The sequence below is a fragment of the Streptomyces sp. NPDC006435 genome (assembly GCF_040612315.1).
Classification (GTDB): Bacteria; Actinomycetota; Actinomycetes; order Streptomycetales; family Streptomycetaceae; genus Streptomyces.
The window spans coordinates 1-112069 of record NZ_JBEXPY010000031.1 but is presented as its reverse complement, the minus strand read 5'-3'; the positions used below and the strand labels follow the sequence as shown (position 1 = coordinate 112069).

Below are 112069 nucleotides of genomic sequence, written 5' to 3'. Positions count from 1 at the left end.
CTCAACACCGCCCTGGAGTCCCTGGCCGGGTGGGGACGGGAACGGATCCGGCGGATCGGCGCGGAGAAGGTCCACACGGACGCCGCGTGAGAACGCTGTCCGCAGTCCCGGACGGCGGAGGCCGAGGAGGCCGAGGAGGCCGAGGAGGCCGAGGAACAAGCTCCGGCCGGGAACCATACGCGGTGAGGGGTCCGGGCCCGGGACGGGTCCGGCCCCCTCGTCCGTGACGTGCGGGACACGTGACGGACGCGGCCTCAGCTCGCAGTGGGCCCGGCCGTGCGGTCGATGAGGGTCTGGACGCCGTCGAGGATGCGGGAGAGCCCGAATTCGAGCGGGTCGGCGGCGGCGTCGGCATCGTCACCGGAACCGGCACCGGCACCGGCACTCTCGGGGCCGAAGGCACCGGAGGCGATGGCACGCGTGAGCGCCGGGAAGCGGTCGGCCCGACGGGCGAGCAACTCGCCCGTCAGCAGGTTCCATTGGCGGTCGTGCTCCTCGTCGAAGTCGAGGAGCTGCTGGGCGGTGCCGCGCACGTGCCCCACGACCAGCAGAAAGACCTGGTGCCGCTGGAACGCGGTCAGACCGGTCGGCTCCAGCGCCCCGAGAGCGGCGTCGAGCCAGGCGAGCTGGTGGGGGCCCATGATCTGGCGGCGCATCGCCGTGGCGACCAGCAGCCAGGGGTGGGCCCGGTACACCTCCCAGGAACGCCGGGCCCATGCGGCCAGGCGGGTCCGCCAGTCCGGCCCCTCGGCCGTGAGGTCGGGGACCTCCGCGAGGACCGCCTCGACCATCAGCTCGACGAGTTCGGTCTTGCCGGGGACGTAGCGGTACAGGGCCATCGCCGAGACGCCGAAGGTGGCGGCGACCTTGTTCATCGAGACGGCGTCCAGGCCCTCGGCGTCCGCCAGGTTGACGGCGGCCCCGGCGATCCGGTGCGGGGTGAGACTGGGCTTGGGGCCGCGCGTGGGCTGCTCCTGTTCGCCCCACAGCAGCGCGACACCGACCTGCAGATCGCGCGGCTTCTTCTCCGCCGACCTCTTCCCCGCCGCCGCCTTCTTCTCTGCGGCTCCGGTGCTGGTCCTGGCCCTGGCGGCATCGCTCACTGCGCCCGACCCCCTCTGTTGTCCGGTACTCGGTCTCCGGCCGGGCGTTGACGCCCCACCACAACTGTATATACCTTAAAGCCCATCGCTTACGGCATAAACAGTTTAGGGGATCTACTCATGATCGGCAGCATCATCGCCACGTCCGCCGCCGCCGTCCTCGCCGGACCGGCGATCGGCCTGCTGGGATACCGGCAGCTCAAGCGCCTCTCCAACGCCAAGTCGCTCCGCATCACGGACCCCCGGGGCATCGACGAATCGGGGTTCGTCCGGATCGGCGGCATCGACCAGTGGATCTCGGTGCGCGGCGACGACCGCGACAACCCGGTGGTCCTGGAGATCCACGGCGGCCCCGGCGCCTCCAACCACGTCTTCCTCCCCCGGACCCGCGTCTGGGAACGCCACTTCACCGTCGTGCGCTGGGACATGCGGGGCTCGGGTCGGACCTTCGCGCAGCACGGGCCCGACGGACAGGGCGAGTTCACCCTGGACCGGCTCCACCGCGACGCCCTGGAGGTCACCGAGCACGTCCGCGCCCGGCTCGGCGTCCCCAAGGTGCTGCTGGTCGCCAACTCCTTCGGCACGCTCCTGGGGCTGCGCCTGGCCCGCAGCCACCCCGAGCTGTACTCCGCCTACGTCGGCACCGACCAGAACATCGTCGCGGGCGGCCTCGAAACCTCCGCCCACGAGGCGCTGCTGGAGCGCCTGCGCAGGGCCGGCAAGCGCAAGGAACTGGCCGAGGTCACGGCGATGGGGTCCGACGGGACCGCGTGGACCACGCAGCAGTGGTCGGCGTACAACAAGCTGGTCATCACCAGCGACCCGCTGTCCTACGACACCATGAAGACCGTGGTGGTCCGCTCGCTGTGGTTCTCACCGCTGCACACGCTCAGGGGGCTCGGCGCCTACCTGAAGGGGATGACCTTCTCCGAGCGGCTCGCGCGGGAGGCGGTGACCGTCGACGAGTGGCGCGAGGGCACCTCCTTCGCCATCCCCTTCTTCGTCTTCCAGGGCGCGCAGGACGTCCTCACCCCGCCCGAGCCCGCCCGGCGGTTCTTCGAGGACGTCGACGCGCCCGTGAAGGACTTCGCTCTGATCGACGACGCCAGTCACTTCGCCTCGTTCCGGCACCCCGAGGCGTTCCTCGACCTGATGCTCACCAGGGTCCGCCCGGTGATCTCCCACGAAACGGCCCAGCCCTGAAGCCCGGCCCCGACCTCGCCCCCTCCCGCCCGTCAGAGGAATTCCGCGTACGCGTCCAGTGCGCGCAGCACCTCCCGTTCCCCCGCCGGGGGAAGCTGCAGGACGACCTCCTCGATGCCCAGGTCCGCGTAGTGCGCCAGCTTGCCCGCGCTCGGCAGCACCGCGTACGGGACGATCCGGAGGTCCTTCGGGTCGCGGCCCTCGGCCTCCCAGACCTCGCGGAGGCGGGGGACGGACTCGGTCAGGCCGCGGCCGCCGATGGGGAGCCAGCCGTCGGTGCACCGGGCGATGTCGGTGAACAGCTTCGGCCCGGCCGCGCCGCCGAGCAGGGTGCGGGGGCCGTTCACCGGGCCGCGCGGTTCCTGGACCGGCTTCGGGTGTGCGTGGCTGGCCCGGACCGAGCCGAACCCGCCCTCGTACGCCGTGGGTTCGTCCGCCCACAGGGCGCGCATCAGGGCCAGCCGGTCGCGGACCAGGTCGCGGCGGGTCGGCCAGTCCACCCCGTGGTCCGCGGCCTCCTCGACGTTCCAGCCGTAGCCGACGCCCAGGGTGAACCGGCCGCCGGAGAGGTGGTCGAGGGTGGCGATCTGCTTGGCCAGGTCGATCGGGTCGTGCTGGGCGACGAGCGTGATGCCGGTGCCCAGCGCGAGGCGTTCGGTGACGGCGGCGGCCTGGGCGAGGGCCACGAAGGGGTCGAGAGTGCGGCCGTACTCCGGCGGGAGGTCGCCACCGGCCGGGTAGGGGGTGTCCCGGCTCACCGGGATGTGGGTGTGTTCGGGCAGGTAGAGGCCGCTGAAGCCGCGCTGTTCGAGCTCGCGGGCGAGCCGCAGCGGCGTGATCGTCTGGTCGGTGAGGAAGATCGTCGTGGCGATCCGCATGCGAGGGCACCTCCGTCGTGATCCGGTGGCCCCAACGTATGCCGTGCGGTGCGGAAATCCGAGTACGCCGAGTGCGCGGAAGCCGGTGGGAACCGGGGGCGGAGGGCTCGGCCCGTCCAGGTGGTCCGGCGTTCTTCCGGAGTTCATCGTGAGCCGTCAGGGTTTCCGGTGCGCGTCCTTGTACTGCCGTTCGCCACGACACCCGAGGAGCCCATCGCATGTCCACCGCATCGCACTCCGCCCACGGTCGTCCGGTCCACGGTCACCCGGTGGGCAGACGCGGTCTTCTCGTCACGACCGCCGCCACCGCTCTTACCCTGGGCACCGTGAGCTTCGCCGACGCCGCGCCCTCCGGGGGCGACGGCCACGGGCCCGACCGGACCAGGACCGTGCGCGGCACCCTGCCCACCGGGGCGCCCGACTTCGTCCACCTCCCGGTCGAGGTGCCGCACGGGGTACGGGAGATAGCCGTCTCGTACACGTACGAGAAGACGCCCGTACCGGCCGGGACCCAGGGCAACGCCCTCGACATCGGCATCTTCGACGAGCGCGGCACCGAACTGGGCGGGCGCGGCTTCCGGGGGTGGTCCGGCGGGGCGCGCAGCAGCTTCTTCATCCGGGCGGACGCGGCGACCCCCGGTTACATCGCGGGCCCGGTGCGGGCGGGCACGTGGCACATCGCGCTCGGCCCGTACACCGTCGCCCCCGAGGGACTGCCGTACGAGGTGACGATCACCCTGCGCTTCGGGCCCGCCGGGACGACACCGGAGCCCGTGTACCCGCCGGAGCGCGCGAAGGGGCGCGGGCGGGCCTGGTACCGGGGGGACTGCCACCTGCACTCCGTGCACTCGGACGGCGGGCGCACCCCCGCCGGGATCGCCGCCGCCGCCCGCGCGGCCGGGCTCGACTTCATCAACAGCAGCGAGCACAACACGTACTCCGCGCACGGGGCATGGGCCGGGCTGTGGGGCGACGACCTCCTCGTCCTGACCGGCGAGGAGGTCACCACCCGCAACGGGCACCTGGTCGCGCTGGCCATGGACCCGGGCACGTTCGTCGACTGGCGCTACCGGGCCCGCGACAACCGGTTCGGGCACTACGCGAAGGCCGTGCGCCGGGCCGGCGGCCTGGTGGTGCCCGCCCACCCGCACGCCACCTGCGTCGGCTGCCACTGGAAGTTCGGCTTCGGCGACGCGGACGCGGTGGAGGTGTGGAACGGCGTGTACAGCCCCGAGGACGAGGTGGCGCTCGCCGAGTGGGACAACTCCCTCGTCGCGGCCGCCCGTTGGTCGAAGCCGTGGATTCCGGCGATGGGCAACAGCGACGCGCACCGGGAGCCGGACCGGGTGGGGTGGCCGCAGACCGTGGTGCTCGCCGACGAGCTGTCGCGCGAGGCGATCGTGGCCGGGATCAGGGCCGGGCACTCGTACATCGCCGAGTCGTCCGCCCTCTCGCTCTCCTTCGGCGTCTTCGGCGGGCGCGGCCGGCACGCCGGGATCGGCGAGCGGCTGCGGGTGGACGGGGACGACACCCCGGTCACCGTGCGCCTGGAGGTGACCGGGGCGCCCGGCTGCACCGCGCACTTCGTCACCGACCAGGGCACCCTGTTCACCGCCGGGCTGCCGGAGTCGGGCACCGGGACGGTGGAGTGGCGCACGACCCCGTCCCACGCCGCCTACGTGCGGGCCGAGGTCCGGCACCCGGCGACGGTGCCGGGGCTGCCCGGGGCGATGGCGGCGCTCACCAATCCGGTGTTCCTGGAGGGGTAGGCGGCGCGCAGGGTCGGGTTTCGGGGACCGGGCGGCGCGCAGGGTCGGGCCTCGCACGGGGCGGGTTCAGGGGGCGGGCGGCAGGGCACGCAGGCGTATGCCGTGGCGGGCCCGCAGCCGCCCGATCTCCCAGACCGCGACGGCGGTGGTGGCCAGCGCGCCGCCCAGCGACAGCCACAACGGGCTGTCGTAGCCGTCGTGCACGATGCGGACCGGGAACAGCTCCCTCATGAGCAGCAGCTCCCACGAGAGCACCACGGTGAGCAGTGCGGGCAGCGCCTGATGGATCTCCATGGTGCGGAACATGTAACGGGCGATGCACGGCACCGACATGCTCACGAAGCCGATGGCGCGCAGCAGCAGCGGGATTCCGGCCAGGAAGGTCACCCCGCCCACCAGTGCATTCGTGTAGTGGCCGAGCAGGAACGGCCCGATCGCGGTGGCCACGAGCAGCAGCCAGTGGGCCACGAACATCCCGACGGCGACGGCCGGCCCGCGCAACCGCCCCACCACCCGCCGCCGGTCCGCCCCGGGCACGAGGAGGAGGACGAACGCCGCCACGACCGGGGGCAGCGTCACCAGCAGCAGGAAGGGGGCCGCCAGCAGTCCGACCACCCCCGACGCGAGCCAGTTGCCGAGCCAGTTGAGCAGCGCGACGTCGTGGGCCACCGACTGGGGGATCTCCACGAGCATCGCGATCGAGACGCCGAACCAGAAACGGATCAGCTGAACCCCCTGGACGAGGCGGTCGTCCAGGATCCGGTCCTCCGGCGGCTTCAGATAACACTCGACGATCTCCCGGTCCTGCGCCATCGACGCCACGGCCGCCCCCGTCCCCCTCCGGTCCACGGGGACCCCCTCCCCGCGCCCCCGTCCCCCTGCGCCGGAGGGATCCCGGCACCGGCAAGAGCGAACATCTTGCCAGGAAGTCCCTTGGTGCGACAGGGAGTTGACAGGAGGAGCCGGGGCGGGCATCGAGGCGGGACGCGCGTCAGCCGACCGGGAGGGCCGAGCCGGTACGGGGCTCGTCGACGCCCAACCGGCGGGCACAGGAACGCTGTTGTACGACCGAGAGGCCCGCGACCGCCGTCCCCAGCACCAGCCATCCCACCGGGCCGGCGGCCATCACCGCACCGGTCAGCAGCGGCGGGCCCGCCGACTTCTGGACGGACTGCGACATCCCGGCCGCCCCCAGGTACGCGGCGCGGGCGTCCTCGGGCGCGAGCAGGACCGCCAGCTCCCACGAACTCACCGACCGCATCAGCTCCGCCAGGGTGACCAGCAGCGCCGCGGCGAGCAGCAGGGCCGCGGCCGCCCAGGTGCCGACCAGGGCCGCCGCGGCCAGGCAGCCGCAGCACACGAACGTCAGGACCCCGTACAGCAGCACCGCCCGCGTCGCCCGGCGCGGACCCTCGGCGCGCTTCGACACGCTCAGCTGGAGCACCACGACCAGCACGGTGTTGATGACGAGGAAGGCCGGGACGAGGGCGTGCGGCGCGGAGGTGCGTTCCACCAGCCACAGCGGCAGGCCGACGGCGAGGATCGAGTCGTCGAGGTTCATCGGGACGTCCAGGAGGACGAACCCGAGGTAGCCGCGGTCCCGCCACGGGCCGGTCCTGCGGGCGGGGGCTTCGCGCCCGCCGTCGGCGGGAACGGCGTGCCCGCCGACGGCCGGGGCTGCGTGTCCGTCGTCGGCGGCCGGGGCCGGGGCGCCGGACCGGGTCACCTCGACCGTCCGCTCCCGCGACTCGTCCGTGCGCCACACCAGCACCGCGGCCACGACGAACGACAGCGCGTTGCCCAGGATCAGGGCCCGGTAGGCGTCCGTGGTGCCCACCGCCAGGCCGATCGCCGCGATCCCGGCGCCGACGCCGTAGCCCGCGTTGGCCGCGCTGCGCGACAGCGCCTGGTAGGCCGCGCGCCGCTCGCCCGCGGTCCGGGTCGCGAACAGCATCTCCAGGGTCTTCGCGGCCCGGTCGCCCACGTAGGTCACGGCGATGACGGGGAGCAGCGCGCCGAAGTCCGCGCACACCAGCACCAGGCCGAGGGTCACCAGCCTGAGCAGGTGGCAACCGATCAGCAGCGGGCGCACCGCGAACCGTCCGGCCAGGCGCCCGGCCAGGGGCGAGCCCGCGATGCCCGCCACCCCGGCCGTGCCCAGCAGCACGCCGATCTGCTGGGCGCTCAGCTGGGTCACGAAGGTGAGGTAGAGGACCGAGGAGGCGGCCCACAGCCCCGAGCCGGTGCGGTCCACGGCCAGGGCGAGCAGCATGATCCGCGCGTTGCGGCCGCCCGGCGGATTGCGCAACTGGGCCAGCAGGCCCGGCCCGCCGCCCCCACCCTTCTTCCCGCCCCGACCGCCGTCCCCACCGCGCCGCATCGCGCGCCCCCTCGCCCTGCTCGACACCGCCCGGCACCGGAAACCTCGGACACCGGGGAACAAGAGGGAAGCCTGCCCGCCAAACATTCTCGATGTCAAGATACTTGATCACGAGATACTGTCCGCACCACACCTCACCACTCCGCACCGCACCGCACCGCACCGGTCCGCGCTGCCCGCATCCGCTCCGCACCGCCCGCATCCGCACCGGCCGCCCGTCCCGGTGCGCTTCACGAGCGGGGGCGTCACAGTGGAAGAAGACCTCGGGCGGGATCGCCGACGAGGAGGTGTCCGGATGGACATGACCCGTGACAACGACGGCCGCCCCCGGGTCCGGCCCGACGGATGGCCCGGCGGGGCGGGGCGGGCGGGCCCGGCACCCTGCTTCGTCGTGCAGATCCACCAGGCCCGGCGCATGCACTTCGACTTCCGGCTGGAGGTCGACGGCGTGCTGAAGTCGTGGGCGGTGCCGCGCGGCCCCTCGGAGGACCCGCGCGAGCGGCGACTGGCCGTCCCGACGGAGGACCACCCGCTGGAGTACCGCACCTTCGAGGGCGTCATCGCGAAGGGCGAGCACGGCGGCGGCACGGTGATCGTCTGGGACCAGGGCACCTACCGGCCGCTCAGCCACGACCGCCGGGGCGCGCCGGTGCCGTTCGCACAATCCCTGGAGGACGGGCACGCGACGTTCTGGCTCGACGGGACCAGGCTGCACGGCGAGTTCGCCCTCACCCGCTTCAAGGGGGGCGCCGCGGAGAACGTCCCCGGCGGGGAGGTGTGGCTGCTGATCAAGGCCAGGGACAACCGGGCCACCCACGACGGGCCCGACGCCCCGGACCCGTACCGGGCGCGCTCGGCCCGCACCGGGCGCACGCTGGCGCAGGTCGCGGCAGAGGAGGGCTCCGGAGGCTGAGCCCCTGGCAGCCGGCCGGAGCACCCGGGCCGCCGACAGCCGACCGGGACTCCCCGATCCCGAGAAATTAGGTTAGCCTCACCTGAATTGATTCTCGGGTGCGGGGAGGGACTGCGGTGGGTCACGGCTGGGAGGGCGTCGTCCTCAAGCTCATGCGGGGACGGGACTTCACATTCACCGTGACCGGCGCGGAACAGGTCACCGAGGACTTCCGCCGGGTCCACCTCACCGACGGCGGGCTGCTCGCCGCGACCGGTGGCGCCCATCCGACGATGTGGGTCAGGGTCTGGTTCGAGCAGGGCGGCAAGCCGCACCAGCGCGCCTACACCCTGGTCGACCCGGACCCGGACGCCGGTACGTTCAGCCTGGAGTTCGCCCTGCACGAGGGGACCGCGAGCGACTGGGCCCGCGCGGCGAAGCCGGGCGACACGATCGACGCCACGCTCCAGGGCACCGGCTTCGCCCCGCCCGAGCCCCGGCCGGCCCGGCTCTTCGTGGTCGGCGACCCGGCCTCGCTGCCCGCGGTCAACTCCCTGCTGGACGCGTTCCCGGGGACCCCGGCCACCCTGTGGTTCGAGACGACGCACGACTCGGACGAACGGCTGCCGCTCCGGCTGGACCCGGACCACCACACCCTGCACCGGATACCGCGCCGCGACCGGGGCGCCGGGCTGGTCGCCGAGGTGAAGTCGGCCCTGCCCCGGCTGCTGGGGGCCGACGCCTCCGACGCGTACGTCTGGATCGCCTGCGACACGGCGACCACCCGGGCCCTGTCCTCGTACGCGCGCAAGGAACTGTCCGTGCCCAAGGAGCGGGTGAACGCCCTGGGCTACTGGCGCGCCACCGGCTGAACGCCCACCGGGGCCCGCCCGGGGGCGCCCCGGGCGGCCCTCAGTCCTCGACGACCAGCGCCGGGGTCTCCTTGGTCAGGATCTCGCCGCGGAAGAACGCCGGGCTGCGGCGCTGCATCACCAGCATCAGCACCACGCCGAGCAGCAGCAGCCCGACGCCGATCACGAACACCGAGCCGACCCCGAGGACCGACGAGCCGGAGCCGTAGGCCGGGTCCCACATGTCGTAGAGGGTCTTGCCGAAGACCGCGGTGAGCAGGAGGCCGCCGACGACCGGGAAGAGGCCCTTGAAGGCCAGGTCGCGGAAGGAGCGGGTCAGGTCGGCGCGGAAGTACCAGGCGCAGGCGAAGGCCGTCAGCGCGTAGTAGAAGCAGATCATGAGGCCGAGCGCGTAGATCGTGTCGACCAGGACATGCTCGCTGACCAGGGTCATCACCGTGTAGAAGACACCGGTGGCGACGCCCGCCATCACGGTGGCCCGGCCCGGGGTCCTGAAGCGCGGGTGGACCCGGGCGTACGAGGCGGGCAGGGCCTCGTACGAGGACATCGCGAGCACCGTGCGGGCCACCGGGATGAAGGTGGTCTGCAGGCTGGCGGCGGCCGAGGCGAGGACCGCCACGAAGAGCAGGATGCCGAGGCCGGGGCCCATGACCGGGCCGGCGAGCGCGGCGAAGACGTTGTCGGAGGTCTCGGGGTTGGCCAGGCCGAGCCCCGAGTCGCCGGAGCCGACGGCCATCTGGGCGGCCACGCCGGTCGCCAGGTAGGAGCCGACGAGCACGACCATCGCGATGAGGGCGGCCCGGCCGGGGGTCTTCTCGCTGCCGACGGTCTCCTCGTTGGCGGTCAGACAGGCGTCCCAGCCCCAGAACATGAAGATCGACAGCGACAGGCCGGCGGTGAACGCCGCGAACGACTGCACCGCGAACGGGTTCAGCCAGGACCAGGAGAAGTCCAGGGACGAGGCGAACTCCCCGCTGCCCGCCTTCTGCACGGCCATCGCCACGAAGACCGCGAGGACCACGAGCTGGAGGCCCACCAGCGCGTACTGGACGCCCTTGGTGGCCGTCATCCCCCGGTAGCTGATCGCCGTGGCGATCGCGATCAGGGCCAGACAGGTCAGGATGTGGACGGGTTTGCTGTCGTCCAGGGCGGCGATCGACTCGCTGCCGGTGATCTCGCCCGCCAGCAGCCAGAAGTACGAGGTGGCCACGCCCGCCAGGTTCGACAGGACGATGATCGTCGCGATGACCAGGCCCCAGCCGCACATCCAGCCGACGTGCGGGCCGAACGCCTTCACCGTCCAGGTGAAGGAGGTGCCGCAGTCCGGCACGGCCTTGTTGAGCTCGCGGTACGCGAAGGCGACGAGCAGCATCGGCAGGAATCCGGCCAGGAAGACGGCGGGCATCTGCACGCCGACCTCCCCCGCCGTGGAGCCGAGGGTGGAGGTGAGGCAGTAGACGGGGGCGACGGTGGAGACGCCGATGACGGCGCTGCCCATCAGGCCGACGGAGTTCCCGCCGAGTCCCTTGCCGCGCACCCCGCCGTCGGCCGGAGCGGCGCCCGGTGCTGTGTCCCCGGCCCGCGGCCGCACGTCCAGCTGAGTCATGAAAAGGACGATAAACGCTGCGATTTCCACATCCGGAGGGTGAGACTCCACCGTCTCACCCTTGAATTCCAGGCAACAATACGGAAGAACCTTGATTAATTGAAGGCTATCCGCGAAAGCCACCTTCCGATACGAGGTCGAGGCTCGATCGCAGCACCGTACGGGAACCGCAGCAGTGCCCGTTTTGGGAGGTTTCAAAATTTCCCGTGGGTGTCCGCTCAGCGGACACCCACGGGTCGTCGGCCCCCTGCGGGCCGGTGGCTTCCCACGGGTCGTTCCGGTTCAGCCGGGCCAGACGATCGACTGGAGTTCGCCGTACGCGTGCAGGGCGTACGAGCCGACGTCGCGGCCCACTCCGCTCTTCTTGAACCCGCCGAACGGCGCCTCCATGTTCCGGCCGACGGTGTTCACCCCGACCCCGCCCGCGCACAGCCGCCGGGCGATCCCGAAGGCGCGCGCCACGTCCCCGGACCAGACGTAGTCGATCAGTCCGTAGTCGCTGTCGTTGGCGAGCGCGATGCCCTCCTCCTCGTCGTCGAAGGGGACGACCACGACGACCGGGCCGAAGATCTCCTCGCGGGCGACGCGCATGTCGTTGGTGCAGTCGGCGAGGAGGGTCGGGGCGACGTAGAAGCCCCGGTCGAACCCGGCCGGGCGGGCGCCGCCCGCGACGACCCGCGCGCCCTCCTTCCGGCCGAGTTCGACGTACGCCTCGACGCGGTCGCGGTGGGCGGCGGAGATGACCGGCCCGACGACCGTGCCCCGGGCCGCCGGGTCGCCCACCTTCAGGTGGTTCGCGTACGCGGCGAGCTTCCCGACCAGTTCGTCGTGGACGCCGCGCTGGACCAGGACCCGGGTCGGGGCGGTGCAGATCTGGCCGCTGTAGAAGGAGAACGTGGTGCCGATGCCCGCCACCGCCGAGTCGAGGTCGGCGTCGTCGAGGACGACCGCGGCGCCCTTGCCGCCCAGCTCCATCAGCTGCCGCTTCATCCCGCGCCCGCACACCTCGCCGATGCGCTGCCCGACGGCGGTGGACCCGGTGAAGCTGACCATGTCGACGTCCTCGCAGTCGACGGCCGCCTCGCCCGCCTCGGGGCCCGAGCCGGTGACGACGTTGACGACCCCGGCCGGGACGCCCGCCTCCTGGAGCGCCTCGGCCATCCGGTAGACGGAGAGCGGGTCCTGCGGCGCGGGCTTCACGACGACGGTGTTGCCCATGGCGAGCGCGGGCGCGATCTTGCCCGCCGGGTTGGCCCACGGGTTGTTGTACGAGGTGATGCAGGTGACGACGCCGACGGGGCGGCGCACGGCGAGGGCCCCGAAGACGCCCGCCCGGCCCATCGGCCCCGCCGCGTTGATCTGCGGTGCGATCGGTTCCTCGACGGGTTCCAGGGCGCCCCTGGCGTACCGGCGGAAGCGGGCGGCGCCCACGGCCACCTGCATGCCCCTGGCCGTCGCCGTGGTGGCGCCGCTCTCCGCGCGGGCGAGGTCGGCACTGGCGACCAGGTCGCGCTGCATCAGGTCGGCGGCCCGGTCGAGGATCGCGGCCCGCTCCTCGGGGCGGGTGCGGGACCAGGTGGTGAACGCCTCGCGGGCGGCGGCCGCCGCCGCGTGCACCTGTTCCCGGCTCGCCTCCGGGGCGAGGCCGACGACCTCCTCGGTCGCCGGGTCGATCACCTCGTAGTGGCCGTGGTCCGGCTCGGTCCACCGGCCGCCGATGAGCAGTTTCCGATCTCCGTTCATACGGTGCTCACCGTCCGGGTGTCGCGGCCGGAGCGGAGCACCGTGCCGGGGACCGCGCCGGTCACCTTGTCGTCGCGCAGGGTCTCCACCCCGTTGACCCGGACCGAGACGATGCCGATGGCCCGGGAGTCCAGGCGCGGGCTGTCGCCGGGCAGGTCGTGCACCAGGGTGGCGGGCCCGGCGTCCACCCGCTCGGGGTCGAAGAGGACGAGGTCGGCGTGGAAGCCCTCCTCGATCCGGCCCCGCTCGCGGAGCCCGAAGAGCCGGGCGGGGTCGTCGGTGAGCATCTTCACCGCCTTCTCCAGGGGGACGAGCCTGCGCCCGCGCAGGCAGTCGCCCAGGAACCGGGTGGTGTACGGGGCGCCGCACATCCGGTCCAGGTGCGCGCCCGCGTCGGAGCCGCCGAGCATGACGTCCTCGTGCTCCCAGGTCTCGCGGCGCAGCGCCCAGGAGGCGGGGTCGTTGTCGGTGGGCATCGGCCACAGCACCGTGCGCAGATCGTCGGCGGCGCAGATCTCGACGAGGCAGTGGAAGGGGTCCTGGCCTCGCTCGGCGGCGACGTCGCGCACCACGCGGCCGGTCAGCCCCTCGTTGGCCGCGCTGTAGGTGTCGCCGATGACGTAGCGGGCGAAGTCGGCGAGGCGGCGGAAGACCCCGGCCTCCTTGCTGTCGGCGCGGCGGAGCATCTCGGCGCGGGTGTCGGCGTCGCGGAGCCGTTCGATGCGCTCGGGGACGGGCAGCGCGAGGATGTCGCCCCAGCCGGGGATGAGGTTGAGGGCGCAGAAGGTGCCGAGCGACATGTTCATGGGGGTGAGGATCGGCATGGTCAGCGCGACGATCCGGCCCCCGGCGCGGCGGGCCCGTTCGCTGGGCACGAGCTGGCGCGGCACGCGTTCGGGGACGGCGGCGTCGATGGTGAGGACGTTCCAGTTCAGCGGGCGCCCGGCGGTGGCGGTCATGTCGACGAGGAGGTCGATCTCCTCGTCGGAGAACTGGTCCAGGCAGCCGGCGACGATCGCTTCGAGCTGGGTTCCCTCGTGCTCGCCGACGGCCCGGGAGAGGGCGAGGAGCTCCTCGGGCAGCGCGTCCCGGGAGGCGACGGGCCGGCCGTCCCCGTCGGAGTGGGTGGCGGACTGGGTGGTGGACAGCCCCCAGGCCCCGGCGTCCATCGCGTCGTGCAGCAGCGCGAGCATCACGTCGAGCTGGGCCGGGGTGGGCTGCCCGCCGGTCGCGTCGGCGCCCATGACGTACCTGCGCAGCGCGCAGTGCCCGACCATGAACCCGGCGTTGACGGCGATGCGCCCTTCGAGGGCGTCCAGGTACTCGCGGAAGCCCGACCAGGTCCAGTCGACCCCCTCCTCCAGGGCCTTGAGCGCCATCCCCTCCACCCGCGCCATCATGCGGCGGGTGTAGTCGGCGTCCTCGGGGCGGTCCGGGTGGAGCGGGGCGAGGGTGAATCCGCAGTTCCCCCCGGCGACGGTGGTGACGCCGTGGTTCATGGAGGGCGTGGCGTACGGGTCCCAGAAGAGCTGGGCGTCGTAGTGGGTGTGCGGGTCGACGAAGCCGGGCGCGAGGACGAGCCCGGTGGCGTCCTCGGTGGTGACGGCCTGCTCGGTGAGCGTGCCCGGTTCGGCGACGACGGCGATGCGGCCGTCGCGGATGCCGACGTCGGCGGTGTACGAGGGTCCGCCGGTGCCGTCCACGACGGTGGCTCCGCGGATGAGGTGGTCGAGCATGACGGGGTTCCCTTCTGTGGTGTGTGCGGGGTCCGGCCCCTCCGGCGACCGGGGAGCGGGGTCCGGGGCGGAGCCCCGGTCACGGGAAGGGGAGGGCGGGGGAACAGGCCCGCCGCAGGTGCACCGCCCCGCCCGCACCACCCGCGCCCCCGCCTCCTACGCGGCGTTCCGGAAGCGGGACGTCCGGTGCACCGGATCCGTGTCGATCGCCGGAATCACGTGCTCGCCGATCAGCCGGATCGAGTTCAGCGTGTCCTCGCGGCCGATCCCGATCGGCAGTCCGAAGCTCAGCTGGTCCGCCCCCGCCCGCTCCCACCGCCTGCACTGGCGCAGGACCTCGTCCGGGTCCCCGCAGATCATCAGCTCCTCCGCGATCAGCAGCTCGATGATCTCCTCGGTGTACTCCGGCAGCAGCTCGGGCCACTCCGGTATGCCCTCGGGCCGGGGGAACGTGTCGTGGTAGCGGAACAGCAGCGACTGGAGGTAGTTCAGCCCGCCGCCCACCGCGATCTCGACGGCCTTGGCGTGGGTCTCGGCGCAGATGGCCGTGGAGGTGACCATGACGTTGTCGTTGACGAAGTCGCCGACGGGCTCGGCCTCCTTGACCGCGGACTTGTACGAGTCGACGACCCACTCCATGTCGGAGACCTTCTGCACGCTGAAGCCCAGCACGCCGAGCCCCTTCCGCCCCGCCATGGCGTACGAGGACGGCGACCCGGCGGCGTACCACATCGCCGGGTGCGACTTCCCGTACGGCTTGGGCAGGACCTTGCGCGGCGGTAGCGACCAGTGCTTGCCCTGGAAGCCCACGTACTCGTCCTGGAGCCACATCTTGGGGAACTCCGCGATGGTCTCCTCCCAGAGCTCCTTGGTGTGGTTCATGTCGGTGATGCCCGGCATGAACCCGAGGATCTCGTGGCTGCCGGCCCCGCGCCCGGAGCCGAACTCGAAGCGCCCCTCGGAGAGGTGGTCGAGCATGGCGACCTTCTCGGCCACCTTCACCGGGTGGTTGACGGGGGCCAGCGGGTTGAAGATGCCCGAGCCGAGGTGGATGCGGTCGGTGGCGTGGGCGAGGTAGCCCAGGTACACGTCGTTGGCCGAGATGTGCGAGTACTCCTCCAGGAAGTGGTGCTCGGAGGCCCAGGCGTACTTGAAGCCGGACTTGTCCGCCTGGATGACGTACTCGGTCTCCTCGATCAGCGCCTTGTGCTCCGCCTCCGGGTCGACCCTGGCCCGTGCGGCAGGCACGTACCCCTGTACAAAGAGTCCGAATTCCAAGGGAGTTCACCGTCCTCAATCGTTTCTGACACATCGTCAGATCGTGATGCGTCCGACTGTTCCACCGGCACCCGGACCCGTCAATAGCTGACGCATCGTCAGAAGAATCGGGGGGAGCCCGGCGCGGCCCGCTCAGAACAGGCTGACGCCCGCCAGCCATCCGCCGTCGATGACGAACGGCTGCCCGGTGATGTACGAGGAGTCCTCCGAGGTCAGGAACAGCGCCAGCGCGGCCACCTCCTCCGGCTGCCCGATCCGCCCCAGCGGCACGAGCTTGCGGTACAGCTCCGCCACCGCCTCCCCGGCCTCCTCCGGGTCGGCGGACGGGTCCAGCGCCGCCGGGTTGGTCATCGCGGTGTCCACCGCCCCGGGGCAGAGCGCGTTGACCCGTATGCCCTTCGCGGCCAGCTCCACCGCCGCCACCCGGGTCAGCCCGATCACCGCGTGCTTGGTCGCGGCGTACGCGCCCACGAACGCCATGCCCGTGAGTCCCGTGTACGAGGCGGTGTTCACGATCGTCCCGCCGCCCGCGGCCTCGATCTCCGGCGCGACGTTCCTGATCCCGAGGAACGCCCCCACCTGGTTGACCCGCACCACCTGCTGGAACTCCTCCAGCGGGGTGGCCACCAGCTCGTTGAACCGGAGTATGCCCGCGTTGTTGACCAGCCCGTCGACCTTCCCGTACGCGTCCTTCGCGGCGGCCACCGCGGCCCGCCAGTCCTCCTCCTCACCCACATCCAGGTGGACGAATCGGGCGGCGTCCTTCCCCAGCCCGCCCCGCAACTCCTCGGCCAGCGCCTCGCCCTGCTCGTCGAGCACGTCGGCGATCACCACCCGCGCACCCTCCGCGGCGAACAGCCGCGCCTCCTGCTCGCCCTGCCCGCGCGCCGCGCCGCTGATCAGTACGACCCGTCCGTCCAGCTTGCCCATGACCTGACTCCTACCTGTCGAGATGAGGGGCGACCCCGGCGGCGAACGCCGCCATCTGGTCGGTCAGTTCGGTACGGCTCCGGCTGCGGAACCGCACCTGGATCTGGTGGACGCCCATGTCCGCGTACGCGCGCAGCGACTCGGCGACGGCCTCCGGCTCCCCGATGAGGGTGCGCCGCCCGACGGGCCAGTCCGGCTCACCGATGTACAGCGGCTCGGTGATCGCACCGACGACGATCGGCTCCTCGATCCCGGCCTCCTCCCGCAGCCGCCGCAGCCGGGCGATCTGCGCGGGCAGCTTCTCCCGCGGGTCGCCCTGGGGCAGCCAGCCGTCCCCCCGCACCGCCGCCCGGCGCACCGCGGCCGGCGAGGAGCCGCCCACCCAGACCGGCACCCGCTCCCGGGCCGGACGCGGCAGCTGCCCGAGCCCGGAGAAGGAGAACCGCTTCCCCTCGAACTCCGGGTACTCCTCGGGGCCGAGCGCCGCCCGCAGCGCGTCGATGGTCTCGTCGAGCACGCCGCCGCGCCCGTCGAAGTCGGCCCCGAGCGCCTCGAACTCCTCCGGCACGTGCCCGGCCCCGACCCCGAGGACCAGCCGCCCGCCGCTGAGGTGGTCGAGGGTGGCGTACTGCTTCGCGGTGGCCAGCGGGTGACGCAGCCCGACGACCGCGACATGGCTCATCAGCAGGACCCGCTCCGTGATCCCGGCGAGAAAGGCGAGCGTGGCCACCGGGTCGTACCAGACGGTGCCCATGACCCCGGCGAGCCGCCGCGGGATCGCGACGTGGTCGCAGCTCGCCAGATAGGCGAAGCCGGTGCGGTCGGCGGTGCGGGCGACGGCGGCGAGGTCCTCGGGCCCGGCCCCGGCCTCCCACCCCTCGGCGTAGATGGTGCTCTGCGACTGGACCGGCAGCTGCATCCCGTACGACAGCGGCCCGGTGAGCGGTATCGGCACCGGACGGCCTCCTCCCCGATCGGATCTGACGCATCGTCACTTCAAGGCGCGGGGCCATCGTCGTACCTGACGCTGCATCAGACAAGGGGTGGGGCGAGGGACCTCGGACCGGGGCGGGTGCGGGGACTCGGGGCGGGACAGGCATGACACCCCGACGCGGCGCGGCACGATCCGACACCCCGGCGCCCGGCGCCCCGGCGTCTTGGCAGACCCGCGGCCCGCACGGTCAAGGGCGCCCCTTCGGTCGACCACCCCGGCGGAACAGGACATACCGCATGATGACCGTCAACGCACGCGATACCGACTGATAGGCATACGCCAGCCGTACTGATCCCGCCGGTGCGCGCGGCCCGTCGGGAGCGCACGCACCGGCCCACCGGAACGAGGTATGCCCGTGAGATCGCTCCGCCGCGTCATCGGATGGTCCGCCACCGCCCTGGCCACCGCGCTCGCCCTCACCACGCTCGGCGGCACGGCCGCCGCGGCACCGGCCGCGACGGCCGTCGGCCCCGTCAAGCTCTACGTCAAGGGGTTCGGCAGCGGTCCGTTGAACGTCGCCGAGCAGTCCGCCCGGGAGACCGGCCTCGACGCCGCGGTGGCCCGGGGCTTCGCCCGCTCCGACTGCCGGGTGAGCGCCGGCCCCACCGTCGTCAACTCCCTCCCGAACGGCTGGGTGCAGGTCCACATCGAGTACCTGTGCACCGGCGAGCCGGTCGTGGGCTCCCCGACCTTCGTGCTCAACCGCTACCACAAGAGCTCCGACACCCTGAGCACCCCGTGGGACGCCCCCGTCGGCTACGACCTGCAGGGCCCCCTGGGCACCCTGTACACCGCACCGAACCCGGACACCCAGCCCCTCTACCTCTGCCAGGTGCGCGGCGACCACTTCGCCACCACCGACGTCGGCTGCGAGGGCCAGACGTACGTGACACGCCTCGGCTGGCTGTACGGCGCACCGCCCGCCGGGACGCCGAGCCTGCCGCTGCTGCGCTGCCTGCGCAAGGAGAACCGGCAGATCTTCGAGTCCCACCAGACCGACTGCGAGGGCCAGATCCACGGCGGCACGCTCGGCTACGTCCTGCCCTGACCACCCTGACCACCCCCGGCACCCCGGCGTCGGCCGGGGTGCCAGGGGTGCTGTTTCACCCGGCGCGGCTCCGGCCGGGGTCGTGGTCGGCGTCGCCCTCGTAGTCGTCCCCTCCGGTCGCCGCGCTCCCGGACCCTGCGGGGCCTCCGTGGGCCGGGGCGGGGGCCGGTGCGGAGGCCGGTGCGGAGGCGGGGGCCGGTGCGGAGGCGGGGGCCGGGGTCGGGGCGGCTCCGCTGCCGGCTCCGGCCCCGTCGCCGCCCCAGGGCTCCTCGTCCTCCTCCTCGTCCTCGTCGGACTGTTCGTCGGGGGCGGCCTGGACGCCCACGCCCTGCGAGGACGACACGTTCTGGTCGATCGCGCCTCCGCCGCCGTCGTGGTCGCTGCCCGCCGTCCCCTTGCTGAGGGGGCCCAGCACGTTCAGCGTCCGGTCCACCTCCAGCCAGGAGTCGGCGTTGGAGTTGTCGATGGTGATCAGCGACGGTCCGTGATGCGTCTCCATGCCGCCGTCGGGGGCGTCGGCCCAGGCGGTGCCTGCGGCCAACTGGCCCTGGCAGAGCGCCCCGAGCGCGATCGCCAGGGCGGCACGCGCCCCGGACGAGGTGAATCCCATGCGGTGTTCCTCTTCCCGGCCGCGCGGTCCCGGACCGGGCGCGGCCCGCTTCGCGTGATTCGTACGGTCGTGATGGTTCGAGCGGTCGTGATGGTTCGAGCGGTCCGCACCAGCCGCGCGACCCGTGCGGTGTGCACGGGCCGCGCGGGCCGGGGCCGCGGTGGAGCGTGGGGGTCCACCACCGAGGCCCCGGTGTGCGGGCGGAACGGTCAGGAGCCCATGGCCGGAACGCCGCGCGAGTGCGCGGCCGCCCGCTCCCGGTCCGGCGCCGGCGTCTTCCCCGTCGTCGGCGTCGTCCGTGCCATGCGTGTCATGCGGACACGGACTCGCGGACCGGGTGGTGCCTGCTGATGTTCTTCTCCAGCAGCTCCGTCGAACGCTGCACCCCGATCCCCTCGGCGGGCACGAACTCGGGAAGCCGTCCGTCGGCCTCCTTGAGGTCCGTCAGCGCGGAGTCGATCGCGGCGTGCGCGGCGAAGAGGCACGGGGTGCTATAGATGGCCACCTGGCACTCCAGGTCCGTCAGCTCGGAGAGCGAGAGCCGGGGGGACTTTCCGCCCGCGATCTGGTTGAAGAGCAGCGGCTTGTCACCGACCACCTTCCGGATGCGCTTGATCCACTCGACGCTGCGCACACCGTCGACCAGGACGACGTCGGCGTCCGTCCCGGCCAACGCCTCCGCCCGGCGCAGGATGTCGTCCTCCTCCGTGGCGTCCGTGCGGGCGACGACCACCAGGTCGTTCCTGCTCTCCAGGACGAGGTTGAGCTTCTCCAGGTACTCCTCCAGGGGGAGCACCTGCTTGCCGTCCGCGTGTCCGCACCGGCGGGGGCGCTTCTGGTCCTCCAGGATGACGCCGGAGGCGCCGATCCGCTCCAGCCGCTGCACCACGTGGCAGGCGACCTCGGGGTCGACGTAGCCGTCGTCGATGTCCACCAGCAGGTGGTGGGAGGGGAAGGCCAGCCGCAGCCGCTCCACGAAGGCCACCATGTCCGGCCAGGCGATGAAGCCGATGTCGGGGAGCCCGTAGTGGGAGGCGGCGAAGCCGAAGCCGGACACGAAGAATCCGTCGTAGTGCCGGGCCACGACGGAGGCCGAGTACATGTCGTAGATACCGATGAGGGGCGTCGTTCCCGGCGAGCGGACTTCTTCCCTCAACGCACTTCCATAACGCACAGCGTCTCCTGTTCATCGGGTCGGGTCGTCGATTCGCGAACCGGCGCCCGGCACATCGGTGACATGCCGGACCGACGGTTCGGATCTCCGGTGATTTCGTTGGGTGGAACGGGTGTTGCGCAACGGCGTCCCGCACGGTGCGGACCCCGACGGCATCGGGTCATGGAGCCGCCGCGGCACGGAAGCGTGCGTCGGAGGCCCACGGATGTCGATGGTTCGGCGGTTCAGCGGTTCACTGATGCGGCGGGCACGGGAACACCGCACCCGCCCCTGCCACGCGGAGGGGCTGGCAGTGCCCACCCCGCACGGGACGCAAAAGGTCTGCCCTCTTTGCGAAGACGCGTATACCTATACAGACATGACCGTCTCTTTACTCCAGGACACGCCGCGCCTGACCTTGTGTACGACACGTCACGGGTACCCGTCGGCAACGGGGTTGACGACACCGCGGAAGCGGGAACGTTTCGCTCCCGCGACGCCGGGAAACCATCTGCGCGAAATTCGTTGAATCCCTTGCCCAGTAACGGAGTTGGGCACCATCCGGTCCGGTTCGGTCGCAGATCATCCGAACTGGTCGAGAAGGCACTCCACGTAGTTCTCCAGACGTTCCGTGAGCAGTCCGGGCGTCAGATCGGCCCGCCCCAGCTCCCGCCACGGGGTCGCCACCTTCTCGGCTTCGGGTGCATGGGCGAGCGCGTCCAGCAGCCGCCAGTACAGATGGTCCGCCCCGCTCGCGACCGGCCGGCCGCCCGCCGCGGCGTACCGTCCGGCGAAGTCCGTCCCGGCCGGGACCCCGTGCAGCAGCGCCAGCGCGGTCGAACAGTGTGCGACGTCCAGATCGGCCGGGCCCCAGGAGGTCTCGACCCAGTCGACCACCCCGCTGATCCGCGTCCCGGGCCCCTGTCCGGTGAAGAGGACATTGCCCGGGTGGAAGTCCCGGTGCAGGAAACACGGCTCGTACGCGGGAGGTTCACGCCGGATCGCCTCGATCGCACGCCGCCACAGCAACGGCCGGCCGGTGTCCTCGGGGACCCGCACCCGGTCCGGCGCAGTCCACGCCTCGTAGTCGCGCGGGCGGGTCCGGTCCGTGACCTCGACCCGGTGCACGGCGGCCAGCTGCCCCGCCAGCAGCCCGGCGCGCTCCGCCGCCCCGGCGCCGTCGACCCGCACCTCGCCGGGCAGCAGGGTCATCAGCAGCGAGGGGTGGTCGCAGTGTTCGCCCATCGCGTCGACGGCCACCGGCCGCGCCGCCGGTACGCCGGTGCCCTCCAGCAGCCGCAGGACGTCCGCCTCCCGGGTGAGCAACCCCGGCGCATGGCGCACGTAGAAGGGCTTGACGAAGGAGCGCAGCACCAGCGAACGGTCGCCCCGCGGACCGGAGACGTCCAGTCGGCGCATCCAGGAGGTCCAGCCGCCGCGCAGCCGCCGCACGCCCTCGATCCGCTCCCCCGGCGCGAGCTGCTTCCCGACCCACGCGCGTGTCGCCCGGTCGGGCCAGTCGTCCGCCGTTTCACCCATACGGGGAGCGTACCGAGAGGGGCGGTGCGGAGCGGGGCGTACGCCCGTTCCCGCACCGCCCCCTCGGCCCTTCGGAACATCAGCAGTCGGGAATGACCGTCCCGTTGTTGTCACGGGCCTCGTCGTTGCCCCAGCGGGACAGGTAGTACGCCGAGACGTACGCGCCGCGCCCGTTCTTGCCCGCGTGGACGACGTCCAGGTCGGTCTTCAGCCACCAGTGGTTGTAGCTGGAGCCGGAGCCGACCTGGGCGCCCCACACCTTGCAGTAGACGTAGTTCGTACCGGCGTTCAGCACGCCCTGCGCGTCGCCCGTGTTCGGTCCCGCGTAGCCGGTGGCGTTGGCGAAGGTGTCGACCCAGTACTTGCCGGTGCCACCGCCTCCGCAACCGTTGTCGCTGGTCAGGTACTTGCTGTAGTACGAGCCGGGGTACGGGGCGAGCGACTGGCCGTTGATCGCGATGGTCTGGCCCACGCCGTTGTACAGCTGCTCGTAGTGGATGTGGGCGCCGCTGCTGTTGCCGGTGGATCCGGTGGTGCCGATCTGCTGCCCCTGCGCCACGGAGGCGCCGTCGCCGACCGAGTACGAGGAGAGGTGGAAGTAGTAGGTCTGCCAGCCGCCGCCGTGGTCGATGACGATGTAGTTGCCCGCGCCGCTGGGCTGGGAGTAGCGGTGCGCGGTCCCGCCGGACGAGGCGAGGACGGGGGTGCCGGCGGTGGAGCCGCCGTCGGTGCGGACGAAGTCCAGGGCCGATCGGACCTCCGCCGAGTGGTGGCTGTAGGTCCAGGTCTGGCCGCAGGGGAACGGTGCCTTGAAGTTGGGGGCCGCGGCCGCGGGAGTGGCGGTCAGCAGGCCCGCGACCAGGGCCATCAGGCCCAGCAGGGCGATACGTATCGGGCGCATGCGCATGCGCGGTCATCCTCCTGGTCGGGGTCGGGTCGTGGGGGGTGGGCAGCACTGCGGGTGGAACGGACGCAAGCGTGCCGGACCCACCGCCCCGGCAGTAGACCCACCGGGCCCAATCGGTGGGCCCAAAGCGGGCCCGCGGCAATGGAGTTGCCTGTTCAACGACCTCCGCCGGGCCCACCGGCGGCGGCCGGGCCGCTCCCGGTGGGGCGCCGTCGCTCCCGGCGCAACGCCGTCACTTCCGGTACAGCGCCGTCACTTCCGGTACAGCGCCTCGATCTCCGCTGCGAAGTCCCGCGCGATCGCGTCGCGCTTCAGCTTCAGCGAGGGCGTCAGATGGCCGCCCTCCTCGGTGAAGTCCACGGGCAGGACGGTGAACTCGCGGATCGACTCCGCCCGGGAGACCAGCCGGTTGGCCTCGTCGACCGCGCGCCGCAGGGCCGTGCGCAGCTCCTCGTCCTCGACCAGTTCCCGGATCGGCACGTCCTGCTTCTTCTTCATCTGCCGCCAGTGGGCGAGCCCGTCCGGCTCCAGGGTGATCAGCGCGGTGACGAACGGACGGTTGTCGCCGACCACCATGCACTGGCCGACCAGCGGGTGGGCGCGCAGCCAGTCCTCCAGCGGGGCCGGGGCGACGTTCTTGCCGCCGGAGGTGATGATGATGTCCTTCTTGCGGCCGGTGATCGTGAGGTAGCCGTCGTCGTCGAGCGCGCCCAGGTCACCGGTGGCGAACCAGCCCCCGTCCGGCACGGGGACGGCCCGGCCGCTGTCGGCGTCCCAGTAGCCCTGGAAAACCTGGCCGCCGCCGATCAGCACCTCGCCGTCGTCCGCGATCCGTACGGCGGTGCCGGGCAGCGGCCAGCCGACGGTGCCCAGCCGCGGCCTGAGCGGCGGGGTGACGGTGGCGGCGGCGGTGGTCTCCGTCAGGCCGTAGCCCTCGAAGATCTCGATGCCCGCGCCCGCGTAGAACGCGGCGAGCCGGCGGCCCAGCGGGGAGCCGCCGCAGATCGCGTACCGGACGTGCCCGCCGAGCGCCGCCCGGATGCGGCGGTAGACCAGCGGGTCGTACAGCGCGCGGGCCGCTCTGAGGGCCGGTCCTGGGCCGGGGCCGGTGCCGTGCTCGGCGGCCTCCAGCGCCTGGCCGTAGCGCTGGGCGATCCGCGCGGCGCGGTCGAACGACGCGGCGCGGCCCATCTTCTCCGCGGTGGCCCGGCCCGTGTTGTACACCTTCTCCAGCACGTACGGGATGGCCAGCAGGAACGACGGCTTGAACCCCGCCAGGTCGGCGAGCAGGTCCTCGGTCCGGATCGACGGGGCGTGGCCCAGGCGGACCCGGGCCCGCAGGCAGCCGATCGCGACCATGCGCCCGAAGACGTGCGAGAGGGGCAGGAAGAGCAGGGTGGAGGCGGGGTACTTGCTGACCGACTTGAAGACCGGGTGGAGCAGCTCGATCGCGTTGTCGACCTCGGCGAAGAAGTTGCCGTGGCTCAGCACGCAGCCCTTCGGGCGTCCGGTGGTGCCGGAGGTGTAGATGAGGGTGGCGGGGGTCTCCGGTTCGAGCGTGCCGCGCCGGGCGGCCACCACCTCGTCGGGGACGTCCCGGCCCAGCCGCCGCAGCCGCCCGATCACCCCCGTGTCCAGCTGCCACAGATGGGCCAGGCCGCCGAGCTGCCTGCGCTCCTGGCTGACCAGCCGGCTCTGGTCCGCGGTCTCGACGGCGCACGCGACGGCGCCCGAGTCCTGGAGTATCCAGCGGACCTGGTGGGCGGAGGAGGTCGGATAGACGGGGACGGTGACGAGCCCGGCGGCCCAGGCGGCGAAGTCGAGCAGCGTCCACTCGTAGGTGGTACGGGCCATGATCGCGATCCGGTCGCCGGCTTCGAGGCCCTCCGCGACCAGGCCCTTCGCCAGGGACAGCACCTCCTCGGCGAACTCGGCGGCCGTCACGTCCTGCCAGCCGCCGTCCGGGAGCCTGCGGCTGAGGACGGCGTCGGCGGGGGCCTCGCGGGCGTTGTCGAACGGGATCTCGGCGAGCGAGCCGCGCCGGACGGGAGGGGCGGCGGGAGGGACGGAGACCTGCCGCACCGAACCGTCCGTGGCCCTGACCACGGTCGGCGCCACGAGGACGGGGGGCGCGGGGGCGTTGGGCGACGTGGGCATGTGCGGCTCCTCGACGTGGATTCGGCGGTGCCACCGGGTCCTCCCGGCGGACCGGCTGGAACTCTGGTGCCGGCCTGTGCGGTGCTCCGGCGGTCCGGCCGGAGCACCGGTGCCGGCCGGTACGACGTGCCGGCGGACCGGCTGAAGTCCCGGTGCCGCGCGGTACGACGTGCCGGGCCCGTCCTCACGGGCGTTCGAGGATGGCCGTGACCCCCTGTCCGCCCGCGGCGCAGATCGAGATCAGGCCCCGGGACGGGCCGTCGCGCTCCGCCAGGAGCTGCGCGAGGGTCGCCACGATCCGCGCGCCCGTCGCGGCGAACGGGTGGCCGGTGGCGAGCGACGACCCGGCGACGTTGAGCCGGTCCCGGTCCACGGGGGCCAGCCCCTGCTTCTCCCAGGCCGCGAGGGTGGCCAGCACCTGGGAGGCGAACGCCTCGTGGATCTCGAACAGGTCGAAGTCCTCGACGGTGAGCCCGGCCCGCTCCAGCATCCGCGGCACGGCGTGCGCGGGAGCCATCAGCAGCCCGTCCTCGCCGCCCGCGTGGTCACCGCCCACGTGGTCGACGGCGGCCGTCTCGTACCGGGAGAGGTAGGCGAGCGGTTCCAGGCCGTGCGCGCGGGCCCACTCCTCGCTCGCCAGCAGCACGGTCGCGGCGCCGTCCGTGAGCGGGGTCGAGTTGCCCGCCGTCATCGTCGCGTCGGGGTGGTCGGTGCCGAACACCGGCTTCAGCGCGGCGAGTTTCCCGACCGTGGAGCCGGGGCGCAGGTTCTGGTCACGGGTCAGGCCGCGGAACGGGACGACGAGGTCGTCCAGGAAGCCGCGCTCGTACGCCGCCGCCAGCCGTTGGTGGCTGGTGGCCGCCAGGAGGTCCTGGTCCTCGCGGGTGATGCCCCAGCGGCGGGCGGTGACCGCCGCGTGCTCGCCCATCGAGAGGCCGGTACGGGGTTCCGCGTTGCGCGGGACGTCCGGCACGAGGTGGCGGGGGCGCACCCCGGCGAGCGCCTTGAGCCGGGCACCCGTCGACTTCGCCCGCCGGGCGGCGAGCAGCAGCCCGCGCAGCTCGTCGTTGACGCCGAGGGGCGCGTCGCTCGCGGTGTCCGTGCCGCCCGCGATCGCCGAGTCGACGGCCCCCAGCATGATCTTGTTCGCGGCGGCGACGACGGCCTGGAGACCGGTGCCGCACGCCTGCTGGACGTCGTAGGCCGGAGTACGCGGGTCGAGCGCCGAGCCGAGCACGGTCTCCCGGGCCAGGTTGAAGTCGCGGCTGTGCTTGAGCACCGCCCCCGCGACGAACTCCCCGATCAACTCCCCCCGGAGCCCGAACCGTTCGACCAGTCCGTCCAGTGCGGCGGTGAGCAGCTGCTGGTTGGAGACCTCGGCGTACGGGCCGTCCGAGCGCGCGAACGGGATACGGCTGCCGCCGATGACCGCGACCCTGCGGGGCCGCGGGAGTTCGAGGGGGATCATCTCGACCAACTCCTGACTCCTGAGTAACCTTACTCTTTGGTAAATCTACGACCGAGCAGGGAGTCCGGACAATGGCTGACCGCTATCTGCACTTCACCGGCACAGCACCCGGCCGTTTCCTCACCCGTCGGCTCGGCCTCCCCCGGCCCGCCCCGCTGCGCCGCTGGTCGCCCGGAACACCGTCGCTGGACGGCCCGTTGCTGCACCTCACCGCCGGGGACTCCACGATCACGCGGGAACTCGGCACGCTCCTCGCGGCCACCGGCCTCGACGTCACCGACCGCGCCGAGCGCGCCGAACGGCCTGCGGGGATCGTGCTGGACGCCACGGCCGTGACCACCCCCGGCGGGCTCACCGCCGTCCACGCCGCGCTGCACCCGGTGATCCGCTCCCTCGCGCCGGGCGGGCGCGTCGTGGTGGTGGGGGTGCGGCCGTCGGCCGACGACCACCACCAGGCCGCCGCCCAGCAGGCGCTGGAGGGGTTCACGCGCTCACTGGGCAAGGAGGTCGGCCGGGGCTCCACCGTGCAGCTGCTCCGGATCGCCCCCGGCTCCGTCGCCCCGGCCGAGTCCACCCTGCGCTTCCTGCTCTCGCCCCGGTCCGCGTACCTCAGCGGCCAGGTGATCGAGCTGACCCCTGCCGCCCCCGGCCCCGTGGCCGACTGGGCGGCCCCGCTCGCCGGACGCACCGCACTGGTCACCGGCGCGGCCCGGGGCATCGGCGCCTCGGTCGCCGGGGTGCTGGCCCGGGACGGCGCCCGGGTGATCTGCCTGGACGTCCCGCAGGTACGGGACGAGCTGGCCCGTACCGCCGAGGAACTCGGCGCCACCGCGCTGCCGCTGGACATCACCGCGGACGACGCGGCGGACCGGATCGCCGCGGCGGTCCCCGACGGCCTGGACGTCCTCGTCCACAACGCGGGCATCACCCGCGACCGCCGGCTCGCCAACATGCCGGCCGAGCGCTGGACCTCGGTCGTCGACGTCAACCTCGACAGCGTGCTGCGCACCACGGACGCCCTGCTGAAGGCGGGCACCGTCAACCGCGGCGGCCGGATCGTCGCCACCGCCTCCATCGCGGGCATCGCGGGCAACAACGGCCAGACGAACTACGCCGCGAGCAAGGCCGGCATCATCGGCCTGGTCCGCGCGCTGGCCCCGCACGCCGCCGCCGACCACGGCGTCACGGTCAACGCGGTGGCCCCCGGCTTCATCGAGACGAAGATGACCGCGGCCGTCCCCCTCCTCATCCGGGAGGCCGGCCGCCGCATGAACTCCCTGGCGCAGGGCGGCCTCCCGGTCGACGTCGCCGAGACGACCGCCTGGTTCGCCCAGCCCGCCTCGACGGCCGTGAACGGCCAGGTCGTGCGCGTCTGCGGCCAGAGCCTGCTGGGGGCGTGACCCGTGCCGAACCCGAACACGGCCCTCGTACGGGGAGCCGTCACGTCCCCGTTCAAGAGGGCGGGCCGTCCCGGCGCGACCCTGCCCGCCGACCGGATCGTCCTCCCGGCCACGCCCGCCGACCCCGGACCGCTCGCCGCGTACCGCCGGATCTGCGGCTTCACCGACCCGGGCCCGCTGCCGCTCACCTACCCGCACGTCCTGGGCTTCCCGGCCGCCATGCGGCTGATGACCACCCGGAGGTTCCCGCTGCCGGTCGTCGGACTCGTCCACACCTGGATCGAGATCACCCACCACCGGCCGCCGCACCCCGCCGACCCGCTCGAACTCACGGTGTACGCCGATGAGTTGAACGCCCACCGGCGCGGCACCGAGGTCACGATGGTGACCGAGGCACGGCTGGCGGGCGAACTGGTCTGGGAGTCCCGCAGCGGCTACCTCTCCCGCCACCCGCCCCGCACCCCGACCACCGCCACCCCGCCCGGACCCGTCCCGACCACCGCGGCACCCGCCCCGGACGACACGCCCCCGCTCGTGCCACCGCCCCCGGAGCTCCCCGCCCTGGCCGAGTGGCGGCTCCCCGGCGACCTGGGACGGCGCTACGGCGCCGCGTCGGGCGACCGGAACCCCATCCACCTGTACCCGCTCACCGCCCGGCTCCTCGGCTTCCCCCGGCCCATAGCCCACGGCATGTGGACCGTCGCCCGCTGCCTGGCCGAGGCACCCCGGCCCGCCGGGATCCGCCGGGTACGGGCCGACTTCAGGGCCCCCGTCCTGCTGCCCTCCACCGTCACCCACGCGGCGGACGCCACCGGCTTCCGGCTGCGCGGCGCCGACGGCCGCGTCCACCTCGTGGGAACGGTGCTCCGGAGCGACTGAGCACACCCCGCGGGAGCCGCTCCGGGGACGCCGTCTAGGACGGCGTCGAAACCGAGGCCGGGGACTGCCAGGGACGGCCGTTCATCAGGTTCTCCAGCCCCGCCCAGGAGAAGTTCATCAAGGTGGCCGCGGCCTCCTTCGCCGAGACGCCCGGGGTCTCGTTCGCCCAGCCGGCGAGCGACTCCGCGGCCCCCACGAGCGCCTGCGCGAGCCCCGACACGTCCCGGTCGGGCAGCGCCGGATCGTGGTGCGCCTCGCGCGCCGCGGCCCCGATCAGCTCCGTCACGAAAGCAACGATCTCGTCCCGCATCACCGTCACCTCGTTGGCGAAGGGCTCCCCGTGCGTGCGCGCCTGCCGGTGCAGCACCGCCCAGCCGTCCGGGTGCTCCGCCGTGTGCGTGAAGAACGCCCGCAGCCCGGACCACAGCTGCCGATCGGCCGGAAGCCCCGGCTCCGCCCCGGCCCGCACCGCCTCGACCAGCGCTTTCGCCTCACGCCTGATGCAGGCCGTGAAGAGTTCTTCCTTGGAGTTGAGATACAGGTAGACGAGCGGCTTGGACACCCCGGCCAGCTCGGCGATCTCGTCCATCGACGCCGCCCGGTACCCGCGCTGTCCGAAGGTCCGCACCGCGGCGTCCATCATCTGCTGTTCGCGCACGGCCCGAGGCATCCGTTTGCTCTTCACAGCACCCACGTCGACTTCCTCCCGCCCCCGCGTACCACTCCCGGTCAAGGGTACGGCGCGGCGCCCCTCCCACCGCACGACGACCGGCCACCGGCACTCCCCCACGACGCACCGTGGGCCCCTCCCCCGAGACCGGGGAAGGGGCCCACGAGAGGACCGTGGTCCGTGCGGGTATTACGCCGCGACCGGCACCCGCTGCGGCTCGGCGTCGAGCGCCTCGCCGTCGACCGGGGAGGACGAGGCCGAGTCGTACGCCTCGCGGTCGAGGATGTTCTCGCGGGCCGCGACGATCACCGGTACCAGCGCCTGGCCCGCGACGTTCGTCGCCGTCCTCATCATGTCCAGGATCGGGTCGATGGCCATGAGCAGGCCGACGCCCTCCAGCGGGAGGCCCAGCGTCGAGAGGGTGAGGGTCAGCATGACCGTCGCGCCGGTGAGACCGGCGGTGGCCGCCGAGCCGATGACCGAGACGAACGCGATCAGGAGGTAGTCGCCGACGCCCAGCTGCACGTCGAAGATCTGCGCGATGAAGATCGCCGCCAGCGCCGGGTAGATCGCGGCGCAGCCGTCCATCTTGGTGGTGGCGCCGAACGGGACGGAGAAGGAGGCGTACTCCTTCGGGACGCCGAGGCGCTCGGTGACCTTCTGGGTGACCGGCATGGTGCCGACCGAGGAGCGGGAGACGAAGGCCAGCTGGATCGCCGGCCAGGCGCCCTTGAAGAACTGCAGCGGGCTGAGCTTGGCGACGGTGGCGAGCAGCAGCGGGTACACGCCGAACAGCACCAGGGCGCAGCCGATGTAGACGTCGGCGGTGAACGTCGCGTACTTGCCGATCAGGTCCCAGCCGTAGTCGGCGATCGCGTAGCCGATGAGGCCGACGGTGCCGATGGGGGCGAGCCGGATGACCCACCACAGGGCCTTCTGGAGGAGCTCCAGGACGGACTCGCTGAGGCTGAGGATGGGCTGCGCCTTCTCGCCGAGCTGGAGCGCGGCGATGCCGGCGACGGCGGCCATGAAGACGATCTGGAGCACGTTCAGCTCGGTGAACGGCGTGATCACGTTGTCCGGGACGATGCCGGTGAGGAAGTCGAGCCAGGAGCCCGCGTGCTCCGGCAGCTTGCCGTCCTTCGGCGTGAGGCCGGTTCCGGAGCCCGGGTTGGTGACCAGGCCGATCGTGAGGCCGATGGCGACCGCGATCAGCGAGGTGATCATGAACCAGAGCAGGGTGCGGCCGGCCAGCCGAGCGGCGTTGTTGACCTTGCGCAGGTTGGTGATCGACACCAGGATCGCGAAGAAGACGAGGGGCGCGACGGCCAGCTTCAGCAGCTGGACGAAGATGTGGCCGACCTTGTCGAGCGTGGTGTAGAGCCAGCCGATGTCGTACGTGCGGGTGAGCCAGCCGAGTACGACGCCGAGCACGAGACCGGCGACGATCTGGGCCCAGAACGGGACCTTGGGTATGCGGAAGCCGGAGCCGGGCTTGCTGCCGGCTGCGGTGGACGCGGGATTCGCGGACACGGACACACTCCAGATGTGACGCATCGGGGCGCACGGGGACGGTGGTGCGGAGGGGGACGGGGTTGCGGCGCCCGCGTCGGGGGCGGCGCCGCTGCATGGTGCCGGTTCAGACGTTGCGGCAACAGACCGCGGACATACAGCGGCAGAGATCGACGTGCAGGCGCACCACGAGCGGGAGGCTCATGGCGGATCGATGGCGCACTGCGGTCTTCATGACGAATACGTTAACACTTGAACTTTGAGGTTCTCAAAGTAATTCTTTGACATCGGCTCGCCCGCAACCCCGGCGCCGACCGCCCGGAACCCTGCGGGCACGACAAAACCCCAGTACAGGAGCGGGCGCTCCGGCGCTGGGGTTTCGGGTGAAAAGTGTGCGGCTGTGAGGAAGCTTACAGAGCCCTTACGGGGCTTCCGCGGGCCTCGTCCCGTGTCGCCGCCGTCCGGCGGTCACGAGGTGACGTGGTCCTCGCGGGTCCGGTTCGCCTCCAGGCGCCCCTTGGCACGGTCGACCGTGGACACGATCTGCTCGGACATCTCGTCGCGCTGCTTGCGCAGCAGTACGTAGCTGAGCGGCGCGGAGAGGACCAGCGCGAGCAGGATCACCCAGACGAGATTGGAGCCGTTCGTCCCGGAGGGCAGCAGGCCGAAGTGGACGGCCACGGCCGCGACGGCGAAGCATCCGACGAAGATGCCGAGCCGCATCACGGTGTACCGGATTGTCGCGCTCGGCTTGGCAGCGGACACAGTTGGCCCCTCTCTCGACGTGTGACAGTCCTTCGATCCCGCCCGACCAGTGAAGCATGCCCCGGAATCGATCACTTCGGAGGGCTCCGCCAAAGGTGCCGCCGCGCCGCCGCACCTCCACGCCGCCGCACCGCCGCCCGGAACCGGCCCGCCCGGGGCCTCCCGGTCACCGGCCGAGCGGCAGCAGCATGATGATGTCGTCGCGGTCGTCCCCCTCGGCGACCCGGATCGCGTCGGGCACCCGTCCGACCTCCTTGTATCCGCACGAGGCGTAGAACCGGTCGACGCCGGTGCCGCCGCGGCAGGTGAGCCGGACGGCCTCGATCCCGTCGATCCCGCGGGCGGCCCCGGCCACGGCGTCCATCAGGTCGCGGCCGTAGCCCTTGCCCTGGTGCCGGGGGTGGACCATCACCGTGTAGAGCCAGAGCCAGTGGGTCATCAGCCGGTGCGTGTTCAGGGCGAGGAAGGCGGTGGCGGCCACGGCGCCCTCCTCGTCGAGGCCGACCAGCAGCCGGGTGCGGCCCTCGGCCATGGAGACCAGGTGTTTGACCAGTTCGGGCCGGACGTCGTCGGGCGTGACGGGCGGTACGAAGCCGACCGCGCCGCCCGCGTTGGAGACATCGGTCCACAGCTCGGCGATGCCGTCCCGCAGGGTGCGGTCGAACTTGGGGTCCAGCTCGAATGTAAGTGCCATAGGTACAGATTAACTATTACCGTGCGACGCCTCAAACGGTGTCCGGAACGTGAGAGAGCCCCGGCCGGACGGCCGGGGCTCTCCTCGTGGGTCTCCGTCGCGCGCGGGGCGTCCCGTCGCGCGGTACGGCGTCAGACGCGCATCGGCTGCGGCGACTCGCGCCGCTCGGCGTCCGGGCCCGGGTACTCGCGGATGATCTCGTACCGGGTGTTGCGCTCGACGGGCCGGAAGCCCGCGTCGCGGATCAGTTCCAGCAGGTCCTCGCGGCCGAGCTTGTTCGGCGTGCCGTAGTTGTCCGCGTCGTGCGTGATCTTGTACTCGACGACCGAGCCGTCCATGTCGTCCGCGCCGTGCTGGAGGGCGAGCTGGGCGGTCTGCACGCCGTGCATCACCCAGAAGACCTTGACGTGCGGGACGTTGTCGAACAGCAGCCGCGAGACGGCGAAGGTCTTCAGCGCCTCGGCGCCGGTCGCCATCGTCGTCCGCGCCTGGAGCCTGTTGCGGACCTTGCCGTCCTTCATGTCCACGAAGTCGTGCTGGTAGCGCAGCGGGATGAAGACCTGGAAGCCGCCGGTCTCGTCCTGGAGCTCGCGCAGCCGCAGCACGTGGTCGACGCGGTGCCGGGGCTCCTCGATGTGCCCGTACAGCATCGTCGCCGGGGTCCTGAGCCCCTTCTCGTGCGCCAGGCGGTGGATGCGCGACCAGTCCTCCCAGTGGGTGTCGTGGTCAACGATGTGCTGCCGGACCTCCCAGTCGAAGATCTCCGCGCCGCCACCGGTCAGCGACTCCAGACCGGCCTCGATCAGCTCGTCGAGGATCTCGGAGGCCGACAGGCCGGAGATGGTCTCGAAGTGGTGGATCTCGGTGGCGGTGAACGCCTTGAGGGAGACCTGCGGCAGGGCCTCCTTCAGCGCACTGAGCGAGCGCGGGTAGTAGCGCCACGGCAGGGTGGGGTGCAGCCCGTTGACGATGTGCAGCTCGGTGAGGTTCTCGCCCTCCATCGCCTTCGCGAGGCGGACGGCCTCCTCGATGCGCATGGTGTACGCGTCCTTCTCGCCCGGCTTGCGCTGGAACGAGCAGTACGCGCACGACGCGGTGCACACGTTGGTCATGTTGAGGTGCCGGTTGACGTTGAAGTGCACGACGTCGCCGTTCTTGCGGGTCCGCACCTCGTGCGCCAGACCGCCGAGCCAGGCCAGGTCGTCCGACTCGTAGAGGGCGATGCCGTCCTCCCGGGTCAGCCGCTCTCCCGCGCGGACCTTCGCCTCCAGTTCGCGCTTGAGCCCGACGTCCATGCGGCTGCCTCCAGTGTGTCGACGTGCTGTGTGCCCTCCCGGCGACCGGTGATACCGGGAGAAACCCCCGGTATCACCGGGGGCTCCACCACGGTACGCCTACACCTCCTCGGGGAGTTCCCCGACCCGGTTCTCCCACTTCGTGGAGAGCACGATCGTGGTACGGGTGCGCGAGACGCCCTTCGTGCCACTGAGCCGGCGGATGGTCTTCTCCAGGCCGTCCACGTCGCCGACGCGCACCTTGAGCATGTAGGAGTCGTCGCCCGCGATGAACCAGGCGTCCTCGATCTCCGCGAGGTCCTTCAGCCGGCGCGCCACGTCCTCGTGGTCGGCCGCGTCGGAGAGCGAGATGCCGATCAGGGCCGTGACCCCGAGCCCCAGGGACGCGGCGTCGACGGTGGCGCGGTAGCCGGTGATGACACCGGCGGATTCCAGCCGGTTGATGCGGTCGGTGACGCTGGGCCCGGAGAGCCCCACGAGCCGTCCCAGCTCGGCGTACGAGGCCCTGCCGTTCTCCCTGAGTGCCTGGATGAGCTGCCTGTCCACCGCGTCCATATGACTGAAACCTTCCATTGTTCAGCAGTATCGCGAGTCTGTGTGTAGAATCTAAGGCATGCAGGCTTCATCGCCTGCAAATCTTCTCGAACATCCAAAATATGCTTTCGAATCTTCAGGAGTGAGAACACCGTGTACTCGATCGAGATGGCCTACGCCCGTATGCGCGAGCTGCAGGATCTGGCCAACCGCTCGCGTGCCCACCAGCCCGCCGCCGCCCACCGGGTCGACCGGACCCGCAAGCCGCGCACGATGAAGAAGCGCTGACCACGAGGTCAGTCCCCGGAGCCGCGGGAGCCACGGGATCCACCACCGAGCTCCCCCTCCCACCGGCGGTACAGGTCGTGCGGCACCCCCGCCGCGTCCAGCACCCGCCCGGCGACGAAGTCCACCAGATCCTGGATGTGCGTCGCCCCCGCGTAGAACGCCGGAGAGGCGGGCAGCACCACGGCGCCCGCCTCGTCCAGGCTCACCAGATGCTTCAGCGTCTGCCCGTTCAGCGGCGTCTCCCGGACGGCGACGACCAGCTTCCGCCGCTCCTTCAGCGTCACGCTCGCCGCCCGCTGGAGCAGATCCTTCGAGAGTCCGAGCGCCACCCCGGCCACGCACGCCGTCGAGGCCGGGACGATCAGCATCCCCTTCGCCGGGTACGACCCCGAGGACGGCCCGGCCGCCAGGTCACCGGCCGCCCAGTGCCGTACGCCCTCGACGTCGGTGTCGAAGGTGTGCGGCTTCCCGTCCGCGCCGCGCGCCAGCCACTCGCGCAGATCCTCCCGCCAGTGCGCGTCGCGGAACGCGATCCCGGTCTCGTCCAGCAGGGTCAGCCGCGAGGCCCGGCTCACCACCAGGTCGACGCTCTCCCCCGCCGCCAGCAGCCCGCGCAGCACGGCGGCGGCGAAAGGGGTACCCGATGCTCCGGAAACCCCGACAATCCAAGGCTGACGCTGGTGTTGGCTCACTGATGTCCCGGAATCCACACTCCTGAGCCTATCCGCCCGCCCCGAACCGGAACCGGGGAAGGTGCCCCAGGCGTTTCCAGCTCCGGGACAAGGACGACAACGGGACGGCAGGGGGCCACCATGACCGCAACCTCAAGGCGCGCGGCACCGGTGTGGAGCTTCGGCGACCGGGCGAGGGCCGCGGCGAAGCTGATGCTGGGCTGGGTGGCGTTGCTCTGGCTGCTGGAGGTCGTCGACGCGGCGACCGGTCACGCGCTGGACGGCTTCGGGATCGAGCCGCGCCGGGCCGCCGAGCTGCTGGACGTCGTGCCCGCGTCCTTCGTCCACTTCGGCTTCGACCACGTCGCGTCCAACAGCGTGCCGCTGCTGGTCCTCGGCTTCCTCGCCGCGCTCGGCGGCATCCGCCGGTTCGCCGCCGTGGCCGCGATGATCGTCGTGGTCGACGGCCTCGGCGTCTGGCTGGTCTCGCCGGAGCACTCCAACACGGCGGGCGCGTCCGGGCTGGTCTTCGGCCTCTTCGGCTATCTGCTCGTGCGCGGTTTCGTGGACCGCCGGTTCCTCGACGTGGTCGTCGGCCTGGCCGTCGGCGCGACCTGGGGCTCGTCGATCCTGCTGGGGATCTCCCCGGCCAACACCTCGGTCAGCTGGCAGGGCCATCTGTTCGGCCTGGTGGCGGGTGTCGCGGCGGCGTTCGTCCTCCGCCGGGACTCCGGCCGCGGCGGCCCGGGGGCACCCGCCCGCCCGCTCGTGCCGTAGGGCACGGACGGAGCCCCCGGTGTCCGGGTCAGCCCTCGCCCTGGCCCGCGCTCCCCATCGGGCCGACCTTCACCCGGGCGCCGGAGCCGTCCGTGACGGGCAGCGTGGCGCCGCCCGGCCAGTCGAGGGTGACCGACTTCGTCTCGTTCGGCGGGGTCACCACCAGCCCCGTGATGCGGACGCCGGAGCCGCCCGAGTCGTTGACCGGGTAGGTGATGCCGAAGTACACCGACTTCCCGTCCTTGAGGACCATCGGGTCGGACTTCTCGCCGGTGCGCTCCGCGGACACCGTCCCCGAGGCGGTCTTCAGGTCGACGCCCGCGTACCCGGAGAGCGTGCAGTCCCGGCCGCCGCCGTTCTTGAACTCCACCGCGACGGTCCCCTCGGTGTCACCTCCGATGGTGCTGTCCGTCGCCGTGATCTCCAGCTCGTCGGTGCGGCACTTGTCGTTCCCGCCGCTCCCGCCCGAACCGGTACCGGCGGCCGTGCCCTTCCCGCCGGAGTCCTTGCCCCCGGAGTCCTGCCCGCCCTCGTCCGAACCGCCCGAGCCCGAACCGCCGGACGCGGAGGACCCGGCGGACGCGGACGGCGGGGCGTCCTGCCCCAGGTCGTCCTCGCCGTTCTGGCAGGCCGTGAGCGAGAGGCCCGCGGCGACGGCCAGGGCTGCAAAGGTGATCTTGCGTAAACGCATCGTTGCTTCCTCGGTGTCGGTGGGGAGTGCCGGCGGCCCGGTACGGGTCGTACCGGCGGCGTTCCTGACCACCAAGAACGAAAGGCCGGACGGTGCGTTCCGTCCGGCCTCCCGCTAATACACCCCTGTTACACACCGCCGGGCACGGCCCGGAACGGCCTGTTCAGACCGCCAGGCCCCGCACCAGCAGGTCCAGCAGCGCGCATGCGAACAGGGCGATGCCGATGAACCCGTTGACCGAGAAGAACGCCCGGTTCAGCCGGGACAGGTCGTGCGGGCGCACCACCCGGTGCTCGTACACGAAGGCGACGGCGACGATCGCCATGCCGACCCAGTAGAACAGCCCGGCCTCCGTGGCCAGACCGAACCAGACCAGCAGCCCGGTCGTGATCACGTGGCAGACCCGCGCGCCCCACAGTGCGGCCGGGACGCCGAACCGGGCCGGCACCGACAGCACCCCGTGCGCGCGGTCCGCCTGGACGTCCTGGCAGGCGAAGATCAGGTCGAAGCCGCCGATCCAGATCCCGACCGCGAGGCCGAGGATCACCGCGTCCCACGACCAGCTGCCGGTGACCGCCAGCCAGGCCCCGACCGGCCCCATGGCCTGCGCGATCCCGAGGATGGCGTGCGGGTAGTGGGTGAACCGCTTCCCGTACGGATAGACCACCATCGGCACGACGGCGACCGGGGCGAGCGCCAGGCAGAGCGGGTTCAGCAGTGCCGCCGCCCCGAGGAAGAGGACGACGGCGACGAGCGCCCCGGTCCACGCCGACCTCACCGAGACCGCCCCGGTGACCAGCTCCCGGTTCGCGGTGCGCGGGTTGCGGGCGTCGATCTCCCGGTCGATGATCCGGTTGGCGGCCATCGCGAAGGTCCGCAGCCCCACCATGGCGACGGTCACCAGCAGCAGCGTGAGCCAGTGGATCGACTCGTCGTCCTGGAACATCGCGGTCAGGGCGGCGATGTACGCGAAGGGCAGCGCGAAGACCGAGTGCTCGATCATCACCAGCCGCAGGAACGCCTTGACCCTGCTGCTCGGCTGCGCGGGGCCGGGGCCCAGCGCGGCTTCGGCCGCGCTCACAGTCCGTATTCCTTCCACCGGCGGTCGACCAGCGCCGCCGTCTCCGGGTCGGACTCGACCATCTCCGGCCAGCCGCCGTCCCGGGTGTAGCCCTCCTCGGGCCACTTCCGGGTCGCGTCGATGCCCGCCTTGCCGCCCCAGAACTGCTGGTAGGAGGCGTGGTCGAGGTGGTCGACGGGGCCCTCGGTGACGGTCAGGTCGCGGGCGTAGTCCGTGTTGCCGAGCGCCCGCCAGGCCACCTCGTGCAGGTCGTGGACGTCGCAGTCGGAGTCCACGACCACGATCAGCTTGGTCAGCGACATCATGTGCGCGCCCCAGATGGCGCTCATCACCTTCTGGGCGTGCTTCGGGTACTTCTTGTCGATCGAGACGATCGCGCAGTTGTGGAAGCCGCCCGCCTCCGGCAGGTGGTAGTCCACGATGTCCGGCACGATGATCTTGAGGAGCGGCAGGAAGAACCGCTCGGTGGCCCGCCCCAGCGGCCCGTCCTCGGTCGGCGGCCGGCCCACCACGATCGACTGGAGCAGCGGGCGCCTGCGCATGGTCACGCAGTCGATGGTCAGTGCGGGGAACGGTTCCTGCGGCGTGTAGAAGCCGGTGTGGTCGCCGAACGGTCCCTCGGGGAGCATCTCCCCGGGCTCCAGCCATCCCTCCAGGACGACCTCGGCGTGCGCCGGGACCTGGAGCGGCACCGTCCTGCAGTCGACCATCTCGATCCGCTTGCCCTGGAGGAAGCCGGCGAAGAGGTACTCGTCGATGTCCCCGGGCAGCGGCGCGGTGGAGGCGTACGTGACGGCGGGCGGCGCCCCGAAGGCGATGGCGACCGGCAGCCGCTCCCCGCGCCGGGCGGCGACCTGGTAGTGGTTGCGGCTGTCCTTGTGGATCTGCCAGTGCATGCCGATGGTGCGGCGGTCGTGGCGCTGGAGGCGGTAGAGCCCCAGGTTCCGGATGCCGGTCTCGGGGTCCTTGGTGTGGGTGAGGCCCAGGTTGAAGAAGGAGCCGCCGTCGTCGGGCCAGGTGAAGAGCGCGGGCAGCCGGTCGAGGTCCACGTCGTCGCCGGTGAGCACGACCTCCTGGACCGGGGCGCTGTCCCCCTTCACCTTCTTCGGCGGCACGTGCACCATCGAGCCGAGCTTGCCGAACGCCTCCCGCACCCCGACGAAGCCGTGCGGCAGCTCCGGCCGGAGGAGCCCGCCGATCTTGTCGGAGATGTCGGAGTACGACTTGAGCCCGAGCGCCTTGAGCAGCCGCCGGTCGGTCCCGAAGACGTTCATGGCCAGGGGCATCGAGGAGCCCTTGACGTTCTCGAAGAGCAATGCGGGCCCGCCCGCCTTGTTCACCCGGTCGACGATCTCGCCGACCTCCAGATGAGGGTCGACCTCGGCCTTGATGCGCTTGAGCTCGCCCTCGCGCTCCAGGGCCCGGAGGAGGGAACGAAGATCGTCGTAAGCCATGCCGTCCAGTTTGTCACCACGCCCGTGGATCACCCGGACTGCCCCACCCGTGGGCGGCCCGGAGCCGCCCGTTCCGGCGTCGCCGTGCCGGGTTCGCGGATCGTGCGCGGGTCGTGCGCGGGTCGTGCGCGGCCCGGTCGCGGGGCCGCTCCGCAGGGCTTCCGCCGTGACGGGAACCGGCTCGCCGTGGGATGTCATGCGCACCGGCTACCCTGGCCCCACACCGGGGCAGGACAAAGCCCCGCCATCTCTCCGCGGGGGGACCTTTCCATCATGCTTCGGGCTCTGATCTATCTCCTGCCGCTGGCGCTGACGATCTACGCGTTCATCGACTGCCTGAACACCCCCGAGGACGAGGCGAAGCACCTGCCGAAGATCGCCTGGGTCTTCATCATCCTGCTCTTCTGGATCGTGGGCCCGATCGTCTGGCTGGCCGCGGGCAAGATGCGCCACGCGCCCGCCGGGGGCCGCACGCCGTCCGAGTGGCACCGCAACCACCGCACGCAGTGGGTGGCGCCGGACGACAACCCGGAGTTCCTGAAGGCGCTGAAGGACGAGAACAAGAAGGACGAGTCGCTCCTCAAGGACTGGGAGGCGGACCTGCGCCGCCGCGAGGAGGAGCTGAAGCGCCGCGAGAGCGGAACGGGTCCGGAGGAGCCGACGCCGCCCTCCTCGTAGTCCCGGCAGGCCCCCACACCGCCGCTGCCGCCGCCCCCGCCCGTCGTCCGGGCGGGGGCGGCGTCGTCATGCCCCTCCTGCCCCTGCCCCTGCCTCCTTGTGTCCGTGCGTCCCGTGCGTCCCCGCGCTCCCGCGTGCGAAGTGCCTGACGCCGACCGTTCGCACGGCCCGTCCCTGATCGTTCGAAAATCCTCTCCTTTCCCCAACACCCTCCCGATATCCTCATGTTGACGGTGTGACAGATCGGATGGGGCGTCGACGCTGGGGGTGCTGTGGAGAGAGAGCTGTACGGGCGCGAGGCGATTTTCGGCAACGACGGACTCGCGGCGCGACTGACCGGTCTCACCCCGTACGGCTCCGTCCGGGTCGTCTACGAGCACCCCGCCGATCCGCCGGTCGCCGTGCTGACCGGCGGGCGCGGCATGGGCAAGACGGCCGTGCTCAAGCAACTGCGCCACCTGTACCGGGAGGTCACCCCGGTCGCCCTGGTCGACTGCGAGGCCGTCCTGCCGCCCGCGGACCCGGGCCCCGGCTGGACCCCGGTCACCGGGGCGCTGCCGCAGCTCGCCGCCCAGCTGACGGCGCGGGTGCGGGCCGCGCGTCCGGTGCAGTTCCCCCGGCTGAGCCTCGGGCTGGTGGCCGTCGCCTCCATCTCCTGGACCCGTGAGGACGAGACCCGGGCGCAGCGCGACCTCCAGTCGCTCGGCCCGCTCCTGGCGACCGTGGACGGCCGCGGCGACGCGGCGACCGGCTGGGTCACCAAGGTGCTGACGAAGCTGGCCGCCAGCGCCTTCGACTCGGTGGCCCCGATGGCCGGGATGGTCGCCGAGGCCACGGTCGAGACGGTCATGGAGGAATCGTTCAGCCGGTTCCAGCGGCGTTCGGCGGACTGGTACGGGCGCTATCCGCACGCGGGCGGCAACGGCCGGGTCGGGCTGCGCCAGCTGGCGGTCGACTTCGAGCGCGGCGGCGACCTGCGCCGCCGGGCCGAGGACCATCTGGTGCTCGCGATGGCGGAGGACCTGGTCCGGGCGTACGGGGGGCTGTCCCGGGGTGCCCGCCGGGGCCGCCCGGTGCTGCTCGTCGACAACGCGCACGTGCCGCTGGGCCGGCAGCTGGTGGGGCCGCTGCTGCGGCAGCGGGCCGCCGGGACGCACGACCGGATCGCGGTGTTCGCCACCTCGCGGGTGCGGGACCACGAGGGGCTGGCCCACGCCGTGCGGCGGCGGCTGCCGGAGGTGGCGCACGCCTCGCACTGGTCCCGGGGCACCGGCGTGACGTCCGGCATCCTGGCCGTGGAGCTGACCCCGCTCGACCCGGAGCAGGTGCGCTCCGCCTTCGACCGGCACGACCCCCGGGGCCGCACGCAGGCCGGGCTGGCCCGCGGGGTGCACCGGCTGACCGGCGGGCGCCCGCTGGCCGTGGAGCTGCTGGCGCTGGCGGCCGGCCAGTCGCCCGATGCCGCCTCGCTGGTGCCGGGGGCGCTGCTGGACGCCGTGGTGGAGGTGCGCGAGGACCGGGCGCCCGCCCGGGTCGCCGACGAGCTGCTGGCCCGGCTGCTGCCGGGGCCCGCGCAACGGCTCGACCACCTCGGCGTACTGGCCGCCGCGCACGGCGAGGACTCCGCCCGGCTGCTCGCGGAGAACCGGCTGGGCCGGGCCGCGCCGGACGGCGACGTGGCACTGCGGATGCGCGACGCGCTGCGGGCCGACGGCTGGCCGGCCGGGCCCGGCCGCTTCGTCGCCGACCCGCTGCTGCGGGCCCTGCTCCTGCACCGGCTGCGCTTCCAGGACGACGACCACCACTCGCACGGGGTGTGGCAGGCGGTGCACGTCACGCTGCGCGGGGCGTACGCCCCCGGCGGGCGCCTCCCGGACGTCCCGCACCTGCTGCACCAGAAGCTGGTGCTGGGCGACGCGGAGGCGTGCGTGGCCCATCTGCGGCTGCGGTTCGACGAGCCGGACGTACTGGCGTGGCTGGGCTCGCTGCGCTTCATCGTCTCGGCGCCGTACCCCCGCGCACCGGGGTCCACCGGCCCCGACCCCCGGCGCGCCGTCGCGCTCGGCCGGGCCGACCACGCACCGCCCCAGGGGCTCGAACCACCGGCCGCGGAGCTGCACACGCGGCTGCGCCGGCTGCTGCACGGCCTCTGGCTGCTGTCCGATCCGCTTGCCCTGCCGGACGAAGAGGTGATCGACAAGATGGCACACGAACTGCGGCAGCTCTCCGGCCGCCATCCGACCGGCAACAGCGATCTGTGGGACGCGGCGAAGCACTGGCCGCGCGACATCCGGGCCTGGCGCCCGCTGTCCATGCCGCCGGGGGGCGACGATGCGTAATCCGCTGCGCTACCGGCTCTGGTACACCACCCGGCAGAAGGTCGTCTCCTCGGTGGTGGCCGGCGCCCTGGTCGTCACCGGCGGCTGGTACGCGTTCGGCCGGATCACCGCCCCCGAGGACCGCTCCTGCGCGAAGGGCGTCGAGCGGCCCGTCGGCAGCGAGGAGTGCGTCGGTGTCGCCGACGGCGGCACCTACGACTTCGGCCAGCCCCAGCTGACCGACGTCGTGGCGGCCATCGCCCGGGAGAACGCCACCCTGAAGACCGGCCGGTACGCCACGGTCGCGCTGCTGCTGCCGCTGACCTCGACGGACCGGGCGATGCGGACGAAGATGCAGCACGAGCTGCAGGGCGCGTTCGCCGCGCAGTACCGGGCCAACCGGCTCTCCAACGACCAGGTGCCGAAGATCCGGCTGATCCTCGCCAACAGCGGGAAGAACAGCCTGCTGTGGCGCCCGGCCGTGGAGCGGCTGAAGAAGATGACCGGCGCCCCGGACCACCTGCGGGCCGTGTCGGGCGTCGCCACCAGCAGTACCGAGATCAAGTCGGCGGTACGGGAGCTGACCGCCGCGCACATCGCGGTCGTCGGCACCACCATCACCGCCGACGACATCGCCAACGGGCCGCGGACCGACCCGTTCCCCGGGCTGGCCCGGGTCTCCCCCACCAACCGGGACGAGGCCGCCGCCCTGGCCCACTTCGGGCAGGTCAAGGCGGAGAAGGCGCTGCTGGTCCAGGACACCCGGACCGGCGACCACTACACCGACACCCTGCGCACCGCCTTCACCCGGCTGGTCCGGGGCACCCGCTACAAGCCGCAGCTGTTCACCTCGCGCAGCGACCCCAACGACGAGGGCAACACGGCCAACGCCTTCCGCGACATCACCCATCTGATCTGCGACACCGAGGACGCGGACACGGTGTTCTTCGCCGGACGCCACGTCCAGCTGCGGCAGTTCATCAACGCGCTCGGCGGGCGCGGCTGCCAGGACCGCCCCTTCACGATCCTGACCGGCGACGAGGGCTCGTACCTGGGCAGCGACAAGAAGCTCGACCGGAACGCGCTGCGCCAGAAGGTCACCGTCCGCTACGCCTCGCTGGCCCACCCCGACGCCTGGGCGGAGACGTCCGCGAAGGGGAAGGTGACGACGGGCGGCTCCCCGAGGGACTACCGGGACTTCCTGGATTTGCTGGCCACGCTGTCGAAGGCACCGGCCGGGCCGATCGGGCCGACGCGGCACGAGGACCTCACCGACGGCCAGCTCATCATCGCCCACGACGCGATGACGCTGGCCGTGCAGGCCATCCGGCGGGCGAGTCCGGGCGGGCGGGTGCCGGAGCTCGTGGACGTGGGCGAGCAGTGGTCCCGGGTGAACGGTTCGCTGAAGGTGTCGGGGGCCAGCGGCTGGATCTGCCTGGACAACCACGGCAACCCGTACAACAAGGCGGTCCCGGTGGTGGAGCTGTCGGCCGACGACGCCCTCCAGCGGTTCGTGGCGCTCGCCTGGCCGGAGGGGAGGTCGCCGGACGCCAAGTGCCTGCCCCCGGCCGTGGCTCCGTAGTGCCCGGGGCTCACCGTTCGGCAGCGGCGTACTGTTCGCGCAGCCCGGCCCACCGCACCGGGGTCCATCTCGACCAGTCGGCCGGGTAGCCGTCGAGGGCGTCCACGAGGTACTGGAAGTGGTCGTGCCAGCTCGCGAGGCGGTCCAGGCGCAGTGCGTCGTCGCCCCGGAACTCGTTGGTGAAGCGCAGCAGCACATGGTCGCCGCGCGGTGGCTCCAGGTGGAAGCGGACCCGGCCGCGGGGCTCCTCGAAGGTGTACTCGGCGACCCGCTCGACGTCCCAGGCGGTGACGGTGCCCGGGGCGGGGGCGGCGTCCCCGCCCCGTTCGGTGTTCAGCGGGTGGAGCGTGATCGCGCCGCCCATGCGCCGCTGGAACGGGTCGGCCCCGGCGAGCCAGCCGCTCAGTCCCCCGGAATCGGCAACGGCTGCCCACACCCGTGGAACGGGGTGGGGCAGCCGCAGGGTGAATCGCAGAACGTGCAGGCCGTCGCGGGTCTCGCTGGTGCCGTACTCGATGACGGGGGTCGCATCGGTCATGCTTCCAGCGTGGCCCCGTACCGGGCGCCCCGCACCCGTACGGGTGCGGAGCGCTTGCGTGTACGGGCCGGTCAGACGCCCGCGTAGGAGTGCTTGCCGGTGACGAAGATGTTCACGCCGTAGTAGTTGAAGAGCCAGCAGCCGAAGGCGATCAGCGCCAGGTAGGCGGCCTTGCGGCCCTTCCAGCCGGCGGTGGCGCGGGCGTGCAGGTAGCAGGCGTACGCGACCCAGGTGATGAAGGACCAGACCTCCTTGGGGTCCCAGCCCCAGTAGCGGCCCCAGGCGTCGCCCGCCCAGATGGCGCCCGCGATGATCGTGAACGTCCACAGCGGGAAGACCGCGGCGTTGATGCGGTACGAGAACTTGTCGAGCGAGGAGGCGGCGGGCAGCCGGGAGAGCACGGACCGGGCGAACGCGCCGGGCTCACCGCCGTTCGCGAGCTTGTTCTCGTAGCTGTCGCGGAAGAGGTAGAGCAGGGTGCCGACCGCGCCGAGGTAGAAGACGGCGCCGCAGAAGATGGCGGTGGAGACGTGGATCCACAGCCAGTACGAGTGCAGCGCGGGCACCAGCTGGTCGCTGTCGGTGTAGAGCCACGTCGTCGCGATGCCGAGGTCCAGCAGGACGGTGGTGACCAGGAGCAGCCCCATCCAGCGGACGTTCTTGCCCAGTGCCAGGAGGACCAGGTACGAGCCGACCGCCACCGTGGAGAAGGTGATGGAGAACTCGTACATGTTGCCCCAGGGGGCGCGCTGCACGGACATCGCGCGGGCGATGACACCGGCGGCCTGCACGAGGAAGGCGAGCACGGTCATGGAGACCGCGACCCGCCCGTACAGGTCGCCCTTGAACGTGCCGCCGGCCGCGCCGGGCCCGTCCGGGACGTCCCGGGAACCGGCCGCGGCGCGCGTGACGATCTTCGGGCGGTCCAGTACGGCGGTGCCGCCGCCCTTCTGCGCGACCTGCACCTTCACCCCGGGGGCCGCGGCCCCGTCCCCGGTCAGGGCGGCGGCGGTGCGGCCGACCTTGCTGCGGCTGCCGAACACCCATTCCGCGATGTGCGCGAGGAAGGCCAGGGTGTAGACGGCCATCGACGAATAGATCAGCACATTGCTGGTGTGCGCCAGGTTCTCGTTGGTAGCGGCGGCGAGATTCACTTCTCAGCCCCTTCGGCAGGATCTTCGGAGGATTCTTCGACGGCGTCGGAATCCGATTCGGGTCCGGCGTCGGGGTCGGTTCCGGACCCGGAGGCGGGCTCGGACTCGGGGTCGGGCTCGGGCGCCGGGGGTGCCGAGGCGACGAGCTCGACCGCGAGGTCGGCCAGTTCCTCGGGCAGTTTCGCGGACTCGCTGCGGCCCAGGCCCGCCATCTCGACGACGGTGACGCCGTCCGCGCCGCGCACCGCCCGCACCCAGACCCGGCGTCGCTGGATGAACAGCGAGCCCGCGAGTCCGGCGATCGCGGCGACCGAACCGCCGAGCGCCCAGCCGCTGGCCGGCTGCTCGGTGATCTGGAAGCTGGCCCACTCCTGGAGGCCCTCGAACGTGATGGAGCCGGCGCCGTCGGGCAGCTTCATGGTCTCGCCGACCAGCAGCCGCTGCTTGAGCTGCTTGCCGTCGGCGTCCTTGAACTCCGTCATCTTGGTCTTGTCCAGCTGGTACACGTTCTGCGCCAGCCCGGAGTCGGGTCCGAGGTAGCCGTGGAAGCCGTTGAGGGCCAGCACGGGGAAGTCGGCGGCCGGGAACTGCGAGAACATCGTGCCCTTGCCGTTGCCCGCGAAGGTCGGCACGAAGAACGCCTGGAAACCGAGCTGGGTCTTCTTGCCGTTCTTGTCGCGGTAGCCGTCCAGGACCTTGATCGCCCCGCTCGACGTGACGTTGTTGTCGATCGGCAGCAGCGGCACCGCGTTGCGGTAGACCTCCTTGCCCTTGCCGTCCTTGACGGAGACGACCGGCGCGTAGCCGTGGGCGTTGAGGTAGACCTTGGTGCTGCCGATGACGAGGGGTTCGTTGACCCTGATGACCGTCTTCTTCGGCTTGCCGTACGCGCCCTCCGCGTACGTCACGTGCGCCTCGTAGGTCCTGGGCGTGCCCCGCTGGGGGCCGCGGCGCTCGTACGTGCCGGTGAACTTGTCGAGCGTGAAGCTGAACGGGGCGAGCGAGTCGTTGTCGAACAGCGAGCCGGACTTGAAGTCGTCGTACTGCGTGAGCGTGTTGGCGAAGCCGTCGCCCTCGACAATCAGCTTGCCGCCCTCGGACTTGAAGAGCTGCCCGCAGGCGAACGCGACCAGCATCACGATCAGGGAGACGTGGAAGATCAGGTTCCCGGCCTCGCGCAGATAGCCCTTCTCGGCCGCCACCGCGCCGTTCACGGCGTGCACCCGGTAGCGGCGCTTCCGGATGATCGCGAGCGCGGCCTCGTGGACCTGCTCGGGATCGGCCTCGGTGCGCCAGGTGGTGTACGCGGGCAGCCTGGTCAGGCGCTTGGGGGCGCCGGGCGGCCGGCTGCGCAGCTGGCCCACGAACTGGCCGGTGCGCGGCACGATGCAGCCGATGAGCGAGACGAACAGCAGGATGTAGATCGCGGAGAACCACACCGAGCTGTAGACGTCGAAGAACTGGAGCTTCTCGTAGAGCGGCGTGAGGGTGGTGTGCGCCTTCTTGAACGCCTCCACCTTCAGCTCGTCCACGCTGTTCTGCGGGATCAGCGAGCCGGGGATGGCGCCGAGCGACAGCAGGAAGAGCAGAATCAGCGCGACCCGCATCGAGGTGAGCTGCCGCCAGAACCAGCGGGCCCAGCCGATGACGCCCATCGCGGGCAGGCCGGTCTCGTTCTCCTCGCGCGGGGCGGTGGAGAGCCGGGCTCCGGCGGCGCCCGACTCGAAGGAACCCTCCTCGTCCCGGCGCTCCCGCTCCGGGGCGGGGTTGGACTTGGTGTTGCTCATGGAACTCAGATCCCCACCGTGAAGCCGTCGGACCAGCCCTGCACCTGCTGCATCATCGTGCCCCACACACCTGTGAGCAGGAGCAGACCGGTCACGATCATCATTCCGCCGCCGATCCGCATCACCCAGGCGTAGTGCTTCTTGACCCAGCCGAACGCGCCGAGCGCCTTGCGGAAGGCGACGGCGGTGAGCACGAAGGGAATGCCGAGGCCGAGGCAGTACGCGACGGTCAGTATCGCCCCGCGTCCGGCGGTGCCCTGCTCCATCGCGAGGATGTTCACCGAGCTGAGCGTCGGGCCCAGGCACGGGGTCCAGCCGATCCCGAAGAGGGCGCCCAGCAGCGGGGCGCCCGTCAGTCCGGTCACCGGCCGCTTGTGGATGCGGAACTCGCGCTGTGTCATCCAGGGCATCAGCCCCATGAAGAAGACGCCCATCAGGATCATCAGCACGCCGAGGATCTTGGTGAGGATCCCGCTGTTCTCCAGGAGCGTCTGGCCGAAGAAGCCGAAGAGCGCGCCGCCGGAGACGAACACGACGGTGAAGCCGAGCACGAAGAGCGAGGCGCCCGCGACCATCCGGCCCCGCCGGGCCTGTGCCAGGTCGGTGCCGCTGACGCCGGTGACGTAGCTGAGGTAGCCGGGCACGAGCGGCAGGACGCACGGCGAGAAGAAGGAGACGAGCCCGCCGAGCACGGCGATGGGGAGGGCGACGAGCAGCGCCCCGTTCATCACGGTCTGGTTCTCGCCCGTGATCGCGGCAAGGGTGTGCACGGGGTCACTTCTCCGCGATCAGCGGGTCGATCATCTCGTGCAGCTTGTCGGAGTCGAGCGCGGTCAGGGAGCGGGCGGCGATCTTCCCGTCCCGGTCCAGGACCACGGTCGACGGAATGGCCTGCGGGCGCAGCGTCCCCTTGGGGAAGCGGAGCATGAGCTTGCCCGTCGGGTCGAAGAGGCTGGGGTAGGGAACCCCGTAGTCCTTCTCGAAGCTGATCGCGGGGCCCTTCCGGGCGTCCCGCGTGTTGATCCCGACGAACTGGACGCCCTTGTCCTTCGTCTCCTTGGACACCCGCGAGAAGTACTGGGCCTCCAGGCGGCAGGGCCCGCACCACGAGCCCCACATGTTCAGCACGACGACCTTGCCCTTGTAGTCGGCGACGTCGAGCTGCTTGCCGTCGAGGGTCTCGCCGTCCAGCTTCGGGGCGGCGACGCGGTCACCCTTGGCCACGGTGGAGATTCCGCCACTGCCCGTGACGAAGTTCGTGTTGCCGCCTCCGCCGGTCTTGTTGTCGTCACCGCCGCACGCGGTCAGCGTGAGGGCGAGTGCGACGACCGCTGCGGGGGCGGCGAGCAGGGTGAAGCGGCGTCGAGGTGCGCGGCCATGGCTCATGTGAAAAGTTTCGCATGGCGGTTCAGGCGATCTCGGGCACCCCCCTCGGTGCCCGTAAAGCCCGTTGTCAGGCTTGTTTAAAGAAGGCGTTCCAGCCGCCCGCGGGTGCCTGCCCGACTCCCAGTGAACGGAGCTTGTCGAGGACGTCCGGGGTCTGTACGTCGAGCCAGTCGACGAACTGCCGGAAGGAGACCAGGCGCACGTCCGGCTTCCCGGCGATTTTCTTGATCACCGCTTCGACCGCGTCCATGTAGATGCCGCCGTTCCACTCCTCGAAGTGGTTTCCGATGTAGAAGGGCGCGCGATTCGTCGTGTAGGCGCGGTTGAATCCGGCGAGATACGACTGGGTGGCCTGCTCACGCCATCCGGGATAGCGCGAGGGCATGCCCTTGGTCGAATTGAGCGACTGGTTGGCCAGGATGTTGTAGTCCATCGAGAGGACCTCGAAGGTGTGCCCGGGGAAGGGCATGGCCTGGAGCGGCAGGTCCCAGATGCCCTGGCGCTTCTTGGGCCAGACCTGGGTTCCGCCGGGCGAACTGGCGTCGTAGCGCCAGCCGAGCCTGCTCGCGGTGGGCAGCAGGTTCTCCTGGCCGAGCAGGCAGGGGGCACGCCCGCCGACCAGTTCCTTGCGGTAGTCGAAAGGCAGCGGGTCGAGATCGTTCCAGCCGGTGTTGGTGCGCCATTCGGTGACGAAGGAGACCGCCTGGTCGATTTCGTTCCGCCACTGCTGGGACGACCAGTTCGCGACCGATCCGGAGCCCGCGCAGAAATGCCCGTTGAAATGGGTGCCGATCTCGTGCCCGTCGAGCCATGCCCGGCGGACGTTCTTCAGCGTCTCCTTGATGTGGTCATCGGTGAGATAACCGATGTCGGAGGCGCCGATCGGATTGTTGGGCGGCCGGTACATGGACTTCTTGGACTCGGGCAGCAGATAGATCCCGGACAGGAAGAAGGTCATCGCCGCGTCGTGGTCCTTGGCGAGTTCCAGAAAGCGCGGGAAGAGTCCGTTGCCGACCTCGCCCGCACCGTCCCAGGAAAAGATCACGAACTGCGGCGGCGTCTGACCGGGTTCGAGCGGGACCGGCTTGGCGGGCTGGTGCGGCTGCTTCCCGGTGTCCGCGGTGGAACCGTCCCCGATCTTCCGCACGTCCTTCTCCGCGGACCCGGTCCCCCGGGTGCTCCCGTCGGTCCCCTTCTCCCCCGTGGTCCCCGACCGGCTCCCGCCGGAGGAGCCGAAGGTGCCACAGCCCGCCACCCCTACAGCGGCAGCCGCTCCGAGACCGGCCCCGAGCAGTCCCCTTCGGCTGATATCGCGCATGATTACCCCATCTGCGGTCGTTTTGCCTCAAGTCCATACAAACTGGCGAAGGCTTAGATGGCGGAAACAACACGGGGGTTCCGTGAATTAACACATGATTCTTTATGTGACCAGTCCCGGACCGCGCTCGAACACATGACCTGACAGAGTCTCGGGGGCGGGGCGGCCCGAGGCAATGGCACGCGACGGGGACGGGCCGGGGGAGCAGCGGCGCACGGCGGGCCGGAGCGACGGCGCACGGCGGGCCGGGGCCGGAGCAGCGGAACGGGGCGGGGCCGGATCCTCCCCGCCCCGCCCCGCCCCGCTCCATCCAGCTCCGTCCGGCCCCGTCCGGCCCCTCGGCCGGTGGGCCGACCACGCGTCGGCCGACTACGCGCCGAACGCCTTCGACTTGCCCTTCACCGGCTTCGCCCCGGCCAGCAGATGCGCCGGCACCAGGTCCCGCGCCGGTTCCGTGTACCCGACGGAGACGATCTTGTCGCCCTGGTACGTGAAGCTGGTCAGCGAGGCGAGGGTGCACTGCCGCTTGCGCGGGTCGTGCCACAGCCGCCGCCGCTCGACGAAGCTGCGCACGATCCAGATCGGCAGCTGGTGGCTGACGCACACCGCCTCGTGGCCGCGCGCCGCGTCGCGTGCCGCGTCCAGCGCGCCCATCATCCGCACGACCTGCTCGATGTACGGCTCGCCCCACGACGGCCGGAACGGGTTCGTCAGGTGCTTCCAGTTGTCCGGCTTGCGCAGCGCGCCGTCCCCGACGCCGAACGTCTTGCCCTCGAAGACGTTGGCGGCCTCGATGAGCCGCTCGTCGGTGGCCAGGTCCAGCTCGTGCGCCCCGGCGATCGGCGTGGCCGTCTCCTGGGCCCGCTCCAGCGGGGAGGCGACGACATACGTGATGTCGCGGCCCGCCAGGTGCTCGGCCACCCGGTCGGCCATCTGCCGGCCGAGCTCGGAGAGGTGGTAGCCGGGGCGGCGCCCGTACAGCACGCCCTCCGGGTTGTGCACCTCGCCGTGCCGCATCAGGTGGACGACGGTGATGTCCTTGTCCTTGCGGGCGCCGCCGGAGCTCGCGTTCTCGCTCATGCGGTGGCCTCCGCGGCGGCGCGGGCGGCGGCGGGCAGGGCGGCGGCGACGCGCTCGACGGCCCGCGCGTCGTGGGCGGTGGAGACGAACCAGGACTCGAAGGCCGACGGCGGCAGGTAGACGCCCTGCGACAGCAACGAGTGGAAGAACGCGGTGAAGCGGAAGGACTCCTGCTGCTTCGCGTCCTCGTAGTTCCGCACCGGCCGGTCGGTGAAGAAGACGGAGAACATGTTGCTCGCCGCCTGCACCGTGTGCGCCACGCCCTCCTTGGTGAGCGCCTCGCCGACCAGCCCGCGGATCTCCGCGGAGACCGCGTCCACCTTGTCGTACGCGGCGTCGTCGAGCAGTCGCAGCTGGGCGAGGCCGGCGGCGGTGGCGATCGGGTTCCCGGAGAGGGTGCCCGCCTGGTAGACGGGTCCTGCCGGGGCGAGGTGCGCCATCACGTCGGCGCGCCCGCCGAAGGCCGCGGCCGGGAAGCCGCCGCCCATGACCTTGCCGAAGGTCATCAGGTCGGGCCGCACCCCGTCGACGCCGAACCAGCCGGCCTTCGAGGTACGGAAACCGGTCATGACCTCGTCGGAGATGTAGAGCGCCCCGTTCGCGGCGCAGAGCTCCTTGAGCCCGGCGTTGAAACCGTCCAGCGGCGGCACGACGCCCATGTTGCCCGGCGACGCCTCGGTGATCACGCAGGCGATCTCGCCGGGGTGCGCGGCGAACGCCTCGCGGACGGCGTCCAGGTCGTTGTACGGCAGCACGATCGTGTCGCCGGCCTGCGCACCGGTGACCCCCGGGGTGTCCGGGAGGCCGAAGGTCGCGACCCCGGACCCGGCGGCGGCCAGCAGCGCGTCCACGTGGCCGTGGTAGCAGCCGGCGAACTTCACCACCTTGGCCCGGCCGGTGAACCCGCGGGCCAGCCGGATCGCGGACATGGTCGCCTCGGTGCCGGACGACACCAGCCGCACCTGCTCCACGGGCTCGACCCGGGCCACGATCTCCTCGGCGAGCGCGACCTCGCCCTCGCCCGGCGTGCCGAACGAGGTGCCGCGGGCGACGGCCTCCTGGACTGCGGCGATGACCTCCGGGTGGGAGTGGCCGAGGATCATCGGCCCCCACGAGCACACGAGGTCGACGTACTCCCGGCCGTCGGCGTCCGTGAGGTACGGACCGGTGCCGGACACCATGAACCGGGGCGTACCGCCCACGGCCCGGAAAGCACGGACGGGAGAGTTCACGCCGCCGGGCGTCACGAGGGACGCGCGGTCGAAAAGCGTCTGCGAAACTGGGGCGTCATAGGGAAAGCTCACATACGCCATGGTGTCAGAGCCCCGGACGGACTTGCGGACAGGTGTTTCACCGCACGTCCGTGGGGGAGGTCACTGACACGATGATCGGGTTGCGCGGCAGAGCTGTGTCTCCGTGAGTAGGGGCTGTGTCTCCTGAGTAGCAGTCGGGTGGATGAGATATGCATCGCGGTGGCGGAGTGGGCGAGGGGACCGGCGACCTGGGGCCCGAGCCTGCCCGGCGGGGTCGGCACCGGCGTGAGGCGAAGCGCGAGCAGGCCATACGGTCCGGTGGGGCGCAGGACGGCGAGGTCGGGAGCAGGAGTGGTGGCCGGGTGGGGGTGACCTACAAGTACTTCGGTGCGCCCGACGGGGCCACCGCGGCACGCGTGCCCATTTCGATGCGCCCCGAGGAGCTCGGCGGCGACGAACTGGGCATGGGCGGCATGTTCACCAAGATCAAGCCGGAGACGGTGGCGGCGATGGTCCTCACCGGGATCCAGGGCATACCCCTGCACCGGGTCCCCCCGCTGGAGCTGGTCGTGCTCCACCCCGACTACGCGGTGGTCAAGCTCCCGATGACGGTCGTCGACCCGCTGCGCGGCGTCGGCGAGGAGTCGGTGGGCGCCGCGGCGTTCATCTGGTCCACGGTCCCCGACCGCGGCGGCCCGCAGGACGCGTTCAACGTCTACCGGCTGCTCCACGAGTGGCAGGACTTCTCCCACCGGCTGCACGACGCCGGACACCAGGCGTACTGCCTGGTATGGCCCTGACCTGGGAGTTCACGGCACACAACGAATGAGGGCGGGGCCCGTGCCCCGCCCTTCGCGGTGTTCCCGGACCGCGTCCGTCCCCCATCTGATCCATGCTGGAGGGGCATCGACCGTTCCCGATCCCGGGGAGTCCTTGATGTCCAGCCAGTCACTCGACGACGCGACGCTGACCGACCTCGTCGCCGACGCCGCTGCCGCCCCGTCCATGCACAACGCCCAGCCCTGGCGGTTCCGCGCCACCCGGGCGGGCCGGACCGTCACCCTCCTCGCCGACCTCGACCGCGCGCTGCCCGAGGAGGACCCGGCCACCCGGGCGCTGCACGTGGGCTGCGGCGCTGCGCTGCTGAACCTGCGGGTGTCCGCCGCGCACCGCGGCCTCCACTCCGTCGCCACGCTGCTGCCCGACCCGTCGGCCCCCGCGGTGCTGGCCACCGTACGGCTCGAACACCGCGACGGGGGCGGGGACGACAGCGGGGACGGGGACGTGGCGCTCGCCGCGCTGCACCCCGCGATCCGGGAGCGGCACACGAGCCGCTACCCGTTCGACGACCAGCAGATCCCGCCGGACGTCCGGGAACTGCTCGTCGGGGCGGCCCGGGCGGAGGGCGCGGACTTCGCGTTCCTGGCCTCCCCGCACCTGGAGGAGGTGCTGGACCTGATCCGGGACGCCGAGGGCTACGCCCGCGAGGACCCGGCGCGGGAGGCGGAGCAGCGGAGCTGGACCCGGGACACGAGGACCGAGGCCCCCGTCGACGGCATCACGGACTACGCCATGGGCCCCCGCGACGCCTCGGCACGGGCGACCGCCCGGGACTTCATGGGGACGGCCCCGCAGCCCGGCCGGGCCCGCGTGCCGTTCGAGGAGCGGCCTCAGCTGGCCCTGCTGTCCACCCCGGGCGACCACGCCGTCGACTGGCTCCGCGCCGGGCAGGCACTGGAACGGATGCTGCTCACGGCCACGCTCCACGACGTGTCCACGTCGTTCGCGACCCAGCCCCTCGAATGGCCGGACCTGCGCTGGCTGCTGCGCGACCCGGTGCACGGCTCGGGCCACCCCCAGATGATCGTCCGGCTGGGATACGGGCCCACGGGGCCGCGCACCCCGCGCCGGCCCATGGACCAGGTGCTGACGATCGAGCCGTAGCGGCACACCGGGCACCGGGTGAACGGACGCGAGAACGCCGGAGCACCCGGGCACCGAGACACGGAAGGCGGTGGGAGCGATGTTGCTCCCCGTGGTCGTCGGGGTGGACGGGTCGGAGGGGAGTCTGCGCGCCCTGGACTGGGCGGTGGCGGAGGCGGCGCGCTCGCAGCTGCCCCTGCGGGTCGTCCACGCGTCCCTGTGGGAGCGCTACGAGGGCGTGCACGACGTCTTCGACACCGAGCGCCCCACCGAGGAGGTCATCGCCGGGCGCCTCGTCGCCGAGGCCGCGGAACGGGCCCGGCGGCTCGGCCCCGGGGTCGCCGCGGAGGCCGTCGTGCTGGCCGAGGACACCGTGACGGCGCTCGTCGAGGAGAGCCGGGAGGCCGCCCTGGTCGTCCTCGGTTCGCGCGGCCGGGGCCGGGTGGCCGGAATGCTGCTGGGGTCCGTCAGCCTGTCGCTCGCCGGCCGGTCCCGCTGCCCGGTCGTGGTCGTCCCGGCGCACCCCTCCGGGCCCCCGGCGCACCCCGGCCGCGTCGTCGTCGGGATCAGCGATTCCGCCACGCCCGCACCGGCCGCCGTCTTCGCGCTGGAGCGGGCGGCGGTCCGCCGCGGCGAACTGGTCGCCGTACGCGTCTGGCGCAGCCCCGCCCACGGCCCCATGGGCCATCCGCTCATCGCGGGCTCCCCGGCCACCTCCTACCACCGGGAGGCCGAGGAGCACCTGGAGGAGGTGCTGGAACGGCTGGATCCGGCCGGTTCCTCCGGCGTCGTCATCCACCGGTCGGTGGTGCGCGGGCCGACGCACCAGAGCCTCATCGAGGCCGCCGAGGGCGCGGAACTCCTGGTCGTCGGGGCCCGCCGGAGCACCGGACGGCACGGATTCCGCCTCGGCCCGGTGGGCCACGCGATGCTGCACTACGCGCCCGTCCCGGTCGCCGTCGTCCCCGACGCCCGCTCCCGCTGACCCGGACGCCGACGGGGATACTACGTCGAACACTTGACCACTCGGCTGCCCGCGGAACGGTGGCGGGGAGTCCGGGTGCGAACCGGCCACGGCGCGGCCCCGCGTGGCCGCCGGCCCGGCCGCACGGCCCTCCCCGTACCGGCGCGGCACCGAAGCACGAGAGGGAGGCCCGGCCCATGGTCGACGTCGCCGCCGCACGCCTTGTCACCACGTTCGCCGCACCGCTGGACCGGAAGCGGGACGCGGCGGACGCCCCGTACCTGGTCCGGTGGCCCGGCGGGGAGCCCGGCGACGGGCGGCGCCTGCTCGTCCAGCGCGGCGACGCCGAACTGGTCGTGGTCGCCCCGGACGCGGCGGGCGTTCCGAACGCGGCGGGCGTTCCGGACGCGGCGGACCCGGAGAACGCCCCGGCGGACCCGGTGAACGCCCCGACGGTCCGCTTCCCCGCGCCCTGGCCCCGCAACTTCGGCACCTTCGCGGTGGCGCCGGACGCCGCTCTCGCGGTCTTCGCCGGGGTGCACGCGCTGCGCGCGGTGGACCCGACGGGCGCGGTGCGCTGGGAGGTCGCGCACGGTTGCTGGGAGGGCAGCTGCCGCACGCTCCACGCCGGGTTCGAGGAGTACGCGACCGATTCCCGGCACCGGTACCCGGACAGCGGCTCGGCCGTGTTCTCGGCGGACGGCACGCTCGTGTGGGCCCACATCCGCGGCCCCGTCGCCGCCTCGGGGCCCGACCCGGAGGCACTGGACGAGTGGCTGGTCGTCGACGCCGCCGACGGCCGGGTCCTCGGCCGGGCGGACTCGGAGACGGTGGCGGCCGGCTCGGACCACGTCCCGCACCCCGACCCCGCCCGGATGGGCCTGTCCGTCGGCGAGGGGCAGGACGGGGTGCCGCTGCTGTGGGGCAGGTGGGACGGCGAGAAGCTCACCGTCGAGCGGTTCTGCAACGACGAGCGCATCCTGACGGCGGTGAGCCCCTCGGGCGACCGCTTCCTGACGGTGACGCACTACGAGGAGACGCTCGGCGTGCACCGCGTCGACGACGGCTCCGTGCTGGCCGAACTCGACACCGAGCACGCCGTCCCGCGCCACCCCGGGGCCGACCCCGACGACGAGGACGCCGACGAGACGCTCTGGGACTACGAGTGCGGCTTCCTCGACGAGGAGACCGTCGTCGTCGGTACGTCGGAACGGGACGAGGAGTACGGCGAGGCGCGCCACTGGCTGGTGGGCACGGCCGGGGAGGAGATGCGCGTGACCGCGCAGCTCTCATACCCCTTCCCGGTCTCCGGCGCGCCCACCGCCCTGGGCGACGGCACCTGGTACACGGTGTCGGAGTCGGGCGACGCACTGCACGTGTGGAGCCGCTGACCGACCGGACACGCCCCGCCACGCCCCCCGGCGTACGGGCACGGGCCGTTTCCCCGACGTACGGGCACGGGCCGCTCCCCCGCCCCGCTCCCCCCGGCCGGCTCCCGGGTGTGCGGGGCGCCGCCCGCACGCCCGGGGCGCGTCACCGGGTCATGCGCCGGGGGCCCGCCAGTGCGGATCGCGGCCGGTCAGCGCCAGCGCCCGTTCGAAAGGGCCGGCCCCCTCCGGCACGGGGTGCGGCTCGCCGAACACCTTCGCCTCCCTGGCCATCGGCGCCATCGCGGCCAGCGCGGGGCCGATCTCGTCCAGCACGGACGCGTCCGGTGCGAAGTCCTGGCCGGTGGCCCGCGCGAGGTCCCAGGCGTGGACGGTCAGATCACCCAGCACCATGTTCCCGACGGTCCTGGCCGGCAGCCCCATGGCCCCCGCGGTGCCCTCCTCCGCGCCGGGCACGGCCCAGGCCGCCACCAACTTGTCGGTCTCCTCGGCGAAACGGGCCCGCCAGTCCCCCGTCACGACGTCCGGCGTCCCGCCGAAGTCGGCCGGCTCCCGGGCCGCGAGCGCCTGGAAGTTGACGACCACTTGGAAGAGGTGGTTGATCAACGCCCGTACGTCGTACTCCGCGCAGGGCGTGGGTGCTTCGAGGCTGCTGTCGTCGATCCCGTTCAGCACCGGCACGGCCCGTTCGGCGGCCGCCCCCAGCAGTTCGCTCATCTTCTTCATCCGCCGACCCTGCACGCCGTGGCGGCCCGGCGCTTGAAGAAACGCGTCATCGTCCACGAAAAGATCCGCACGCCTCGAAGCACGCCATAAAATCGCCACCATGGCCGGTCCTCGACGTGACACCCGGGGCATCGTCGACGCCCCCGAACTCTTCGCGCAGGTACGTTTCCGCCGCCGCGAACCCGCCGCCGGACTCCGGCCGTACCTGGAGCACTACTGGCTCATCGACTGGGACCTGTCGCAGCCGTACGCCTCCCACCTGGTGCCGCACCCGTCCGTGAACCTGGTCTTCCAGCGGTACGAGCACGAGGCCGACTTCGCGGAGGTCTCGGGCATCGGGCTGGAGCTCTTCACGCAGAAGCTGGAGGGCCGGGGCCGGGTCTGCGGCGTGCAGTTCCGGCCCGGCGGGTTCCGGCCGTTCGCACCGGACCGGCCGGTCGTGCAGTGGACGGGCCGACGGCTGCCCGCGGACGAGGTGTTCGCCCCGCCCGTCCCGCCGTCGGCCGTGCTCGACCCGGCGGACGAGGACGAGCGGGTGGCGGCGCTCGACGCGTACCTGCTGGCGCTCGCGCCCCGGCCGGACCCGCAGGCCGAACGCGCGATGGCCCTGGTCGACCTGGTGCGCACGGACCGCACGGTGCGTCGCGTCGACGAACTCGCCCGTGTCGGGGAGCTGTCCCCGCGCTCCCTCCAGCGACTCTTCTCGGCGTACGTCGGCGTCGGACCCAAGTGGGTCATCCTCCGCTACCGGATCCACGAGGCGCTGGAACGGGCCGAGTCGGACCCCGGGGTGGACTGGGCGGCGCTCGCCGCCGAACTCGGCTACAGCGACCAGGCCCATCTGATCAGGGACTTCACGGCCACCGTCGGGGTGTCCCCGACGGCGTTCGCACCGCGCTGAACACCATCGTCCGGGCCCGGCCCGTCCGGCCCATCAGGCACATCCGCCCTGCCGGGCCCACCGGGCCGACAGGGCGGGCCGGTCCGCCGTCCCGCACTCAGTCCGAGTCGAGGACCTTGTCGAAGTTGAACGCGACGATGTCCAGCCGCTCCCGCAGATAGAAGCGGTGGGCGTCGGTGCGGTGCGTGCCCGAGTCCAGGCTGAGATGCCGGCAACCGGCCTCCCTGGCCCGCTCCTCCAGGTGCCCGAGGAGACTCCGGCCGACCCCGGTGGAGCGAGCGTCCTCGGTGGTGACCAGGTCGTCGACGTACAGCATCCGGATCTGGCTGGTGTTGTCGACGACGCGCCACCCGGCCGCGCCCACGCAGACGCCCCGGTCGTCGTAGGCGGCGCTGAACCGCAGACCCTGCCCGTACCCCCGCTCGTACACCTCCCGGAAGAGGTCCTCGGTGAGGTGGGTACGGAGTTCGCGCAGGACGGGGAGCAGGTCGTCGGCCAGTGCGGCGTCGCCGGGTTCGAGGTCGATGATCTTCATGAGGGACATGGGGGAACTGTAGGCGCGCCCGCTCCCGTCCCCGCTCCCGCCTTCGCCCGTCCTCGCCCCCGCCCCGTGCGTCCGCCACGTCCGCCGCGCCCCGAAAGCGTTTGACGACCGGGGGCTCTCCCAGGATATTTATCTGCGTCGCGCAACTTATGCGCACCGCAGTCATATCTTCGGAGAAGAGGTTCCTTCGTCATGCTCACTCTCGTCACCGGCTGCCGCGGCCGTGTCGGCTCCGCGCTCGTCCCGCTGCTGCTCCGCGCCGGGCACTCCGTCCGCGCCGCCTCGCGCGCCCCCGAACAGCTCTCCGGGCCGGCCGCCGCGCTGCCCGCCGACGTGCCGGTCGTGGCCTGCGACCTCGGCGACCCGGCCACCTTCCCGGCCGCCCTCGCCGGGGTCGACTCCGTCTTCCTCTACGCCGAACCCTCCGGCATCGACGCCTTCCTCGCCGCGGCCGAGGCCGCCGGGGTCGAGCACATCGTGCTGCTCTCCTCCAGCTCGGTCCTCGCCCCCGACGCCCCGGGCAACCCGATCGCCGCCTCCCACCACGCGGTGGAACAGGCCCTGATCGCCTCGCCCCTCACCACGACACTGTTCCGCCCCGGCGTCTTCGCGACCAACGCCCACCAGTGGTCGCGCTCGGTACGGGAGCACGGCTCCGTCGACCTCCCCCACCCCCGCAGCCACAGCAGCCCCATCCACGAGATGGACCTCGCCGAGGCGGCCCTCGCCGCTCTCACCGAACCCCGTCCACAGGGCGCGGCGTACCACCTGACCGGCCCCGAATCGCTCACCGCCACCGAGCAGATCGACCTCCTGGCGGCGGCGTCCGGGCACCCCATCGCCGTCAACACCGTGTCCGGGGAGGCGTGGAAGGAGTCCATGGCCGCGTTCGCGCCCGAGCCGATCGCCGATGCGCTGCTCGCGTACATGGCGGAGTCGGAGGACTCACCGGCCGCGGTGACCGACGAGGTCGAGAAACTGACCGGCCGCCCGGCCCGCACCTTCGCCGCCTGGGCCGAGGAACACGCCGACGCCTTCCGCCCCTGAACGCCCCGGCCGTTCCGGGCGCTCCGGACGTTCCAGGTGCTCCGTACGTTCCGGGTACCCCAAGGGCCCGGAACACCCGGGGGGTCCGGCGGCTCGGGACGACCCAGCACTGCCGTCCGGATCACATTCCGAGTTGCCGCACGACGCGGCAACTCCCCAAAACCTTCTGCGCAACGCAACCAATGCGCTGCGCAGCAACATCACTCATCGGAGAACCATGCTCACCGTCGCCGTCACCGGAGCCACCGGAGCCCAGGGCGGGGCCACCGCCCGCGCCCTGCTCGCAGCCGGTCACCGGGTGCGCGCGCTCACCCGCCGTCCCGGCTCACCCGCCGCCGACGCTCTGCGCGGCCTCGGTGCCGAGGTGCGCCACGCCGACTTCGACGACCGCCGCTCGCTTGAGGCCGCCCTTACCGGGGCGGACTCCCTCTTCGCGGTGACCACCCCGTTCGGCACCGACACCGCCACCGAAATCCGTCAGGGCATGGCCCTCGTCGATGCCGCGGCAGAGGTCCGCCTCGGGCATGTCGTGTTCACCTCCGCCGCCCACGCCGACCGGGGCACCGGTGTTCCGCACTACGAGAGCAAGCACCTGGTCGAGCAGCACCTGCGTACGGCCGGGGTGCCCTGGACGGTGATCGCCCCGGCGGCGTTCATGGACAACTACGCCAGCGGCTGGACCCTCGACGGACTGCGCGACGGCTCCTTCGCCTGGCCCATGCCTGGAGACCGGCCCCTCACGCTCATCCCCGCCTCGGACATCGGCGCGTTCGCCGCGCTGGTACTGCAGCGCGGCGACGAGTTCGCCGGTCGCCGTATCGACATCGCCTCCGACGAGCACACCCCGAACCAGATGGCAGAGATCCTCGCGACCGCCATCGGTCGCCAGGTCGCCCACCAGGAGGTACCCCTGGCCCACGTCCGGACCCGGTCGTCCGACCTGGCAGCCATGTTCGAGTACTTCACCGCCGTCGGCCTCGACGTCGATGTCACTTCGCTGCGACGCGACTACCCCGAAGTCGGCTGGCACAGCTTCACCGACTGGGCCGTCGCCCAGGACTGGTCCACACTCCTGTCCGCGGCGCCCGCACATCAGTGACATCCTCCGGCCGCAGTTGCGAAGCGGGCAGGGCAGGTCGGGCTTCGCCCGGCCGAACATCTGGCGCTTGAGGATCTTGATCCGGTTGACGTGGCCCTCGACCGGGCCGGAGTCCCCTCACTCGAAACCCCCTGGCCGACCCGACCGGGCCGATGACATGCTGACGAGGTGAACGGCCCGGAGATCCACCTCGAAGTCGCCCCCGAACTACGCCTTTTCGTCGCCCATGAACGTCGCCGGGGGCGCACGGCCGTGGTCACCGACGGCTCCTCCACCCTCGGCCACGTGGTGGAGTCCCTCGGCATCCCGCTCACCGAGGCCGGGCAGATCCTGGTGGACGGCCGCCCCGTCCCGGTCTCGCACATCCCGGGGGCGGGCGAACTGGTCGAGGTGCGTGCCGTGGAGCGCCCCCAGCACGTTCCGGGCGCACCCCTGCGATTCCTGCTCGACGTCCACCTCGGCACACTCGCCCGGCGGCTGCGGCTGCTCGGCGTGGACGCCGCGTACGAGAGCGAGGACATCGGCGACCCCGCACTGGCCACCCGCTCGGCGCAGGAACGCCGCGTGCTGCTCTCCCGGGACCGCGGACTGCTGCACCGGCGGGAGCTCTGGGCCGGGGCGTACGTCTACAGCAATCATCCGGAGGAGCAACTCCGCGACGTGCTGGAGCGGTTCGCCCCGCACCTGGCCCCGTGGACCAGGTGCACCGCCTGCAACGGCCCGCTGAGGAGCGCCGACAAGGACAGCGTCAGCGGCCGGCTGGAGCACGGCACCCGGCAGTCGTACGACGTCTTCGCGCAGTGCACGGAGTGCGACCGCGTCTACTGGCGGGGCGCCCACCACACCCGGCTGGAGGCGATCGTCACGAAGGCGCTCCAGGAGTTCGCCCCGGCCTCCGTCACTCCTGCGGACAACGCCTGACGCCCTCGCCCGCCGGGCCCGCCCCGCTCTCCGGGTCCGCCCCGCCGTCATCGGCATCCGTGCCGTCATCGGCGTCCGTGCCGCTGCCGGTGTCCGTGTCGCCGCCCGGGGCCGCCGTTCCGCTCCCGGTGTCCGGCGCGGCGGTGCCCCGCCGCAACACCTCGACCTGGCGCGCGCTCAGCTCGACCGTCCGCCGCATGTGGGCGATGAGCAGGGCCACTTCGTCGTCGTCGTACGCCTCGAACATCTCCGCCCAGGCGCCGCTCAGCCGCTTCCACACGGCGCCGACCTCCGCCATCCGCTCCGGCACGGGCGCGACGAGCACGCGTCGCCGGTCGACCGTGTCGCGCTCGCGCGTCACGTAGCCGCCCCGTTCCAGCCGGTCCACCAGCCGGGTCGCCGACCCCGTGGTGAGCCCGGTCAGCTCCGCGATACGACCGGTGGTGACCGGGGCCTCCTCCAGTCCGAGCAGGTTGATGCACTGCAGATCGGTCGGGTGGAGCCGCAGGTGGTCCGCCACGGCCTGGTTGAAGAGCGTGTACGCGGCCATGTACCGCCGCGACTCGACGGTCAGCTCGGCCATCAGCGCACGACGGCGGGGCTGGTGCTTCTGCGACATGGAGAGAGTGTACGAATCGGGCAACGCCCTTCCCCGCCGGACGGGCCCTACGGCTTCTCGGCGGTCAGGTAGCGCTGGACGGTGGGCGCGAGCCAGGCGATCACTTCCTCGCGCGACATCTCCGCGGCGGGCGCGAACCGCAGCACGTAGCGCGTGAGCGCCATTCCCAGTATCTGCGAGGCGACGAGCGCCGCACGGTGGGACGCCTCGGCCGGATCGGGGCAGACGCCGACCGTGACCGGCCCTATCTGCTGGGCGAAGACCTCTCTCATCCGCTCCGCACCGGCCTCGTTGGTGACACCGACCCTCAGCATCGCCGTGAGCACGTCGTCGCCCTCCCAGCGGTCCAGGAAATGCGCCACGAGGGCCGCTCCGACGTGCTTGGCCGGCAGCGCCCCCAGCTCGGGCAGCCGCAGATCGATCGAGGAGGCGGCGACGAACAGCCCCTCCTTGTTGCCGTAGTAGCGCATGACCATCGACGGGTCGATGCTCGCGTCCCGGGCGATGGCCCGGATGGTGGCGCGCTCGTACCCGTCGGCGGCGAACCGCTCGCGCGCGGCGGCGAGGATCGCGGCCTTGGTGGCGTCCGAACGGCGGGGGGCGGCGGCGGGCTTCGTCATGCCAACAAATGTAGGCCAACAAGCGTTGACATGCCAATCACGCCGGAGTTACCGTTGCCAACAAGCGTTGACCAACGGTTGTTGGCACGAAGGTGACGGCCGGTGACAGCCGGCTACCGCTGATGAACGGGCCCAGGAGGCAGTCATGACCACCAACCCGAGCACCGCACCCGAGACCGTCGACGTACTCGTCGTGGGCGCCGGCCCCACCGGCCTGCTGCTCGCGGGGGATCTCGCCGCCCAGGGCGTCTCCGTCACGCTCGTGGAGCGCCGCCCGCTCCGGACGAACAACATGACGCGCGCCTTCGCCGTGCACGCCCGCACGCTCGAACTGCTCGACAACCGCGGCCTGGCCGACGAGCTGATCGGGACGGGCACCCCCATCACCTCCCTGCGCTTCTTCGGCGCGCTCTCGATCGACCTCTCCCGGCTGCGCACCCGCTTCCCCTTCGTGCTGATCACCCCGCAGTACGAGGTGGAGCACCTGCTGGAACGCCGGGCCCGCGCCGCCGGCGTCCGCTTCCGGTACGAGACGGAGCTGACCGGGCTCCACCAGGACGCCGGGTCCGTCACCGCCGAGCTGCGCGAGCCGGACGGCGGCCGGTCCGCCCTCACCGCCCGCTATCTCGTCGGCACCGACGGGATGCGCAGCCCCGTGCGCCACGCGCTCGGACTCCCCTTCCCCGGCAGGTCCGTGATCCGGTCGATCGTCCTCGCCGACGTCCGGTTCGCCGAGGAGCCCACCTCCGTCCTGACGGTCAGCGGCGGGGGAGACGCCTTCGCCTTCATCGTCCCGTTCGGGGACGGCTGGTACCGCGTGATGGGGTGGGACCGCACGCACCAGCCCGCCGACAGCGACCCCGTCGAGCTCGACGAGATGCGCGAGATCGCCCGCCGCGCCCTCGGCACCGACTACGGCATGCACGACGCGCGCTGGATCTCCCGCTTCCACAGCGACGAGCGCCAGGTGCCCGCCTACCGCACCGGCCGGGTCTTCCTCGCGGGCGACGCCGCCCACGTCCACTCGCCGGCGGGCGGCCAGGGCATGAACACCGGCCTCCAGGACGCCGCCAACCTCTCCTGGAAGCTCGCCGCCGTGCTGCGGGGACACACGGCCGACCCGGAGGCGCTCCTCGACAGCTACCAGACGGAGCGGCACCCGGTCGGTACGAGGGTGCTCCGCTCCAGCGGCGCGATCGTCCGCCTCGCCATGGCCCACACCCCGCTCCAGCGGGCGGCCAGAACCGTCGCCGCCAAGATGCTGTCCGGCGTCCGGCCCGCCTCCGACAAGCTCATCGGCATGATCTCCGGCATCTCGATCGCCTACTCGGCCCCACGCGGCGCGCACCCCCTCACCTCGAAGCGCGCCCCCGACCTGAGCCTGCGGGAGGGCCGGCTGCACCAGCTGCTGCGCGACGGCGCGTTCGTCCTCGTCACCCCGGCCGACGTCACCGCCCCGGCGTCACCGGCCCCGTTGGTGCACGCCCACTGGCAGGGCGAGCGCGACACCACCCTGCTCGTCCGCCCCGACGGCTACATCGCCTGGGCGGGCGACCACGCCGACCCCGCGGCCCTGCGGTCCGCACTCGCCCGGTTGGCACCGGCCGCCGGGAACAACCGGGCCCGGTGAACACCCGGGGCCGGTGGCCGGCGGGTGCGGCCGGCGGGCGACCGGGGCCGACGAACGCCCGAAGTCGGCGGGTGCCCGTGGGCGCCCGGTCCGGGGCGGCGCCCGAAGGTCAGAAGACGTACTCGTCTCCGGTGGCCGGAGCCAGCACCTCGTGGTCGTTGTTGCGGAGGTTCCGGTCGGTCGCCCCGCCGTTCCACAGCGTGTCGATCCGTACGACGACCTCGTCCGGCTTCCCCGCGAGCTGCAGTTCGAACGCGAACTGCCGCCCCCTCGCCTCCTCCGCCCCGTCGGCGCGCAGCTCGCCCGTCCGGCACAGCACGGTCTGCCGACCGGTCTGCATGCAGTTCTCCGGGAGCTCCTGCCGCCCGACGAGCGGCACCGACGTCCGCACGCGCACGGTCACGTCCGCCAGGTTCGACGGACCGCGGTTCTCGGACCGCATCCAGACCCCGAGCCCCGAGCCCCACAGCAGTACATGCCCGTGGTGCGACACATCGGCCTCCGGGGCGACGGCGGTCCCGGGACCGGGACCGGGACCGGGGACGGCACCGGGACCGGGGACGGCGGCCGTCGCGCCCGCGGTGGCCGGCGCGGCGCCCGCGCCCAGCATCGCCATCGCGACCAGTACCAGCGCCGCGGCTTTTCTACGGGTCACTACCATGCCCCGAAGATACAGATAGACCCGAATTATCCTTATTTACCGATCGGTTCGGCGCGCGCCTTCCCCTCGTCCGGCCCATCCCCACCCACCGTTCGCCCCGCCCCGCGTCCGCCCGGCGCCCGTCCCGGACCCGCGTCCATCCACTGACACGTTTCGAACCGCTGATCCGCGCCTGCCTATCCTGGCCGCGTCATAGATCGTCCGCCCGAGGAGTCCGCCATGGCCGCCACCCCGATCGCCGTCATCACCGGAGCGAGCAGCGGCATCGGCGCCGCGACCGCCCGCCAACTGGCCGCCGCCGGCCACCGCGTCGTACTGACCGCCCGCCGCAAGGACCGCATCGAGGCGCTCGCCGAGGAGATCAACGGGGCGGGCCACCAGGCCACGGCCTACGCCCTGGACGTCACCGACCGCGCCGCGGTGGACGAGTTCGCCACCGCGTTCCGCACCCTCGCCGTCCTCGTCAACAACGCGGGCGGGGCGCTCGGCGCCGACCCCGTCGCCACCGGCGACCCCGCCGACTGGCGTCAGATGTACGAGACGAACGTCATCGGCACGCTCAACGTCACCCAGGCCCTGCTCCCCGCGCTCACCGCGAGCGGCGACGGAACGATCGTGGTCCTCTCCTCCACCGCGGGCCTCGGCACGTACGAGGGCGGCGGCGGTTACGTGGCCGCCAAGCACGGCGAGCACGTACTGGCCGAGACGCTCCGCCTGGAGATCGTCGGCACCCCGGTCCGCGTCATCGAGGTCGCCCCCGGCATGGTCAGGACGGAGGAGTTCGCCACCACCCGCTTCCGCGGCGACACCGAGAAGGCCGCCAAGGTGTACGCGGGCGTCGACGAGCCCCTCACCGCCGACGACGTGGCCGACACCATCACCTGGGCCGTCACCCGGCCCAGTCACGTCAACATCGACCTCCTGGTCGTCCGCCCCCGCGCCCAGGCGTCCAACTCCAAGGTCCACCGCACCGGCTGACCCGGACGGAGACACGGGAAGGCCCCGGACACACCACCCGCGTCCGGGGCCGACATGCGCGACAGGGCCCACCATGAGCCCGGGACGGGGCCCGCGGCCGGGGTCCGTGAGAACGACCCGGCGCGGCGCCCGTACCCGGTGCTCAGCCCTTCACGCACACCACCTGCTTGAGCTTGGCGACGACCTCCACCAGGTCCCGCTGCTGCTCGATGACCTGCTCGATCGGCTTGTACGCGGCCGGGATCTCGTCCACGACGCCGGAGTCCTTGCGGCACTCCACACCCCGCGTCTGGTCCTCCAGGTCGCGCGTCGAGAAGCGCCGCTTCGCGGCGTTCCGGCTCATCTTCCGACCCGCGCCGTGCGAGGCCGAGTTGAAGGACTTCTCGTTGCCGAGGCCCTTCACGATGTACGAACCGGTGCCCATCGACCCCGGGATGATCCCGAAGTCCCCGGAGCCCGCACGGATCGCGCCCTTCCGCGTGACCAGCAGGTCCATGCCCTCGTACCGCTCCTCCGCCACGTAGTTGTGGTGGCAGGAGATGACCGGCTCGAAGGTCACCTTGGCCTTCTTGAACTCCTTGCGGACCACGTTCTGGAAGAGGGCCATCATGATGGCGCGGTTGTGCTTCGCGTACTCCTGCGCCCAGAACAGGTCGTTGCGGTAGGCCGCCATCTCCGGGGTGTCGGCGACGAACACCGCCAGGTCGCGGTCGATCAGATCCTGGTTGTGCGGCAGCTTCTGCGCCTCGCCGATGTGGAAGTCGGCCAGCTCCTTGCCGATGTTCCGCGACCCGGAGTGCAGCATCAGCCAGACCGAACCCGCCTCGTCGAGGCAGAACTCGATGAAGTGGTTGCCCGAGCCGAGCGTCCCCATCTGCTTCGTGGCCCGTTCCTGACGGAACCTGACCGCCTCGGCCACACCGCCGAACCGCGTCCAGAAGTCGTCCCAGCCCGGCGCACGGAAGCCGTACAGCCGGTCGGGGTCCACGGCGTCGTCGTGCATCCCGCGGCCCACCGGAATGGCCTGCTCGATCTGCGACCGCAGCCGGGACAGGTCGCCCGGCAGGTCGTTGGCCGTCAGCGAGGTCTTCACCGCGGACATCCCGCAGCCGATGTCCACGCCCACCGCCGCCGGACAGACCGCACCGTGCATCGCGATCACCGAGCCGACCGTCGCGCCCTTGCCGAAGTGGACGTCCGGCATGACCGCCAGCCCCTTGATCCAGGGCAGGGTGGACACGTTGCGCAGCTGCTGCATGGCCGAGTCCTCGACCGAGGCCGGGTCGGCCCACATGCGGATCGGGACCTTCGCGCCCGGTACCTCTACATACGACATAATCCCTCGATTCCCCCGAAAAGTCTGAAAGCGCAAAACCGGTGCCAAGGTCGGCAAACGAGTCGGTCGACCGGCATTCACAGCGGCGCGTGCGATACACATTGTCTCCACCGGTCGCCATCGAGCGGCAACCGTTTTTCGCACGAAGGGAGCCCAGGGCCGTGCGACGAATGGCCTACGTACCCGGCGCCGCACTGCTGGCAGCGCTCGTCGTCGGTTGCAGCGCCGACACCGGAACCGGTGGTTCCGCAGCCGACAGCAAGCCGGGCGAGGCGACCGAGGCCGTGGCGGCCCCCGGCAAGTACCGCACCCTCCCCGAGCCGTGCCGCGCGGTCACGTCGTCCACGCTCAAGGACCTGCTCCCGGGCTCCGCCGAACTCTCCGAGGAGCAGCAGAAGAAGGTGTACGGGGGCACCGCCACCGTCACCTACGACACCGACCGCCGGGTCGGCTGCCGCTGGAAGTCGGAGGACCACTCCTCCTCGCGCACCCTGTTCATCGACTTCGAGCGGGTCGTGTCCTACGACCCCTCGGTGAGCGACGACGACCGCGCCGACGAGGTGTACACGGAGAAGGTGACCGCCGCCGGTCTCTCCTCGCCCTCCGCCTCCGCGACCCCCGACAACGCGGAGAAGCAGACCCCCTCCGACTCCTCGGGCTCCTCCGACGCCGACGACGGCGCCACCGGACCCGAATCCGGCGCGGAGTCCGGCGCGGCCTCGCACCCCCTGTCCGGCCCGCCCTCCGGGAAGGGCGACGCCCACGGCCACGACACGGACGCCGACGACGCGAAGACCGACGATCCGAAGGCCGACGACGGCGGGACCGACGGGGCCGAGGACGACGGCGGCGGGACCGACGGGGCCGAGGACGGCGACGGCGGGACCGACGGGGCCGAGGACGGCGGCGAGGACCTCCGGCCGCGCACGCTCGACGACCTCGGGGACAGCGCGTTCCTGAACGATCTGCTCACCCGGGCCGGTTCCACCGCGCAGCACCGCACGGTCAGCGTGGTATTTCGCACATCGAACGTCATCGTGACCGTCGAGTACACCGAGCAGCCGACCGTCTCCACCGTGGTCCCCGACAGCAAGGAACTGCAGGAGAAGGCGCAGGCACTGGCCCGGAACCTGGTCGAGGAGTTCGACGAGTAGCCCCGCCCCGGAAGCCTCCCGACCGGTCCCGCCCGCGGTCTCCGCGTCCCCGGCCGAGGCGGCATCCGGCCCCGGTCCGTCGTACCGTGGCCCTCCGGAACCTCCGGTCCGACCGCCTGTCCGACCGACCGCCCGACCGCCCGGCAGCCCACCCGCCGCGCCACCCGAGTGAAGGAACCATGCACCGTTCAGCCCCGCGACTCACCCGCATACTCGCCTGCGCCGCCGTTCCGGTGATGCTCGTCGTCGCCGGCTGCTCGTCGGACTCCGGCGACAAGGACAAGAAGGAGTCGGGCTCCTCGGCATCCGCTTCGACGGCCCCGAAGAAGAAGGAACCGACCGTCGAGCCCGCGAAGTTCTCCTCGCTGCCCGACGACCCGTGCAAGTCGATCACCAAGAAGACGATCACCTCCCTGGTGCCCGACGCGAAGTCCAAGAACGGCACGGCCGCCACGTCCAGCGACGTCTCGTACCGCACGGGCTGCTCGTGGAACGGCCTCGACGACAAGGGCGTGAAGGGCTCCCAGTACCGCTGGCTCGACGTCGGCTTCACCCGCTTCGACTCCGACCAGACCCTGGGCAGCGGCGCCGAGCGCGCACGGCAGGACTTCACGAAGCAGGTGGCGAAGGCCAAGGACACCGCGAACGCCAAGAAGGTCGCCGAGGCGCCCGTCAACGGCATCGGCGAGCAGGCCACCAAGGTCACCTACGAGCTCACCAAGACGAGCGAGGACTTCAAGTACGCGACGATCGTGGCCCGTACGGGGAACGTCGTCGTCACCCTCACCTACAACGGCGCCGGTTACGCGGGCGCGAAGGCCCCGTCCGCCGAGGACATCCTGAAGGGCGCCGAGAAGGCCGCCAAGGAAGCGGTGGCCTCGGTGGCCGCCGCCGACGAGCCGGACCCGTCCAAGTCGGCCGACACGAACGGCTCCACGACCTCCGGCGGCTCCTCGGGCAAGGACGACGACGACTCGGACAGCAAGCCGAAGAGCCGGAAGACCTCGGCCAACAAGTCGTCCACCAAGAAGACCACCTGAGCCACCCCGACGGGCCCGCCGGGCGCCCGAACCCCCCGGCCACGAGCGGTTTCACGGAGCCCGGCCCTCCCCCGGGGGCCGGGCTCCCGCCCCTCCCCGCGCAACACGCCGCACCCCGATGTGCCAGGCTGTGCCCGCCGGAGGGCACCGCGGGCACCGATGAACAGGACGTCCGCACAGAACGCCGGACACGTCCGACACATCGGATACGTCCGACACGTCGGATACATCGAATACGGGGAACGAGGAGGGAACGCGGGTGGCCGCGATGCAGCTGACACGCACCCACCGGATACTCATCGGTCTCGTGGTCGCCGGGGCGGTGCTCATCGCCGCGATCGGATTCGCGGGCTCGTACGCCGCGGTGCGCGAACTCGCCGAGAAGAAGGGCTTCGGGGATTTCTCGCTGGTCTTCCCGATCGGCATCGACGCGGGCATCTGCGTACTGCTCGCCCTGGACCTGCTGCTGACCTGGCTGCGCATCCCGTTCCCGCTGCTGCGCCAGACCGCCTGGCTGCTGACCGCCGCGACGATCGCCTTCAACGGCGCCGCGGCCTGGCCCGACCCGCTCGGCGTCGGCATGCACGCGGTCATCCCGGTGCTGTTCGTGGTCGCCGTCGAGGCCGCCCGGCACGCCGTGGGCCGGATCGCCGACATCACGGCCGACAAGCACATGGAGGGCGTGCGCCTCACCCGCTGGCTGCTCTCCCCCGTACCCACGTTCCGGCTGTGGCGCCGGATGAAGCTGTGGGAACTGCGCAGTTACGACCAGGTCATCAAGCTCGAACAGGACCGGCTGATCTACCAGGCCCGCCTCCAGGCCCGCTTCGGCCGCAACTGGCGCCGCAAGTCGCCCGTCGAGGCCCTGATGCCGCTGCGTCTGGCGAAGTACGGGGTTCCGCTGGCCGACACCGCCCCGGCCGGCCTCGCCGCCGCGGGCATCGAACCGGCACTGCTGCCCCCGGCCCCCGAACCCGCACCGGACCGGATCGCGCCGGGCGAGCCCCAGCCCGAGCTCCCCTCCGCCCCCGACCCGCAGCACGAGCTGCAACAGCAGCAACAGCAGTACGCACAGCAACAGCACGAGCAGCAGTACGACCCGCAGCACCAGCAACAGCAACAGCACCCGCAGTACCAGCAGGAGGCCCCCGGCCCGCAGGGGAACCCCTGGTTCACGGCGTCCCGCGGGCCGAACGAGGCGTACGAGGGCACGTACGACCCCGAGTACGTCGAGGGCCCGGAGCCCGGCCCGGTCATGGTCCCGTCCGGCCCCGGCGGCCGCACCCGCCCCTTGGGCAACGTGGGCACCATCGGCGCCATCCCCGGCCCCCGCGCCGCGGAACACCGGCCCGACGAGCAGGACCGGCCGACGCAGGGCCACCCGGCCCGGGAGTCGGTCCAGGAGCCGGTCCAGGGTCCGGTCCAGGAACAGTTCGAGGAGCACTTCGAGGGACAGTTCGAGGAGCAGCCCGCCGAGCAGCCCCGGGAGGCTGGGACGGACGCGGCCGAGTGGGCTCAGGAGGACGCCGAGTTCGCCGAGATCGCGTACAAGGAGTTCGCCTCGTTCGTGAACCAGAACAACGACTTCCCGAGCGTCGACGCCCTGGACATACACGTCTCGGACGTCCACGACGTCCGGCACCCGCGCAGCGCGGCACTGCTCCGCCGCATGATGCCGGAGTTCAAGAACCGCTACCACGCCGAGCTCGAAGCCGACCACATCGCCTGAGAGCGCAACGGGCACGGACACCGCACAGACACGGCGAGGGGCCGCCACCCGGATGATCCGAGTGGCGGCCCCTCGTACGTACGGCCCCGGTCCCGCGCGTGGCGGGACCGGCGCGGGCGTCACGCGCCCAGCAGCCTCCGCACCCGGTCCGCGCCGACGGCCAGCAGCAGCGTGGGCAGCCGCGGCCCCGTGTCCCGGCCGACCAGCAGGCGGTACAGCAGCGCGAAGAACGACCGCTGCGCGACCTTCAGCTCCGGCGTCGGCTTGGCGTCCGGCTCCAGGCCCTCCAGCACCTTCGGCACGCCGTAGACGAGCGTGGTGAGCCCGTCCAGCGACCAGTGCGAGTCCAGCCCGTCCAGGAGCAGCTGCAGCGACCGGCGCCCCTGCTCGTCCAGCGAACCGAGCAGCTCCTTGTCCGGCTCGTCGCGCACGATCGTGCGGGCCTCGGCCGGGACCTGGCTGGTGATCCAGTTCTCGGCGCGGTCCAGGCGCGGCCGGGCCTCGTCCAGCGAGGTCAGCGGGTTCTCCGGGTCCAGCTCGCTCAGGATGCGCAGCGTCTGCTCGTCGTGCCCGCCCGTGATGTCCACGACCGACGCGAGCGTCCGGTACGGCAGCGGGCGCGGCGTGCTCGGCAGCTCACCGGCCGCCGTGCCGATGGCGCGCGCGTGCGCGGCGGCGTCGGCCGGCAGCACCGAACCGTCGGCGACCTTGCGCCCCAGCGAGTCCCACTCGTCGTAGAGCCGCTGGATCTCCTGGTCGAAGGCGATCTTGAAGGACTGGTTGGGCCTGCGGCGGGCGTACAGCCAGCGCAGCAGCGGCGCCTCCATGATCTTCAGCGCGTCGGCCGGGGTCGGCACGCCACCCTTGCTGGAGGACATCTTCGCCATGCCGGAGATGCCGACGAAGGCGTACATCGGGCCGATCGGCTGCACACCGTCGAAGACCTCGCGGACGATCTGGCCGCCGACCACGAAGGAGGAGCCCGGCGAGGAGTGGTCCACGCCGCTCGGCTCGAAGATCACGCCCTCGTAGGCCCAGCGCATCGGCCAGTCGACCTTCCAGACCAGCTTGCCGCGATTGAACTCGCTCAGCCGGACGGTCTCGGCGAAGCCGCAGGCCGTGCAGGTGTAGTTCAGCTCGGTGCTGTCGTCGTCGTACGACGTGACGGTCGTGAGGTCCTTCTCGCAGTTGCCGCAGTAGGGCTTGTACGGGAAGTAGCCGGCCGAACCGCCGCTGCCGTCGTCCTCGCTCGCCGCGCCGGAGCCCGCCTCGGCCTCCAGCTCGGCCTCGTCGACCTTCTTCTGCTGCTGTGGCTTCTTGCCGCCCTTGGCGCCCTTGGCACCGGCCTCGGCCGGGTCCTTCTTCGTGCGGTACCGGTCGAGGACGGCGTCGATGTCGGCGCGGTGCTTCATCGCGTGCAGGATCTGCTCGCGATAGGTACCGGCCGTGTACTGCTCGGTCTGGCTGATGCCGTCGTACTCGACGCCCAGCTCGGCCAGCGAGTCCGTCATGGCGGCCTTGAAGTGCTCGGCCCAGTTCGGGTACGGGGAACCGGCGGGGGCGGGCACCGAGGTCAGCGGCTTGCCGATGTGCTCGGCCCAGGACTCGTCGACCCCGGGGACGCCGTTCGGCACCTTGCGGTAGCGGTCGTAGTCGTCCCAGGAGATCAGGTGCCGCACGGTGTAGCCCCGGCGGCGGATCTCGTCGGCGACCAGGTGCGGGGTCATGACCTCGCGGAGGTTGCCCAGGTGGATCGGGCCCGACGGGGAGAGGCCGGACGCGACGACGACCGGTTTGCCAGGCGCACGACGCTCCGATTCGGCGATGACCTCGTCCGCGAAACGGGAGACCCAGTCGGCCTCGGTGCTGCTCTGACTCTGAGCCACGGTCTGCACGTCCTTCTCTCTGGTTGGGACCTGGTGGGGACCTGGTAGGGGCTCCGCCCATTCTCCCAGGTCCCGCCCGGAGCGCGAAAATGGCTTTACCGCCCATGGAATACTGGTTGTGATCCCTTGTACTCCTACGGAAACGGCAGCCAGCTCATGGCCTCGGTCAATTCCCTCGCTTCCACGCTCCAGCAGCAGCTCGCGGACGCCCTGACGGCGGCCCTGCCGGACGCCGGCACCGCGGACCCGCTGCTGCGACGAAGCGACCGGGCCGACTTCCAGGCCAACGGGATCCTGGCCCTCGCCAAGAAGCTCAAGGGCAACCCCCGCGAGCTGGCGTCGCAGGTCACGGCCGCGATCCCGGCCGGCGACCTGATCGAGGAGATCGAGGTCTCCGGCCCCGGCTTCCTGAACGTCACGCTCAGCGACCGGGCGATCGTCGAGACCCTCGCCGCGCGCGCCGCGGACGACGAGGACCGACTCGGCGTGCCCCGCAACAGCGCCGCGGGCACGACGGTCATCGACTACGCGCAGCCCAACGTGGCCAAGGAGATGCACGTCGGCCACCTCCGCTCCGCCGTGATCGGTGACGCGATGGTGCAGATCCTGGAATTCACGGGCGAGACCGTGGTCCGCAGGCACCACATCGGCGACTGGGGCACCCAGTTCGGCATGCTCATCCAGTACCTGATCGAGCACCCGGACGAGCTGTCCCACGAGGGCGGTGCGGAGGACGGCGAGGCCGCCATGTCCTCGCTGAACCGGCTCTACAAGGCGTCCCGGGCGCTCTTCGACTCCGACGAGGAGTTCAAGGCCCGCTCCCGGGACCGCGTCGTCGCGCTCCAGGCCGGTGACGAGGAGACCCTCGCCCTGTGGCAGCGGTTCGTCGACGAGTCGAAGATCTACTTCTACTCGGTCTTCGACAAGCTCGACATGGACATCCGCGACGCCGACATCGTCGGCGAGTCCGGATACAACGACATGCTGGAGGAGACCTGCCGCATCCTGGAGGAGTCGGGCGTCGCCGTCCGCTCCGAGGGTGCGCTCTGCGTCTTCTTCGACGACGTGAAGGGCCCGGACGGCAACCCGGTGCCGCTGATCGTCAAGAAGTCGAACGGCGGTTACGGCTACGCGGCCACGGACCTCTCCGCGATCCGCGACCGGGTCCAGAACCTCAAGGCGAGCAGCCTGCTGTACGTGGTCGACGCCCGCCAGGCCCTGCACTTCAAGATGGTCTTCGAGACCGCCCGCCGGGCCGGCTGGCTGAACGAGGACGTCAAGGCCGTGCAGCTCGCCTTCGGCACCGTGCTCGGCAAGGACGGCAAGCCGTTCAAGACCCGTGAGGGCGAGACCGTCCGGCTCCAGGACCTGCTCGACGAGGCGATCGACCGGGCGTCCGCCGTCGTGCGCGAGAAGGCCAAGGACCTCACCGAGGACGAGATCGCCGAGCGCGCCGCGCAGGTCGGCATCGGCGCGGTGAAGTACGCGGACCTGTCCACGTCGGCCGCCCGCGACTACAAGTTCGACCTGGACCAGATGGTGTCGCTGACCGGCGACACCAGCGTGTACATCCAGTACGCGCACGCCCGGTCCCGCTCGATCAAGCGCAAGGCGGGCGAGCTGAGCCCCCGGCCCCACCCGGAGCTGGAGCTGGCCCCGGCCGAGCGCGCACTGGGTCTGCACCTGGACGAGTTCGGCGAGGTCGTGTCCGAGGTGGCCGCCGCGTACGAGCCGCACAAGCTGGCCGCGTACCTCTACCAGCTGTCGTCGCTGTTCACGACCTTCTACGACCAGTGCCCGGTGCTCAAGGCCGAGGTCCCCGGAGATGTGGCCGAGAACCGCCTCTTCCTCTCGGACCTCACCGCCCGCACCCTGCACCGGGGCATGGCGCTGCTCGGCATCCGGACCCCCGAGCGCCTCTGATCCCCACGGGCCGTCCGTCCATACGGTGGACGGCCCGGATCATCGGCCCGTACGCGAACGGCCCGGTGCGGCGACCGCAGTCACGCGGTCACCGCACCGGGCCGTTCCGTTTCCGGTGCTGCCCGGTTTCCCGTCCTACTCGATGGGGATCACGGGGGGCTTCCACTGGGCCGAGTCGTACCAGTAGATGTACGTCGGCCGGGTCTTGATGCTGCTGGTACGGAACGGCTTCCCGTTGTCGTCGATGCGCAGCGTCCCCTTGCGGCCCCCGCTGCTCCAATCCAGCTCCAGGTACCAGCTGACGTCGTGCCCCTCGACGTGCGCGTCCAGGTCGAACACCTCCACGTCGGTGGAGGACACCTGGAACGGGAAGTCCTTCGGCGGCACCCGCTCGTCGTTCTTCTGCCCCGCCACCGGGGTGAGCGTCGGCCGGTTGTCGTCGAGGTCGATGTCGAACGTCTGCGGCGTGACCCCGCTCCCGCAGCCCTCCCCCATCGAGTACGCCGACCACGGCAGCGGCGCCTTCCGGGACAGCGTCCGCACATGCATTCCGGTCAGCACGACGGCCTGGCCGGACTTCCCCTGCACGGTGATCTCCAGATTCATGCCCCCGCCGTCCACCCCGCCCAGCGCCCGTGCCCAACTGCGGCGTTCCCGCGGCAAGGAGGGCGGCGGGGGGACGTCGTCGGGGTCCTGGTCCAGCACGTAGAACTGGTCGCAGGGGTCGGCCCAGTTGTACGAGCTGATGGTGGCGGTCAACGGCACGCCACCGCTCGCCTCCCCGCCCCCGCCGCGCCCCGGCGAGGCGGTCGGGGCGCCGGTCGTCGCCGGGGAGGACGCGCCCGCCCGGTCCGAGGGCGAGGCGCTGCCCGACTTCTTCGGCCGGTCCGGTGAGGCGGAAGCGGTCCCGCCGCCGGCCAGCTCGGGCTCATCCGCGTCCTTGGCCTGCACGGAGGGGGCGTTGCTGAACTCGTCGGAGCGGTCGGCGGTCAGTTTGCTCACCACGATCGAGGTGGGCACGGTCAGCGCGACGACGGCGGCGGCGGCGAGCAGCACCCTCGACCGCCGGGAGGCCAGGAACCCCTTCCGGCGCGGCGGTACGGGCTCCGCACCGACGACCGCCGGCTCGGGATCGGGATCGGGGACAGACCCGGACTCGGGCTCGGGATCGGGATCGGGATCGGGCGCAGATGCCGGTTCCGGCGCCGCCTCGGCGGCCGGCCCGGGTGCGGGCACCGGCTGCGCACCCGGCTCCGCGGCCGTCGGGCGCCGCCGCGCCGCGTCCGCCAGGATCCACCGCCGGTGCAGCTCCACCATCTCGTCCGGTTCCGCACCGCACAGCCGCGCCAGCCGTTCCACCGGGGCGTACTCGTTGGGCACGGCATCACCGTTGCAGTAACGGTGCAGCGTGGACGTGCTGACGTGGAGTCTGCCCGCCAGAACCCCATAGCTGCGCCCCGAACGGTCCTTCAGCTCCTTCAACAGAGCCGCGAACTCCCTGGCCTCCGGCGTCGCCACTGCGGCGTTCCCCCCTCTGGTCCGTCCCAGAACACCGTTCCAGGGACGTGGAATCTGCCCAGGTCACAGTACGCGCAGGCATTCCAGCATCCCCAATGGGTCGTTCGGCGTTGCGGCCGGAATCCGCCGCCCCGCAACCTGTGACCACACCGCAGCGACCACACCGGGACGGCGCAGTGAAAACCCAGTTCCGCATCGATCCGATCGATCTCGTGGCCATCGGCGTGGTGATCGCTTCCACCGCGATCGTCCTGGCCCTGATCCACCGCTGACCACATACCTCCGCACCACGCACATCACGTACATCACGCACCTCCGCACATCCGCACATCCGTGCATCCGTGCATCCGCACCACAGACACCACAGACACCACGGGGAGTACCACCACCATGCGCAGCAACAGCCGCTTCCGCACCGCCGCCCTCGCCGCCACCGCCCTCCTGGCCGCCCTCTCGCTCACCGCCTGCAGTGACACCGACGGGAACGCCGACAAGACGGGCGCGGCGGCCCCGGCGGGCAGCACCACCTCCTCCGGGACCGGCAAGGACACCGAAGGGGCCGGCACCGAGGACCAGGCCCGGAACGCCTCCTCCGCCTCCGAGGGCAAGGGCGGGGACAAGAGCGGGGACACCGCCGGCGCCAAGAACTCCACCGGCTCCGACACCGGCCGGAAGAGCAGCGCCGGAAGCACCGGGAACACCGGCTCCCCCGTCACCTGCACCGGTGACAACACCAAGGTCACCATCAGCAAGGTGAGCCGCCCCATCAACCACCTGCTGCTCACCGCGACCAACACGGGCTCCCGCCCCTGCTACGCGTACAACGCGCCGGCGCTCCGCTTCGACGACGCCCAGGCCGTCTTCCCGGTCCTCCGGAGCAGCGTCCCGCAGGCCGTGGTCACCCTGGAGCCGGGCCAGTCCGCCTACGCCGGCATCGGCCTGTTCGGCGAGTCCGACGGGCAGGACCTGTACGAGGGCACGGACCTCACGGTGTACTTCACCCCCAGGAGCAACTCGGGCTCCACGGGCTCCCCCGCCGAGCTGAAGCTCCCCGCCGACACCCGCTGGGGCGACAACGGTTTCGTCACCTACTGGCAGAGCGACATGGCCGTCGCCCTCACCTACTGAGCCCCTGCCACGGACGCCGCACACACAGCATCCGCCGCACCGGTCGGGGCGGGACACCGGCCCGACCGGTGCCCCGCCCCGACCGATCAGGATTCGAGAAGCACGGGCCGCGGGACCGTGCCAGCATCGTCGCCATGGACATCACCATTCACACCAGCTTCCTCCCGCACGTCGACCCGGACGCCTCCCTGGCCTTCTACCGCGACGTCCTCGGCTTCGAGGTCCGCAACGACGTCGGCCAGGGCAAGATGCGCTGGATCACGGTCGGCCCCGTCGACCAGCCCGGCACCTCCATCCTCCTGGCCCCGCCGGCCGCCGACCCGGGCATCACCGAGGACGAGCGCCGTACCATCGCCGAGATGATGGCCAAGGGCACCTACGGCTGGATCCTGCTCGCCACCCGGGACCTCGACGGCACCTTCGAGAAGGTGCAGGCCGGTGACACCGAGGTCGTCCAGGAGCCGACCGAGCAGCCGTACGGCATCCGCGACTGCGCCTTCCGCGACCCGGCGGGCAACCTGGTCCGCATCCAGGAAGTCCGCTGACCCGCCCGGCGAACGGACACGACGAGAGGAGTTCCGACATGTGCCGCCCCGCATGGGGAAACGCCCGCGCCGAGGCGCAGCGCCTGAACGACCTCGTGCTGCTGCGCCGCGTCCGCGACCGGATCGACCGGGAGTACGCGCAGCCGCTGAACGTCGAGGCGCTCGCCCGCGGCGTGAACATGTCCGCCGGGCACCTCAGCCGCCAGTTCCGGCTCGCCTACGGCGAGTCGCCGTACTCGTACCTGATGACCCGGCGCATCGAGCGCGCGGCGGCGCTGCTGCGGCGCGGCGACCTCAGCGTCACCGAGGTCTGCTTCGAGGTCGGCTGCTCGTCGCTGGGCACCTTCAGCACCCGCTTCACCGAGCTCGTCGGCATGCCCCCCAGCACCTACCGGCGCCGCGCGCTGGAAGGTGCGGCGGGGATGCCGCCGTGCGTGTCCAAGCAGGTGACGCGACCGGTCAGGAATCAAGAAGCACCGGTCGTCGAGGGGCACATAGCGTCATGAACATGAACTTCATCGAATCCGTGACCCTCGACGTGGCCGACCCCGAGGCCGCCGCCCGCTTCTGCTCCACCGCCTTCGGCCTGGACACGCAGATACGTCTGCGGGCCTCGCAGGAACCCAGCACCGGCTTCCGCGGTTTCACGATGGCGCTCACGGTCTCCGGGCCGTCCGCCGTCGAGAGCCTCGTCGCCACCGCCCTCGAAGCCGGCGCCACGGAACTGAAGCCCGTCACGAAGTCGTTCTGGGGCCATGGCGGTGTCGTGCGGGCCCCGGACGGGACGATCTGGAAGGTCGCGACCTCGGCCAAGAAGGACACCGGCACCACCACCCGCGAGATCGACGAGATCGTCATCCTGCTGGGAGTGGCGGACGTGGCCGCGAGCAAGCGGTTCTACGTCGGACAGGGCCTCGTCGTGGCGAAGAGCTTCGGCCGCGTGTACACGGAGTTCGACTCCGGGGAGAGCCCCGTCAAGCTGGCGCTGTACCGGCGCCGCGCCCTCGCCAAGGACGTCGGCGTCTCCCCCGACGGCACCGGCTCGCACCGCGTCGCGCTCGTCGGCGGCACCGAGTCCTTCACCGACCCCGACGGGTTCGCCTGGGAGGCCGCGGTACCGGCCCCCGCGGCGTGAGCGCACCACCGCTGACCGCCACCGCTGCCCACCACCGCCCGCTCGACACGACCCGGAGGAACCCGATGACGGACGCACCGCCGCGCGGACTCGACGAGAGGCTGCGGGACACGCGCGCACGGCTGGAGACCGACATCGACCTCTGGGTCTCGACATCGGGTTCCGCGGGCGGTGCCCACCTCGTGCCCCTCTCGTTCCTCTGGACCGGGACGGCGTTCCTCGTCTCGACGCCCCGCGCCTCGGTCACCGGCCGCAACCTGCTGGCGGACGGCCGGGTACGGCTCGCCCTCGGCCCGACCCGCGACGTCGTCGTGGTCGACGGCACCGCCGAGCCGGTGGACCTCGCCGACCTGGCCCCGGGCACGGGCGACGCGTTCGAGGCCAGGACCGGTTTCGACCCGCGCGCGATCGACGAGCCCTACCAGTACTTCCTGATCCGGCCGCAACGCGTCCAGGCCTGGCGCGAGGCGAACGAACTCCGAGGACGCACCCTCATGCGCGACGGCCACTGGCTCGGCTGACCCCGCACGGCACCGGAAGGGCGGAACACGGGCGCCGCGAGGCCGGGGAAACCTGCCTGCGCGACCGGAGGGAAGGGCTCTAGCATCGCCCGCATGGCGATGTTCGTGCACCTGACCCCCTCGGCGAACGCGGCGCGCGTCCGCCGTTCCGGCATACGGGCCGAGAGCCACGGCCGCGCGCCGTCGCTGCCCCGGGGCGTCTACTGCTTCCCCGTGCTCCCCTCGTACACCCTCACCCACCAGTGGCTGCGCGAACTGGCCAGGCGCGGCGGCCCGCGGGGGCTCGTCGCCGTGCACGTCCGGCTGCCGGACGACGAACCCGTCACCGTGGGGCGCTACCACCGCGACCCCCTGACCACCACGGCCGCCGACGCCGTACGCCGGATCGCCGCCGTGCCCGACCCCCGCGGCTGGGAGGTGTTCGTCCCCCGCGCGGTCACCGGCCGCGAGGTGCACCGCATCCGCGCCGTCAGCCAGGTCACCGGCTGGCGGTACTTCCCCGACTCGAACGGCAAGGTGCCCTGCACCTGCTTCGGCTGCCGGGTGCGCGGCGAGTACGGATCGCAGCGCCTGCGGGAGCGCCGCCCCCATCCCCTCGACGGCCCCGCCCCCGCGAGCGCGGTCCTCCTCCGGCAGATCGCCGCCGCGGGCACCCCCGGCGACCCCGAACAGCTCGTCCGGACCCTCGACCTGTTCGGCCTGCGCCGACGCGGACCGGCCGAGCAACTGGCCCACCTCGCGGACCACCCGGCCCCGGAGGTGCGCAGGGCCCTGGTGTGGGCCATCGGGAAATGGCCGTCCCGAGGCGTCCCGGAAATCCTCGACCGCCTCTCCCGGGACCCGGCCCCGGAGGTCCGGGACTCCGTCGAATGGATGCTGACCGAGTACCGCTCCTGACCGCCCCGCCTCCCCCTGTCCACCCGTACAGATTTTTTGTACGGGTCGTACGCGCGTGACGCGGGCGCGCGTGTGGAAGTTCGCCCGGTATGCAACCCGGAAAGCGGAAGCGCAGGAACGCGTCGGCAATGAAGCTCGTGGGGAGACTGGTCGCCGTCTTCCGCAGGGCGGCCGGTCTGACACAGACTCAACTCGCCGACATGGCGGGCCACCAGGTGGAGACGATCGCCTCCATCGAGCAGGGCAGACGGGCCCTCCTGCCCGGCCTGGCCGCCACGCTGGACGAACTGCTGGACACCAAGGGCGCGTTGACCGAGGCGGTGGACAACCTGCCGGAGATCGACCTGATCCCGGTGTGGGCGGAGGAGTATCTGGAGCTGGAACGGGAGGCGTTGGCGCTCTCCTGGTACGACAACCAGGTCATGCCGGGCCTCCTCCAGACGGAGCGCTATGCACAGGCGGTGTTCCGCAACCGAATCCCGGCCTTCGGCGAAGAGGAGGTGGCGATCCAGACGAAGACCCGTCTGAAACGCCAGGAGATCCTGCACCGCCCCGCGCCCCCGACCATCAGCTTCGTCGTCTGGGAGCCGGTCCTGGGGCTCCAACTCACCGACGACGAAGGGCACCTGGAGCAGCTGAGGCACCTGCGGGCCTGCGCCGAACTCCCCGGCATCTGCCTCCAGGTCCTGCCCCTGAACCACCGGACCCACGCGGGCCTCAACGGCCCCTTCATCCTGCTGGAGACTCCGGACTTTCAGCGCGTGGCCTATTCCGAGTCCCAGCGCGGCAGCCTGCTGGTCTCCGACCCCGACGGGATCAGCATCCTCTCCCAGAAATATGCGATGCTGCGAGCCCAGGCCCTCACCCCCGAAGACACGATGGGCCTACTGGATCGCCTGCTGGGAGAGCAATGAGCACCGCACTTGAGTGGTTCAAGTCCAGCTACAGCGGCGACGAGGGCGGCGCCTGCCTCGAAGTCGCCTACGAATGGCGCAAGTCGAGCTACAGCGGCGACGAGGGCGGGCAGTGCCTGGAGGTCGGCTACGACTGGCAGAAGTCGAGCCACAGCGGCAGCGAGGGCGGCGCCTGCGTCGAGGTCGCCGCGCACACCGCCGCCGTCCACATCCGTGACTCCAAGAACCCCGACGGCCCCACCCTCACCGTCGCCCCCACCACCTGGACGGCCTTCGCCGGTTTCGCCGCCGACCGGCGCACCGCCTGAAACCACCGGAGGGACACCACCGCCATGGCGGTCATCCACCGCACCACCCTGACGCCCACCAAGATGGAGCTCCTCACCACCTGGCTGCCCGCACAGCCCTGGTATCGCGGCACGCCGGGGCGGCGGCCCGAGCCGGCCAGGACCGGCGGGTTCCGGCTGGACGACCCGGCGGGCGAGGTCGGGATCGAGTTCATGGTGGTCACCGACACGTCGGGGGCCGAACCGGTCACGTACCAGGTGCCGTTCACCTACCGCGGCGCCCCGCTCGCGGGCGCCGACGAAGCACTCGTCGGCACGTCGGAGCACGGGGTGCTGGGCCGCCGCTGGGTGTACGACGGAACGCGCGACCCGGTCCTCGTCGCCCAGCTGTTCGCGCTCGTCGTCGGCGAGGCCGAGCCGCAGATGCAGAGCACGAGCGACACCCCCGACCCCTCCGTCACCGCCCGGTTCGCCGGGTCGGGCGTCGGGGCGGAGCTCTCGTCCACGACCGTCACCGACGACCCGGACGGCACCGACATCCTGGTAACGACGGCATCCGACGGGCGCCGACTGGCCATCCACCTCAATCGGGTGCTCCGGCCCGGCCAGGAGGCCGACACGGAGGCGCTCGGCGACGTCACCGCAAACGCGCCGCTGCCGGACGGCACCACGGCGCGCGCCGCGTTCGTCGTCGTCCACGACCGGTCGTGAACCGGAGCACGGCGCACGGCCCACAGCGCCGCCCTCTACTTGACCCATGACTCAACGGATTCGGCGCTGAACGCGGGCACCCCGAGAAAGAGGTTCGCCGGAGGGCGGCCGACGACGGCGACGTTCACGACCGTCATCCCGACCCGCCGACGCCCGCTGGACGTGTCCTGCCAGCGCAACCACTGCCCGGCCCCCAGCCGACGGGCGGGCGGGGCGCAGGCCCGCCGGTTGCGGTCCGCGAAGACGCGCACGCCGTCGGCCTCCGGCGCGACCCTCAGCGGCGTCTCGCTCTCCAGCGGACGGAGACCGTCGAACGTCCGGAAGCGCGGAACGAACCCGTCCCGCTCGTCGCAGTCCACGCGGTGGACGACAGGACCGGACATCCCCTCGGGCAACAGGAACCCCTTCGGCACCCGGCTCCGGAGCCGGGCCCCCTCGCCGCCGCGGGACGCCACCGACCACCGCACGACGATCATCTGCACGACCACGCCACCCGCGTCCATACCGGCGAGCATGCCAGAACGGCAGATCACGGAACCCGGGCACCACTCCCGGGCCTCCGGAACACCCCTCCTCGTCGGTACCTCACCGACAACCTGCCGACGGCCGGACAAACCCCCACCCTCCCGGCAGTTCACTCACCCCTCAAGCATTGGTCTTGACCAATATTCCAATCTGTGAAAAGCATGGGCAAAGCCGCCACGGAAAGCTCTACGACCACCTCCGCGGGAGAACCAGCCCCATGCGCATAACCGCAACCGCCGCAGCCGCCGCGCTCGGTGGAGCCCTCGTCCTCGGCCTGACCGTCGCCCCCGCCGCACAGGCCGCACCGGCCGACTCGGCCGGATGTGCCACCGACGCCTTCGGGGTCGCCGGGAAGTACGGCGAGTTCGTCCTCGGTGACGACGTCCACACCCCCGACGCGGAGGGCGCGGTGGCCGTCGGCGGCAACGCCGACTTCCGCGGCGGCTTCAGCGTCGCCAACGAGCTCTCCGCGGCGGAGGTCGACGCCCTGCCCGGCCGCGCCTCCCTCGTCGTCCGCGGCGACCTCCGCAACGACAAGTCCGTCACCGCGGTGATGAAGGGCAACGCGGTCGTCGGCGGCGAGATCCGCGACCGCGCCCTCGAAATGCACGCGGGCAGCGTCGGCAGGAACGCCGGACTCATCGACTTCGACGCCGAGTTCGCCAAGCTCCGCGCCTACTCCACCGCCCTGGGCGACGAACCGGCCACGGACGGCACCCGGGTGACGCCGAGCGGCAACCGCCTCACCCTGGAGGGCTCCAACACCTCCCGCAACATCTTCAAGGTGACGGCCGACCAGCTGGAGAAGGCCAAGGAGGTCTTCCTCAAGGTCCCCGCGGGCGCCACCACGGTCGTCAACGTCAGCGGCCGGGACTACGACATGGCCGGGGCCGGCACCACCGGCTTCTTCCTCTCCGGCGGCCAGGACTACGTACTGGACGACAAGCTCCAGAGCGCCTCCGGCGGCAAGGTCCGCGCCCGCCTCCTGTGGAACTTCCCCGACGCCCGCACCGTCACCAAGCACAGCTCCGCCGCCTGGCCCGGCAGCGTCCTGGCCCCCGGCGCCCACCTGGAACTCGGCAGCGGCGCACCGGTCAACGGCTCGGTCTGGGTCGCCTCGCTGCACGGCACCGGCGGCGCCGAGACCCACCACTTCCCCTTCAGCGGCTGCCTCCCCGAGACCGGCGAGCCCACGCCCACCACCACCCCGTCCACCCCCACCGGCACCCCCTCCACCACGCCTCCCACCGGCACCGCCACACCCACCGCCCCCACCGTCCCGTCGGCGGGCGTCACCCCGTCCACGGACACGTCCGGACCCGCCACGCCCACCGCCCCCGCCCCCTCCGACAGCGCCGCCCCCGGCAAGAAGGACGGCGACCTCGCCTCCACCGGCAGCAGCGGCACCGTCCCGCTGGTCATCGGCACCGTCGTGGTGCTCGCCGCGGGCGCCGGACTCGTCCTCGCCGCCCGCCGCCGCTCCAGGAGGGCCTGACCGACGGGTCGCCCGGGACGGACCCGCCACCGAGTCCGTCCCGGGCGGCCCCGCCCGCCAAAACCCCCGGCCCGGCGGCCGGTTGTCAGTGGGCCCCCGTACGCTCACCGACATGGCGACGCTTCCCAACCCGCTCCCGTCCCTGGCCACGTCGGGACTCCGGCTCCCGCCCGGCTCACTGGTGGACACCACGCTCGACGGCACCTGGCACGAGCCACTGCTCTGGTGCGCCGACGAAGCCGCGACCCACGGTGCATGGCGCGCGCTGCGCACCGCCGGGCGGACGGTCGGGCTGCTTCCCGTGCTGATCGACGGCGGGAGACGCGACCAGTGGCCCGCCCAGTGGGACCTGACCCCGGACAGCACCTCGTACCCCGGTGACCACGACGCCGAGGAGGTGCTCGCCGAGTACTGGAACGGCAACGCGCCCGAGGAGATCGACCCCGCCGAGAGCGACTGGCCCGGCCTGGCACCCGTCCCGTCCGCCGAGGGGCAGGACGCCCCCGACGACCTGGCGGCCGCGATCGCCGAGGAGTGCGTCGGCCCGGAGGGCTGGTTCCCCGGCTCGCGGATGGCGCTCGTCCCGGCCCGGCGCAGCGCGGACATACCGGCGGCCATCGGCTGGTCGGGCCCGCTCAACTTCGAGGAGGACACGGCCAGGCTCTGCGCCGTGCTCCGCTCCTGGGAGGACCGCTTCGGCATCCGGGTCGTGATGCTGGGCTTCGACACCCTGACCCTCTCGGTCTCCCGTCCGCCCACCACCCTCGCGGAGGCACGCGCCGTCGCCGCCGAGCACTACGCGTTCTGCCCGGACAACATCGACCAGAGCCCGCCGCACGACCTGGACGTCTACGCCGAGAAGCAGGTCCTCGGCCAGGAGATCTGGTCGTTCTGGTGGGACTGACCACGCCGACGGGATCGGCCGCTCCGGCGGGGGCAGCCGATCAGGCGGGGGCAGCCGATCCGGCCGGACTGAGTACGGCGACTCATGCGGCTGCCCCGGCCGCCGGGTTGACTCGTACGCATGCCCGAAGAAACGCGTCTGCCCGAGGACGTCACGGACGCCCGCCCGTCGCGCGTCTGGATCGCCGCGCTGCTCTCCACTGTCGTGACGCTCCCGCTCGCGCTGCTCGCCCTGTTCTTCGGCGGGCTCTCCCCGATGGCCTGCGACTCCTGCTCGGAGCCCGCCTCCGACCGGTTCGACGCGAGCTTCGGACCCGCCTGGACCGTACTGCGCTGCGGCCTGGTGCTGGCCCTGGCCGTACTGGTCGCGAGCTGGGTCCGCAGCTTCCGCAGGCCACCGGCCGGCCTCTTCCTCGCCGTGCTCGCGCCCTGCACGGTGTTCGTCACGGGGATCGCGTTCGCGGCCCTGGTCGACTGGCCCTGACGACCCACTGCCACTGACCGGCCGGAACGGAAAGCACCGCGATGAAACGAACGAACGACCGACTCGACCGACTCGTCGAGGAGTTCCACGCCCTGCCCGCCACCAGCGACCGCAGACGCACGATCGTCGCGGAACTGGACGGCGAGGCCGACGCGGTGCCCTTCCTCGTCTCGGTCGTCGCCGACCCCGGGGAGTACGACCTCGCCCGCATCGAGGCCACCACGCTCCTGCGCCTGTGGCCCCCGTCCGACCCGGCCACCCTCCGCACGGCCGGCCGGGCCCTGCTGACCGCGCTGCACGACCCGGAGGAGGACCTCGTCCGCCAGTACGCCGCCATGGCCCTCGGCCCCTACGCCGACGACCCGGCGGTCCACGAGGCCCTGACCGCCGCCGCGGACACGGACGACGACCTTCTCGTACGCGCCTGCGCCCGCAGCGCCCTCGCGGAACGGAACCGGAGTATCTGAAGGCCCCGTACGAGAGCCCCGCACAAGAACCCCGTACGAAAACCCTGTACAAGAACCCTGTACAAGAACCCCGTACGGAAAAAGCCCGTACGGCTCCGCTACCGGTCCGGCGTGCTGTCGCGCACGACCGGCTCCGCGGGCAGCAGCAGCCCGCTCGACGGAGCGGCGGAGGGGTCCTCGACGGCGGTGATCAGCCGGTCGACGAGGGTCTGGGCGATGACCGCCAGGGGCAGCCGCGCGCTGGTGAGGGCGGGCTGGAGCATCGTGCACAGCGGGATGTCGTTGAAGCCGGTGACAGCGATGTCATCGCCGACGGCCAGGCCCGCGGCCCGGACGGCCTGGTAGGCGGTCAGGGCGAGCCAGTCATTCGCGCAGACCAGGGCGGTCGGCCGGTCGGATCCGCTGATCAGGCGCTGCACGGCCTGGGAGAGCGCGACCGGGTCGTCCTCGGGGACGCCGACCTCGAAGGCCCCGTCGGGGGCGGCGGCCGCGGCCTGCAGGAAGCCGGCCCGGCGGTCGGCCAGCCAGGGCAGAGACGCGGCGGAGTTGAGGTAGCAGATCCGCCGGTGGCCCTGGGCGAGCAGCAGCTCCACCAGGGCGGCGGTGGCGGCGGTGGAGTCGATGTCCACCCAGTTCTGCGGACGGCCGGGGGCGGTCCGGCCGAAGGCGGCGAACGGGAAACCGGCCTCGGCGAGCACGTCGACGCGGGGGTCGTCGTGTATGACGTCGGAGAGGATGAACCCGTCGACCTGACGGGACGCGATCAGGTCGTTGAAGGACCTGGCGACCGCTCCGGCGCCCTGCTGGGGGTCGGAGCGGAACAGCAGGATGCGGTGACCGACGTCGTCTGCGGCGGTCACCAGCGCCTGGAGGAAGCCGCCCATCAGGGGGTTGGGGTCGGCGGGGTTGTCGGCGGGGGCGGGGTAGCCGATGACCTTGCGGGTGCCGGTGCGCAGGCTGCGGGCCGACTGGTCGGGCCGGTAGCCGAGTTCCTCGATGGCGGCGGTGACCCGGGCAAGGGTCGCCTCGCGCAGCCGGTGGGGGGCGTTGAGGGCGTTCGAGACGGTTTGTCGGGACACTCCGGCCGCACGTGCGACCTCCTCGATGGTCACCTGTCGAGCGGTCATCGTTCCTCTGCGGGCGGTCGGCGGCGGGTCGGGGCGGGCGGGTGCCCGTCCCGACCCGCGTTCCTCAGTGCTCGCGGGTCAGGGTGAGCAGGCCGCCTGTCGGTACGGTCACCGGGTTCACCCCGGCGACGAGGTCGAGCACGGTATCGGACAGGATCTCACCCCGGCAGTCCTGAATGCGGACGAGTGCTTTTTCCGGCCGGGTGGCGGACAGGATCACCGTGGAGTCGCCGTCCGCGTTGGCGACGAGCAGGGTCTGCGGGCCGTCCTCGGCGTTCCGGTCCGGAAGGGCGACGGGCAGCGGCGCGTAGCGTGCGATCACGGTGGTGGCGTGGTCGTGGGCACGGACCAGGGGGTAGCCGAGGTCCGGACGCGCGGGTTCCAGGGTGCCGAGCTGGAGGACGTCGACGTACCGGCGGGAGACGCCGAGCCAGAAGCGCAGGGTGGCGAGCTGGTCGGAGGTCTGGGCGGCGAGGTCGACGGAGATCTGCGGTACCGAGAACAGTGCGTTGATGAGGTGGACGGCGACGTCCTCGGGCCGCTCGTCGGCGTTCCACGTCATCATGTCGGCGTGGACGGCGAGCGGGCCGGCGGTGAGGCGGCAGTCGACGGTGCGCTGCCGGTTCTCGGCGGGGCTGAGTGGGCAGTCGGTGGCGCGGACCATGGTGGCGTACGGCCACAGCCCGGGGCTGACGTACGGCTGGCGGTGCTCGACGATCACGTCGGGCCGGGTGCGGCGCAGCCGGGCGTCGAGGTCGGCGAGCAGCTGGAGCAGGCCCTCGTGGACGGTGGCGTGGTCGGCGCCGTCCGGGGCGGGCGGCGGGTCGGCGGCGGCGAAGTGGTCGATGAAGTCGAGCTTCAGGCCGTCCATGTCCCACTGCTCGACGGCGCGGGAGATCTTCTCGATCAGATAGGCGCGGACCTCGGGATGGCGGGGGTCGAGCACGGCCGCCTCCATCTTGGGCGCCTCGCGCAGGATCATGCCCTTGAAGCGGTCCCAGGCCTCGTTGTGCCGGCCGATGAACGGCACCGCGTACCACAGGAGGTAGGCGAGGCCGGTGCGGTGGACCTCGGCGACGTGGCCCGCGAAGTCGGGGAAGGCCGCCGGGTTGGGCTCCCAGTCGCCGCAGTGGCCGTAACCGCGGGTGCGGTCGGCGGTCTGCCAGCCGTCGTCGACGATGATGCTGTCGCAGCCGACGCCCGCGGCGAGGGCGGCCTGGCGTTCGACGACGGCGGTGTCGACGTTCTGGTGGAGGCTGTACCAGGTGGAGTAGGCGGGCATCCGGGCGGCGGGGGCGACACCGGGGTGGTCCAGGTTCTCGGCCCACCAGTCGGTGACCTCCCGCAGGGTGGCGGCGAAGTGACGGCCGCCGATGTCGATCCGCAGCCGCAGCGGCGGCCCGTCCGGGGTGAGGGCCTGCTCGACGGTGAAGGCGAACTCGTTGGTCTCCTCCACCACCCCGCCTTCGATGCGCACGGGGGCGAAGACCTCGGCCGCGGCGGCGGTGCACAGGGCGCGGTCGTCGATGCCGACCAGGCTGACGACGGGGGCGCCCTTGGCGAGCGAGACGGTGCGGGGGGCGACCCAGGACGGCGGCAGCCAGCGGGAGGCGTCGGTGTTCGGGGTCCAGTAGGCGGTGGCCCCGAGGCAGGGGACCCGCCATTCGGCGCGGACGGTGGCCTCGGCCGCCGACCGGACCTCGATCAGGACCGCACCGTCGCCGGCCGGGGTGACGGCGGTCTCCAGCCGGTCGCAGCCGAACCCGGTGAGGTAAACGCCGAGCGGGGCACCGGTGGAGAGGGACAGGCCGGTGGCGAACTGCTGGTGGACGACGGTGTCGGGGGTTTCCCCGACCGGTGTGTTCGGGCGCCACACCGGGGCGTACGGCTGCGGACCGGCACCCGGATCGGCGGACACGGACGCGGACGCCGATGCGGGCGCGGACGCGTTCTCGGTGGTCATGCTGTGGTCACTCCTTGGTGGCCCCGGCCAACAGGCCGGAGATGAACTGGCGTTGCAGGACGAGGAAGAGGGCCATCACGGGGATGGCGGCGATGCCCGCGGCGAGCAGGACCTGCGCGTAGTTGGTGTTCGACAGCCCCTGGAGGGTGGCGGTGGCCACGGGCAGCGTGTACATCTCGGGGCTGCGCAGCGCGATCAGCGGCCAGACGAACTGGTTCCAGCTGCCGAGGAAGACGAACAGCGCGAGCGCCGCGATGATCGGCCGGTTGACCGGGATGACGATCCGCCACAGCACCCGCAGTTCGCCGGCGCCGTCGACGCGGGCCGCGTCGAGGAGTTCGTCGGGCATGGAGCGCAGGGCCTGCCGCATCAGGAAGATGCCGAACGGGGTGACCAGACCGGGCAGGATGATGGACTGGTAGGAGTCGATCAGGCCCAGGTCCATCATCATCTGGAAGACCGGGATCAGCATCACCGTGTCGGGGATGACCAGGGTGCTGAGCAGCAGGACGAAGAACAGGTTGCGCCCGCGGAACTCGAACTTGGCGAAGGCGTATCCGGCCAGTACCGAGACGACGACGGCACCGAACGTCTGGACGCTCGACACCACCAGGGTGTTGACCAGGACCCGGGTGAGCCCGATGGACTCCTCCAGTCCGCGGAGGTTCTCCAGGAAGTGGCCGCCGGGCAGCAGTTTCGGCGGCCAGGAAAACACGTCCTTGTCCGGCTGGGTCGCGGCCATGGCGAGCCAGTAGAACGGACCGACGCAGAGCGCGAAGGCGCCCGCGAGCAGCAGCGTGAGCAGGGGACCTCGACGGGACTTCATCGGCGCTCTCCCATCAGGCGGACCTGCAGGATGCCGAGCACGGACACGATCAGCGCGAGGGCGTAGGCGATGGCCGACGCGTAGCCGAAGTCGAAGTACTTGAAGCCGTTGTTGTACAGGTACATGGTGACCGTCAGGGTGGCGTTGTCGGGGCCGCCGCCGGTGAGGACGTACGGCTCGTCGAAGAGCTGCAGGGTGCCGATGGTGGAGAGCACCACGGTGAGCAGCAGGATCGGCCGCAGCTGGGGCAGGGTGATGGAGAAGAAGCGGCGGATCGGCCCCGCCCCGTCGACCATCGCGGCCTCGTACAGCTCCTTGGGGATGCCCTGCAGGCCGGCGAGGTACATCACCGCGTTGTAGCCGGTGTAGTGCCAGGTGATGACGAGGACGACGCCCACGCGGGCCCAGCCGGGGCTGCCCAGCCAGTTCACCCGGTCGACGCCGAACAGGGAGAGGACCCAGTTCAGCAGCCCGGCGTCGTGGTTGAGGATCACGGAGAACATCACGCCCGCGGCGACCAGGCCGGTCAGCGAGGGGACGAAGACGCCCAGCCGCCAGAGCGGGCGCAGCCAGACCTTGGCGGAGTTCAGCGCGAGGGCGACGAGCAGGGCCAGGCACAGCATCAGCGGCACCTGGACGACCAGGATCAGCGCGGTGTTCTTCAACGCGGTCCAGAACAGCGGATCGTCCAGCAGCCGCCGGTAGTTGGCGAGTCCGGCGAAGCTCCGGTCGGTACCGCTGCCGGTGGTGAGGCTGATCCACAGCGAGGAGACGATGGGATACGCCTTGAAGATCGCGAAGCCCAGGACGGCGGGCATGATCAGCAGGTACGGGACGGAGCCGCGGGTCAGCAGTGCGCGTCGGCGCGGGCGGGTGCGGCCGGCGCGCGCGGGGGTGCCGCGGCCGGCCGACTTCTCGGTGGCGGGAGCCCGTTCGGGCAGGACGGAGGACATGGTGGTCAGGCCGCCAGCTGCCGACCGGTCTGCTGGGCGAGCCGTTCGGCGGCGTCCCTGAGAGCACTGGCCGGGTCGGTGCCCTTGACCAGCACCTGGCTCTGGGCGTCGCTGGCGAGCTTGAGGGCGCGGGTGTAGTCGCCGGTGAAGTTGGTGGCGTCGGAGCCGGAGGAGAGCGTCTCGACGAAGGTCTTCAGCACCTTCTGGCCGCCGTAGTAGGGGTGGGGCGCGCTGAACATCGGGTCGTCGTACGCCGATCCGAGGGCGGGGAAGACACCGCCGGACTTGAACATCCGGTTGATCTCGACGGGCTTGGTGAGCGCGTACTCGACGAACCGCCAGGCGGCCTTGCGGCGCTTGCTCGACTCGGAGACGGCCAGGTAGGTGGAGTTGACGATGACGCTGCGGCCACCACCGGGAACGGCGGCGGGCGGCTGCATGACACGCCACTTCCCCTTCTGTTCGGGGAACTTGGTCGCCAGGTACTCGACGGCCCAGGCGGGGTCGGGGGAGGTGGCGAGCTTGCCCTGGCCCATCAGGCGCTTCCGGGTGCCCTGGCCCGCGGTGTCGGCGAGCAGGCCGTCGTCGTTGAGCCGCTTGATGATGGTGAGGGCCTGGACCGCCTCCTTCAAGCCGAGCGTGATCTTGCCCTGCTGGTCGAAGTAGAAGGCGTCCTGGAGCTGCATCAGGTTCTGGAAGAAGTCCATGTCCGGCGTGGTGCCGGGCTTGTCGAGCCCGAGCAGCTGGGCGCCGGTGGCGGCACGGATCTTCGGTCCGGCGGCGATCAGGTCGTCCCAGCTGCCGATGGTTTCGGGATCGACGCCGGCCTTCTCGAAGTAGTCCTTCCGGTAGAACAGGCCGAGCGGGTTGACCTCCCACGGGAGGGCGTGGGCGGCCTTGTCCTTGCCTATGACGGTCGGCCACAGCCCCTGGGCGAACTCGCTCCGGTACCGGTCGGCCCCGAACCGGGACAGGTTGGTGAGCCCGTCGGGGAACTTCTCCAGGTAGCCGGGCAGGTAGTCGACGCCTATGTGCAGTACGTCGGCGAGGCCCTTGCCGTCCGACGCGAGACCGACCGTGATCTTGTCCCAGATGGCCGGGTTGCCGACGTCCTGGATGTCCACCGTGATGCCGGGGTTGTCCCGCTCGAAGGAGGGGACGACGCCGCGCAGGGCGTCGGCCGCGGTGGTCCAGCTCCAGACCGTGATCCGACCCTTGTCGCCGTCGGCGCCGCTGTCGCCGCCCGAGCCGTTGTTGCCGCAGGCGGTCAGGCCGAGTCCGGCGGCGGAGGCGGTGGCGAGCTGGAGCAGTCTGCGGCGGCTCAGTTGGTGGGACATGTCGGCTCCTGGGCGTAGTGGGTGGTGGTGGGGTGGGTGAGGGTGCGCAACGCCTCGGCGAGCAGGTCCGCCGCGGCGTCCGGGGTGGAGGTGTGGGGGGACAGCCGGATCCACTCGTCGCGACGGGTGGTGATCAGGCCGGCCGCTTCGAGGGTCCGGTGGACGGTGACGGGGTCGTGGCCGGGCAGGCGGAAGGTGCCGATGCCGGCGCGTTCGTGGGGGCCGAGGCCGTCCAGCAGGACCTCGGCCCCGGCCTGCCGCGCCCGGTCGAGCAGGTGGGCGAGGGTGGCGCGGATACGGGCCCCGCCGACGACCGGGCCACCCCGGTCGAGCAGGGCGTCGATGGCGGCGCCGATGGCGGCGGCGGCCGGGAAGTCCGGGTTGGTGGCGAGGTGGGCGGCGGCCCCGGGCAACGGCTCCGCAGGGTGCCGGAGGGCGAAGGGCTCCGCGACGCCCGCCCAGCCGCCGAGCCCGGGGGCCAGCCGCTCGGCGCACCGGTCGCGGATCAGCAGCAGCGCGGCCCCCCAGCCGGCCCGCAGCCACTTCTGCCCGCCGCTGACGAGGACGTCGGCGGCGTCCGTCTCCAGCGGGACGGCGCCCAGGCCCTGGATGGCGTCGACGATCAGCAGCCGGTCGGGGCCGAGGATCTCCTTGAGCTCGGCGAGCGGTGCCAGATGGCCGGTGAGCGAGTCCACGGCGCTGACGGCGAGGGCGGTGACGTCGGGGGTGAGGTGGCGGCGCAGCAGGTCGGGGGTGATGTGCCGCTGCCCGTCCGGTTCGACGAGGCGGACCGCGGGGCCGCCGCGGGTGGCGAAGCGCAGCCAGGGATAGAGGTTGGCGGGGAACTCGTCGCGGGGCACCAGGAGCGTGCCGGGGCCGTTCAGCGCGGCGGCCACGGTGAACAGGCCGTTGCTGGTGGACGGGGCGAGGGCGATCTCGTGCCGCCGGGCGCAGAGCAGCCGGGCCGCCGAGGTCTGGGCGGCGTCACTGAGGTCGAACAACCGGTCGAGGTCGGCGGGGTCCACGCGGGCGGCGAGCTCGGTCGTCGCGGCCAGCGCCGCGGTGGCCGGACGGGAGAGCGGCCCGACTCTCGCGTAGTCGAGGTAGCCCGCAGCCGGACCCTGGAAGAAGCCCGGGCCGGAGGTGTCGGGATCGGACGCAGCGTTAATTTGATCGTTCAAAATAATGCCCTCACGGCCCTTGCTTCATGAACATCGGGGGATTTGAAGGTTCACATTAGGTAGACGGGACCACCTCGGCAAGAGGTTCGTCACGACGGTTTTCCGGTGGGTCGGCCTGCCGGTCCCGCCGGCCCGCCGCCCACCGTTCACCGCCCTGCCGGCCCCGCCGGCCCACTGCCACAAGGGACCCGAACCACCGGGCCCCGAGTCGCGGGACCACCGAACCGTCGCCCCGGACTCACCACAGAACTCACCACAGAACCGCCACAAACGCGGCCGGGGGCCGCCATGACACTTTTGTGCCACGACGACCCCCGAAGGATCCGTCCCGCTACCGCTTCGACCCGGGCCGGCCGGACCCGGGTCCGGGTCCGGGTCCGACCCGCCCCGGGTCGACCCGGCTCGCCCCGGTTCGGCTCAGCGCCGCGCCAGCCGCTGCGCGACCTCCGTCGCCCAGTACGTCAGGATCATCTGCGCACCCGCGCGCCGGATGCCCGTCAGGCTCTCCATGATCGCCGCGTCCCGGTCGATCCAGCCCTTCTCGGCGGCGGCCTCGATCATCGAGTACTCACCGCTGATCTGGTACGCCGCGACCGGCACGTCCACCGACTCGGCGACCTTCGCCAGGACGTCGAGGTACGGACCGGCCGGCTTCACCATGACCATGTCGGCGCCCTCCTCCAGGTCGAGCGCCAACTCCCGCATCGACTCACGGGCGTTCGCCGGGTCCTGCTGGTACGTCTTGCGGTCGCCCCGGAGCGAGGAACCCACGGCCTCGCGGAACGGCCCGTAGAACGCCGAGGAGTACTTCACGGTGTACGCGAGGATCGACACGTCCTCGTGGCCCGTCTGGTCCAACGCGTCCCGGACGACCCCGACCTGACCGTCCATCATCCCGCTCGGACCCACCACGTGGGCACCCGCGTCGGCCTGGACCTGGGCCATCTCGGCGTACCGCTCCAGCGTCGCGTCGTTGTCGACCCGGCCGTCCTCGGTCAGCACACCGCAGTGGCCGTGGTCGGTGTACTCGTCCAGGCACAGGTCCGACATGATGACGAGGTCGTCGCCGACCTCCTCGCGCACCGCCCGCAGCGCCACCTGGAGGATGCCGTCCGGGTCCGTGCCCGCCGTGCCCCGGCCGTCCTTCTTCTCGTCCTCCGGAACGCCGAACAGCATGATCCCGGAGACCCCCGCCGACGCCGCGTCGACCGCGGCCTTCCGCAGGGTGTCCAGGGTGTGCTGCTGCACGCCGGGCATGGCCGAGATCGCGACCGGGGCGTCGACGCCCTCGCGCACGAACGCGGGCAGGATCAGGTTCGACGCGTCGAGCCGTGTCTCGGCGACCATCCGACGCATCGTCGGGGTCGTCCGCAGCCGCCGGGGGCGGGAGCCGGGGAAGTTTCCGTACACAGTCATGCTTCGAGACTAGACCCGTACACATCACCGTCTTACCGACACCCGCGCCGGAAAAACCCCGCCCTCCGGGCCCCGGCCGGCCCGGTCCCGGCACACGGAACCGCCCCGCGCCCGCCGCACGGAACCGCCCGCGCGAAACCCGCCCGACACGGCCGAGGGGCCCGGCCGCCGAAGCGACCGGGCCCCTCACACACCTCGACCCGGGCGGGTCAGGTCGTCGTACGACGACGACGCGCCCCCGGACGCCGCTCGCTCGGCCGCGTCACCGGGTCACCGGCCTCCTTCGCCGCGTCCCGGCGCCGCGCGCCGAACTCGGCCAGCGCCTCGGCCAGCTTGTGCACCGACGGCTCCGGCGACAGGACGTCGACCCGCAGCCCGTGCTCCTCCGCGGTCTTCGCCGTCGCCGGGCCGATGCACGCGATGACCGTCACGTTGTGCGGCTTGCCCGCGATGCCGACCAGGTTCCGCACGGTGGACGACGAGGTGAACAGCACCGCGTCGAAACCGCCGCCCTTGATCGCCTCGCGCGTCTCGGCCGGCGGCGGCGAGGCGCGGACCGTGCGGTACGCGGTGACGTCGTCGACCTCCCAGCCCAGCTCGATCAGCCCCGCCACCAGCGTCTCGGTGGCGATGTCGGCACGCGGCAGGAACACCCGGTCGATCGGGTCGAAGACCGGGTCGTACGGCGGCCAGTCCTCCAGCAGACCGGCGGCCGACTGCTCCCCGGAGGGCACCAGGTCCGGCTTCACACCGAAGTCGACCAGCGCGGCCGCGGTCTGCTCGCCGACCGCCGCGACCTTGATCCCGGCGAAGGCACGGGCGTCGAGCCCGTACTCCTCGAACTTCTCCCGGACCGCCTTCACGGCGTTGACGCTGGTGAAGGCGATCCACTCGTAGCGCCCCGTCACCAGGCCCTTGACCGCGCGCTCCATCTGCTGGGGCGTACGGGGCGGCTCGACGGCGATCGTCGGGACCTCGTGCGGCACGGCACCGTAGGAACGGAGCTGGTCGGAGAGGGACGCCGCCTGCTCCTTCGTGCGCGGGACGAGCACCTTCCAGCCGAACAGCGGCTTGGACTCGAACCACGCGAGCTGGTCGCGCTGGGCGGCGGAGCTGCGCTCACCGACCACGGCTATGACGGGCTGGTGCCCGTCCGGCGACGGGAGGACCTTCGCCTGCTTCAGGACCTGGGCGATCGTCCCGAGGGTCGCCGTCCAGGTGCGCTGCCGGGTCGTCGTGCCGGCCACCGTCACCGTCAGCGGGGTGTCGGGCTTGCGGCCCGCCGCGACCAGCTCACCGGCGGCCGCGGCCACCGAGTCGAGCGTCGTCGAGACCACGGCCGTCGCGTCGCTCGCGCCGACCTCGCTCCAGCAGCGGTCGGAGGCGGTACGGGCGTCCACGAACCGGACGTCCGCGCCCTGCTCGTCCCGCAGCGGCACACCGGCGTACGCGGGCACGCCCACGGCGCTCGCGACCCCCGGCACCACCTCGAAGGGGACCCCGGCCGCGGCGCAGGCGAGCATCTCGGCACCGGCGTTCCCGTCCAGCCCCGGGTCGCCCAGGACCGCACGGACGACCCGCCTGCCGCCCTTCGCTGCCTCCATGACAAGATTGGCCGCATCCCTGAGAACGGGGACCCCGGCGGCTGCTGACTGCGCGTCAACAACCGTCAGCTCAGGGGTGCTCACGCCTGCCCGCGCATGGCAGCGAACAACGCCGAGAACGTCCGGCTCGGCGACAAGGACGTCCGCGCTCGCAAGCGCCTCGACGGCGCGCAGGGTCAGCAGTCCCGGGTCGCCGGGACCGGCGCCGAGGAAGGTGACGTGCCCTTGGGCGGACAGGGCCGGAAAGTCGGTTGCGGCGGGGCCGGTGGGGCTCAAAGTGCTCGCTCCCCCATAAGACCGGCCGCCCCCTTGGCGAGCATCTCGGCCGCGAGCTCGCGACCGAGGGCCGCCGCGTCGTCCTGCGACGTGGGAACGGGACCGGTGGTGGACAGCTGCACCAGCGAGGAACCGTCGGGAGTCCCGACGACACCGCGCAGGCGCAGTTCGTTGACAGCCTGTCCGTCGACCAGGAGGTCGGCCAGCGCACCCACAGGTGCGGAGCAACCGGCCTCCAGGGCGGCGAGCAGGGCACGCTCGGCGGTCACGGCGGCCCGGGTGTACGGGTCGTCGAGCTCGGCGAGCGCTGCGGCGAGGTCGGCGCTGGTCGCAGCGCACTCGATCGCCAGTGCTCCCTGGCCGGGAGCGGGCAGGACGGTGTCGACCGACAGGAAGTCGGTGGCCTCACCGCTCCGGCCGAGGCGGCTGAGCCCGGCCGCGGCGAGTACCACCGCGTCCAGCTCACCGCTCCGGACGAATCCGATACGCGTGTCGACGTTCCCCCGGATCGGCACGGTCTCGATGTCGAGGCCGTGGCTGCGCGCGTACGCGTTCAGCTGCGCCATGCGGCGCGGCGAGCCGGTGCCGACGCGGGCCCCGGCCGGCAGCTGCTCGAAGGTCAGCCCGTCCCGCGCCACCAGCACGTCGCGCGGGTCCTCGCGCACCGGCACCGCGGCCAGCACGAGGCCCTCGGGCTGGGCGGTCGGCAGGTCCTTGAGCGAGTGGACGGCGAAGTCCACCTCGCCGCGCAGCAGCGCGTCGCGCAGTGCCGCGACGAACACACCGGTGCCGCCGATCTGCGCGAGGTGCTCCCGGGAGATGTCGCCGTACGTGGTGACCTCGACGAGCTCGACGGCGCGCCCGGTCACCTCGCTGACCGCCTCGGCCACCATGCCGGACTGCGCCATGGCGAGCTTGCTGCGCCGGGTGCCCAGCCGCAGCGGCTTGTCGGCCCCCGTGACCGGGGATGAGTTGTCGGTCATGACCGCCCTCGATTCGGGTCGTTCAGGTCTGCCCGGGAGACGGCTGCGACCGTCTGCGGGTCGAGGTCGAAGAGTTCCCGCAGCGCGTCCGCGTACCCGGCGCCGCCGGGCTCGCTGGCGAGCTGCTTGACGCGCACGGTGGGCGCGTGCAGGAGCTTGTCGACGACGCGGCGCACGGTCTGCGTGATCTCCGCGCGCTGCTTCTCGTCGAGATCGGGGAGGCGTCCGTCGAGCCGCGCGATCTCGCCCGCGACCACTCCGGCGGCCATCGTGCGCAGCGCGACGACGGTCGGGGTGATGTGGGCGGCGCGCTGGGCGGCGCCGAAGGCTGCGACCTCGTCGGAGACGATGGTGCGCACCTGGTCCACGTCGGCGGCCATCGGGGCGTCCGCCGAGGCCTCCGCGAGCGATTCGATGTCGACGAGGCGCACCCCGTCGAGCCGGGCGGCCGCGCCGTCGATGTCCCGCGGCATGGCGAGGTCGAGCAGCGCGAGGCGCGCGGGGCCGGTGCCCTGGGCGGGCACGGTGGCCCGGCGGACGGCCCGGCGCACCGTGCCGGAGCTGCCGTTCTCCACCCAGGCGGCGTGCCGGTCGACGTCGTCGGGGACGGGGGCCGCGGCCGGTGCCGGTACGACGGCGGGCGCCTCGTCGGCGTCCTCGACGGCCAGGCCGAGCGCCCCGGCGACGGCCTCGGCGGTCAGCACGAGCCCGGTCGCGCCGGTGCACGAGACGACGATGTCGGCACGTGTCAGTTCCCCGGAGACCTCGGCCATCTCCACGGCGCGGGCGGTCACGCCCGTGCCGCCGGGCTGGCGCAGGATCTCGACGAGCCGGTCGGCGCGGGCCCGGGTGCGGTTGGCGACGGCGATCTCGGCGACACCGGTACGGGCCAGGGTGGCGGCGGCGAGCGAGGACATCGAGCCCGCGCCGATCACCAGGGCGCGCTTGCCCCGGGCCCAGTCGGTGACGTCCGCACCGGCCGCGAGCTGTTCGAGGCCGAAGGTGACCAGCGACTGCCCGGCCCGGTCGATCCCGGTCTCGCTGTGGGCGCGCTTGCCGACCCGCAGGGCCTGCTGGAACAGGTCGTTCAGCAGCCGGCCCGCGGTGTGCAGCTCCTGCCCCAGCGCCAGCGCGTCCTTGATCTGGCCGAGGATCTGGCCCTCGCCGACGACCATCGAGTCCAGCCCGCACGCCACCGAGAAGAGGTGGTGGACGGCCCGGTCCTCGTAGTGCACATAGAGATACGGAGTGAGCTCCTCCAGGCCGACCCCGCTGTGCTGGGCGAGCAGCGTGGACAGCTCGGCGACGCCCGCGTGGAACTTGTCCACGTCGGCGTACAGCTCGATGCGGTTGCAGGTGGCCAGGACGGTGGCCTCGACCGCGGGCTCCGCGGCGAGGGTGTCCTGGAGCAGCTTGGCCCGGGTGTCGGCGGCCAGCGAGGCCCGCTCCAGCACGGAGACCGGGGCGCTGCGGTGGCTCAGTCCCACGACGAGAAGGCTCATGCCGGCATCACGGCGGGCATGTCCCCGTCAGGTCCCTTGCGGCTTCCGGCGGCCGGACGCGCCGGCGCTTCGGCCGGGTCCTGGACACCGCCCTCGGTGTCCTCGCCGGCCTTGCGCTGCTCGTGGAAGGCGAGGATCTGGAGCTCGATCGAGAGGTCGACCTTGCGCACGTCGACGCCGTCGGGCACGGAGAGCACCGTCGGCGCGAAGTTGAGGATGGAGGTGACGCCCGCGGCGACGAGCCGGTCGCAGACCTGCTGCGCGGCACCGGCCGGGGTCGAGATGACACCGATCGAGACGCCGTTGTCGCGGACGATCTGCTCCAGCTCGTCCGCGTGCTGGACGGGGATGCCGGCGACGGGCGTCCCGGCCATCGCGGGGTCGGCGTCGATCAGCGCGGCGACCCGGAAACCGCGGGAGGCGAAACCGCCGTAGTTGGCGAGCGCGGCGCCGAGGTTTCCGATGCCGACGATGACGACCGGCCAGTCCTGGGTGAGCCCGAGTTCGCGGGAGATCTGGTACACGAGATACTCGACGTCGTAGCCGACGCCGCGCGTCCCGTACGAACCGAGGTAGCTGAAGTCCTTGCGCAGCTTGGCGGAGTTGACCCCCGCCGCGGCGGCGAGCTCCTCGGACGAGACCGTGGGGACCGAGCGCTCGGAGAGCGCGGTCAACGCGCGCAGATACAGCGGAAGCCGGGCGACGGTGGCCTCGGGAATTCCTCGGCTACGGGTCGCCGGTCGGTGAGTTCGGCCAGTTGCCACGGTGCTCCTGCGGGATGAGCGGGGCTGCAGGCGGCCGTAGTTCCCAAGACCGCCCCGTCGAATGCAGGCTATGTCTTTGTGAACGCGTGCACAAAGATAGTGTCCGTTTTGTCCGGTCAAAGTGACCGGGGTCACGCACATCCGTCGCGCGATCCCGGAACCAACGATCGCATCAGCCCGTTGCGGGCCCGAAGGGGGCAAAGCGGCACACACTCCTCACAACCACTCCCCCGAGAGCACTCAAAACGCCCATGATGGTAACCGGCTTCGCTCAGGAAAGCAGTGCCCCGCGCAGCCTCGCCGGGTCCACCCGCCAGAACGTGTGCTGCTCGCCGTCGACCAGGACCACCGGGATCTGCTCCCAGTACGCCTTGTGCAGCTCCTCGTCCCGGGTGATGTCCTTCTCCTCCCAGGACGCCCCCGTCTCCTCGCACACCTCGCGCACCACCTGCCTCGCGTCGTCGCAGAGATGACATCCGGGCTTCCCCACCAGGGTCACCGTCCGCTGCTCGGGCTTCTTCTTCGTACGTCGCAACAAGGGGCTCATGCCTTCATTCTGCGCCGCCCCCGGACCCGCCCCGCCGCCCCCCGTGTCACCCGGTCGCCGGACTCGCGGCCAAGAGTTCACGCCGCGGCATCCCGGCAGGTCGGGAAGGGACGAACCGACTGGTTATGCTCACCGCATGGCCGCTCCTGGATGGCTCACCCCCCGTAGGCGCCCCGCGACAGCACGGAGCGTGCTGGCCGGCGAGGCGGCAGCCGAGGCAGCACGGAAATCCACCCTCCCCGACGACCGGTCCCCCGACGCCGAGCAGGACACCGCCGCGCAGGCGAAGCCCGCGGAGGAGCCCTTCCCCGTCGCGGGCGACGACCGGGCCGCCGCCTTCTTCGACCTGGACAACACGGTGATGCAGGGCGCGGCGCTCTTCCACTTCGGCCGCGGCCTGTACAAGCGGAAGTTCTTCCAGCGCCGCGAGCTGACCCGGTTCGCCTGGCAGCAGGCGTGGTTCCGGCTGGCCGGCGTCGAGGACCCGGACCACATGCAGGACGCCCGCGACAGCGCCCTGTCCATCGTCAAGGGCCACCGCGTCTCCGAGCTGATGTCCATCGGCGAGGAGATCTACGACGAGTACATGGCCGACCGCATCTGGCCCGGCACCCGCGCCCTCGCCCAGGCCCACCTCGACGCCGGCCAGCGGGTCTGGCTGGTCACCGCCGCCCCGGTGGAGACCGCCACGATCATCGCCCGCCGGCTCGGCCTGACCGGCGCGCTCGGCACGGTCGCCGAATCCGTCGACGGCGTCTACACCGGCCGCCTGGTCGGCGAACCGCTGCACGGCCCCGCGAAGGCCGAGGCCGTACGCGCCCTGGCCACCGCCGAGGGCCTGGACCTGGACCGCTGCGCGGCGTACAGCGACTCGCACAACGACATCCCGATGCTGTCCCTGGTCGGACACCCGTACGCGATCAACCCCGACGCCAAGCTCCGCAAGCACGCCCGCGCCCTCGACTGGCGCCTGCGGGACTACCGGACGGGCCGCAAGGCGGTCAAGGTCGGCATCCCCGCCGCGGCCGGCGTCGGCGCCCTCGCCGGCGGCACCGCCGCCGCGGTCGCCCTGCACCGCCGCCGCCGCTGACACGCCCACGCGCTCCCCGGCCCCGAGCCACGCCCGGCCCCCGCGGCCGATCGGAACCTCTTACCCACCGACCGCCCCCGCCAGTCGGATTGCTCGCACACGGCCACAACCAGTCGTGCCCGTAAGCAGATACCGAAGTAATCCGATCAGTAACCGGTCACGATGTGCTACTTAATGCGTCGTTTAGTTGCTACGGAAGCGACGTAATCGATGATTTGAGCAACTGGGTGTAGCACTGCCTGTACGAAGCGTTATTCTCCTCAGACGCATTCCGGAACCCCTCACTCACTACGACGAGTGAGGGTTTCGCACTGCACGTGATGGAAGCTCTGCCTCTGGGAGTCCCGTGTACCCACACGTCGGGGTTGACGCCTCGGGCCTGGCTACGCTGCGCGCAACGGTCGCCAACCGCCTGCGCGGCTTCGTCCCCACCGCGTACGCCGTCCCCGCATTCGCCACCCCTGCACCTGTCGGCCCCTGCTACGCCCTGGCCGAACGCGGTGCGGCGGTCGGAAGACGCAGCAACCGCGGCGCGACGACCGCGTCCACCACCGTCCGCCGACCGACCGCCGACAGCGACAGCGCGCGCATGATGGACCTCGTCGAACGCGCGCAGGCCGGCGAGGCCGAGGCCTTCGGCCGCCTCTACGACCAGTACAGCGACACCGTCTACCGCTACATCTACTACCGCGTGGGGGGCAAGGCGACGGCCGAGGACCTCACCAGCGAGACCTTCCTGCGCGCCCTGCGCCGCATCTCCACCTTCACCTGGCAGGGCCGCGACTTCGGCGCCTGGCTCGTCACCATCGCCCGCAACCTGGTCGCCGACCACTTCAAGTCCAGCCGCTTCCGGCTGGAGGTGACCACCGGCGAGATGCTCGACGCCAACGAGGTCGAGCGCAGCCCCGAGGACTCCGTCCTGGAGTCCCTCTCCAACGCCGCACTGCTGCAGGCCGTGCGCCGGCTCAACCCCCAGCAGCAGGAGTGCGTGACCCTGCGCTTCCTGCAGGGCCTCTCGGTCGCCGAGACCGCACGGGTCATGGGCAAGAACGAGGGCGCGATCAAGACCCTGCAATACCGCGCGGTCCGCACCCTGGCCCGGCTCCTCCCGGACGACGCCCGCTGACCCCGCCCCGCCACCCGCACCCGAACCCACCCGTGATCCGCCCTCGAACACGCCCGCCGCGCCCCGTCCCGAACACGCTCGGCGACTCCCCCGTCACACACTGGTCCGATCATCCTTCGTGCGTAACCCAAGTGCCGCGCCCCTCGTTGTGCCGGTTGCAGGCCCCCTGTCGTCACCCCATGTCCGCCGACACTCACTCATTCGTGTGGAAGCGCTCAAGGTGTGCAACCTTCCGGATCCCCAGGGGAGTCGACCGTCATGACGAGAGGAGGTGCCGCCAGTGATCGCAAACGTTTCGGCACACCGGCGGGCGAACGCCTTCGCCCAGGCCCTGGAGGAGCAGTCGACCCCCGGGGCAACGGCCGAACAGCCCGATGACCCGGCCGAACAGGCCGACCACGGACCGCTGTTGGCCCTGGCGAACGGCCTCGGTGAGGTACCGCGGCCGGAGTTGGACCCCGAGGTCAAAGTGGTGCAGCGAGCCCAGCTCGTCGCCGCCATGGAAGCCATGCTCACCGAGGGCGGCGCGACCGCGGGCCCTACGGTGCCCGAACAGCGCACGAAGGGGGCCCACCGGGCCTCCCCGCTCCGGAAATTGCGTCCGCGTTCCCGCTGGACGAAGGGGCTCGCGGCCGGCGGGCTCACCGTCGGTGTGGCGGCGGGAGCCTTCGGCGGAGTGGCCGCTGCCAGTTCCGACGCCCTCCCGGGTGACTCGCTGTACGGGCTCAAGCGCGGCATGGAAGACCTCCACCTCGGCATGGCCAGCGGCGACACCGACCGCGGCAAGGTCTACCTCGACCAGGCGTCGACCCGGCTCAACGAGGCCCGTCGGCTGATGGAGCGCGCCCGCTCCGGCGACCTGGACCACGAACAGCTCGGCGAGATCAGGCGCACGCTCAACGGCATGACGCACGACGCCACCGAGGGCCACCGCCTGCTCAGCTCCGTCTACCGGCGCGACGGCGCCATCGGCCCGATCCAGGCCCTCGACTCCTTCTCCCGCTCGCACCGCGAGAGCTGGAGCAGCCTGCGCGACCGGCTGCCCGTACAGCTCACGGACATCGGCGACCAGGTCAGCTCGGTCTTCGACGCCATGGACGAAGAGGTCGAACCGCTGCAGTCGCTGCTGCCCCGACCGCCGGGCGGCGACGACGCCCGGCGGTCGGACACCACGGAACGCGGCACGGGCCCCTCGCGCACGGACGCATCCACCGCCCCCTCCTCGTCGGGAGCCTCCCGGGAGCACACGGACGACAGCACCTCGCCCCACCCGTCCGGCTCGGACAGCACCTCCTCCGACGGCCTGATCTCCGGTGGCACGGACGGCCTCTTCGGCACCCCGCCCCCGGGCGTCGACCCGTCCTCCGACGGCCGGACCGACGTCCCGCCCGCCCCCGACGTGACCCTGCCCCCGCTCCTCCCCGGCCTGCTCCCGGGCCTGGGGATCAACGGCGAGGACGCGCCCTAGTCCCGTCCCGCTCGCGCAGAAACGCCACGTCGGCCGCCGGACGGACCGAATCCGCCCGGCGGCCGACGCCGTCCGCGTACGTGCGGAAGCACCCCGCACACCCGCGGGAGCACTCCTCGCCCCGCCGAAACACCTCTCGGGAAAACTCCGAAGAACTCAGAAGAACACCGAGCGCCGCTGCACCAGCAGCTTGTACAGCGTGTGCTGGATCTGCTCCCGCACCTGGTCCGTCAGGTTGAACATCAGCATCGGGTCCTCCGCCGCCTCCACCGGATACCCGCTCGTGGAGATCGGCTCCCCGAACTGGATCGTCCACTTCGTCGGCAGCGGCACCGCCCCGAGCGGCCCGAGCCAGGGGAACGTCGGCGTGATCGGGAAGTACGGGAAGCCCAGCAGCCGCGCCAGCGTCTTCGAGTTGCCGATCATCGGGTAGATCTCCTCCGCCCCCACGATCGAGCACGGCACGATCGGCACCCCCGCCCGCAGCGCCGTCGAGACGAACCCGCCCCGCCCGAACCGCTGGAGCTTGTACCGCTCCCCGAAGGGCTTCCCGATGCCCTTGAACCCCTCCGGCATCACCCCGACGACCTCGCCCCGCCGCAGCAGCCGCTCCGCGTCCTCCGAGCAGGCCAGCGTGTGCCCGGCCTTGCGGGCCAGCTCGTTCACCACCGGCAGCATGAAGACGAGATCCGCGGCGAGCAGCCGCAGGTGCCGGTCCGCCGGATGGTTGTCGTGCACCGCGACCTGGAGCATCAGCCCGTCGAGCGGCAGCGTCCCCGAGTGGTTGGCCACGATGAGCGCCCCGCCCTCGGACGGGATGTTCTCGATGCCCTTCACCTCGACCCGGAAGTACTTCTCGTACACCGGCCGCAGCAGCGACATCAGGACCTGGTCGGTCAGCTCCTCGTCGTACCCGAACTCGTCGACGTCGTACTCGCCGGTGACCCGGCGCCGCAGGAACGCGAGTCCTCCGGCGAGCCGCCGCTCCCAGCCGCCGCGCCCGTCGTCCGGCGCGGGCCGCCCCGGTTCCTCGGCCCCGGGCTCCTCGGCCCCGGGCTCCTCCTGCGGCCGCGGGACGTCCTGCCGGCCCGGCAGGGCGCTCACGGCCGCGGTACCCACCGCGGGGGCCGTCGCGGGCCCCTGGACCCGGCCGACGCCCGCCGAGGACCGGCGCCGCGCGGCGCGCGACGGACCGCCCGCCCGCGAACGGTCGTCGTCGAACGGAATGACCTTGGCATCCGCCATCGTCGGTGCGCTCCTCTACCTGCCGCTGGGGGCCGGCACGGTGTCGCCGGCCCCGGTGGTCCCGGGGACATCGCCGTTCGTCCCGGCGAACGGCACGGCGGCCAGCGCGTCGACCGCCCTGCCCACCGTCCCCGGCGGCAGCAGGCCCGGACCCTGGCTGCGCGCGAACTCCGCGAACGTCTCCGCGGTGCTGAAGCGGGGATGGAAACCGAGGGTCTCGCGCATCTGGACGGTGGAGACCACCCGGCCGTGGGTGAGCAACCGGATCTGCTCCGGCGAGAAGTCCGTCATGCCGACCGTGCGCAGCGCCTGGCCCACCCAGGTGACCGCGGGCAGCAGCAACGGCACCGTCGGCCGCCCCAGCCGCCGCGAGCACTGCGAGAGCAGCAGCACCCCGTCCCCGGCGATGTTGAACGTGCCGCTGTTCAGCGTCCCGCGACCCGGCTCGCGCGAGGCGGTGCCCAGGACGTCCACGACGTCGTCCTCGTGCACGAACTGGAGCCTCGGGTCGTACCCGAACACCGTCGGCAGCACCGGCAGCGCGAGGTAGTCCGCGAGCGGCGAGTCCGCCTGCGGCCCCAGGATGTTCGCGAACCTGAGCACGCACACGGCGACGTCCGGCCGGCGGCGCGCGAACCCGCGCACATACCCCTCGACCTCCACCACGTCCTTGGCGAAGCCCCCGCTGGGCAGGGACTTGGGCGGGGTCGTCTCGGTGAAGACCGCCGGGTCGCGGGGCGCCGAGCCGTACACGTTCGTACTCGACTTGACCACCAGCCGACGCACGCTCGGCGACTTCTGGCAGGCCCCGAGCAGCTGCATGGTGCCGATGACGTTGGTCTCCTTGACCGTCGTCCGCCCGCCCGTGCCGACCGCCTTCGCCGAGACGTCCAGGTGCACCACCGTGTCGACGGCGTGCTCGGCGAGGACCCTGGCGATAGCGGGCTGGCGGATGTCCGCCGGTACGAAAACCGCGTCGCCCAGCGGATGCGCCGGTTCGACCGCGTCGACGGCGATCACCCGGTCCACTTCCGGATCACGCTGGATGCGCCGCACGAAGCGGCCCCCCAGCTGCCGGGCCGCTCCTGTGACCAGCACGACCTTCCCCAAGATCAGCGCCTTCCGTCCGAAGGTTTCCCTGGCCGTCACCGTAGCGGGTGGTTGTTGCCCCGTGATGACCGCACGGCTGCCTTCTTCGGCTCGTGCCCGGCTTCTTGGTCCGAATGCAGCCGTCCACGACGCACCGCAGCCCTCCCGCCGGATCGGCGGGAGGGCTGCGGAATCACGAACCGCGTTCGCTTACTTCTTGTTGCGACGCTGAACGCGCGTGCGCTTGAGCAGCTTGCGGTGCTTCTTCTTGGCCATCCGCTTGCGCCGCTTCTTGATAACAGAGCCCACGACTACCCTCGCTCACTTCTTCTTCACTGGTGCGGGGCGTCTGGGCCCACACGACCTACGTCGGCCTAGCCTACCCGCCAGCGCGTGAGGGGCGTAATCCGAGGTGAACCTCAGGCGGACTCCACCCCCACAAAGGACTCGCGGAGATACTCGTGAACCGCTTGCTCCGGAACCCGGAAGGACCTGCCCACCCGAATTGCCGGCAGATGACCGCTGTGCACCAAGCGGTACACGGTCATCTTCGACACTCTCATGACCGAGGCGACTTCCGCCACAGTCAGAAACTTGACCTCGTTGAGAGGCCTCTCGCTGCCAGCAGCCATGACCCACCTGTACCTTCCGCACGAGACGCGCACCGGCTTCCCCTCCGGTGACTCTTCGTCGTTGTGCGCTCACTCCCCAGATTAGGGGCGGGTGATGCGAGTGGGGAAGAGGAGAGCCGATCGGCCGCCTACTGTGACAGACACGCCCGATTGAGTACATAGCGCGTGAGCGGCCGGTAGTAGGCCGAGCGGACCGCGTCGTCGAGCGGCACCGCGACCGCGACCCGCCCCTCGGCCTCCCCGACGAACAGCGCGGGATCGTCCGTGTCCGCCAGCCCGATCGCCTCGATGCCCAGCTGACCTGCCCCGCAGACCCAGCCGTGGTCCCCGACCACCAGCTCCGGCAATGGCCCTCGCCCCTCCGCCGCCGCGTCCAGGACCACCCTGACCGGCAGCGGGGAATGCGTGTGTGCGCCGGTGTCACCACCGGGGAGCCGCACGCCGGGTTCGCGCACCATCGCGACTCCCCGTACGTAGTCGAGACTGAACGTGCGTACGCCGAACCGGGTCGTTATGTCGATACATCGCCCCTGCGCGGGAGTGAGTACGGAACACCCGGCCGCCGACATGGCGTCTGCCAGCGCAGCGTAGAAACCGAGCAGCCGGTGCGGATGACCGGTCCCGAACAGCACCGGCGCCCGCCGGACCGCCGCATGCGCGAGCCGCTCCGCGAAGGCGTCCAGACCTGCCAGGGTCCGCTCCGGATCGATCACGTCAGGCCCCGATACATGCCCGGGATCGGACGAAACCCCGCACCGGTCGGCCATCAGACGAAGAAGTTCGTGCTCTTCCCATCCCCGGCGGGGGTGGAGACCGAGCGTCACCCGAGGATCCCGGGCCGCGAAGAGCCGATAGCTCCGCAGGCTCTTCTCCCGCGAGGTGGCCACGGGCCCGGCCAGCCGGGCCGCCAGCAGATGCGCACGCAGCGCTCCGGTGCTCAACACTCCACCGATGCTCCCCCAATCACCCGGACGGAGGGCCGGAAGTCCGCTCACGCCCCACAGTTGGCGTAACCATTCCTCGCCATGCGACAGAACCGGCCGCACCCCGACCGGTTCCGACCCTTCTCAGGTCAGCAGCCCCCGCAGCGGGAACGCCGCCCGCCGCGTCGCCAGCACCGCCTGGTCCAGCCGGTCCGCGGGGTCGTACCCCTCCTCCCACGACTTCCAGGAGGGGGTGCGCCCGTCCGTCATCCGGCCCGGCCCCAACTGCCGGGTCCGGGCGTAGACCTCGTCCCGCCACGACGACGGGATCACCGTCTCCGGGTCCACCGGCGCGTGCGCGGCGATCCCCACCAGATGCGTCCAGGACCGCGGCACCACGTCCACCACCGCGTAGCCGCCCCCGCCGAGCGCCAGCCAGCGCCCGTCCTGCGCGTACTCGTGCGCCAGGTCGTGACAGGCCGCCATCACCGCCCGCTGCGCGTCCAGCGACACCGCCAGGTGGGCGAGCGGGTCCTCGAAGTGCGTATCGGCCCCGTGCTGGCTCACCACCACCTGCGGCCGGAAGTCCGCCAGCAGCTCCGGCACCACCGCGTGGAACGCCCGCAGCCACCCCGCGTCCCCGGTACCGGCCGGCAGCGCCACGTTGACCGCGCCGCCCTCGCCCGCCCCGGAGCCGGTCTCCTCCGGCCAGCCGGTCTGCGGGAACAGCGTCCGCGGGTGCTCGTGCAGCGAAACGGTCAGGACCCGCGGGTCCTCCCAGAAGGCCGCCTGCACCCCGTCGCCGTGGTGCACGTCCACATCGACGTACGCGACCCGTTCGGCGCCCAGCTCCAGCATCCGGGCGATGGCGAGCGCCGCGTCGTTGTAGATGCAGAACCCGGCCGCACCGCCCGGCATGGCGTGGTGCAGCCCGCCCGTGAAGTTCACCGCGTGCGCGGTCTCCCCGCGCCACACCGCCTCGGCCGCCGCCACCGATTGCCCGGCGATCAGCGCCGACACCTCGTGCATCCCGGCGAACGCCGGATCGTCCACCGTGCCCAGCCCGTAGCGCTGGTCCGCCCGCTTCGGGTCCGCGGACGCGGCACGCACCGCGGCCACGTAGTCCTCGCGGTGCACCAGCCGAAGCGTGGAGTCCCCGGCGGCCTTGGCCGCCACCACGTCCACCGCGGCGTCGAGCCCGAGGGCCCGGACCAGCCCCATGGTCAGGGCGAGCCGGACGGGGTCCATCGGGTGGCTCTCCCCGAAGTCGTATCCCGTTACTGCGTCATCCCACATCAGCTGTGCGCGGCCGCTCATGCCCGCCACCGTATCGGGCGGGCTCCGCCCCGAACGACTTGGCGTGCACGAGCATCACGAGCACCAGCACCATCGGCACGAGCATGGCTCCTCGGTAGCTCCACGCGTCCCCGAGCGCCCCCACCAGCGGCGATCCCACCAGGAACCCCACGTAGTTGAAGACGTTCAGCCGCGCGATCGCCGTGTCGCTCGCCCCGGGGAACATCCGCCCGGCGGCGGCGAACGTCTGCGGCACGATCACGCACAGCCCGAGCCCCAGCATGGTGAACCCGAGCATCCCGGTCCACGTCCCGCCGGCCGCGGCCACCACGCCGAAGCCCGCGGCGGCCAGCACGCTCCCGCCCCGCACCACGGCCACCGCCCCGAACCGCCGCACCCCGAAGTCCCCGACGGACCGCCCCAGCAGCGTCGTCACCATGTAGACGTTGTACGGAACGGTCGACATCTGCTCCGAACTGCCCAGCACGTCCTGCAGGTACTTGGCGCTCCAGTTGGAGACCGTCGAGTCACCGATGTACGCGAAGCTCATCACCAGGCAGAGCGGCAGCAGCAGCTTGAAGGAGACCGAAGCGGCCCCCTCGCCCTGCGCCTGTTCCGCACCGGCCCCCTTGCCCTGCTCCGACACACCCTCGGTGTACCACCGGCTCCCGACGAACGCGGCGGGCAGCAGCACGACCACCGCCGGCAGGTACGAGACCAGCAGCGACAGGTCCCAGTGCGCCCCCGCCCACGCCATGGACGCCCCGGCGATCCCCCCGAGGCTGTACGCGGCGTGGAACCCCAGCATGATCGAGCGCCCGTACGCCCGCTGAAGGCTGACCCCCATCATGTTCATCGAGGCGTCCAGCGCCCCGACGGCGACCCCGAACACCCCGAGCGCCAGGGCCACTTGCCACAGCGCGTCACCGGCACCGGCGCCGAGGAGCGCGAGCATCACCACGGGCTGCGCCCACCTCAGCACGACCCCGGGCCGTACCCGTGCGACCACCTTCTCGGTGACCACACTGCCCACCCCGGCCAGGATGGGTACCGCGGCGAGGAACACGGGCAGCAGCCCGTCGGATATCCCGTACCGGTCCTGGATGGCGGGAATCCGCGTCACCAGCAGGGCGAAGGTGACCCCTTGCACGAAGAAGCTCAACGTGAGGGAAGCCCGGCCGTGCCGCAAGCGAGCATCTGTCATGGCCGCGAGCGTAAGGCCAGTCTTTACTCGTGGGTAGATGAATCAGGCGAGCAATTCGCGGAGTTGGCTCATGTCGGAGAAGCAGCCGGTCACACCGGTGAGCCGGTCCGCCGGCATCATCGACGTGAACCCGTACACGTCCATGCCCGCGGCCCTGGCCGCCTCCACTCCGAGCGGGCTGTCCTCGATGACGACGCACCGTTCGGGACGGACCCCCATCCGCTCGGCGGCGTGCAGGAACAGGTCGGGGGCCGGCTTGCCCCGCCCCACGTCCTCCGAGCTGAAGATCCACTCCTCCTCGAACCACTGGTCGAGCCCGGTCTTCCGGTGTCCGACCCTGATCCGCTCGTGGCTGCCGGAGGACGCGACGCAGTACGGAATCCCGTCGGCGACGAGCTTCCCCAGCACGTCGTCGATGCCCGGCACCGGCTCCAGCTCCTGCTGGAACGCGGCGAAGATCCGCGTGTGGAGCGTCGTATCGAAGTCCTCGGGCAGTTTCTCCCCGGTGCGTTCCTCGACGAGGTCGTGCACACGGTGCACGGCCGCCCCCATGTAGTCGCGGAGGCTCTCCTGGTACGAAGTGGGGTGGCCGAGCTCCGTGAGGTACTCGGCCAGGATGGTGTTGGAGATCGGCTCGCTGTCCACGAGCACACCGTCGTTGTCGAAGATGACCAGTTCGTAGCGCATGGTCCGAGACTAGACGCCGGAACGCAGGAAAGCCCCGTACCGCAAGGTACGGGGCTTTCCCGGAAAAATTGTTCGGCGGCGTCCTACTCTCCCACAGGGTCCCCCCTGCAGTACCATCGGCGCTGAAAGGCTTAGCTTCC

The 112069-nt window shown here is 71.9% G+C and carries 104 protein-coding genes and 1 pseudogene; 42 read left to right on the top strand and 63 right to left on the bottom strand.

The window, feature by feature from the left end:
• Nucleotides 1–254: 254 nt before the first annotated feature.
• Nucleotides 255–1103, bottom strand: coding sequence for a TetR/AcrR family transcriptional regulator (locus tag ABZZ04_RS27270; RefSeq protein ID WP_356934854.1), 849 nt, complete (start codon nt 1101–1103; stop codon nt 255–257).
• A gap of 120 nt (nt 1104–1223) precedes the next feature.
• On the opposite strand from ABZZ04_RS27270, the gene ABZZ04_RS27265 reads away from it, so the two are divergent.
• Nucleotides 1224–2306, top strand: coding sequence for an alpha/beta hydrolase (locus ABZZ04_RS27265; RefSeq protein ID WP_356934853.1), 1083 nt, complete (start codon nt 1224–1226; stop codon nt 2304–2306).
• Between the two features lie 32 nt (nt 2307–2338).
• On the opposite strand, the gene ABZZ04_RS27260 is transcribed toward ABZZ04_RS27265, so the two are convergent.
• Entirely contained in the window at nt 2339–3184 is an 846-nt protein-coding gene (locus ABZZ04_RS27260; protein ID WP_356934852.1) for an LLM class F420-dependent oxidoreductase, read from the bottom strand.
• 218 nt (nt 3185–3402) lie between these two features.
• Between ABZZ04_RS27260 and ABZZ04_RS27255 the strand changes: the two genes are divergently transcribed.
• Nucleotides 3403–4953 carry a CehA/McbA family metallohydrolase gene (locus tag ABZZ04_RS27255; protein WP_356934851.1) on the top strand — a complete coding sequence of 517 codons (1551 nt, stop codon included), beginning with the start codon at nt 3403–3405 and terminating at the stop codon, nt 4951–4953.
• 66 nt (nt 4954–5019) lie between these two features.
• On the opposite strand, the gene ABZZ04_RS27250 is transcribed toward ABZZ04_RS27255, so the two are convergent.
• Together ABZZ04_RS27250 and ABZZ04_RS27245 are read right to left on the bottom strand one after the other, a co-directional pair.
• Nucleotides 5020–5802 carry a hypothetical protein gene (locus tag ABZZ04_RS27250; protein WP_356934850.1) on the bottom strand — a complete coding sequence of 261 codons (783 nt, stop codon included), beginning with the start codon at nt 5800–5802 and terminating at the stop codon, nt 5020–5022.
• A gap of 142 nt (nt 5803–5944) precedes the next feature.
• The gene (locus ABZZ04_RS27245; RefSeq protein WP_356934849.1) at nt 5945–7333 is read right to left on the bottom strand and encodes an MFS transporter; all 1389 of its coding nucleotides are present in this window, start codon (nt 7331–7333) and stop codon (nt 5945–5947) included.
• Nucleotides 7334–7628: 295 nt separating this feature from the next.
• Between ABZZ04_RS27245 and ABZZ04_RS27240 the strand changes: the two genes are divergently transcribed.
• Together ABZZ04_RS27240 and ABZZ04_RS27235 are read left to right on the top strand one after the other, a co-directional pair.
• A complete protein-coding gene (locus ABZZ04_RS27240; RefSeq protein WP_356934848.1) occupies nt 7629–8246 on the top strand; it encodes a DNA polymerase ligase N-terminal domain-containing protein in 618 nt (205 codons plus the stop codon).
• 116 nt (nt 8247–8362) lie between these two features.
• Entirely contained in the window at nt 8363–9097 is a 735-nt protein-coding gene (locus ABZZ04_RS27235; protein WP_356934847.1) for a siderophore-interacting protein, read from the top strand.
• A 40-nt stretch (nt 9098–9137) separates the two neighbouring features.
• Here ABZZ04_RS27235 and ABZZ04_RS27230 read toward each other — a convergent pair whose 3' ends face one another.
• From ABZZ04_RS27230 to ABZZ04_RS27205, 6 genes are all read right to left on the bottom strand, one after another.
• A complete protein-coding gene (locus tag ABZZ04_RS27230; RefSeq protein ID WP_356934846.1) occupies nt 9138–10703 on the bottom strand; it encodes an APC family permease in 1566 nt (521 codons plus the stop codon).
• Between the two features lie 282 nt (nt 10704–10985).
• On the bottom strand, nt 10986–12446 hold the full coding sequence (locus ABZZ04_RS27225; protein ID WP_356934845.1) for an aldehyde dehydrogenase family protein: 1461 nt from the start codon (nt 12444–12446) through the stop codon (nt 10986–10988).
• Complete coding sequence (locus ABZZ04_RS27220; RefSeq protein WP_356934844.1) at nt 12443–14182, bottom strand: D-aminoacylase; 1740 nt, start codon at nt 14180–14182, stop codon at nt 12443–12445. The genes ABZZ04_RS27225 and ABZZ04_RS27220 overlap by 4 nt, the downstream gene beginning before the upstream one ends.
• Before the next feature lie 156 nt (nt 14183–14338).
• Nucleotides 14339–15460 carry an LLM class flavin-dependent oxidoreductase gene (locus tag ABZZ04_RS27215; RefSeq protein WP_356934843.1) on the bottom strand — a complete coding sequence of 374 codons (1122 nt, stop codon included), beginning with the start codon at nt 15458–15460 and terminating at the stop codon, nt 14339–14341.
• Nucleotides 15461–15592: 132 nt separating this feature from the next.
• On the bottom strand, nt 15593–16390 hold the full coding sequence (locus tag ABZZ04_RS27210) for an SDR family NAD(P)-dependent oxidoreductase (protein WP_356934842.1): 798 nt from the start codon (nt 16388–16390) through the stop codon (nt 15593–15595).
• A 10-nt stretch (nt 16391–16400) separates the two neighbouring features.
• The gene (locus ABZZ04_RS27205) at nt 16401–17345 is read right to left on the bottom strand and encodes an LLM class F420-dependent oxidoreductase (protein ID WP_356934841.1); all 945 of its coding nucleotides are present in this window, start codon (nt 17343–17345) and stop codon (nt 16401–16403) included.
• A 394-nt stretch (nt 17346–17739) separates the two neighbouring features.
• On the opposite strand from ABZZ04_RS27205, the gene ABZZ04_RS27200 reads away from it, so the two are divergent.
• Nucleotides 17740–18432 (top strand): hypothetical protein, encoded by a 693-nt coding sequence (locus ABZZ04_RS27200; RefSeq protein WP_356934840.1) that lies wholly within the window; start codon nt 17740–17742, stop codon nt 18430–18432.
• 55 nt (nt 18433–18487) lie between these two features.
• Here the strand turns inward: ABZZ04_RS27200 and ABZZ04_RS27195 are convergent, their stop codons facing one another.
• The 6 genes from ABZZ04_RS27195 to ABZZ04_RS27170 all read right to left on the bottom strand — a co-directional run bounded on the left by ABZZ04_RS27195 (nt 18488) and on the right by ABZZ04_RS27170 (nt 26266).
• The gene (locus ABZZ04_RS27195) at nt 18488–19042 is read right to left on the bottom strand and encodes a hypothetical protein (protein WP_356934839.1); all 555 of its coding nucleotides are present in this window, start codon (nt 19040–19042) and stop codon (nt 18488–18490) included.
• A gap of 310 nt (nt 19043–19352) precedes the next feature.
• Nucleotides 19353–20216 (bottom strand): isocitrate lyase/PEP mutase family protein, encoded by an 864-nt coding sequence (locus ABZZ04_RS27190; RefSeq protein ID WP_356934838.1) that lies wholly within the window; start codon nt 20214–20216, stop codon nt 19353–19355.
• A gap of 561 nt (nt 20217–20777) precedes the next feature.
• Entirely contained in the window at nt 20778–21734 is a 957-nt protein-coding gene (locus tag ABZZ04_RS27185; RefSeq protein ID WP_356934837.1) for a phosphotransferase, read from the bottom strand.
• A 79-nt stretch (nt 21735–21813) separates the two neighbouring features.
• A complete protein-coding gene (locus tag ABZZ04_RS27180) occupies nt 21814–22635 on the bottom strand; it encodes a M23 family metallopeptidase (protein ID WP_356934863.1) in 822 nt (273 codons plus the stop codon).
• Between the two features lie 258 nt (nt 22636–22893).
• Nucleotides 22894–24798 (bottom strand): AMP-dependent synthetase/ligase, encoded by a 1905-nt coding sequence (locus ABZZ04_RS27175; RefSeq protein ID WP_356934836.1) that lies wholly within the window; start codon nt 24796–24798, stop codon nt 22894–22896.
• 184 nt (nt 24799–24982) lie between these two features.
• Nucleotides 24983–26266: an acetyl-CoA C-acetyltransferase gene (locus ABZZ04_RS27170; protein ID WP_356934862.1), complete on the bottom strand. Its 1284-nt coding sequence runs from the start codon at nt 26264–26266 to the stop codon at nt 24983–24985.
• 71 nt (nt 26267–26337) lie between these two features.
• Here ABZZ04_RS27170 and ABZZ04_RS27165 point away from each other — a divergent pair, with 71 nt between their 5' ends.
• Together ABZZ04_RS27165 and ABZZ04_RS27160 are read left to right on the top strand one after the other, a co-directional pair.
• Nucleotides 26338–27666: a 3-oxoacyl-ACP reductase gene (locus tag ABZZ04_RS27165; RefSeq protein ID WP_356934835.1), complete on the top strand. Its 1329-nt coding sequence runs from the start codon at nt 26338–26340 to the stop codon at nt 27664–27666.
• Between the two features lie 3 nt (nt 27667–27669).
• On the top strand, nt 27670–28545 hold the full coding sequence (locus tag ABZZ04_RS27160) for a MaoC/PaaZ C-terminal domain-containing protein (RefSeq protein ID WP_356934834.1): 876 nt from the start codon (nt 27670–27672) through the stop codon (nt 28543–28545).
• A 34-nt stretch (nt 28546–28579) separates the two neighbouring features.
• Here ABZZ04_RS27160 and ABZZ04_RS27155 read toward each other — a convergent pair whose 3' ends face one another.
• The 6 genes from ABZZ04_RS27155 to ABZZ04_RS27130 form a co-directional block, all read right to left on the bottom strand.
• Nucleotides 28580–29215 (bottom strand): TetR/AcrR family transcriptional regulator, encoded by a 636-nt coding sequence (locus ABZZ04_RS27155; protein WP_356934861.1) that lies wholly within the window; start codon nt 29213–29215, stop codon nt 28580–28582.
• A gap of 189 nt (nt 29216–29404) precedes the next feature.
• Nucleotides 29405–30748, bottom strand: coding sequence for a dicarboxylate/amino acid:cation symporter (locus ABZZ04_RS27150; RefSeq protein ID WP_356934833.1), 1344 nt, complete (start codon nt 30746–30748; stop codon nt 29405–29407).
• Nucleotides 30749–31195: 447 nt separating this feature from the next.
• Nucleotides 31196–31450 carry a DUF4229 domain-containing protein gene (locus tag ABZZ04_RS27145; protein WP_356934860.1) on the bottom strand — a complete coding sequence of 85 codons (255 nt, stop codon included), beginning with the start codon at nt 31448–31450 and terminating at the stop codon, nt 31196–31198.
• Nucleotides 31451–31658: 208 nt separating this feature from the next.
• Nucleotides 31659–32186 carry a GNAT family N-acetyltransferase gene (locus ABZZ04_RS27140; protein WP_356934832.1) on the bottom strand — a complete coding sequence of 176 codons (528 nt, stop codon included), beginning with the start codon at nt 32184–32186 and terminating at the stop codon, nt 31659–31661.
• A 131-nt stretch (nt 32187–32317) separates the two neighbouring features.
• The gene (gene mqnE / locus ABZZ04_RS27135; RefSeq protein WP_356934831.1) at nt 32318–33481 is read right to left on the bottom strand and encodes an aminofutalosine synthase MqnE; all 1164 of its coding nucleotides are present in this window, start codon (nt 33479–33481) and stop codon (nt 32318–32320) included.
• Between the two features lie 99 nt (nt 33482–33580).
• A complete protein-coding gene (locus ABZZ04_RS27130; RefSeq protein ID WP_148840816.1) occupies nt 33581–34036 on the bottom strand; it encodes an Lrp/AsnC family transcriptional regulator in 456 nt (151 codons plus the stop codon).
• 132 nt (nt 34037–34168) lie between these two features.
• On the opposite strand from ABZZ04_RS27130, the gene ABZZ04_RS27125 reads away from it, so the two are divergent.
• On the top strand, nt 34169–34303 hold the full coding sequence (locus tag ABZZ04_RS27125) for a hypothetical protein (RefSeq protein ID WP_256088659.1): 135 nt from the start codon (nt 34169–34171) through the stop codon (nt 34301–34303).
• A gap of 8 nt (nt 34304–34311) precedes the next feature.
• Here the strand turns inward: ABZZ04_RS27125 and ABZZ04_RS27120 are convergent, their stop codons facing one another.
• Entirely contained in the window at nt 34312–34995 is a 684-nt protein-coding gene (locus ABZZ04_RS27120) for a UbiX family flavin prenyltransferase (RefSeq protein ID WP_356934830.1), read from the bottom strand.
• A 120-nt stretch (nt 34996–35115) separates the two neighbouring features.
• Between ABZZ04_RS27120 and ABZZ04_RS27115 the strand changes: the two genes are divergently transcribed.
• Complete coding sequence (locus ABZZ04_RS27115) at nt 35116–35751, top strand: rhomboid family intramembrane serine protease (protein WP_356934829.1); 636 nt, start codon at nt 35116–35118, stop codon at nt 35749–35751.
• Nucleotides 35752–35779: 28 nt separating this feature from the next.
• On the opposite strand, the gene ABZZ04_RS27110 is transcribed toward ABZZ04_RS27115, so the two are convergent.
• From ABZZ04_RS27110 to ABZZ04_RS27100, 3 genes are all read right to left on the bottom strand, one after another.
• The gene (locus ABZZ04_RS27110) at nt 35780–36442 is read right to left on the bottom strand and encodes a DUF4232 domain-containing protein (protein WP_356934828.1); all 663 of its coding nucleotides are present in this window, start codon (nt 36440–36442) and stop codon (nt 35780–35782) included.
• A gap of 163 nt (nt 36443–36605) precedes the next feature.
• Nucleotides 36606–37523 carry a menaquinone biosynthesis prenyltransferase MqnP gene (gene mqnP / locus ABZZ04_RS27105; protein ID WP_356934827.1) on the bottom strand — a complete coding sequence of 306 codons (918 nt, stop codon included), beginning with the start codon at nt 37521–37523 and terminating at the stop codon, nt 36606–36608.
• Nucleotides 37520–38977, bottom strand: coding sequence for a menaquinone biosynthesis decarboxylase (locus ABZZ04_RS27100; protein WP_356934826.1), 1458 nt, complete (start codon nt 38975–38977; stop codon nt 37520–37522). The genes mqnP and ABZZ04_RS27100 overlap by 4 nt, the downstream gene beginning before the upstream one ends.
• 273 nt (nt 38978–39250) lie before the next feature.
• Between ABZZ04_RS27100 and ABZZ04_RS27095 the strand changes: the two genes are divergently transcribed.
• From ABZZ04_RS27095 to ABZZ04_RS27085, 3 genes are all read left to right on the top strand, one after another.
• Entirely contained in the window at nt 39251–39655 is a 405-nt protein-coding gene (locus ABZZ04_RS27095) for a PLD nuclease N-terminal domain-containing protein (protein WP_356934825.1), read from the top strand.
• A 272-nt stretch (nt 39656–39927) separates the two neighbouring features.
• A complete protein-coding gene (locus ABZZ04_RS27090) occupies nt 39928–41994 on the top strand; it encodes a hypothetical protein (RefSeq protein ID WP_356934824.1) in 2067 nt (688 codons plus the stop codon).
• Nucleotides 41987–43555, top strand: a complete 1569-nt coding sequence (locus ABZZ04_RS27085) for a hypothetical protein (RefSeq protein ID WP_356934823.1) — start codon at nt 41987–41989, stop codon at nt 43553–43555. Before ABZZ04_RS27090 ends, ABZZ04_RS27085 begins: the two co-directional genes overlap by 8 nt.
• 10 nt (nt 43556–43565) lie before the next feature.
• On the opposite strand, the gene ABZZ04_RS27080 is transcribed toward ABZZ04_RS27085, so the two are convergent.
• The 8 genes from ABZZ04_RS27080 to hemL all read right to left on the bottom strand — a co-directional run bounded on the left by ABZZ04_RS27080 (nt 43566) and on the right by hemL (nt 52122).
• Nucleotides 43566–44093 carry an SRPBCC domain-containing protein gene (locus tag ABZZ04_RS27080; RefSeq protein ID WP_356934822.1) on the bottom strand — a complete coding sequence of 176 codons (528 nt, stop codon included), beginning with the start codon at nt 44091–44093 and terminating at the stop codon, nt 43566–43568.
• Nucleotides 44094–44164: 71 nt separating this feature from the next.
• Nucleotides 44165–45247 carry a c-type cytochrome biogenesis protein CcsB gene (gene ccsB / locus ABZZ04_RS27075; RefSeq protein ID WP_356934821.1) on the bottom strand — a complete coding sequence of 361 codons (1083 nt, stop codon included), beginning with the start codon at nt 45245–45247 and terminating at the stop codon, nt 44165–44167.
• Nucleotides 45244–47034 (bottom strand): cytochrome c biogenesis protein ResB, encoded by a 1791-nt coding sequence (locus tag ABZZ04_RS27070; RefSeq protein ID WP_356934820.1) that lies wholly within the window; start codon nt 47032–47034, stop codon nt 45244–45246. Before ABZZ04_RS27070 ends, ccsB begins: the two co-directional genes overlap by 4 nt.
• 5 nt (nt 47035–47039) lie before the next feature.
• Nucleotides 47040–47762, bottom strand: a complete 723-nt coding sequence (locus tag ABZZ04_RS27065; RefSeq protein WP_356934859.1) for a cytochrome c biogenesis protein CcdA — start codon at nt 47760–47762, stop codon at nt 47040–47042.
• 46 nt (nt 47763–47808) lie between these two features.
• The gene (locus tag ABZZ04_RS27060) at nt 47809–48420 is read right to left on the bottom strand and encodes a TlpA disulfide reductase family protein (RefSeq protein WP_356934819.1); all 612 of its coding nucleotides are present in this window, start codon (nt 48418–48420) and stop codon (nt 47809–47811) included.
• A 67-nt stretch (nt 48421–48487) separates the two neighbouring features.
• Nucleotides 48488–49738, bottom strand: coding sequence for a hypothetical protein (locus ABZZ04_RS27055; protein WP_356934818.1), 1251 nt, complete (start codon nt 49736–49738; stop codon nt 48488–48490).
• 369 nt (nt 49739–50107) lie between these two features.
• Nucleotides 50108–50818: a histidine phosphatase family protein gene (locus ABZZ04_RS27050; RefSeq protein ID WP_356934817.1), complete on the bottom strand. Its 711-nt coding sequence runs from the start codon at nt 50816–50818 to the stop codon at nt 50108–50110.
• A complete protein-coding gene (gene hemL, locus ABZZ04_RS27045) occupies nt 50815–52122 on the bottom strand; it encodes a glutamate-1-semialdehyde 2,1-aminomutase (RefSeq protein WP_356934816.1) in 1308 nt (435 codons plus the stop codon). The genes ABZZ04_RS27050 and hemL overlap by 4 nt, the downstream gene beginning before the upstream one ends.
• Nucleotides 52123–52280: 158 nt before the next feature.
• Here hemL and ABZZ04_RS27040 point away from each other — a divergent pair, with 158 nt between their 5' ends.
• The 4 genes from ABZZ04_RS27040 (at nt 52281) to ABZZ04_RS27025 (ending at nt 56349) form a co-directional block, all read left to right on the top strand.
• On the top strand, nt 52281–52871 hold the full coding sequence (locus ABZZ04_RS27040; RefSeq protein WP_148840795.1) for a hypothetical protein: 591 nt from the start codon (nt 52281–52283) through the stop codon (nt 52869–52871).
• A 136-nt stretch (nt 52872–53007) separates the two neighbouring features.
• A complete protein-coding gene (locus tag ABZZ04_RS27035) occupies nt 53008–54015 on the top strand; it encodes a nitroreductase (protein WP_356934815.1) in 1008 nt (335 codons plus the stop codon).
• Nucleotides 54016–54094: 79 nt separating this feature from the next.
• Nucleotides 54095–54979 carry a universal stress protein gene (locus tag ABZZ04_RS27030; protein ID WP_356934814.1) on the top strand — a complete coding sequence of 295 codons (885 nt, stop codon included), beginning with the start codon at nt 54095–54097 and terminating at the stop codon, nt 54977–54979.
• A gap of 176 nt (nt 54980–55155) precedes the next feature.
• Nucleotides 55156–56349, top strand: a complete 1194-nt coding sequence (locus tag ABZZ04_RS27025; protein ID WP_356934813.1) for a hypothetical protein — start codon at nt 55156–55158, stop codon at nt 56347–56349.
• Nucleotides 56350–56499: 150 nt separating this feature from the next.
• Here the strand turns inward: ABZZ04_RS27025 and ABZZ04_RS27020 are convergent, their stop codons facing one another.
• A complete protein-coding gene (locus tag ABZZ04_RS27020; RefSeq protein WP_356934812.1) occupies nt 56500–57072 on the bottom strand; it encodes a TIGR03086 family metal-binding protein in 573 nt (190 codons plus the stop codon).
• A 100-nt stretch (nt 57073–57172) separates the two neighbouring features.
• Here ABZZ04_RS27020 and ABZZ04_RS27015 point away from each other — a divergent pair, with 100 nt between their 5' ends.
• The gene (locus ABZZ04_RS27015; RefSeq protein WP_356934811.1) at nt 57173–57973 is read left to right on the top strand and encodes a helix-turn-helix domain-containing protein; all 801 of its coding nucleotides are present in this window, start codon (nt 57173–57175) and stop codon (nt 57971–57973) included.
• A gap of 97 nt (nt 57974–58070) precedes the next feature.
• Here ABZZ04_RS27015 and ABZZ04_RS27010 read toward each other — a convergent pair whose 3' ends face one another.
• Complete coding sequence (locus ABZZ04_RS27010; RefSeq protein WP_356934858.1) at nt 58071–58508, bottom strand: GNAT family N-acetyltransferase; 438 nt, start codon at nt 58506–58508, stop codon at nt 58071–58073.
• A gap of 201 nt (nt 58509–58709) precedes the next feature.
• Here ABZZ04_RS27010 and ABZZ04_RS27005 point away from each other — a divergent pair, with 201 nt between their 5' ends.
• The 3 genes from ABZZ04_RS27005 to ABZZ04_RS26995 all read left to right on the top strand — a co-directional run bounded on the left by ABZZ04_RS27005 (nt 58710) and on the right by ABZZ04_RS26995 (nt 61584).
• On the top strand, nt 58710–59564 hold the full coding sequence (locus tag ABZZ04_RS27005) for an NAD(P)H-binding protein (RefSeq protein ID WP_356934810.1): 855 nt from the start codon (nt 58710–58712) through the stop codon (nt 59562–59564).
• 217 nt (nt 59565–59781) lie between these two features.
• Nucleotides 59782–60663 (top strand): NmrA/HSCARG family protein, encoded by an 882-nt coding sequence (locus ABZZ04_RS27000; RefSeq protein WP_356934809.1) that lies wholly within the window; start codon nt 59782–59784, stop codon nt 60661–60663.
• Between the two features lie 168 nt (nt 60664–60831).
• A complete protein-coding gene (locus ABZZ04_RS26995; RefSeq protein WP_356934808.1) occupies nt 60832–61584 on the top strand; it encodes a Mut7-C RNAse domain-containing protein in 753 nt (250 codons plus the stop codon).
• A gap of 145 nt (nt 61585–61729) precedes the next feature.
• On the opposite strand, the pseudogene ABZZ04_RS26990 reads toward ABZZ04_RS26995, so the two are convergent.
• Nucleotides 61730–62203: pseudogene (locus ABZZ04_RS26990) on the bottom strand (MarR family transcriptional regulator); the annotation flags it as partial.
• Between the two features lie 47 nt (nt 62204–62250).
• Nucleotides 62251–62823 carry a TetR family transcriptional regulator gene (locus ABZZ04_RS26985; protein ID WP_356934807.1) on the bottom strand — a complete coding sequence of 191 codons (573 nt, stop codon included), beginning with the start codon at nt 62821–62823 and terminating at the stop codon, nt 62251–62253.
• Between the two features lie 145 nt (nt 62824–62968).
• Here ABZZ04_RS26985 and ABZZ04_RS26980 point away from each other — a divergent pair, with 145 nt between their 5' ends.
• On the top strand, nt 62969–64453 hold the full coding sequence (locus tag ABZZ04_RS26980; RefSeq protein WP_356934806.1) for an FAD-dependent monooxygenase: 1485 nt from the start codon (nt 62969–62971) through the stop codon (nt 64451–64453).
• A gap of 109 nt (nt 64454–64562) precedes the next feature.
• Here ABZZ04_RS26980 and ABZZ04_RS26975 read toward each other — a convergent pair whose 3' ends face one another.
• Entirely contained in the window at nt 64563–65114 is a 552-nt protein-coding gene (locus ABZZ04_RS26975; RefSeq protein ID WP_356934805.1) for a hypothetical protein, read from the bottom strand.
• 219 nt (nt 65115–65333) lie between these two features.
• Between ABZZ04_RS26975 and ABZZ04_RS26970 the strand changes: the two genes are divergently transcribed.
• Nucleotides 65334–66092 (top strand): SDR family NAD(P)-dependent oxidoreductase, encoded by a 759-nt coding sequence (locus ABZZ04_RS26970; RefSeq protein ID WP_356934804.1) that lies wholly within the window; start codon nt 65334–65336, stop codon nt 66090–66092.
• 142 nt (nt 66093–66234) lie between these two features.
• Here ABZZ04_RS26970 and ABZZ04_RS26965 read toward each other — a convergent pair whose 3' ends face one another.
• Nucleotides 66235–67428, bottom strand: a complete 1194-nt coding sequence (locus tag ABZZ04_RS26965) for an RtcB family protein (RefSeq protein ID WP_356934803.1) — start codon at nt 67426–67428, stop codon at nt 66235–66237.
• Between the two features lie 170 nt (nt 67429–67598).
• Here ABZZ04_RS26965 and ABZZ04_RS26960 point away from each other — a divergent pair, with 170 nt between their 5' ends.
• The 3 genes from ABZZ04_RS26960 to ABZZ04_RS26950 all read left to right on the top strand — a co-directional run bounded on the left by ABZZ04_RS26960 (nt 67599) and on the right by ABZZ04_RS26950 (nt 71351).
• Nucleotides 67599–68582, top strand: coding sequence for a DUF3558 domain-containing protein (locus ABZZ04_RS26960; protein WP_356934857.1), 984 nt, complete (start codon nt 67599–67601; stop codon nt 68580–68582).
• A 179-nt stretch (nt 68583–68761) separates the two neighbouring features.
• Nucleotides 68762–69622 carry a DUF3558 family protein gene (locus ABZZ04_RS26955; RefSeq protein WP_356934802.1) on the top strand — a complete coding sequence of 287 codons (861 nt, stop codon included), beginning with the start codon at nt 68762–68764 and terminating at the stop codon, nt 69620–69622.
• A gap of 268 nt (nt 69623–69890) precedes the next feature.
• Nucleotides 69891–71351 carry a DUF2637 domain-containing protein gene (locus ABZZ04_RS26950; RefSeq protein ID WP_356934801.1) on the top strand — a complete coding sequence of 487 codons (1461 nt, stop codon included), beginning with the start codon at nt 69891–69893 and terminating at the stop codon, nt 71349–71351.
• Between the two features lie 119 nt (nt 71352–71470).
• Here the strand turns inward: ABZZ04_RS26950 and lysS are convergent, their stop codons facing one another.
• Nucleotides 71471–73246 carry a lysine--tRNA ligase gene (gene lysS / locus ABZZ04_RS26945; protein ID WP_356934800.1) on the bottom strand — a complete coding sequence of 592 codons (1776 nt, stop codon included), beginning with the start codon at nt 73244–73246 and terminating at the stop codon, nt 71471–71473.
• Nucleotides 73247–73393: 147 nt separating this feature from the next.
• Between lysS and argS the strand changes: the two genes are divergently transcribed.
• Entirely contained in the window at nt 73394–75160 is a 1767-nt protein-coding gene (gene argS, locus ABZZ04_RS26940; protein ID WP_356934856.1) for an arginine--tRNA ligase, read from the top strand.
• A 135-nt stretch (nt 75161–75295) separates the two neighbouring features.
• Here the strand turns inward: argS and ABZZ04_RS26935 are convergent, their stop codons facing one another.
• On the bottom strand, nt 75296–76678 hold the full coding sequence (locus ABZZ04_RS26935) for a helix-turn-helix transcriptional regulator (protein ID WP_356934799.1): 1383 nt from the start codon (nt 76676–76678) through the stop codon (nt 75296–75298).
• 390 nt (nt 76679–77068) lie between these two features.
• Between ABZZ04_RS26935 and ABZZ04_RS26930 the strand changes: the two genes are divergently transcribed.
• The 9 genes from ABZZ04_RS26930 (at nt 77069) to ABZZ04_RS26890 (ending at nt 82816) form a co-directional block, all read left to right on the top strand.
• Complete coding sequence (locus ABZZ04_RS26930; RefSeq protein WP_356934798.1) at nt 77069–77806, top strand: DUF4232 domain-containing protein; 738 nt, start codon at nt 77069–77071, stop codon at nt 77804–77806.
• Nucleotides 77807–77940: 134 nt separating this feature from the next.
• Nucleotides 77941–78351 (top strand): VOC family protein, encoded by a 411-nt coding sequence (locus tag ABZZ04_RS26925; RefSeq protein ID WP_356934797.1) that lies wholly within the window; start codon nt 77941–77943, stop codon nt 78349–78351.
• Between the two features lie 38 nt (nt 78352–78389).
• On the top strand, nt 78390–78857 hold the full coding sequence (locus ABZZ04_RS26920) for a helix-turn-helix transcriptional regulator (protein WP_356934796.1): 468 nt from the start codon (nt 78390–78392) through the stop codon (nt 78855–78857).
• A gap of 2 nt (nt 78858–78859) precedes the next feature.
• Entirely contained in the window at nt 78860–79486 is a 627-nt protein-coding gene (locus ABZZ04_RS26915) for a glyoxalase (RefSeq protein WP_356934795.1), read from the top strand.
• 65 nt (nt 79487–79551) lie between these two features.
• Nucleotides 79552–80007, top strand: coding sequence for a pyridoxamine 5'-phosphate oxidase family protein (locus ABZZ04_RS26910; protein WP_356934855.1), 456 nt, complete (start codon nt 79552–79554; stop codon nt 80005–80007).
• Nucleotides 80008–80100: 93 nt separating this feature from the next.
• Complete coding sequence (locus ABZZ04_RS26905) at nt 80101–80904, top strand: HEAT repeat domain-containing protein (RefSeq protein ID WP_356934794.1); 804 nt, start codon at nt 80101–80103, stop codon at nt 80902–80904.
• A 128-nt stretch (nt 80905–81032) separates the two neighbouring features.
• Nucleotides 81033–81818, top strand: a complete 786-nt coding sequence (locus ABZZ04_RS26900; protein WP_356934793.1) for a helix-turn-helix transcriptional regulator — start codon at nt 81033–81035, stop codon at nt 81816–81818.
• Nucleotides 81815–82126 (top strand): DUF397 domain-containing protein, encoded by a 312-nt coding sequence (locus ABZZ04_RS26895; RefSeq protein WP_356934792.1) that lies wholly within the window; start codon nt 81815–81817, stop codon nt 82124–82126. The genes ABZZ04_RS26900 and ABZZ04_RS26895 overlap by 4 nt, the downstream gene beginning before the upstream one ends.
• A 24-nt stretch (nt 82127–82150) precedes the next feature.
• A complete protein-coding gene (locus ABZZ04_RS26890; RefSeq protein WP_356934791.1) occupies nt 82151–82816 on the top strand; it encodes a 1,4-alpha-glucan branching protein in 666 nt (221 codons plus the stop codon).
• A gap of 35 nt (nt 82817–82851) precedes the next feature.
• Here ABZZ04_RS26890 and ABZZ04_RS26885 read toward each other — a convergent pair whose 3' ends face one another.
• Nucleotides 82852–83331, bottom strand: coding sequence for a hypothetical protein (locus tag ABZZ04_RS26885; protein ID WP_356934790.1), 480 nt, complete (start codon nt 83329–83331; stop codon nt 82852–82854).
• A 227-nt stretch (nt 83332–83558) separates the two neighbouring features.
• Between ABZZ04_RS26885 and ABZZ04_RS26880 the strand changes: the two genes are divergently transcribed.
• The 4 genes from ABZZ04_RS26880 to ABZZ04_RS26865 all read left to right on the top strand — a co-directional run bounded on the left by ABZZ04_RS26880 (nt 83559) and on the right by ABZZ04_RS26865 (nt 86690).
• On the top strand, nt 83559–84836 hold the full coding sequence (locus ABZZ04_RS26880; RefSeq protein ID WP_356934789.1) for a choice-of-anchor A family protein: 1278 nt from the start codon (nt 83559–83561) through the stop codon (nt 84834–84836).
• A gap of 112 nt (nt 84837–84948) precedes the next feature.
• On the top strand, nt 84949–85740 hold the full coding sequence (locus ABZZ04_RS26875) for a DUF4253 domain-containing protein (protein WP_356934788.1): 792 nt from the start codon (nt 84949–84951) through the stop codon (nt 85738–85740).
• Nucleotides 85741–85860: 120 nt separating this feature from the next.
• Nucleotides 85861–86223 (top strand): hypothetical protein, encoded by a 363-nt coding sequence (locus ABZZ04_RS26870; protein ID WP_356934787.1) that lies wholly within the window; start codon nt 85861–85863, stop codon nt 86221–86223.
• A gap of 41 nt (nt 86224–86264) precedes the next feature.
• Complete coding sequence (locus tag ABZZ04_RS26865; RefSeq protein ID WP_356934786.1) at nt 86265–86690, top strand: HEAT repeat domain-containing protein; 426 nt, start codon at nt 86265–86267, stop codon at nt 86688–86690.
• Nucleotides 86691–86788: 98 nt separating this feature from the next.
• Here ABZZ04_RS26865 and ABZZ04_RS26860 read toward each other — a convergent pair whose 3' ends face one another.
• From ABZZ04_RS26860 to ABZZ04_RS26805, 12 genes are all read right to left on the bottom strand, one after another.
• Nucleotides 86789–87817, bottom strand: a complete 1029-nt coding sequence (locus ABZZ04_RS26860; RefSeq protein WP_356934785.1) for a LacI family DNA-binding transcriptional regulator — start codon at nt 87815–87817, stop codon at nt 86789–86791.
• 64 nt (nt 87818–87881) lie between these two features.
• Nucleotides 87882–89780 carry a glycoside hydrolase family 36 protein gene (locus ABZZ04_RS26855; protein ID WP_356934784.1) on the bottom strand — a complete coding sequence of 633 codons (1899 nt, stop codon included), beginning with the start codon at nt 89778–89780 and terminating at the stop codon, nt 87882–87884.
• Nucleotides 89781–89787: 7 nt separating this feature from the next.
• Nucleotides 89788–90606 carry a carbohydrate ABC transporter permease gene (locus ABZZ04_RS26850; protein WP_356934783.1) on the bottom strand — a complete coding sequence of 273 codons (819 nt, stop codon included), beginning with the start codon at nt 90604–90606 and terminating at the stop codon, nt 89788–89790.
• Nucleotides 90603–91559, bottom strand: coding sequence for a sugar ABC transporter permease (locus ABZZ04_RS26845; protein ID WP_356934782.1), 957 nt, complete (start codon nt 91557–91559; stop codon nt 90603–90605). Before ABZZ04_RS26845 ends, ABZZ04_RS26850 begins: the two co-directional genes overlap by 4 nt.
• A gap of 5 nt (nt 91560–91564) precedes the next feature.
• Nucleotides 91565–92896: an extracellular solute-binding protein gene (locus ABZZ04_RS26840; protein WP_356934781.1), complete on the bottom strand. Its 1332-nt coding sequence runs from the start codon at nt 92894–92896 to the stop codon at nt 91565–91567.
• Entirely contained in the window at nt 92881–94077 is a 1197-nt protein-coding gene (locus tag ABZZ04_RS26835) for an aminotransferase class V-fold PLP-dependent enzyme (RefSeq protein ID WP_356934780.1), read from the bottom strand. Before ABZZ04_RS26835 ends, ABZZ04_RS26840 begins: the two co-directional genes overlap by 16 nt.
• A gap of 417 nt (nt 94078–94494) precedes the next feature.
• On the bottom strand, nt 94495–95493 hold the full coding sequence (gene hemB / locus ABZZ04_RS26830; RefSeq protein WP_356934779.1) for a porphobilinogen synthase: 999 nt from the start codon (nt 95491–95493) through the stop codon (nt 94495–94497).
• 209 nt (nt 95494–95702) lie between these two features.
• On the bottom strand, nt 95703–97373 hold the full coding sequence (locus tag ABZZ04_RS26825) for a uroporphyrinogen-III synthase (RefSeq protein ID WP_356934778.1): 1671 nt from the start codon (nt 97371–97373) through the stop codon (nt 95703–95705).
• Nucleotides 97370–98356 carry a hydroxymethylbilane synthase gene (hemC, locus tag ABZZ04_RS26820; protein WP_356934777.1) on the bottom strand — a complete coding sequence of 329 codons (987 nt, stop codon included), beginning with the start codon at nt 98354–98356 and terminating at the stop codon, nt 97370–97372. Before hemC ends, ABZZ04_RS26825 begins: the two co-directional genes overlap by 4 nt.
• Nucleotides 98353–99858, bottom strand: coding sequence for a glutamyl-tRNA reductase (locus ABZZ04_RS26815; protein ID WP_356934776.1), 1506 nt, complete (start codon nt 99856–99858; stop codon nt 98353–98355). Before ABZZ04_RS26815 ends, hemC begins: the two co-directional genes overlap by 4 nt.
• Nucleotides 99855–100622 (bottom strand): redox-sensing transcriptional repressor Rex, encoded by a 768-nt coding sequence (locus tag ABZZ04_RS26810; protein ID WP_356934775.1) that lies wholly within the window; start codon nt 100620–100622, stop codon nt 99855–99857. Before ABZZ04_RS26810 ends, ABZZ04_RS26815 begins: the two co-directional genes overlap by 4 nt.
• Nucleotides 100623–100893: 271 nt before the next feature.
• Nucleotides 100894–101169, bottom strand: coding sequence for a glutaredoxin family protein (locus ABZZ04_RS26805; protein WP_356934774.1), 276 nt, complete (start codon nt 101167–101169; stop codon nt 100894–100896).
• Between the two features lie 136 nt (nt 101170–101305).
• Between ABZZ04_RS26805 and ABZZ04_RS26800 the strand changes: the two genes are divergently transcribed.
• The 3 genes from ABZZ04_RS26800 (at nt 101306) to ABZZ04_RS26790 (ending at nt 104853) form a co-directional block, all read left to right on the top strand.
• On the top strand, nt 101306–102259 hold the full coding sequence (locus ABZZ04_RS26800; RefSeq protein WP_356934773.1) for an HAD-IB family hydrolase: 954 nt from the start codon (nt 101306–101308) through the stop codon (nt 102257–102259).
• Between the two features lie 346 nt (nt 102260–102605).
• The gene (locus tag ABZZ04_RS26795) at nt 102606–103385 is read left to right on the top strand and encodes an ECF subfamily RNA polymerase sigma factor, BldN family (protein ID WP_356934772.1); all 780 of its coding nucleotides are present in this window, start codon (nt 102606–102608) and stop codon (nt 103383–103385) included.
• Between the two features lie 280 nt (nt 103386–103665).
• Nucleotides 103666–104853 (top strand): DUF5667 domain-containing protein, encoded by a 1188-nt coding sequence (locus tag ABZZ04_RS26790; RefSeq protein WP_356934771.1) that lies wholly within the window; start codon nt 103666–103668, stop codon nt 104851–104853.
• 156 nt (nt 104854–105009) lie between these two features.
• Here the strand turns inward: ABZZ04_RS26790 and ABZZ04_RS26785 are convergent, their stop codons facing one another.
• From ABZZ04_RS26785 to ABZZ04_RS26750, 8 genes are all read right to left on the bottom strand, one after another.
• Nucleotides 105010–106098, bottom strand: a complete 1089-nt coding sequence (locus ABZZ04_RS26785) for a lysophospholipid acyltransferase family protein (RefSeq protein WP_356934770.1) — start codon at nt 106096–106098, stop codon at nt 105010–105012.
• A 15-nt stretch (nt 106099–106113) separates the two neighbouring features.
• Nucleotides 106114–107208 (bottom strand): NAD-dependent epimerase/dehydratase family protein, encoded by a 1095-nt coding sequence (locus tag ABZZ04_RS26780; RefSeq protein ID WP_356934769.1) that lies wholly within the window; start codon nt 107206–107208, stop codon nt 106114–106116.
• Nucleotides 107209–107397: 189 nt separating this feature from the next.
• A complete protein-coding gene (locus ABZZ04_RS26775) occupies nt 107398–107496 on the bottom strand; it encodes an AURKAIP1/COX24 domain-containing protein (RefSeq protein ID WP_003948845.1) in 99 nt (32 codons plus the stop codon).
• A gap of 110 nt (nt 107497–107606) precedes the next feature.
• Nucleotides 107607–107819 (bottom strand): helix-turn-helix domain-containing protein, encoded by a 213-nt coding sequence (locus ABZZ04_RS26770; protein ID WP_014046653.1) that lies wholly within the window; start codon nt 107817–107819, stop codon nt 107607–107609.
• A gap of 128 nt (nt 107820–107947) precedes the next feature.
• Nucleotides 107948–108763 (bottom strand): phosphatase, encoded by an 816-nt coding sequence (locus ABZZ04_RS26765; protein ID WP_356934768.1) that lies wholly within the window; start codon nt 108761–108763, stop codon nt 107948–107950.
• Nucleotides 108764–108886: 123 nt separating this feature from the next.
• Nucleotides 108887–110059, bottom strand: coding sequence for an acetoin utilization protein AcuC (locus ABZZ04_RS26760; protein WP_356934767.1), 1173 nt, complete (start codon nt 110057–110059; stop codon nt 108887–108889).
• A complete protein-coding gene (locus ABZZ04_RS26755; RefSeq protein WP_356934766.1) occupies nt 110028–111242 on the bottom strand; it encodes an MFS transporter in 1215 nt (404 codons plus the stop codon). The genes ABZZ04_RS26760 and ABZZ04_RS26755 overlap by 32 nt, the downstream gene beginning before the upstream one ends.
• A 42-nt stretch (nt 111243–111284) precedes the next feature.
• Nucleotides 111285–111929, bottom strand: coding sequence for an HAD family hydrolase (locus ABZZ04_RS26750; protein ID WP_356934765.1), 645 nt, complete (start codon nt 111927–111929; stop codon nt 111285–111287).
• Nucleotides 111930–112069 lie beyond the last annotated feature (140 nt).

What these genes read in the sequence shown, in the direction of transcription:
- ABZZ04_RS27265 (WP_356934853.1), top strand. Translation starts at nt 1,224, where the DNA reads ATGATCGGCAGCATCATCGCCACGTCCGCCGCCGCCGTCCTCGCCGGA.
- ABZZ04_RS27260 (WP_356934852.1), bottom strand. Translation starts at nt 3,184, where the DNA reads ATGCGGATCGCCACGACGATCTTCCTCACCGACCAGACGATCACGCCG.
- ABZZ04_RS27255 (WP_356934851.1), top strand. Translation starts at nt 3,403, where the DNA reads ATGTCCACCGCATCGCACTCCGCCCACGGTCGTCCGGTCCACGGTCAC.
- ABZZ04_RS27245 (WP_356934849.1), bottom strand. Translation starts at nt 7,333, where the DNA reads ATGCGGCGCGGTGGGGACGGCGGTCGGGGCGGGAAGAAGGGTGGGGGC.
- ABZZ04_RS27240 (WP_356934848.1), top strand. Translation starts at nt 7,629, where the DNA reads ATGGACATGACCCGTGACAACGACGGCCGCCCCCGGGTCCGGCCCGAC.
- ABZZ04_RS27230 (WP_356934846.1), bottom strand. Translation starts at nt 10,703, where the DNA reads ATGACTCAGCTGGACGTGCGGCCGCGGGCCGGGGACACAGCACCGGGC.
- ABZZ04_RS27225 (WP_356934845.1), bottom strand. Translation starts at nt 12,446, where the DNA reads ATGAACGGAGATCGGAAACTGCTCATCGGCGGCCGGTGGACCGAGCCG.
- ABZZ04_RS27220 (WP_356934844.1), bottom strand. Translation starts at nt 14,182, where the DNA reads ATGCTCGACCACCTCATCCGCGGAGCCACCGTCGTGGACGGCACCGGC.
- ABZZ04_RS27210 (WP_356934842.1), bottom strand. Translation starts at nt 16,390, where the DNA reads ATGGGCAAGCTGGACGGACGGGTCGTACTGATCAGCGGCGCGGCGCGC.
- ABZZ04_RS27195 (WP_356934839.1), bottom strand. Translation starts at nt 19,042, where the DNA reads ATGGGATTCACCTCGTCCGGGGCGCGTGCCGCCCTGGCGATCGCGCTC.
- ABZZ04_RS27185 (WP_356934837.1), bottom strand. Translation starts at nt 21,734, where the DNA reads ATGGGTGAAACGGCGGACGACTGGCCCGACCGGGCGACACGCGCGTGG.
- ABZZ04_RS27180 (WP_356934863.1), bottom strand. Translation starts at nt 22,635, where the DNA reads ATGCGCCCGATACGTATCGCCCTGCTGGGCCTGATGGCCCTGGTCGCG.
- ABZZ04_RS27175 (WP_356934836.1), bottom strand. Translation starts at nt 24,798, where the DNA reads ATGCCCACGTCGCCCAACGCCCCCGCGCCCCCCGTCCTCGTGGCGCCG.
- ABZZ04_RS27170 (WP_356934862.1), bottom strand. Translation starts at nt 26,266, where the DNA reads ATGATCCCCCTCGAACTCCCGCGGCCCCGCAGGGTCGCGGTCATCGGC.
- ABZZ04_RS27165 (WP_356934835.1), top strand. Translation starts at nt 26,338, where the DNA reads ATGGCTGACCGCTATCTGCACTTCACCGGCACAGCACCCGGCCGTTTC.
- ABZZ04_RS27155 (WP_356934861.1), bottom strand. Translation starts at nt 29,215, where the DNA reads ATGCCTCGGGCCGTGCGCGAACAGCAGATGATGGACGCCGCGGTGCGG.
- ABZZ04_RS27145 (WP_356934860.1), bottom strand. Translation starts at nt 31,450, where the DNA reads ATGCGGCTCGGCATCTTCGTCGGATGCTTCGCCGTCGCGGCCGTGGCC.
- ABZZ04_RS27140 (WP_356934832.1), bottom strand. Translation starts at nt 32,186, where the DNA reads ATGGCACTTACATTCGAGCTGGACCCCAAGTTCGACCGCACCCTGCGG.
- mqnE (WP_356934831.1), bottom strand. Translation starts at nt 33,481, where the DNA reads ATGGACGTCGGGCTCAAGCGCGAACTGGAGGCGAAGGTCCGCGCGGGA.
- ABZZ04_RS27130 (WP_148840816.1), bottom strand. Translation starts at nt 34,036, where the DNA reads ATGGACGCGGTGGACAGGCAGCTCATCCAGGCACTCAGGGAGAACGGC.
- ABZZ04_RS27115 (WP_356934829.1), top strand. Translation starts at nt 35,116, where the DNA reads ATGACCGCAACCTCAAGGCGCGCGGCACCGGTGTGGAGCTTCGGCGAC.
- ABZZ04_RS27110 (WP_356934828.1), bottom strand. Translation starts at nt 36,442, where the DNA reads ATGCGTTTACGCAAGATCACCTTTGCAGCCCTGGCCGTCGCCGCGGGC.
- ABZZ04_RS27100 (WP_356934826.1), bottom strand. Translation starts at nt 38,977, where the DNA reads ATGGCTTACGACGATCTTCGTTCCCTCCTCCGGGCCCTGGAGCGCGAG.
- ABZZ04_RS27095 (WP_356934825.1), top strand. Translation starts at nt 39,251, where the DNA reads ATGCTTCGGGCTCTGATCTATCTCCTGCCGCTGGCGCTGACGATCTAC.
- ABZZ04_RS27085 (WP_356934823.1), top strand. Translation starts at nt 41,987, where the DNA reads ATGCGTAATCCGCTGCGCTACCGGCTCTGGTACACCACCCGGCAGAAG.
- ABZZ04_RS27080 (WP_356934822.1), bottom strand. Translation starts at nt 44,093, where the DNA reads ATGACCGATGCGACCCCCGTCATCGAGTACGGCACCAGCGAGACCCGC.
- ABZZ04_RS27070 (WP_356934820.1), bottom strand. Translation starts at nt 47,034, where the DNA reads ATGAGCAACACCAAGTCCAACCCCGCCCCGGAGCGGGAGCGCCGGGAC.
- ABZZ04_RS27065 (WP_356934859.1), bottom strand. Translation starts at nt 47,762, where the DNA reads ATGAACGGGGCGCTGCTCGTCGCCCTCCCCATCGCCGTGCTCGGCGGG.
- ABZZ04_RS27060 (WP_356934819.1), bottom strand. Translation starts at nt 48,420, where the DNA reads ATGAGCCATGGCCGCGCACCTCGACGCCGCTTCACCCTGCTCGCCGCC.
- ABZZ04_RS27055 (WP_356934818.1), bottom strand. Translation starts at nt 49,738, where the DNA reads ATGCGCGATATCAGCCGAAGGGGACTGCTCGGGGCCGGTCTCGGAGCG.
- ABZZ04_RS27050 (WP_356934817.1), bottom strand. Translation starts at nt 50,818, where the DNA reads ATGAGCGAGAACGCGAGCTCCGGCGGCGCCCGCAAGGACAAGGACATC.
- ABZZ04_RS27040 (WP_148840795.1), top strand. Translation starts at nt 52,281, where the DNA reads ATGCATCGCGGTGGCGGAGTGGGCGAGGGGACCGGCGACCTGGGGCCC.
- ABZZ04_RS27035 (WP_356934815.1), top strand. Translation starts at nt 53,008, where the DNA reads ATGTCCAGCCAGTCACTCGACGACGCGACGCTGACCGACCTCGTCGCC.
- ABZZ04_RS27030 (WP_356934814.1), top strand. Translation starts at nt 54,095, where the DNA reads ATGTTGCTCCCCGTGGTCGTCGGGGTGGACGGGTCGGAGGGGAGTCTG.
- ABZZ04_RS27025 (WP_356934813.1), top strand. Translation starts at nt 55,156, where the DNA reads ATGGTCGACGTCGCCGCCGCACGCCTTGTCACCACGTTCGCCGCACCG.
- ABZZ04_RS27020 (WP_356934812.1), bottom strand. Translation starts at nt 57,072, where the DNA reads ATGAAGAAGATGAGCGAACTGCTGGGGGCGGCCGCCGAACGGGCCGTG.
- ABZZ04_RS27015 (WP_356934811.1), top strand. Translation starts at nt 57,173, where the DNA reads ATGGCCGGTCCTCGACGTGACACCCGGGGCATCGTCGACGCCCCCGAA.
- ABZZ04_RS27010 (WP_356934858.1), bottom strand. Translation starts at nt 58,508, where the DNA reads ATGAAGATCATCGACCTCGAACCCGGCGACGCCGCACTGGCCGACGAC.
- ABZZ04_RS27005 (WP_356934810.1), top strand. Translation starts at nt 58,710, where the DNA reads ATGCTCACTCTCGTCACCGGCTGCCGCGGCCGTGTCGGCTCCGCGCTC.
- ABZZ04_RS27000 (WP_356934809.1), top strand. Translation starts at nt 59,782, where the DNA reads ATGCTCACCGTCGCCGTCACCGGAGCCACCGGAGCCCAGGGCGGGGCC.
- ABZZ04_RS26985 (WP_356934807.1), bottom strand. Translation starts at nt 62,823, where the DNA reads ATGACGAAGCCCGCCGCCGCCCCCCGCCGTTCGGACGCCACCAAGGCC.
- ABZZ04_RS26980 (WP_356934806.1), top strand. Translation starts at nt 62,969, where the DNA reads ATGACCACCAACCCGAGCACCGCACCCGAGACCGTCGACGTACTCGTC.
- ABZZ04_RS26975 (WP_356934805.1), bottom strand. Translation starts at nt 65,114, where the DNA reads ATGGTAGTGACCCGTAGAAAAGCCGCGGCGCTGGTACTGGTCGCGATG.
- ABZZ04_RS26970 (WP_356934804.1), top strand. Translation starts at nt 65,334, where the DNA reads ATGGCCGCCACCCCGATCGCCGTCATCACCGGAGCGAGCAGCGGCATC.
- ABZZ04_RS26965 (WP_356934803.1), bottom strand. Translation starts at nt 67,428, where the DNA reads ATGTCGTATGTAGAGGTACCGGGCGCGAAGGTCCCGATCCGCATGTGG.
- ABZZ04_RS26960 (WP_356934857.1), top strand. Translation starts at nt 67,599, where the DNA reads ATGGCCTACGTACCCGGCGCCGCACTGCTGGCAGCGCTCGTCGTCGGT.
- ABZZ04_RS26955 (WP_356934802.1), top strand. Translation starts at nt 68,762, where the DNA reads ATGCACCGTTCAGCCCCGCGACTCACCCGCATACTCGCCTGCGCCGCC.
- ABZZ04_RS26950 (WP_356934801.1), top strand. Translation starts at nt 69,891, where the DNA reads ATGCAGCTGACACGCACCCACCGGATACTCATCGGTCTCGTGGTCGCC.
- argS (WP_356934856.1), top strand. Translation starts at nt 73,394, where the DNA reads ATGGCCTCGGTCAATTCCCTCGCTTCCACGCTCCAGCAGCAGCTCGCG.
- ABZZ04_RS26930 (WP_356934798.1), top strand. Translation starts at nt 77,069, where the DNA reads ATGCGCAGCAACAGCCGCTTCCGCACCGCCGCCCTCGCCGCCACCGCC.
- ABZZ04_RS26925 (WP_356934797.1), top strand. Translation starts at nt 77,941, where the DNA reads ATGGACATCACCATTCACACCAGCTTCCTCCCGCACGTCGACCCGGAC.
- ABZZ04_RS26920 (WP_356934796.1), top strand. Translation starts at nt 78,390, where the DNA reads ATGTGCCGCCCCGCATGGGGAAACGCCCGCGCCGAGGCGCAGCGCCTG.
- ABZZ04_RS26915 (WP_356934795.1), top strand. Translation starts at nt 78,860, where the DNA reads ATGAACTTCATCGAATCCGTGACCCTCGACGTGGCCGACCCCGAGGCC.
- ABZZ04_RS26910 (WP_356934855.1), top strand. Translation starts at nt 79,552, where the DNA reads ATGACGGACGCACCGCCGCGCGGACTCGACGAGAGGCTGCGGGACACG.
- ABZZ04_RS26905 (WP_356934794.1), top strand. Translation starts at nt 80,101, where the DNA reads ATGGCGATGTTCGTGCACCTGACCCCCTCGGCGAACGCGGCGCGCGTC.
- ABZZ04_RS26900 (WP_356934793.1), top strand. Translation starts at nt 81,033, where the DNA reads ATGAAGCTCGTGGGGAGACTGGTCGCCGTCTTCCGCAGGGCGGCCGGT.
- ABZZ04_RS26895 (WP_356934792.1), top strand. Translation starts at nt 81,815, where the DNA reads ATGAGCACCGCACTTGAGTGGTTCAAGTCCAGCTACAGCGGCGACGAG.
- ABZZ04_RS26890 (WP_356934791.1), top strand. Translation starts at nt 82,151, where the DNA reads ATGGCGGTCATCCACCGCACCACCCTGACGCCCACCAAGATGGAGCTC.
- ABZZ04_RS26885 (WP_356934790.1), bottom strand. Translation starts at nt 83,331, where the DNA reads ATGCTCGCCGGTATGGACGCGGGTGGCGTGGTCGTGCAGATGATCGTC.
- ABZZ04_RS26880 (WP_356934789.1), top strand. Translation starts at nt 83,559, where the DNA reads ATGCGCATAACCGCAACCGCCGCAGCCGCCGCGCTCGGTGGAGCCCTC.
- ABZZ04_RS26875 (WP_356934788.1), top strand. Translation starts at nt 84,949, where the DNA reads ATGGCGACGCTTCCCAACCCGCTCCCGTCCCTGGCCACGTCGGGACTC.
- ABZZ04_RS26870 (WP_356934787.1), top strand. Translation starts at nt 85,861, where the DNA reads ATGCCCGAAGAAACGCGTCTGCCCGAGGACGTCACGGACGCCCGCCCG.
- ABZZ04_RS26865 (WP_356934786.1), top strand. Translation starts at nt 86,265, where the DNA reads ATGAAACGAACGAACGACCGACTCGACCGACTCGTCGAGGAGTTCCAC.
- ABZZ04_RS26860 (WP_356934785.1), bottom strand. Translation starts at nt 87,817, where the DNA reads ATGACCGCTCGACAGGTGACCATCGAGGAGGTCGCACGTGCGGCCGGA.
- ABZZ04_RS26855 (WP_356934784.1), bottom strand. Translation starts at nt 89,780, where the DNA reads ATGACCACCGAGAACGCGTCCGCGCCCGCATCGGCGTCCGCGTCCGTG.
- ABZZ04_RS26850 (WP_356934783.1), bottom strand. Translation starts at nt 90,606, where the DNA reads ATGAAGTCCCGTCGAGGTCCCCTGCTCACGCTGCTGCTCGCGGGCGCC.
- ABZZ04_RS26845 (WP_356934782.1), bottom strand. Translation starts at nt 91,559, where the DNA reads ATGTCCTCCGTCCTGCCCGAACGGGCTCCCGCCACCGAGAAGTCGGCC.
- ABZZ04_RS26840 (WP_356934781.1), bottom strand. Translation starts at nt 92,896, where the DNA reads ATGTCCCACCAACTGAGCCGCCGCAGACTGCTCCAGCTCGCCACCGCC.
- hemB (WP_356934779.1), bottom strand. Translation starts at nt 95,493, where the DNA reads ATGACTGTGTACGGAAACTTCCCCGGCTCCCGCCCCCGGCGGCTGCGG.
- hemC (WP_356934777.1), bottom strand. Translation starts at nt 98,356, where the DNA reads ATGACCGACAACTCATCCCCGGTCACGGGGGCCGACAAGCCGCTGCGG.
- ABZZ04_RS26815 (WP_356934776.1), bottom strand. Translation starts at nt 99,858, where the DNA reads ATGAGCCTTCTCGTCGTGGGACTGAGCCACCGCAGCGCCCCGGTCTCC.
- ABZZ04_RS26805 (WP_356934774.1), bottom strand. Translation starts at nt 101,169, where the DNA reads ATGAGCCCCTTGTTGCGACGTACGAAGAAGAAGCCCGAGCAGCGGACG.
- ABZZ04_RS26800 (WP_356934773.1), top strand. Translation starts at nt 101,306, where the DNA reads ATGGCCGCTCCTGGATGGCTCACCCCCCGTAGGCGCCCCGCGACAGCA.
- ABZZ04_RS26785 (WP_356934770.1), bottom strand. Translation starts at nt 106,098, where the DNA reads ATGGCGGATGCCAAGGTCATTCCGTTCGACGACGACCGTTCGCGGGCG.
- ABZZ04_RS26770 (WP_014046653.1), bottom strand. Translation starts at nt 107,819, where the DNA reads ATGGCTGCTGGCAGCGAGAGGCCTCTCAACGAGGTCAAGTTTCTGACT.
- ABZZ04_RS26760 (WP_356934767.1), bottom strand. Translation starts at nt 110,059, where the DNA reads ATGAGCGGCCGCGCACAGCTGATGTGGGATGACGCAGTAACGGGATAC.
- ABZZ04_RS26755 (WP_356934766.1), bottom strand. Translation starts at nt 111,242, where the DNA reads ATGACAGATGCTCGCTTGCGGCACGGCCGGGCTTCCCTCACGTTGAGC.
- ABZZ04_RS26750 (WP_356934765.1), bottom strand. Translation starts at nt 111,929, where the DNA reads ATGCGCTACGAACTGGTCATCTTCGACAACGACGGTGTGCTCGTGGAC.